Annotated in this window: 109 protein-coding genes and 1 riboswitch (1 of these 110 running past the window's edge); of the genes, 50 read left to right on the forward strand and 59 right to left on the reverse strand. The window is 69.9% G+C overall.

Features of this window, described 5'->3' with window-relative positions; all coding sequences use genetic code 11:
- Positions 1-674, reverse strand: the 5' portion of a protein-coding gene (locus FSY98_RS05680; RefSeq protein ID WP_144874747.1) for an SDR family NAD(P)-dependent oxidoreductase. Its footprint begins 187 nt before the window's first position; only the first 674 of its 861 coding nucleotides appear in the window; it begins with the start codon at positions 672-674; the stop codon falls past the left edge of the window.
- Between the two features lie 4 nt (positions 675-678).
- Positions 679-1,239 carry an acyl-CoA thioesterase gene (locus FSY98_RS05685; RefSeq protein ID WP_144874749.1) on the reverse strand — a complete coding sequence of 187 codons (561 nt, stop codon included), beginning with the start codon at positions 1,237-1,239 and terminating at the stop codon, positions 679-681.
- 130 nt (positions 1,240-1,369) lie between these two features.
- On the opposite strand from FSY98_RS05685, the gene FSY98_RS05690 reads away from it, so the two are divergent.
- A complete protein-coding gene (locus FSY98_RS05690; protein ID WP_144874751.1) occupies positions 1,370-1,876 on the forward strand; it encodes a GNAT family N-acetyltransferase in 507 nt (168 codons plus the stop codon).
- Between the two features lie 153 nt (positions 1,877-2,029).
- Here FSY98_RS05690 and FSY98_RS16910 read toward each other — a convergent pair whose 3' ends face one another.
- The 3 genes from FSY98_RS16910 to FSY98_RS05705 form a co-directional block, all read right to left on the reverse strand.
- Positions 2,030-3,064 carry a cytochrome b/b6 domain-containing protein gene (locus FSY98_RS16910; RefSeq protein ID WP_260857290.1) on the reverse strand — a complete coding sequence of 345 codons (1,035 nt, stop codon included), beginning with the start codon at positions 3,062-3,064 and terminating at the stop codon, positions 2,030-2,032.
- Positions 3,065-3,735: 671 nt separating this feature from the next.
- A complete protein-coding gene (locus tag FSY98_RS05700) occupies positions 3,736-4,707 on the reverse strand; it encodes an electron transfer flavoprotein subunit alpha/FixB family protein (protein ID WP_144874755.1) in 972 nt (323 codons plus the stop codon).
- Between the two features lies 1 nt (position 4,708).
- A complete protein-coding gene (locus tag FSY98_RS05705) occupies positions 4,709-5,485 on the reverse strand; it encodes an electron transfer flavoprotein subunit beta/FixA family protein (protein WP_144874757.1) in 777 nt (258 codons plus the stop codon).
- Between the two features lie 110 nt (positions 5,486-5,595).
- Between FSY98_RS05705 and FSY98_RS05710 the strand changes: the two genes are divergently transcribed.
- Genes FSY98_RS05710 through FSY98_RS05720 form a run of 3 tightly spaced genes read left to right on the forward strand, consistent with a single transcriptional unit; the run spans position 5,596 to position 7,044 of the window.
- Positions 5,596-6,132 carry a MarR family winged helix-turn-helix transcriptional regulator gene (locus FSY98_RS05710; protein ID WP_144874759.1) on the forward strand — a complete coding sequence of 179 codons (537 nt, stop codon included), beginning with the start codon at positions 5,596-5,598 and terminating at the stop codon, positions 6,130-6,132.
- A gap of 1 nt (position 6,133) precedes the next feature.
- On the forward strand, positions 6,134-6,604 hold the full coding sequence (locus FSY98_RS05715; RefSeq protein WP_186307553.1) for an SRPBCC family protein: 471 nt from the start codon (positions 6,134-6,136) through the stop codon (positions 6,602-6,604).
- On the forward strand, positions 6,601-7,044 hold the full coding sequence (locus tag FSY98_RS05720; protein WP_144874763.1) for a YdeI/OmpD-associated family protein: 444 nt from the start codon (positions 6,601-6,603) through the stop codon (positions 7,042-7,044). The genes FSY98_RS05715 and FSY98_RS05720 overlap by 4 nt, the downstream gene beginning before the upstream one ends.
- Positions 7,045-7,096: 52 nt before the next feature.
- Here FSY98_RS05720 and FSY98_RS05725 read toward each other — a convergent pair whose 3' ends face one another.
- The 4 genes from FSY98_RS05725 to FSY98_RS05740 form a co-directional block, all read right to left on the reverse strand.
- Entirely contained in the window at positions 7,097-7,873 is a 777-nt protein-coding gene (locus FSY98_RS05725) for an enoyl-CoA hydratase (protein WP_144874765.1), read from the reverse strand.
- A gap of 94 nt (positions 7,874-7,967) precedes the next feature.
- Complete coding sequence (gene mmsB, locus FSY98_RS05730) at positions 7,968-8,855, reverse strand: 3-hydroxyisobutyrate dehydrogenase (RefSeq protein ID WP_144874767.1); 888 nt, start codon at positions 8,853-8,855, stop codon at positions 7,968-7,970.
- Positions 8,852-10,057, reverse strand: a complete 1,206-nt coding sequence (locus tag FSY98_RS05735; protein WP_144874769.1) for an acyl-CoA dehydrogenase family protein — start codon at positions 10,055-10,057, stop codon at positions 8,852-8,854. Before FSY98_RS05735 ends, mmsB begins: the two co-directional genes overlap by 4 nt.
- A 22-nt stretch (positions 10,058-10,079) precedes the next feature.
- Positions 10,080-11,579, reverse strand: a complete 1,500-nt coding sequence (locus FSY98_RS05740; RefSeq protein ID WP_144874771.1) for a CoA-acylating methylmalonate-semialdehyde dehydrogenase — start codon at positions 11,577-11,579, stop codon at positions 10,080-10,082.
- Positions 11,580-12,001: 422 nt separating this feature from the next.
- On the opposite strand from FSY98_RS05740, the gene FSY98_RS05745 reads away from it, so the two are divergent.
- The gene (locus FSY98_RS05745) at positions 12,002-12,976 is read left to right on the forward strand and encodes a hypothetical protein (RefSeq protein ID WP_144874773.1); all 975 of its coding nucleotides are present in this window, start codon (positions 12,002-12,004) and stop codon (positions 12,974-12,976) included.
- Between the two features lie 84 nt (positions 12,977-13,060).
- Here FSY98_RS05745 and FSY98_RS05750 read toward each other — a convergent pair whose 3' ends face one another.
- On the reverse strand, positions 13,061-14,248 hold the full coding sequence (locus tag FSY98_RS05750; protein WP_144874775.1) for a thiolase family protein: 1,188 nt from the start codon (positions 14,246-14,248) through the stop codon (positions 13,061-13,063).
- A 413-nt stretch (positions 14,249-14,661) separates the two neighbouring features.
- Between FSY98_RS05750 and FSY98_RS05755 the strand changes: the two genes are divergently transcribed.
- Complete coding sequence (locus FSY98_RS05755; RefSeq protein WP_144874777.1) at positions 14,662-15,243, forward strand: antibiotic biosynthesis monooxygenase; 582 nt, start codon at positions 14,662-14,664, stop codon at positions 15,241-15,243.
- Between the two features lie 66 nt (positions 15,244-15,309).
- Here FSY98_RS05755 and FSY98_RS05760 read toward each other — a convergent pair whose 3' ends face one another.
- On the reverse strand, positions 15,310-16,248 hold the full coding sequence (locus tag FSY98_RS05760; RefSeq protein WP_186307554.1) for an aldose 1-epimerase family protein: 939 nt from the start codon (positions 16,246-16,248) through the stop codon (positions 15,310-15,312).
- Positions 16,249-16,305: 57 nt separating this feature from the next.
- Here FSY98_RS05760 and FSY98_RS05765 point away from each other — a divergent pair, with 57 nt between their 5' ends.
- Positions 16,306-17,151, forward strand: coding sequence for an NAD(P)-dependent oxidoreductase (locus tag FSY98_RS05765; protein WP_144874778.1), 846 nt, complete (start codon positions 16,306-16,308; stop codon positions 17,149-17,151).
- Positions 17,152-17,225: 74 nt separating this feature from the next.
- Here FSY98_RS05765 and FSY98_RS05770 read toward each other — a convergent pair whose 3' ends face one another.
- The 8 genes from FSY98_RS05770 to FSY98_RS05805 form a co-directional block, all read right to left on the reverse strand.
- On the reverse strand, positions 17,226-17,801 hold the full coding sequence (locus tag FSY98_RS05770) for an NADPH-dependent FMN reductase (RefSeq protein ID WP_144874780.1): 576 nt from the start codon (positions 17,799-17,801) through the stop codon (positions 17,226-17,228).
- A gap of 98 nt (positions 17,802-17,899) precedes the next feature.
- Entirely contained in the window at positions 17,900-19,159 is a 1,260-nt protein-coding gene (locus tag FSY98_RS05775) for a D-arabinono-1,4-lactone oxidase (protein ID WP_144874782.1), read from the reverse strand.
- A 16-nt stretch (positions 19,160-19,175) separates the two neighbouring features.
- The gene (locus FSY98_RS05780; RefSeq protein ID WP_144874784.1) at positions 19,176-20,636 is read right to left on the reverse strand and encodes an MFS transporter; all 1,461 of its coding nucleotides are present in this window, start codon (positions 20,634-20,636) and stop codon (positions 19,176-19,178) included.
- A 102-nt stretch (positions 20,637-20,738) separates the two neighbouring features.
- Positions 20,739-21,872: a bifunctional 2-methylcitrate synthase/citrate synthase gene (locus tag FSY98_RS05785; protein WP_144874786.1), complete on the reverse strand. Its 1,134-nt coding sequence runs from the start codon at positions 21,870-21,872 to the stop codon at positions 20,739-20,741.
- Positions 21,873-21,961: 89 nt separating this feature from the next.
- Positions 21,962-22,870 carry a methylisocitrate lyase gene (gene prpB / locus FSY98_RS05790; RefSeq protein WP_144874788.1) on the reverse strand — a complete coding sequence of 303 codons (909 nt, stop codon included), beginning with the start codon at positions 22,868-22,870 and terminating at the stop codon, positions 21,962-21,964.
- 89 nt (positions 22,871-22,959) lie between these two features.
- Positions 22,960-24,486 (reverse strand): MmgE/PrpD family protein, encoded by a 1,527-nt coding sequence (locus FSY98_RS05795; RefSeq protein WP_144874790.1) that lies wholly within the window; start codon positions 24,484-24,486, stop codon positions 22,960-22,962.
- Positions 24,487-24,494: 8 nt separating this feature from the next.
- Entirely contained in the window at positions 24,495-25,265 is a 771-nt protein-coding gene (locus FSY98_RS05800) for a GntR family transcriptional regulator (protein ID WP_144874792.1), read from the reverse strand.
- Positions 25,266-25,486: 221 nt separating this feature from the next.
- Positions 25,487-26,482, reverse strand: coding sequence for a DMT family transporter (locus FSY98_RS05805; protein ID WP_144874794.1), 996 nt, complete (start codon positions 26,480-26,482; stop codon positions 25,487-25,489).
- A 38-nt stretch (positions 26,483-26,520) separates the two neighbouring features.
- On the opposite strand from FSY98_RS05805, the gene FSY98_RS05810 reads away from it, so the two are divergent.
- From FSY98_RS05810 to FSY98_RS05845, 8 genes are all read left to right on the forward strand, one after another.
- The gene (locus FSY98_RS05810; RefSeq protein ID WP_144874796.1) at positions 26,521-27,057 is read left to right on the forward strand and encodes a CGNR zinc finger domain-containing protein; all 537 of its coding nucleotides are present in this window, start codon (positions 26,521-26,523) and stop codon (positions 27,055-27,057) included.
- A 450-nt stretch (positions 27,058-27,507) separates the two neighbouring features.
- Positions 27,508-28,491 (forward strand): acetylxylan esterase, encoded by a 984-nt coding sequence (locus FSY98_RS05815; RefSeq protein ID WP_144874798.1) that lies wholly within the window; start codon positions 27,508-27,510, stop codon positions 28,489-28,491.
- 383 nt (positions 28,492-28,874) lie between these two features.
- Positions 28,875-29,516, forward strand: coding sequence for a glucose-6-phosphate isomerase family protein (locus FSY98_RS05820; RefSeq protein ID WP_144874800.1), 642 nt, complete (start codon positions 28,875-28,877; stop codon positions 29,514-29,516).
- Positions 29,517-29,525: 9 nt separating this feature from the next.
- Positions 29,526-31,028, forward strand: a complete 1,503-nt coding sequence (xylB, locus tag FSY98_RS05825; protein ID WP_144874802.1) for a xylulokinase — start codon at positions 29,526-29,528, stop codon at positions 31,026-31,028.
- Positions 31,028-31,984 (forward strand): phosphoglycerate dehydrogenase, encoded by a 957-nt coding sequence (locus tag FSY98_RS05830; RefSeq protein ID WP_144874804.1) that lies wholly within the window; start codon positions 31,028-31,030, stop codon positions 31,982-31,984. Before xylB ends, FSY98_RS05830 begins: the two co-directional genes overlap by 1 nt.
- A gap of 10 nt (positions 31,985-31,994) precedes the next feature.
- A complete protein-coding gene (locus FSY98_RS05835) occupies positions 31,995-32,939 on the forward strand; it encodes a shikimate dehydrogenase (RefSeq protein WP_144874806.1) in 945 nt (314 codons plus the stop codon).
- Positions 32,936-33,898 (forward strand): phosphotriesterase, encoded by a 963-nt coding sequence (locus FSY98_RS05840; RefSeq protein WP_144874808.1) that lies wholly within the window; start codon positions 32,936-32,938, stop codon positions 33,896-33,898. Before FSY98_RS05835 ends, FSY98_RS05840 begins: the two co-directional genes overlap by 4 nt.
- Before the next feature lie 72 nt (positions 33,899-33,970).
- Positions 33,971-34,267, forward strand: coding sequence for a putative quinol monooxygenase (locus tag FSY98_RS05845; protein WP_144874810.1), 297 nt, complete (start codon positions 33,971-33,973; stop codon positions 34,265-34,267).
- Positions 34,268-34,349: 82 nt separating this feature from the next.
- On the opposite strand, the gene FSY98_RS05850 is transcribed toward FSY98_RS05845, so the two are convergent.
- The 4 genes from FSY98_RS05850 to FSY98_RS05865 all read right to left on the reverse strand — a co-directional run bounded on the left by FSY98_RS05850 (position 34,350) and on the right by FSY98_RS05865 (position 38,994).
- Positions 34,350-35,357: an ABC transporter substrate-binding protein gene (locus FSY98_RS05850; protein WP_144874812.1), complete on the reverse strand. Its 1,008-nt coding sequence runs from the start codon at positions 35,355-35,357 to the stop codon at positions 34,350-34,352.
- A gap of 61 nt (positions 35,358-35,418) precedes the next feature.
- Positions 35,419-36,450: an ABC transporter permease gene (locus tag FSY98_RS05855; protein ID WP_186307555.1), complete on the reverse strand. Its 1,032-nt coding sequence runs from the start codon at positions 36,448-36,450 to the stop codon at positions 35,419-35,421.
- Complete coding sequence (locus FSY98_RS05860) at positions 36,450-37,952, reverse strand: sugar ABC transporter ATP-binding protein (protein WP_144874814.1); 1,503 nt, start codon at positions 37,950-37,952, stop codon at positions 36,450-36,452. The genes FSY98_RS05855 and FSY98_RS05860 overlap by 1 nt, the downstream gene beginning before the upstream one ends.
- Positions 37,953-38,124: 172 nt before the next feature.
- On the reverse strand, positions 38,125-38,994 hold the full coding sequence (locus FSY98_RS05865; RefSeq protein ID WP_144874816.1) for a sugar phosphate isomerase/epimerase: 870 nt from the start codon (positions 38,992-38,994) through the stop codon (positions 38,125-38,127).
- 191 nt (positions 38,995-39,185) lie between these two features.
- Between FSY98_RS05865 and FSY98_RS05870 the strand changes: the two genes are divergently transcribed.
- Positions 39,186-40,187 (forward strand): LacI family DNA-binding transcriptional regulator, encoded by a 1,002-nt coding sequence (locus tag FSY98_RS05870; RefSeq protein WP_144874818.1) that lies wholly within the window; start codon positions 39,186-39,188, stop codon positions 40,185-40,187.
- A 32-nt stretch (positions 40,188-40,219) separates the two neighbouring features.
- On the opposite strand, the gene FSY98_RS05875 is transcribed toward FSY98_RS05870, so the two are convergent.
- Together FSY98_RS05875 and FSY98_RS05880 are read right to left on the reverse strand one after the other, a co-directional pair.
- Entirely contained in the window at positions 40,220-41,182 is a 963-nt protein-coding gene (locus FSY98_RS05875) for an aldo/keto reductase (RefSeq protein WP_144874820.1), read from the reverse strand.
- The gene (locus tag FSY98_RS05880; RefSeq protein ID WP_144874822.1) at positions 41,169-42,464 is read right to left on the reverse strand and encodes an L-fuconate dehydratase; all 1,296 of its coding nucleotides are present in this window, start codon (positions 42,462-42,464) and stop codon (positions 41,169-41,171) included. The genes FSY98_RS05875 and FSY98_RS05880 overlap by 14 nt, the downstream gene beginning before the upstream one ends.
- A 135-nt stretch (positions 42,465-42,599) precedes the next feature.
- Between FSY98_RS05880 and FSY98_RS05885 the strand changes: the two genes are divergently transcribed.
- On the forward strand, positions 42,600-43,460 hold the full coding sequence (locus tag FSY98_RS05885; protein WP_144874824.1) for a fumarylacetoacetate hydrolase family protein: 861 nt from the start codon (positions 42,600-42,602) through the stop codon (positions 43,458-43,460).
- Positions 43,442-44,215 carry an SDR family NAD(P)-dependent oxidoreductase gene (locus FSY98_RS05890; RefSeq protein WP_144874827.1) on the forward strand — a complete coding sequence of 258 codons (774 nt, stop codon included), beginning with the start codon at positions 43,442-43,444 and terminating at the stop codon, positions 44,213-44,215. Before FSY98_RS05885 ends, FSY98_RS05890 begins: the two co-directional genes overlap by 19 nt.
- A gap of 146 nt (positions 44,216-44,361) precedes the next feature.
- On the opposite strand, the gene FSY98_RS05895 is transcribed toward FSY98_RS05890, so the two are convergent.
- A complete protein-coding gene (locus tag FSY98_RS05895; RefSeq protein WP_144874828.1) occupies positions 44,362-45,330 on the reverse strand; it encodes an amidohydrolase in 969 nt (322 codons plus the stop codon).
- A gap of 46 nt (positions 45,331-45,376) precedes the next feature.
- Between FSY98_RS05895 and FSY98_RS05900 the strand changes: the two genes are divergently transcribed.
- A complete protein-coding gene (locus FSY98_RS05900; RefSeq protein WP_144874830.1) occupies positions 45,377-46,054 on the forward strand; it encodes a FadR/GntR family transcriptional regulator in 678 nt (225 codons plus the stop codon).
- A gap of 15 nt (positions 46,055-46,069) precedes the next feature.
- On the opposite strand, the gene FSY98_RS05905 is transcribed toward FSY98_RS05900, so the two are convergent.
- Positions 46,070-46,729 (reverse strand): transaldolase family protein, encoded by a 660-nt coding sequence (locus FSY98_RS05905; RefSeq protein WP_186307556.1) that lies wholly within the window; start codon positions 46,727-46,729, stop codon positions 46,070-46,072.
- A 106-nt stretch (positions 46,730-46,835) separates the two neighbouring features.
- On the opposite strand from FSY98_RS05905, the gene FSY98_RS05910 reads away from it, so the two are divergent.
- From FSY98_RS05910 to FSY98_RS05935, 6 genes are all read left to right on the forward strand, one after another.
- A complete protein-coding gene (locus FSY98_RS05910) occupies positions 46,836-47,786 on the forward strand; it encodes a ribokinase (RefSeq protein WP_144874834.1) in 951 nt (316 codons plus the stop codon).
- Positions 47,787-47,836: 50 nt separating this feature from the next.
- Complete coding sequence (rbsD, locus tag FSY98_RS05915) at positions 47,837-48,241, forward strand: D-ribose pyranase (RefSeq protein WP_144874836.1); 405 nt, start codon at positions 47,837-47,839, stop codon at positions 48,239-48,241.
- A 1-nt stretch (position 48,242) separates the two neighbouring features.
- Positions 48,243-49,046 (forward strand): GntR family transcriptional regulator, encoded by an 804-nt coding sequence (locus FSY98_RS05920; RefSeq protein ID WP_144874838.1) that lies wholly within the window; start codon positions 48,243-48,245, stop codon positions 49,044-49,046.
- A gap of 77 nt (positions 49,047-49,123) precedes the next feature.
- Positions 49,124-50,035, forward strand: a complete 912-nt coding sequence (locus tag FSY98_RS05925; protein WP_144874840.1) for a hypothetical protein — start codon at positions 49,124-49,126, stop codon at positions 50,033-50,035.
- A 21-nt stretch (positions 50,036-50,056) separates the two neighbouring features.
- Positions 50,057-51,115, forward strand: a complete 1,059-nt coding sequence (locus FSY98_RS05930) for a PLP-dependent cysteine synthase family protein (RefSeq protein WP_144874842.1) — start codon at positions 50,057-50,059, stop codon at positions 51,113-51,115.
- 16 nt (positions 51,116-51,131) lie between these two features.
- Positions 51,132-51,638 (forward strand): glycine cleavage system protein R, encoded by a 507-nt coding sequence (locus FSY98_RS05935; protein WP_144874844.1) that lies wholly within the window; start codon positions 51,132-51,134, stop codon positions 51,636-51,638.
- 100 nt (positions 51,639-51,738) lie between these two features.
- Here the strand turns inward: FSY98_RS05935 and FSY98_RS05940 are convergent, their stop codons facing one another.
- Positions 51,739-52,431 (reverse strand): FadR/GntR family transcriptional regulator, encoded by a 693-nt coding sequence (locus FSY98_RS05940; protein ID WP_144874846.1) that lies wholly within the window; start codon positions 52,429-52,431, stop codon positions 51,739-51,741.
- Between the two features lie 166 nt (positions 52,432-52,597).
- Here FSY98_RS05940 and FSY98_RS05945 point away from each other — a divergent pair, with 166 nt between their 5' ends.
- From FSY98_RS05945 to FSY98_RS05960, 4 genes are read left to right on the forward strand one after another with little or no spacing between them, the layout of a single operon-like run.
- A complete protein-coding gene (locus FSY98_RS05945) occupies positions 52,598-53,833 on the forward strand; it encodes an aminotransferase class V-fold PLP-dependent enzyme (protein WP_144874848.1) in 1,236 nt (411 codons plus the stop codon).
- A 55-nt stretch (positions 53,834-53,888) separates the two neighbouring features.
- Positions 53,889-55,202 carry a sugar ABC transporter substrate-binding protein gene (locus FSY98_RS05950; protein WP_144874849.1) on the forward strand — a complete coding sequence of 438 codons (1,314 nt, stop codon included), beginning with the start codon at positions 53,889-53,891 and terminating at the stop codon, positions 55,200-55,202.
- A 3-nt stretch (positions 55,203-55,205) separates the two neighbouring features.
- A complete protein-coding gene (locus FSY98_RS05955; protein ID WP_144874851.1) occupies positions 55,206-56,177 on the forward strand; it encodes a carbohydrate ABC transporter permease in 972 nt (323 codons plus the stop codon).
- Entirely contained in the window at positions 56,174-57,091 is a 918-nt protein-coding gene (locus FSY98_RS05960; protein ID WP_222119115.1) for a carbohydrate ABC transporter permease, read from the forward strand. The genes FSY98_RS05955 and FSY98_RS05960 overlap by 4 nt, the downstream gene beginning before the upstream one ends.
- 156 nt (positions 57,092-57,247) lie before the next feature.
- On the opposite strand, the gene FSY98_RS05965 is transcribed toward FSY98_RS05960, so the two are convergent.
- The 3 genes from FSY98_RS05965 to rlmN all read right to left on the reverse strand — a co-directional run bounded on the left by FSY98_RS05965 (position 57,248) and on the right by rlmN (position 61,404).
- Positions 57,248-58,261 (reverse strand): aldo/keto reductase family protein, encoded by a 1,014-nt coding sequence (locus tag FSY98_RS05965; RefSeq protein WP_144874853.1) that lies wholly within the window; start codon positions 58,259-58,261, stop codon positions 57,248-57,250.
- A 139-nt stretch (positions 58,262-58,400) separates the two neighbouring features.
- Positions 58,401-60,008: a DUF4407 domain-containing protein gene (locus tag FSY98_RS05970; protein ID WP_144874855.1), complete on the reverse strand. Its 1,608-nt coding sequence runs from the start codon at positions 60,006-60,008 to the stop codon at positions 58,401-58,403.
- Positions 60,009-60,114: 106 nt separating this feature from the next.
- A complete protein-coding gene (gene rlmN, locus FSY98_RS05975) occupies positions 60,115-61,404 on the reverse strand; it encodes a 23S rRNA (adenine(2503)-C(2))-methyltransferase RlmN (RefSeq protein ID WP_186307557.1) in 1,290 nt (429 codons plus the stop codon).
- A 107-nt stretch (positions 61,405-61,511) separates the two neighbouring features.
- On the opposite strand from rlmN, the gene FSY98_RS16645 reads away from it, so the two are divergent.
- Genes FSY98_RS16645 through FSY98_RS05990 form a run of 3 tightly spaced genes read left to right on the forward strand, consistent with a single transcriptional unit; the run spans position 61,512 to position 63,501 of the window.
- Positions 61,512-62,036, forward strand: coding sequence for a hypothetical protein (locus FSY98_RS16645; protein WP_186307558.1), 525 nt, complete (start codon positions 61,512-61,514; stop codon positions 62,034-62,036).
- A 51-nt stretch (positions 62,037-62,087) separates the two neighbouring features.
- Positions 62,088-62,726 (forward strand): bifunctional 4-hydroxy-2-oxoglutarate aldolase/2-dehydro-3-deoxy-phosphogluconate aldolase, encoded by a 639-nt coding sequence (locus FSY98_RS05985; protein WP_144874857.1) that lies wholly within the window; start codon positions 62,088-62,090, stop codon positions 62,724-62,726.
- Positions 62,727-62,751: 25 nt separating this feature from the next.
- Positions 62,752-63,501 carry a sulfite exporter TauE/SafE family protein gene (locus FSY98_RS05990; protein WP_144874859.1) on the forward strand — a complete coding sequence of 250 codons (750 nt, stop codon included), beginning with the start codon at positions 62,752-62,754 and terminating at the stop codon, positions 63,499-63,501.
- 16 nt (positions 63,502-63,517) lie between these two features.
- On the opposite strand, the gene FSY98_RS05995 is transcribed toward FSY98_RS05990, so the two are convergent.
- The gene (locus tag FSY98_RS05995; RefSeq protein WP_144874861.1) at positions 63,518-64,351 is read right to left on the reverse strand and encodes an NAD(P)-dependent oxidoreductase; all 834 of its coding nucleotides are present in this window, start codon (positions 64,349-64,351) and stop codon (positions 63,518-63,520) included.
- 88 nt (positions 64,352-64,439) lie between these two features.
- Entirely contained in the window at positions 64,440-65,201 is a 762-nt protein-coding gene (locus FSY98_RS06000) for an SDR family NAD(P)-dependent oxidoreductase (RefSeq protein WP_144874863.1), read from the reverse strand.
- A 149-nt stretch (positions 65,202-65,350) separates the two neighbouring features.
- Here FSY98_RS06000 and FSY98_RS06005 point away from each other — a divergent pair, with 149 nt between their 5' ends.
- A complete protein-coding gene (locus FSY98_RS06005) occupies positions 65,351-66,076 on the forward strand; it encodes an aminoglycoside 3'-phosphotransferase (protein ID WP_144874865.1) in 726 nt (241 codons plus the stop codon).
- Between the two features lie 24 nt (positions 66,077-66,100).
- On the opposite strand, the gene FSY98_RS06010 is transcribed toward FSY98_RS06005, so the two are convergent.
- The 5 genes from FSY98_RS06010 to FSY98_RS06030 all read right to left on the reverse strand — a co-directional run bounded on the left by FSY98_RS06010 (position 66,101) and on the right by FSY98_RS06030 (position 71,688).
- The gene (locus FSY98_RS06010; RefSeq protein WP_144874868.1) at positions 66,101-67,414 is read right to left on the reverse strand and encodes a hemolysin family protein; all 1,314 of its coding nucleotides are present in this window, start codon (positions 67,412-67,414) and stop codon (positions 66,101-66,103) included.
- A gap of 94 nt (positions 67,415-67,508) precedes the next feature.
- Positions 67,509-68,549: a TerC family protein gene (locus tag FSY98_RS06015; RefSeq protein ID WP_144874870.1), complete on the reverse strand. Its 1,041-nt coding sequence runs from the start codon at positions 68,547-68,549 to the stop codon at positions 67,509-67,511.
- Positions 68,550-68,768: 219 nt separating this feature from the next.
- Positions 68,769-69,566: an energy-coupling factor transporter transmembrane protein EcfT gene (locus tag FSY98_RS06020; RefSeq protein WP_144874872.1), complete on the reverse strand. Its 798-nt coding sequence runs from the start codon at positions 69,564-69,566 to the stop codon at positions 68,769-68,771.
- Entirely contained in the window at positions 69,563-71,038 is a 1,476-nt protein-coding gene (locus tag FSY98_RS06025; protein ID WP_186307559.1) for an ABC transporter ATP-binding protein, read from the reverse strand. Before FSY98_RS06025 ends, FSY98_RS06020 begins: the two co-directional genes overlap by 4 nt.
- Positions 71,035-71,688 (reverse strand): ECF transporter S component, encoded by a 654-nt coding sequence (locus FSY98_RS06030; protein ID WP_144874874.1) that lies wholly within the window; start codon positions 71,686-71,688, stop codon positions 71,035-71,037. The genes FSY98_RS06025 and FSY98_RS06030 overlap by 4 nt, the downstream gene beginning before the upstream one ends.
- Positions 71,682-71,791: riboswitch (TPP riboswitch) on the reverse strand. (Overlaps the previous gene by 7 nt.)
- 85 nt (positions 71,792-71,876) lie before the next feature.
- On the opposite strand from FSY98_RS06030, the gene FSY98_RS06035 reads away from it, so the two are divergent.
- A complete protein-coding gene (locus FSY98_RS06035; protein WP_144874876.1) occupies positions 71,877-73,394 on the forward strand; it encodes a D-alanyl-D-alanine carboxypeptidase family protein in 1,518 nt (505 codons plus the stop codon).
- A gap of 251 nt (positions 73,395-73,645) precedes the next feature.
- Here the strand turns inward: FSY98_RS06035 and FSY98_RS06040 are convergent, their stop codons facing one another.
- From FSY98_RS06040 to FSY98_RS06050, 3 genes are all read right to left on the reverse strand, one after another.
- On the reverse strand, positions 73,646-75,877 hold the full coding sequence (locus FSY98_RS06040) for an ABC transporter ATP-binding protein (protein ID WP_144874878.1): 2,232 nt from the start codon (positions 75,875-75,877) through the stop codon (positions 73,646-73,648).
- Positions 75,874-77,601, reverse strand: a complete 1,728-nt coding sequence (locus tag FSY98_RS06045; protein ID WP_144874880.1) for an ABC transporter ATP-binding protein — start codon at positions 77,599-77,601, stop codon at positions 75,874-75,876. Before FSY98_RS06045 ends, FSY98_RS06040 begins: the two co-directional genes overlap by 4 nt.
- 199 nt (positions 77,602-77,800) lie before the next feature.
- Positions 77,801-78,862 (reverse strand): enoyl-CoA hydratase/isomerase family protein, encoded by a 1,062-nt coding sequence (locus FSY98_RS06050; protein WP_144874882.1) that lies wholly within the window; start codon positions 78,860-78,862, stop codon positions 77,801-77,803.
- Positions 78,863-78,983: 121 nt separating this feature from the next.
- Here FSY98_RS06050 and FSY98_RS06055 point away from each other — a divergent pair, with 121 nt between their 5' ends.
- Positions 78,984-80,780, forward strand: a complete 1,797-nt coding sequence (locus tag FSY98_RS06055; RefSeq protein WP_144874883.1) for an ATP-binding cassette domain-containing protein — start codon at positions 78,984-78,986, stop codon at positions 80,778-80,780.
- A 73-nt stretch (positions 80,781-80,853) separates the two neighbouring features.
- Here the strand turns inward: FSY98_RS06055 and FSY98_RS06060 are convergent, their stop codons facing one another.
- Positions 80,854-81,303 (reverse strand): hypothetical protein, encoded by a 450-nt coding sequence (locus FSY98_RS06060; protein ID WP_144874885.1) that lies wholly within the window; start codon positions 81,301-81,303, stop codon positions 80,854-80,856.
- 143 nt (positions 81,304-81,446) lie between these two features.
- On the opposite strand from FSY98_RS06060, the gene FSY98_RS06065 reads away from it, so the two are divergent.
- Positions 81,447-83,003, forward strand: coding sequence for an HNH endonuclease signature motif containing protein (locus FSY98_RS06065; RefSeq protein WP_144874887.1), 1,557 nt, complete (start codon positions 81,447-81,449; stop codon positions 83,001-83,003).
- A gap of 271 nt (positions 83,004-83,274) precedes the next feature.
- Here FSY98_RS06065 and hemL read toward each other — a convergent pair whose 3' ends face one another.
- From hemL to hemE, 10 genes are all read right to left on the reverse strand, one after another.
- Complete coding sequence (hemL, locus tag FSY98_RS06070) at positions 83,275-84,597, reverse strand: glutamate-1-semialdehyde 2,1-aminomutase (RefSeq protein ID WP_144874889.1); 1,323 nt, start codon at positions 84,595-84,597, stop codon at positions 83,275-83,277.
- Between the two features lie 140 nt (positions 84,598-84,737).
- A complete protein-coding gene (hemB, locus tag FSY98_RS06075) occupies positions 84,738-85,715 on the reverse strand; it encodes a porphobilinogen synthase (protein ID WP_144874891.1) in 978 nt (325 codons plus the stop codon).
- Entirely contained in the window at positions 85,712-86,503 is a 792-nt protein-coding gene (locus tag FSY98_RS06080; RefSeq protein ID WP_144874893.1) for a uroporphyrinogen-III synthase, read from the reverse strand. Before FSY98_RS06080 ends, hemB begins: the two co-directional genes overlap by 4 nt.
- Positions 86,500-87,513: a hydroxymethylbilane synthase gene (gene hemC / locus FSY98_RS06085; RefSeq protein WP_144874895.1), complete on the reverse strand. Its 1,014-nt coding sequence runs from the start codon at positions 87,511-87,513 to the stop codon at positions 86,500-86,502. Before hemC ends, FSY98_RS06080 begins: the two co-directional genes overlap by 4 nt.
- A gap of 7 nt (positions 87,514-87,520) precedes the next feature.
- Positions 87,521-88,198: a hydrogen peroxide-dependent heme synthase gene (gene hemQ / locus FSY98_RS06090; RefSeq protein ID WP_144874897.1), complete on the reverse strand. Its 678-nt coding sequence runs from the start codon at positions 88,196-88,198 to the stop codon at positions 87,521-87,523.
- 73 nt (positions 88,199-88,271) lie between these two features.
- On the reverse strand, positions 88,272-88,577 hold the full coding sequence (locus FSY98_RS06095; RefSeq protein ID WP_186307560.1) for a hypothetical protein: 306 nt from the start codon (positions 88,575-88,577) through the stop codon (positions 88,272-88,274).
- Positions 88,564-88,971, reverse strand: a complete 408-nt coding sequence (locus FSY98_RS06100; protein WP_144874899.1) for a phage holin family protein — start codon at positions 88,969-88,971, stop codon at positions 88,564-88,566. The genes FSY98_RS06095 and FSY98_RS06100 overlap by 14 nt, the downstream gene beginning before the upstream one ends.
- Position 88,972: 1 nt before the next feature.
- Positions 88,973-89,386: a hypothetical protein gene (locus FSY98_RS06105; protein WP_144874901.1), complete on the reverse strand. Its 414-nt coding sequence runs from the start codon at positions 89,384-89,386 to the stop codon at positions 88,973-88,975.
- 177 nt (positions 89,387-89,563) lie between these two features.
- Positions 89,564-91,072, reverse strand: coding sequence for an NAD(P)/FAD-dependent oxidoreductase (locus tag FSY98_RS06110; RefSeq protein ID WP_144874903.1), 1,509 nt, complete (start codon positions 91,070-91,072; stop codon positions 89,564-89,566).
- 86 nt (positions 91,073-91,158) lie between these two features.
- A complete protein-coding gene (gene hemE, locus FSY98_RS06115; protein WP_144874905.1) occupies positions 91,159-92,181 on the reverse strand; it encodes a uroporphyrinogen decarboxylase in 1,023 nt (340 codons plus the stop codon).
- Positions 92,182-92,243: 62 nt separating this feature from the next.
- On the opposite strand from hemE, the gene FSY98_RS06120 reads away from it, so the two are divergent.
- From FSY98_RS06120 to FSY98_RS06130, 3 genes are all read left to right on the forward strand, one after another.
- On the forward strand, positions 92,244-93,554 hold the full coding sequence (locus FSY98_RS06120; protein ID WP_144874907.1) for a glutamyl-tRNA reductase: 1,311 nt from the start codon (positions 92,244-92,246) through the stop codon (positions 93,552-93,554).
- 229 nt (positions 93,555-93,783) lie between these two features.
- On the forward strand, positions 93,784-94,125 hold the full coding sequence (locus tag FSY98_RS06125; protein ID WP_144874909.1) for a response regulator: 342 nt from the start codon (positions 93,784-93,786) through the stop codon (positions 94,123-94,125).
- Between the two features lie 50 nt (positions 94,126-94,175).
- Positions 94,176-94,751 (forward strand): HhH-GPD-type base excision DNA repair protein, encoded by a 576-nt coding sequence (locus FSY98_RS06130; RefSeq protein WP_144874912.1) that lies wholly within the window; start codon positions 94,176-94,178, stop codon positions 94,749-94,751.
- A 33-nt stretch (positions 94,752-94,784) separates the two neighbouring features.
- Here FSY98_RS06130 and FSY98_RS06135 read toward each other — a convergent pair whose 3' ends face one another.
- The gene (locus FSY98_RS06135) at positions 94,785-96,170 is read right to left on the reverse strand and encodes a glycine--tRNA ligase (protein ID WP_144874914.1); all 1,386 of its coding nucleotides are present in this window, start codon (positions 96,168-96,170) and stop codon (positions 94,785-94,787) included.
- Between the two features lie 77 nt (positions 96,171-96,247).
- The gene (locus FSY98_RS06140; protein ID WP_144874916.1) at positions 96,248-96,940 is read right to left on the reverse strand and encodes a GNAT family N-acetyltransferase; all 693 of its coding nucleotides are present in this window, start codon (positions 96,938-96,940) and stop codon (positions 96,248-96,250) included.
- A 152-nt stretch (positions 96,941-97,092) separates the two neighbouring features.
- On the opposite strand from FSY98_RS06140, the gene FSY98_RS06145 reads away from it, so the two are divergent.
- Together FSY98_RS06145 and FSY98_RS06150 are read left to right on the forward strand one after the other, a co-directional pair.
- Positions 97,093-98,562: a peptide MFS transporter gene (locus FSY98_RS06145; RefSeq protein WP_144874918.1), complete on the forward strand. Its 1,470-nt coding sequence runs from the start codon at positions 97,093-97,095 to the stop codon at positions 98,560-98,562.
- Positions 98,563-98,619: 57 nt separating this feature from the next.
- Complete coding sequence (locus FSY98_RS06150) at positions 98,620-100,062, forward strand: MFS transporter (RefSeq protein ID WP_186307561.1); 1,443 nt, start codon at positions 98,620-98,622, stop codon at positions 100,060-100,062.
- Positions 100,063-100,093: 31 nt separating this feature from the next.
- Here the strand turns inward: FSY98_RS06150 and FSY98_RS06155 are convergent, their stop codons facing one another.
- From FSY98_RS06155 to FSY98_RS06165, 3 genes are all read right to left on the reverse strand, one after another.
- Entirely contained in the window at positions 100,094-101,017 is a 924-nt protein-coding gene (locus FSY98_RS06155; protein WP_144874920.1) for a serine hydrolase, read from the reverse strand.
- Positions 101,018-101,205: 188 nt separating this feature from the next.
- A complete protein-coding gene (locus FSY98_RS06160) occupies positions 101,206-103,170 on the reverse strand; it encodes a M13 family metallopeptidase (RefSeq protein ID WP_144874922.1) in 1,965 nt (654 codons plus the stop codon).
- 59 nt (positions 103,171-103,229) lie between these two features.
- Complete coding sequence (locus FSY98_RS06165) at positions 103,230-103,787, reverse strand: DUF1992 domain-containing protein (protein WP_144874924.1); 558 nt, start codon at positions 103,785-103,787, stop codon at positions 103,230-103,232.
- A gap of 90 nt (positions 103,788-103,877) precedes the next feature.
- Between FSY98_RS06165 and FSY98_RS06170 the strand changes: the two genes are divergently transcribed.
- Positions 103,878-105,197 (forward strand): MATE family efflux transporter, encoded by a 1,320-nt coding sequence (locus tag FSY98_RS06170; RefSeq protein ID WP_144874926.1) that lies wholly within the window; start codon positions 103,878-103,880, stop codon positions 105,195-105,197.
- A 134-nt stretch (positions 105,198-105,331) separates the two neighbouring features.
- Positions 105,332-105,640, forward strand: coding sequence for a hypothetical protein (locus FSY98_RS06175; RefSeq protein ID WP_144874928.1), 309 nt, complete (start codon positions 105,332-105,334; stop codon positions 105,638-105,640).
- Positions 105,641-105,686: 46 nt separating this feature from the next.
- Here the strand turns inward: FSY98_RS06175 and FSY98_RS06180 are convergent, their stop codons facing one another.
- Positions 105,687-106,364, reverse strand: a complete 678-nt coding sequence (locus FSY98_RS06180; RefSeq protein ID WP_144874930.1) for a TrmH family RNA methyltransferase — start codon at positions 106,362-106,364, stop codon at positions 105,687-105,689.
- A 70-nt stretch (positions 106,365-106,434) separates the two neighbouring features.
- On the opposite strand from FSY98_RS06180, the gene FSY98_RS06185 reads away from it, so the two are divergent.
- The 6 genes from FSY98_RS06185 to FSY98_RS16650 all read left to right on the forward strand — a co-directional run bounded on the left by FSY98_RS06185 (position 106,435) and on the right by FSY98_RS16650 (position 110,356).
- Positions 106,435-107,718 (forward strand): Nramp family divalent metal transporter, encoded by a 1,284-nt coding sequence (locus FSY98_RS06185; protein ID WP_144874932.1) that lies wholly within the window; start codon positions 106,435-106,437, stop codon positions 107,716-107,718.
- 52 nt (positions 107,719-107,770) lie between these two features.
- The gene (locus FSY98_RS06190) at positions 107,771-108,073 is read left to right on the forward strand and encodes a hypothetical protein (protein WP_144874934.1); all 303 of its coding nucleotides are present in this window, start codon (positions 107,771-107,773) and stop codon (positions 108,071-108,073) included.
- A 39-nt stretch (positions 108,074-108,112) separates the two neighbouring features.
- A complete protein-coding gene (locus FSY98_RS06195; protein WP_144874936.1) occupies positions 108,113-108,745 on the forward strand; it encodes a metal-dependent transcriptional regulator in 633 nt (210 codons plus the stop codon).
- 63 nt (positions 108,746-108,808) lie between these two features.
- Positions 108,809-109,618 (forward strand): HAD-IIA family hydrolase, encoded by an 810-nt coding sequence (locus FSY98_RS06200; protein WP_144874938.1) that lies wholly within the window; start codon positions 108,809-108,811, stop codon positions 109,616-109,618.
- Position 109,619: 1 nt separating this feature from the next.
- Positions 109,620-110,186: a YdeI family protein gene (locus FSY98_RS06205; RefSeq protein ID WP_144874939.1), complete on the forward strand. Its 567-nt coding sequence runs from the start codon at positions 109,620-109,622 to the stop codon at positions 110,184-110,186.
- A complete protein-coding gene (locus FSY98_RS16650; protein WP_186307562.1) occupies positions 110,183-110,356 on the forward strand; it encodes a hypothetical protein in 174 nt (57 codons plus the stop codon). The genes FSY98_RS06205 and FSY98_RS16650 overlap by 4 nt, the downstream gene beginning before the upstream one ends.
- Before the next feature lie 103 nt (positions 110,357-110,459).
- On the opposite strand, the gene FSY98_RS06210 is transcribed toward FSY98_RS16650, so the two are convergent.
- A complete protein-coding gene (locus FSY98_RS06210) occupies positions 110,460-111,626 on the reverse strand; it encodes an anhydro-N-acetylmuramic acid kinase (RefSeq protein ID WP_144874941.1) in 1,167 nt (388 codons plus the stop codon).
- Between the two features lie 210 nt (positions 111,627-111,836).
- On the opposite strand from FSY98_RS06210, the gene FSY98_RS06215 reads away from it, so the two are divergent.
- On the forward strand, positions 111,837-112,166 hold the full coding sequence (locus FSY98_RS06215; protein WP_260857370.1) for a hypothetical protein: 330 nt from the start codon (positions 111,837-111,839) through the stop codon (positions 112,164-112,166).
- Positions 112,167-112,269: the final 103 nt, after the last annotated feature.

The raw sequence follows: 112,269 nt of genomic DNA on the forward strand, positions 1-112,269 counted from the left end.
TGATCGATCGCGTGCACGAGCGCGGGCGGGTCCTCGGCGCGCAGCAGCGCCTCCAGCAAACGCACCAGGTCGTGCTCGTGGATGCGGTTGGTGCGGCGCTCGTGGTCGACGGGCGCGCCCTCGCGCACGCGGCGGATCAGAGAGTCACGCCCGGGGCCGTATATCCCGGCGGGGCGCACGATGATCGCGCCGAGCAGGTCGACCGCGAGCTGTTCGCCCTCGACGAGCGCGTCGCCGCGCTCGCCCGTGGTGCGCGTCGGATCGGACTCGGTCAGGGCCGCGCGCGCATCAGGGCCGTCGAACTCCTCGGAGCCGTACCCCTCGAACACCCGCGTCGACGAGACGAAGAGCACGCGCCCGGGGCGCGCGGGCAGCGCCGCGGCGAGGTGAGTGAGCGCGGCGGGGTAGATCGACCCCTCCGGCCCGGTTCCCGGCGGCAGCGTGATGACGACCGCGTCGAACGCCGGCAGCGGCGACGAGAGCGGATGCCTCAGGTCGGCCTCGATCGTCGAGAAGGCCGCGGGCAGGGCCGAGGCGTCTCGGCGGATGGCCGTGACCGCTCCCCCGTCGGCGACGAGCCGCTCGCCGAGGGCCGTGCCGAGCGCGCCGCATCCGACCAGCAGCGTCACGTCGGGACGCGTCGCGTCGGGGCGCGTCGACGATGCATCCGTCATGTCGTCAGCTCCAGTCGCTCGGGGCCGGCGTGCGCACTGGTGGAAGAGCGGATGCCGCAGCCCAGTCGTGCACCCACGAGTCGATCTCGCGCACGCCCTCCGGCTTGCCGACGGCGGCGAAGAGCTCCTCGTTGCTCACGGTGCCGCCGGAGCGGCGCAGCATCCGGGCGCGCACGATCGCCCGTGCGTAGACCTCGCCCTTGACCACGGCGCGGTGTTCCATGAAGAGGGCCTTCTCGTCGTGGCCGATGAACCGGGACTGCACTTCGAACCGCTGCCACAGCTGCAGCGACTTGCGGAACGTGATTGTCTCGCTCGACACCACGGCGTACCAGCCGCGGCTCTTCATGGCATCGAAGAGGTTGGTGCGGATGAGCAGGTCCCAGCGCCCGAGATCGAACAGCGACAGATAGCGGCCGTTGTTCATGTGCTGCAGGATGTCGATGTCGCTCGGCAGCGTGGTCAGTCGGATGGTGCCGACGGCTGTGGGGTCGAGGGTCTTTCCGCGCCGTACGCGACGGCGGGCCGCGAGGATCACGAGGAGGGTGCGCCAGATCACGTTCACGAGTCTCGATCGTAGCCATCGGCGCACGATCCACGAACATCGTTGTGCAATTCCTCCATGCGGTGTTACAGCGGGATTTCGGCATCCTGCTCGATTTCTCGTTCGTGTGAGCCGCGCGTAGAGTCACCGCATGAGCGCCGAAGCCCACCCTGAAGTCATCGTCCGTCCGGTCCGTGATGTGGACGCGGAAGCCCTTGGTCGTGTGCACGCGCAGTGCTGGCACGAGACCTACGACCACCTGATCAGCAAGGCCGCACTCGAGAAGGTGTCGCCGCGCCGCATGGCCGAGCTGTGGACGCACTGGGCCGCGCAGGGCCCCGAGTTCACGATGAACGCGGCGCTCGTCGACGGGGAGATCGTCGGCTTCGCCGGCTCCGGTCCCGCGCGCGACAAGGATGCCCCGGCGTTCCGCGAGCTCTACTTCATCTACCTGCTCGACGCCTGGCACGGCACGGGCATCGGGCAGAAGCTCTTCGACGCGGCGGTCGAGACGGACGAGCCCCTGTACCTGTGGGTCGCCGAGGACAACCCCCGCGCGCACCGCTTCTACACGCGCAACGGCTTCGTGCTCGACGGCGCCACGCACACCGAGCCGTTCCTCGGCGAGACGCTCACCGAGGTCCGCTTCACCCGCTGACCCGCGCGTGCGGCGCGAGCTCGCTCCGACGCCCAGACCCACCACTGCCGCCGAAACCCACCACCCCGTACGTCGGGGCCGGTGGGTTTCGGCGCGCAAGGTGGGTCTCGGCGCGGCGGGCGCGCGAGGGCGCGGACCGGAGGATGCCGCGCGTCAGCGCCCCGATACGGTGCCGAACAGCTTCGCGATCGGCGCGATGACGAGCGGGCGCGCTGCGACCCACCCGGCGGCGATCACGACCATCGACGCCACGAACACCCAGAATCCGGTCCAGGTGACGGCATCCTGCGCTGCGTACATGTGATTGAGGTTGCGCAGGAATCCGGTGAGGAACACCAGCGCCACGTGCACGATGATGAACGCCACGAAGTACAGCATCACCGGGAAGTGCAGGGCGCGCGCCCACTCGATCGGGTACGCCTTCGAGAGCCGCTCGGCCTTCTTCGGCCACATGCCGGACATCCGGAAGCCGGTGACCGTCGCGAGCGGCGCGGCGATGAACACGGTCGCGAAATAGGCGATCTGCTGCAGGCTGTTGTAGTTGTTCCAGCCGTTCTCGTGCGGCCAGTCGAACGACACGTACTGCAGGGCGGCCGACAGCGCGTTGGGGACGACCTCCCAGCTCGTCGGCACGATGCGCGCCCAGTGACCCGTCGTGAACAGCAGTACGACGAAGATCACGCCGTTGACGAGCCACAGGATGTCGAGGGCCTGGTGGAACCAGATCGTCAGGCTCGTCTTGCCCTTGGGGTTGTTGCGCGGCGTCCAGAACGCAGTCGGACGCTTCTCGGTGCGGATCCGCAGCCCCGACCGGATGATCAGCACCATGAGGAACACGTTGAAGAAGTGCTGCCAGCCGATCCACGGCGCGAAGCCCGGTTCGACGTGCACGGCCGGTTCGTATTCGCCGGGGAACGCCGTGAGGAAGTCCTGCATGAATGGCAAGCTCAGCAGCGCGCGGACGAACGCGACCGCGGCGGCGGCGAGGATGCCGAGGGCGGCGGCGCCGAACAATCCGGCGATGGCCTGCGGCCACGTCGGCAGGCGGCGAGCGGATGCCGGAGCCGCGACGATGCGGCGCGGGGCCCGTCCGTCCCATACCGTCTGGGTCCAGGGCAGCGGCGTCGAGACGTCGGTGACCGTCGCGACCTCGGTCGAGGGGACCGCCGACGGTTCGGGGGTCGACACGACGGTTGTCGGACCTTCCGGCGCATTCGGTCCGACATCTGGCGTGTCGGCCCCCGATGTGACGAAGGACGGGACGGTGCCTGCGTGCGGCCACGGGTCCCCTCCGCGGGTGCGCGGGAGGCCCCGCCGCACGGATGCTGTCGCCGAACCTCGCGGGTCGTTGAGCGCGGACGACGCCTCCTCCGACACCCCACCCCGCGGGTCGTCGAGCGAGGACGACGAAGTCGACCGAGACGAAACGCGGTCCCCGTCGGACGACGCCGCCACGGACACCCCACCCCGCAGGTCGTCGAGCGAGGACGACGAAGTCGACCGAGACGAAACGCGGTCCCCTCCGGTCGACGCCGCCACGGACGTCTCGGCCGGAGGCCAGGGCTCACCACCGGGTGTGCGAGGGAGCCCGCGGCGGAGCGTCGTACCGGCGGTATGGCGCGTTTCTTCTCGCTCCGCTCGCTCAACGACCGGGGGCTCGACGACCGGGGGCTCGGCGACCTGCGGAGCACGGCGCGTTTCGCCTCGCTCCGCTCGCTCGACGACCGCCGGCTCGGCGACCGCCGACGCCTCACCGACCTGCGCCTCCGCGGCCGCGCCGTCGACCACTCCTGCGGGCGGCCACGGCTCGCCGCCGCGTACGCGCGGGAGGCCGCGGCGCAGCATCCGCTCTGCCATGTCTACTTCTTCCGGGCCTCGAGGGCGGCGATCACCTGCGGGACGACGGTGAACAGGTCGCCGACGATGCCGAAGTCGGCGACGTCGAAGATGGGCGCCTCCGCGTCTTTGTTGATCGCGACGATGGTCTTCGCGGTCTGCATGCCCGCCCGGTGTTGAATCGCTCCCGAGATGCCGAGCGCGACATACAACTGCGGCGAGACGGAGACACCGGTCTGTCCGACCTGGTGCGACTGCGGGATGTATCCGGCATCGACGGCGGCGCGAGAGGCTCCGACGGCCGCGCCGAGTGCGTCGGCGAGCTCCTCGACGAGAACGAACTTCTCCTTCGAGGCGAGGCCGCGTCCTCCCGAGACCACTCTGGTCGCCCCGCGCAGCTCGGGCCGCGATGAGGTGGTCTCGACGGCCTCGACGGCGCCGATCGTGGCACTCACGGCCCCGGATGCCGTCACGGCGAGCTGCTCGACGATGGGCGCGTCGACCGCCGCGGCGCGGGTCTCGACCGCCCCCTGCCGCACGGTGATGACCGGAGCGCCGTACGTCGGCGCGGCGTCGACGAGGTAGGCGCCACCGTAGACGGAGTGGTGCGCCACCACGCCCTCGTCGTCGCGCGAGACTCCGACGGCGTCGACGCAGAGGGCAGTCCGCGTGCGCACGGCGAAGCGCCCGGCCACGTCGCGACCGGCGATCGAGTTGGAGATGAGCACGGCGTCGGGCCCGACCTTCTCGAACGCGGCCTGCAGAGCGTCGACGACGGGCACGGTGAGCGCCGTCGCGTCGCCGTCGGCGGTGAGCACGACCGCGGCACCGGCCGCGGCGACCTTCGCCACGGCATCCTCGCCGCCGCCGACGATGAGGGCGACGGGCGAGCCGATGGTCGATGCGGCGCCGATCAGTCCGGCAGTGCTGCTGGCGGGAGCGCCCGAGGGGTCGATGTCGACCAGCACGAGCACGGGGTTGTCGGGGTAGCTCATGTCATACCAGCCTGTTCTCAGCGAGGTAGGCGACGAGCTTCTCGGCCGCATCGCCCTCGTCGACGATCTTGACGCCCGCCGCGCGCGCCGGCTTCTCGGAGACGGCGGTCATGATCGTGCGCGGAGCCTCCGCCGGATCGGCCGAGACGCCCAGGTCGTCGAGCGTGAGCACCTCGAGGGGTTTCTTCTTCGCCGCCATGATGCCCTTGAAGTTCGGGAAGCGCGCGTCGGGAAGGGCCTCCGTGATCGAGATCACGGAGGGGAGGGATGCCGAGATCGGCTGCGCTCCGGCATCCGCGCCTCTCGTGCCGCTGATGCCGTCGGCGGTGATCTCGACCGTGGTGAGCGCGGTGGCCTGCGCCCAGCCGAGGTGCTCGGCGAGCATCGCTGCCATGACGCCGCCCGAGCCGTCGGTCGAGAGGTTGCCGGTGATGACGAGGTCGGCCTCGCCGCGGCGGATGGCGGCGGCCAGAACTTCGGCGGTGAGCCCGAGATCGGCGCCCGCGAGGCGCTCGTCGGCGATGTGCACGGCCGAGCCGGCGCCGATCGCGAGCGCCCGGCGCACCGACGCGGTCGACCCCTCGGGCGCCATCGCGACCGCCACCACCTCGGTGCCCTCGTTCTTATCGGCGTGGCTGAGCGCGACCTCGAGTGCGCGTTCGGTGATCTCGTCGAGCACCACGTCTCCGGCCGCGCGGTCGGCGAGGCCGGTCTCGAGGTCGAGCTTGCGGTCGCCGTAGGTGTCGGGCACCTCTTTGACCAGGACGTAGATCTTCATCGATTGCTCCTCACGACTGCCTCGATTCTAGCGTGGTGAAACTCGGTCCCACCCCGAGAGCGACCGGGAACCAACGGGCCGGTGATCGACCGATGCCCTACCGTAGAGAGGTGGTCCGACCCCGCCCTCTTCCTGTCGATCCGCTCGCCGAAGCGAAGCGGCAGTGGCTCGCGCACGGATGGACGGATGCCGCGGACGGCATGACCGTCGTGACCTCGGTCATGCGGGCCCAGCAGCTGCTGCTCGCGCGGGTCGACGCGACCCTGAAGCCGCTCGCGCTGACCTTCGCCCGGTACGAGATGCTGCGCCTGCTGGCGTTCAGCCGTGCGGGCCGACTGCCCCTGTCGAGCGTCGTCGCACGTCTGCAGGTGCATGCGACGACCGTGACGAGCACCGCCGAGCGCCTCGTCCGCGACGGGCTCATCGTGCGTGAACCGCACCCCCACGACGGACGCGCCGCTTTGCTCGCCCTCACCGACTCGGGCCGGGCGCTCGTCGAGAAGGCCACGACCGCGCTCAATGCCGAGGTCTTCTCCGACCCCGGCATCAGCCGCGACGATGCCACCGAACTCGTCGCGATCGTCGCGCGCATGCGCAAGGCCGCCGGCGACTTCGCCGATCCGCGCCCCCAACCCGACGCGCTCTGACATGGCGCGCTTCGTGCTCGAGCGGGTGATCGCCGCTGCCCCGGCCGATGTCTTCTCCGCGGCGCTGGATCCGGAGCTGCACGTGCGGTCGATGGCTCGCCTCGGCGAGACCATGGTCGAGGCGCCGGCCGGCGGTGTCTTCACAGAGGGGTCGACGGTCACGTGGCGGGCGCGGCACCTCGGCATCCCGTTCCGGCTGCGGTCGATGGTGTTCGACATCGACCAGCCCCACGGGTTCCGCGACCGCCAGATCGCCGGCCCCTTCCGGGCGTTCCTGCACGAGCACCAGTTTCTCCCGCACGAGATCGGGACGCTCATGCGCGACACGATCACGTTCCGCTCGCCGTTCGGCCCGATCGGACGCCTCGTCGACCGTCTGTTCATGACGGCATACCTGCGACGCCTGATCGCTGAGCGCAACGACACCATTTCCTTCGAGATCGAGGGCCACGGGCGTACCCTGTCGCCATGAGCGAACTGCGTGTCCGCACCACCCTCATCGGACGCGGCCCCGCCGCCGCCCTCGTTCTCACCGACGAGCAGGTGTCGTCGCTCGGCGCGGGCAAGGCGTTCCCGGTCGCCGTCACGATCGACGGACGCACCGCCCGACTGCGGCTCGCCCGCATGGGCGGCGAGAACATGATCGGGTTCAGCAAGGCCGTGCGGAGCGACCTCGGAGTCGAGATCGGCCAGGAGGTGGACGCCGTCATCCGTGTGGATGCCGCGGAGCGCACCGTCGAGGTGCCGCCGCCGCTCGCCGCCGCGCTCGACGCCGACCCCGCGCTGCGCGCCGCCTTCGACGCCCTCTCTCCCTCGGCCCGCAAGGAGCACGCCCGCTCGGTCGCCGAGGCCAAGCAGGATGCGACGCGGGACCGGCGTATCGAGAAGATCCTCGACGCGCTGCGCGGCTGATCGCCGGGCGCCTCCCGTCGGGATCCGCGTCGGGTCAATGGATCGCAGCGGATCAGCGGTTCTGGAAGTCGGGTGCACGCTTCTCCCGGAAGGCAGCCATGCCCTCCTTCTGGTCGGCGGTGTCGAACAGAGCAGCGAACGCCCGCTTCTCGTGGTCGAGGCCGTCGGCGAGCGACGTCTCCATCGCGGCGTCCAGCGCCGCCTTCGCCGCGTACACCGATGGCAGCGACTTCGAGGCGATCGTCTCGGCGAGCGTCGCTGCCTCGTCGAGCAGGTCGGATGCCGGGACCACGCGCGACACGAGTCCCGACCGCTCCGCCTCCTCGGCGCCCATGAAGCGGCCGGAGAGGACGAGTTCGGCGGCCTTGTAGTAGCCCACGGCGCGGATGAGCCGCTGCGTGCCGCCCATACCGGGGATGACGCCGAGGTTGATCTCAGGCTGACCGAACTTCGCGGTGTCGGCGGCGAGGATGATGTCGCACATCATGGCCAGCTCGCAGCCGCCGCCCAGCGCGAAGCCCGACACCGCGGCGATGACGGGCGTCTGCACCGCGGCGAACTCGTGCCAGATGCCGAAATGGTCGGTCTCGAGCATCTCGGCGCCCGACATGCCCTCCATCTCCTTGATGTCGGCACCTGCTGCGAACGCCTTCTCGGAGCCGGTGACGACGATCGCGCCCACGCCGTCGTCGAGGTCGAACTGCTGAGCCGCGGCCGTGATGTCCTCGGCCAACTGAGAGTTCAGGGCGTTCAACGCCTGCGGCCTGTTCAGGGTGATCCATCCGACCCGCCCACGCTGCTCGACCAGGATCGTCTCGTACTCGGTCATGAAGTCCCTCTCCGTCTTCGAATAGCGTGCTTTGCAACGAGGGCTGCCGAATCGTTGCACTTTGCGCGATTCGAAACCCCCCGCACGACGATCGTCACACGGTCCCGTCTCGGATGTCGGTGATGATGCCGGAGAAGTCCCGAGCGGCGCCGTCGCCGGCGGCGAACGCGGCGTACAGCTCCTGCGCGAGGCGCCCCATCCGCGCATCCGTCGAGGTCTGCTCGATCGCCTGCATCGCGAGGCCGAGGTCCTTCGCCATGAGCGCCCCGGCGAAGCCGGGCCGGTAGTCCCGGTTGGCCGGACTCGTCGGCACCGGACCGGGAACGGGGCAGTTCGTCGTGATCGACCAGCACTGCCCGGAGGCCTGCGACACGACGTCGAACAGCGCCTGGTGCTCGAGCCCGAGCCGCTCCCCGAGCACGAACGCCTCCGCGACGGCGATCTGAGACACCGCGAGCACCATGTTGTTGCAGACCTTCGCCGCCTGCCCGAGCCCCGGACCGCCGCAGTGCACGATCCGTGCGCCCATCACCTCGAGCAGCGGCAGCGCGGCGACGTAGTCCTCGTCCGACCCGCCGACCATGAACGCGAGCGTCCCGTTCTCGGCGCCGACCACACCGCCCGAGACGGGGGCGTCGATGTGTCGGTGGCCGGCGGCGAGCGCGAGGGCGTGCGCCGCCCGCGCCTCGTCGACGGCGATCGTCGACGACTCGATGAACAGGGCGCCCGGTCGCGCAGCGGCCAGCAGCTCGGTGCGGTAGGCGTCGAGCACGTGCTTCCCCGCCGGGAACATCGTGATGACGACGTCGGCGGTCGCCACGGCATCCGCTCCGCTCGCGGCGACCGGGATGCCGGCGGCGCGCGCCGCCTCGATCGCCGCCGGTACGACGTCGAAGCCGTGCACCTCGTGTCCAGCGGCGAGGAGATTGCGCGCCATCGGCAGCCCCATGTGCCCGAGGCCGAGGAACGCGACGGAGGTCACGACGCGCTCCGCGTCGCGGTCGCGCCGCCGCGCTGGAGGGTCGCCGATCCCGAGGCCCGCAGCATCTCGCGGCCGACGATGAGGCGCATGATCTCGTTCGTCCCTTCGAGGATCTGGTGCACGCGCAGGTCGCGCACGACCCGCTCGATGCCGTAGTCCTGCAGGTAGCCGTACCCGCCGTGCAGCTGCAGCGCGCGGTTGGCGACGTCGAAGCCGGCATCCGTCGCGAAGCGCTTGGCCATGGCGCAGCGCATGGTCGCGTCCGGCGCGTGCGCGTCGACCGCTCTCGCCCCGTCGCTCACCATGAGCCGCGCGGCCTGCAGGTCGGTGCGCATGTCGGCCACCTGGAACAGGATCGACTGCTTCTCGGCGAGCGGCTCCCCGAACGCCACGCGCTCGTGCACGTACTGCACCGTGCGGTCGAGCGCCCACTGCGCCCCGCCGAGCGAGCACGCCGCGATATTCAGGCGCCCGCCGTTGAGGGCCGACATCGCGATGGCGAACCCGCGCCCCTCCTCGCCCAGGAGAGCGGATGCCGGCACCCGCACCCCGTCGAGGATCACGGGCCGCGTGGGCTGCGCGTGCCAGCCCATCTTCTTCTCCGGCGCTCCGAAGCTGAGCCCTTCCGCGTCGCCCGGCACGAGGAACGCGCTGATGCCGCGGGCCCCCGGCTCGCCCGTACGGGCCATGACGACGTACACCGCGGCCTCCCCCGCACCCGAGATGAACTGCTTGGCGCCCGTGAGCACGTAGTCGCCGCCGTCGCGCACCGCGCTCGTGGCGATGTTGGCGGCATCCGATCCGGCTCCCGGCTCGGTGAGGCAGTAGCCGCCGAACTCCCGCATCGCGGTGAGCTGCGGCAGCCAGGCCGCGCGCTGGGTCTCGTCGCCGTAGGTGTCGATCATCCACGCGACCATGTTGTGGATCGAGATGTAGGCCGCGACGGCAGGGTCGCCCTTCGCGAGCTCCTCGAAGATCGCGACGGTGTCGGTGCGGCTGAGCGCCGTGCCGCCGAACTCCTCGCGCACGTAGATGCCGCCGAGGCCGAGCTCGCCCGCCTTCTGCAGCGATTCGCGCGGGAAGAGGTGCTTCTCGTCGCGCTCGGCGGCGTAGGGCGCGAGCTCGGTGTCGGCGAACTCGCGGACGGCGCCGATGATGGCCTCGCGCTCCTCGGCGGTGGTGACGGTGATGGTGTCGGTCATGGTGTGTCCTCGTGCCGCGGGATCAGTGCATGGTCGGGATGACGAAGCTCGCTCCGTCGCGGATGCCGGAGGGCCACCGGCTGGTGACCGTCTTGGTCTTCGTGTAGAACCGGAACGCGTCGGCACCGTGCTGGTTGAGGTCGCCCAATCCGCTGCGCTTCCAGCCGCCGAAGGTGTAATACGCGATCGGGACGGGGATGGGGACGTTGACGCCGACCATGCCGACCTCGACGCGGGCGGCGAAGTCGCGTGCGGCATCCCCGTCGCGGGTGAAGATCGCGACGCCGTTGCCGTACTCGTGCTCGGAGGCCATGCGCAGCGCCTCCTCGTAGTCGGTGGCGCGGGCGATCACGAGCACCGGCCCGAAGATCTCCTCGCGGTAGATCGCCATGTCGGTCGTGACGTGGTCGAACAGGGTCGGGCCGAGGTAGAACCCCTCCTCGTGACCGGGCACCGTGAAGCCACGGCCGTCGGCGAGCAGCGTCGCGCCCTCGTCCACGCCCTGCTGGATGTACCCTTCCACGCGTTCGACCGCAGCGCGGGTGACGAGGGGTCCGTAGTCGACGTCCGTCGCGAGCGCCGGGCCGACGCGCAGACGCTCGACCCGCTCCACGAGCTTCGCCGCGAGAGCATCCGCCGTCCCCTCCCCGACGGGCACCGCGACCGAGATGGCCATGCAGCGTTCGCCCGCCGAGCCGTAGCCAGCGCCGATGAGCGCGTCGACGGCCTGGTCGAGGTCGGCGTCCGGCATCACGATCATGTGGTTCTTCGCGCCACCGAAGCACTGGGCGCGCTTGCCGTGCGCGGCAGCGGTGGCGTAGATGTACTCGGCGATGGGCGTCGAGCCGACGAAGCCTACCGCACGGATGCGGTCGTCGGTGAGCAGCGTGTCGACTGCCTCCTTGTCGCCGTGCACGACGTTGAGGACGCCGGCGGGCAGCCCCGCCTCGAGGAACAGCTCGGCGAGGCGCACCGGCACCGAGGGGTCGCGCTCACTGGGCTTGAGCACCACCGCGTTGCCGGCGGCGAGGGCGGGCCCGGCCTTCCAGAGCGGGATCATCGCGGGGAAGTTGAAGGGGGTGATGGCGGCGACGACGCCGAGCGGCTGGCGCATGGAATAGACGTCGATGCCGGCTCCCGCCCCTGTCGAGTATTCGCCCTTCAGCAGGTGCGGCGCGCCCGCCGAGAACTCGATCACCTCGAGCCCGCGCTGGATGTCGCCCTTCGCGTCGTCGACGGTCTTGCCGTGCTCACTCGCGAGCAGCTCGGCGAGCGACTGCATCTCGCGCTGCGCGAGGTCGAGGAACCGCAGCAGCACCCGCGCACGCTTCTGCGGGTTGGTGGCGGCCCATTCGACCTGCGCGGCCTCGGCGTTCGCGATGGCTGCTCGCACCTCGTCGGCCGAGGCGAGCGGCACCCGGGCCTGCACGGTGCCGGAGCTGGGATCGAAGACGTCGGCGAAGCGGCCGTCTTCGGGAGTCAGATGCGATCCGCCTATGAGATGCGCGATGGTGCGAGTCATTGTGCGATGTCCCTCCGGGCCGTCTTTGGCACAATGCGAGTGTACTTCGGCATCCGATGAATTACTAGGGCATCCATCTATCTGGCGATCGGTGCTGCGGGACGACGAGTTCTCCGCCCGTTCACCGTCCGGACACCTCGGCCGACTACAACTGCAGATGCGCGGACACATCGACTCAGACCGGATCGGGTAGTCAGTCATCCGCGCTCACGGTGAGCACCCGCTCCCGTCGCGGTGTCACCCGCCGCGAAGACCCCCGCCGAATCGGGTCGGCGGGGGTCTTCTTCGTCGGGGCGCGGGCGGGCGTTGGAATCGCTTGAGTTGCAGTTTTCCTGGCCTTCGACTCGCTCTTTGCGCGATTCGAATCGACCTTGTCTGTGGATAACCCCGCCACTGCACGAACGCCGTGCCAGCGTGCCGTCATGAGCACCGACGACGAACCCCTCGGACCCCATGACGCCGCCTTCTCTGTGCACATCGCGCGGCTCGAAGGCGCCAGCCGCAGCGAGCTGCGACGTCGCGCACTGGTCGCGCCCTTCCAGGGCGTACGGATCCCGCGCGGTGCGTCGAACGCCTTCCGCGACATCGAAGACCCGTACGAACGGCAGCGCCTATGCCGCGTGGAACGCGCACGCATCTATGCGGTCCGCCTGCATTCCGGCCACTTCTTCAGCCACACCACCGCCGCATCGATCTGGGGCGCTCCGCTGCCGCTCGAGTTCTCGGACACCGGCGGCATCGCGGAGTACGGCGAGCTCCCCCTCCATGTCAGCGCCTCAGGACACGTGCCGTTCCCGCGCGCGACGGGCATCAAAGGCCACAGGACGCTGTCGAGTATGACCACCGTGGAGGAGCATCGGGGGCTCAGGGCGACGTCACCGTCGGCGACCTGGGCATCGCTCGGCACACTGTCCGTGCCGGACCTCGTCGCGCTCGGCGATTACTTCTGCAGAGTGTGGCGGGCGGGTCATGGACGCAGAGACGTGGGTCGGCCCCCGCTCGCGAACGTCACGCAATTGCGGAGCGCGATGGAGGCGGGTCGTCGTCGCGGCGCCGCGCGGCTTCGGGCCGCCCTCGACCTCATTCGCACCGACGCGTGGTCGCCGCGCGAGAGCCTCGTCCGTTGCATCCTCATCGACGCCGGACTTCCTGAGCCTCAACTGAACTTCGACGTCTGCGTGGGCGGACGATTCGTCGCCTGCGTGGATATGGCGTATCCCGCGCAGCGAGTCGCGATCGAGTACCTCGGCATGCTGCATGGCCAGAGATGGGCGGCCGATGTCGAGCGTCTCGCCGCGCTGCGAGCAGCGGGATGGACCGTGATCGAGGTCACCGCTCCACTTCTGCGTTCCCCGGAGACTCTCGTGCGCCGGGTCGCCGCCGCACTCCGGCCCTGAGCCTCGACCATTCGAATCGCTTGAATTGCAGTTCTCCGTGGTCGAAAGCTGCAAGGCAAGCGATTCGAAAGCGAAAGGCCCCGACTAGAGCCGCTCCACGATCAGCGCGTTGGCCATGCCGCCGCCCTCGCACATCGTCTGCAATCCGTATCGCCCGCCGACCGCATCGAGGTGATCGACGAGGGTGCCGAGCAGCCGCGTGCCCGACGACCCGAGCGCATGCCCCAGGGCGATCGCCCCGCCGCGGGGGTTGAGCTTCGCGGCATCCGCCCCCACCTCGGCCGCCCACGCGAGCGGCACCGACGCGAAGGCCTCGTTGACCTCGTACGCGTCGAGGTCGTCGATCGAGAGTCCGGTGCGGTCGAGGATGCGGCGGGTCGCGGGGATCGGCCCCGTCAGCATCATCAGGGGATCGTCGCCGACCACGGTGAACGAGTGGAAACGAGCACGTGGCGCGAGGCCCAGCTCTTCCGCGCGTTCCGCGCTCATCAGCAGAGCGGCGGAGGCGCCGTCGGTGAGCGGCGAGGAGTTGCCCGGGGTGATGCGCCAGTCGAGTTCGGGGAAGCGTTCCGCGAGCGCATCGGTGCGGAACGCCGCTGACAGTCCGGCCAGAGCGGATGCCGTGGTGCCGGCGCGAACGGTCTCATCCGTCGCGGCATCCGGCGCCTCGTCGACCCCGATCACCGTGCGGTCGAAGAACCCCTCGTCCCACGCGGCGGCCGCGCGGCGGTGCGACTCTGCGGCGTAGGCGTCGAGCGTCTCGCGGTCGAGCCTCCAGTGCGCGGCGATGAGCTCGGCGGAGACCCCCTGGTTCACGAGCCCCTCGGGGTAGCGGGCCCGCAGGCGCGGCGACATCGGACTCCCGGCGACCGACGCCGACGACCCGAGCGGCACCCGGCTCATCGACTCGACGCCTCCGACGATGACCGCGTCGTACGCCCCGGAGATGATGCCCTGCGCGGCGGAGTGCACGGCCTGCTGACTCGATCCGCACTGCCGGTCGATGGTCGCTGCGGGCACGGACTCGTCGAATCCGGCGGCGAGAACGGCCTGCCTGGCGATGTTCGACGACTGCTCGCCGACCTGGCTGACGCACCCGAGGAGCACATCGTCGATCTGCCGGGACTCGAGGCCGCTGCGGTCGAGGATCGCCGCGAGCGCACCCGCGGCGAGGTCGACGGGATGCACGCCCGACAGCATCCCGCCGGGCTTGCCTCGACCGACCGGGGTTCGGACGACGTCGATCAGGACGGCTTCGCTGCGCGCGCTCATGCGTCCCATTCTCACCCCGCGCGCGGGACTCAGGACGTAGGGGAGCCGATCAGGTCGCGGGGTACGGCGGCCGCGAGACGATGCGGAGCGGCTTGAGCGAGCGGGCGCGGGCGCCCCTCTCGCGGTCTTCTGATCGCACGGGCTCATCCGTGCGGGATAGGGGCGGGCGTCTGTCTGCGTCCTTGTCGGACGAGCTGTGACTGCTCATACTCCGACCGTACGGGTCCAACATGTGCGCGCGTCCAGGTTCGCCGTGTCGGAGCCTCCGCCGCGAACTCGCCAGAGTGTTTCGCGCCGTGCGAACGGGCGGTCGGGCCACCGGCATCCGAAATAGAATCGGAGTGCGTCCGCACCCCGGCGCATCCCCTGCCGATGAGCCCGCGATCCGGGCCGTGCTCCCCCGAGGATCCGCCATGTCCAGCGACTCCATCACCGTCTCCATCCGCCGAGAGGTCGATCCGGCGCGTATCGCCGAGACCACCGAGTGGGTGCAGCGCGGGGTGAACAAGGCCAACACCTACCCGGGCTTCCTCGGATCCGGGTGGGTGCGCGCCGGCGCCGACTCCCACGTCTGGCACATGCTCTACCGCTTCGCCGACGAGGAGACGCTGGTCGCCTGGGAGGACTCCCCCGAGCGCGCGGCGTGGCTGGCCACCGGCGAAGGCCTCGTGCTGAGCGAGCGCTCCCGGCGTCGCAGCGGCATCGAGGGCTGGTTCGACGATCCGGCGACGGGATCCGTCACGGTGCAGACGGATGGCGCAGCCACCGGCCCGGTGCCGACTGCGCCGCCCCGCTGGAAGCAGGCGGTGTCGATCTGGCTCGGCTTCTTCCCCGTGAACCTCGTCTTCGCCTATGCGATGAGCCCGATCCCCGGGTGGAACGAGCTGCCGATCTGGCTGCGCGTGCTCGCCACGACCCTCGTGCTCACGCCGATCATGACCTACTGGGTGCTGCCGTACGTCACGCGCTCGTTGCGTCGCTGGCTCGCGCGCTGAGTCGGTCGGACCGCCGGGAACGATCGAGAATGATCTTCCGTCCCGCTCATCGGGCGCCCGCCGGCGTCAGAGGGCGGAGATGGTCCAGGATGCCGCGTGCGCGCCACCCGGCTGCAGCACCACGAGATCGACACCCGACCGGAACGCATCCGGCGGGCAGGTCATGGGCTCGACCGCGAGGCCGATGCGGTGCGTCGCCTCGACGGGAGTGTCCGCGGTGTGCACCTGCACCCATGGGCACCCCTCGTCGAAGGCGATGGCGACGCCCGCGCCGGATGCCGTCTGCACCCGCACCTCGGCGATGCCGCCCGCCCGCGACAGCCCGGTGAACGCGTGGTCGATGAACACGTCGCCGAGGCGCCGGGTGTCGCGGAAGTCCCAGTGCGGATGCGCGTCCACCGGCTCGACCGCGACCGGACTCAGGCGATCGTCGGTGACGGTGAGCACTTCGGATGCCGGCAGGGTCAGCGTCCAGTCGTCGACCCGCTCGGCGGGGTCGGCCACGAGGTAGGGATGAGGTCCGGTGCCCCAGGGCGCTGCGTCCGTCCCGAGGTTCCGACCGGTGACGGTCTGGCGCAGGCCGTCGGCGTCGAGGCGGTACTCGACCTCGACCTCGACACGGAACGGGTAGCCGGTCTGCGGCTCGATCACGCCGGCCAGCACCACGCGGTCGTCGGCGACGACACGGTCGGCGAACTCGGTCCAGGCGACGAGACCGTGCAGGGCATGCGATCGCTCGGGCTCAGAGAGGGCGAGCCGGCGCTCGACACCGCCGAACGCATACCGCCCGTCGACGACGCGGTTCGGCCACGGCGCGAGCGTCGCCCCGCGATAGGCCGGCCGCACCTCGTCGGCGTCGAACGGCACGACGAGGTCGCGCCCCTCGAAGGTCAGGCTGCGCAGGGTCGCCCCGACGCTCGCGATCACGGCCTCGTACCCGTGCCCGGCGATCGCCAGTTGCCGCCCTGATCGCGGCGTCGCCGCCGATGCCGTCGAATCACTCACGCCGTCGAGTGTATTGCGAACGGCCCTGCCGACCCGTCGGCGTGCCACGCTGGTGACATGCGCATCGCACTCACCGGATCATCGGGCAAGCTCGGCACCGTCGTCGCACGCGAGCTGCGCGCAACGGGCATCGAGGTCATCGGGATGGACGTCTCCGGCCAGCGGGGGCCCGGGTTCGTGCAGGTCGACCTCACCGACTACGGACAGGTCGTCGACGCCCTGACCGCGGTGGGCGACCAGCACGACGGCATCGACGCGGTCGTGCACCTCGGCGCGATCCCTGCGCCGGGCATCCGCAGCGACGTCGCGACCTTCCACAACAACATGCCCGCCACGTTCAACGTGTTCTGGGCGGCGGTGCGCCTCGGCATCCGTCGCATCGTCTACGCGTCCAGCGAGACCGTGCTCGGGCTTCCGTTCGACGTGCCGCCGCCGTACGTCCCAGTCGACGAGGAGTACCCGCCGCGCCCCGAGTCGGTGTACTCGCTGGTGAAGACGTTGGAAGAGCATCTCGCGACCGAGCTCGTGCGCTGGCACCCCGACCTGTCGATCACCGCGCTGCGGTTCTCGAACGTCATGGTGCCCGACGACTACGCGGAGTTCCCCTCGTTCGACACCGACGCCCTGCTCCGCAAATGGAACCTCTGGGGCTACATCGATGCGCGCGACGGCGCTCAGGCCGTGCAGCGCGCCCTCGAGGGGGCGCCGGTCGGATTCGAGCAGTACATCATCGCGGCGGCGGACACGGTCATGTCGCGACCGAACGACGAGCTGCTCGCCGAGGTGTTCCCCGAGGTGCCCGTGGCACGCGAGGTCGGTGCGAACGAGACGCTGCTGTCGATCGACAAGGCCCGCCGGATCCTCGGCTACGACCCGCAGCACTCCTGGCGCGACCACGTCTAGCCGCTTTCGAATCGCGCAAATGGTCACTTTTCGACCGGTGGCGTAACCAGTTGCGCGATTCGAAAGCGACCACGTCAGCCGTCGGTGTCGCGCGGCAACACCGTCAGCACGCGCTCGATGTGGTCGCGGAACTCGGTCATGAAGCCCCGAAGGAAGTCCGCCGTGTCGGGGTGCGAGACCGTGCCGTCGTCGGAGTAGTGCTCGGCCTTGAACTGGATGTACGCCTCCGGCGCCGTCATCTGCCTGGCGTTGCAGAAGCTGAGCACCCCGCGCAGGCTCTGCTGGGCGACCGCGGTGCCGATCGCGCCGACCGAGGCGCCGATGACGGCCGCGGGGATGTGGTCGAACGAGTTCTGCCCCCACGGGCGCGAGGCCCAGTCGATCGCGTTCTTGAGCCCGCCGGGGATCGACCTGTTGTACTCCGGGGTGACGAACAGCACGGCATCCGCGGAGTCGATCGCCTCCTTCAGCGCTACCGCCTCGGGCGGGTACGACTCGTCATAGTCCTGGCTGTACAGAGGCAGGTCCTTGATCGGGATCTCGAAGAACTCGAGGTCCTGAGGCGCCAGGTCGATGAGGGCCGTCGCGAGGATCCGATTGATCGACGTCGACGACAGGCTTCCGACGAAATACCCGACCCTGTGTGCCATGTCCGCTCCTCCGTATCGACGCCGAGCACGCTGCCCGGCACGCTGCGTCCAGTCTCGCGCCGCCACTCCGCCGCGTCCACCCCCACCGGCGGTGCCGTCTAGAGACCGAGTCGCTCCAGGTACGGGTTGACCAGCCGGCGTTCGGGGTCGTAGCGGGCGGCGAGGGCCGCGAAGTCGTCGAACCGCGGATAGCGCGACCTCACCTCGGCGCCGTCGAGCGTGAAGACCTTGCCCCAGTGCGGCCGCGCCGTGCCGGGCAGCGCCGCCTCGAGAGTCGGCAAGAAAGCCCGCACCGCCGCTTCGTCGGGCTTCCAGGTGAAGTGGATGCCGACGGCATCCGTCTCGTACGACGAGCTCAGCCACAGCTCATCGGCTGCGACCGTGCGAATCTCGCTCACGAACAGCAGCGGCGCAATCTGACCCGCGAGCGTGCGCACGACCTGGATGGCCTCGACCGCGTCGGCGCGCGGCACGAGGTACTCGGTCTGGATCTCGGCGCCGGCGGAGGGGGTGAACTCGAGTCGGAAGTGCGGCAGGCGGTCGAACCACGGCCCCGGTGCGCCACCCTGCTCGGTGCACGCGATCGGGTCGGCGCCGAGGATCGGATGCCGCTTCGCAGCCGCCGGCTCCGCGTCGAGGCGCGAGAACAGGTCGGCCCGCGTGATCTCGCGCGCCTCGGGCAACCGCTGCTTGACCCAGATCTGGTCGGCGACGTCGGTGCGCTCCCAGGTAGAGAAGATGCTGACGCTCGTGCCGATCCCGGTCACGTCGTCGAGATCGCGCAGGATCGCGTCCCAGGCCGGATGCTCGAACACGTGCTGCGCGACCTCATACGCCGGCTCGACGTCGAGAGTCACGTCGATCACCGCGCCGAGGGCGCCGAGGCTGACCACCGCGCCGTCGAAGTCGACGTCACCGCGCTGCAGCGTCCGCACGGCGCCCGCAGGGGTGACGATCGTGAGCGCCCGCACCGCGGTGGCGAGCGAGCCGATGGCGTCTCCCGATCCGTGCGTGCCCGACGCGACGGCGCCCGCGACCGAGATGTGCGGCAGCGAAGCGAGGTTCGCGAGCGCCAGGCCCTCGGCATCCAGCAGCGGAGCGAGGTCGCCGTAGCGCAGCGCGCCGCTCACGCGCACCGCGTCGCGGGCCTCGTTCACCGCGAATACACGGGGCAGGCCGTCTGTCGCGATCAGGATGCCGTCGGAGTCGGCGAGATCGGAGAACGAGTGGCGCGAGCCCAGCATCCGCACCTTCCCGCCTGCCGCGAGCTCAGCTCGCAGCTCGTCGACGGATGACGGATGCGCGACGCGCGACGCGCGGTACGCGACGTTGCCGGCCCAGTTGCGTTCGATGCCCATCGCGTCAGGATAACCGTCAGCTCTTCGTCGGACTCTCGACGAGCGACAGGGGGTCTGCGATGTCCTCGAGCGACTTGCCGGCCGCGCTCACGCCGAACACCCCGCACACGACGCCGCCGACGATCATGATGCCCGCACCCAGCACGTACCCCCAGAACAGCGGGCCGCGGTCACCGGTCTCGGCGCTCTGCCCGATCAGCGTCCCGTACAGCACCGGGGCGATCGCGCCGACGAGCTGACCGATCGAGAACACGTACGAGATGACCTGGCTGCGCAGCTCGAGCGGGAAGATCTCGCTCACCGTCAGATAGGCCGCCGACGCCCCCGCCGAGGCGAAGAAGAATGACGCGCACCAGAACGCGGTGTGGGTGCCCGCGTTCAGAACGCCCGCGTTGAAGAGGAAGGCGCTCACGAGCAGGATCGACCCGGCGAGGACGTAGGTGAGGAACAGCATCCGCCGACGCCCCCACGTGTCGAAGAAGTGACCGAGCACGAGCGCCCCGGCGAGATTGCCGACCGCGAAGATGATGAAGTACTGCGACGCCGAGGCGGGCGGGGTGTCGTAGAAGTTCTCGAGCACGAGCGCGTAGGTGAAGAAGATCGCGTTGTACAGGAACGACTGCGTCACCATCATCGTGATGCCGACGAGCGTGCGCCGCGGGTACTTCTGGAACAGCACCTTCGCGATCACGAGGAACGGCACCTGGCCGTACTCCTTCACCGTGATCGCCTTCGACTCGTCGACCGGCGGGATCTCCTTGCCCTCCTGGCGGATGCGCTCCTCGATGCCGTCGACGTTGCGCTCGGCCTCGTCCTCACGCCCGTGGGTCATCTGCCAGCGCGGGCTCTCGGGGATGTGCCGGCGCAGCCAGATGATCAGCAGTCCGAGGATCGGGCCCAGGAAGAAGCTGAGCCGCCAGCCGATGTCGGCCGGGAGGATGTCGGTGTTCAGGAAGAACAGGTTCGCGACGGCGCCGAGCGCCGCACCGCCCCAGTACGTGCCGTTGATCGCGATGTCGACACGACCGCGGTACTTCGCGGGGATGATCTCGTCGATCGCCGAGTTGATCGCCGCGTACTCCCCGCCGATGCCGGCACCGGCGACGAAACGCCAGATGTAGAAGAACCACGGCGCGAACGCGAGTCCGGCGACCGCGGATCCGACGAGGTACACCGCGAGCGACAGGATGAAGAGCTTCTTGCGGCCGAGTCGGTCGGTGAGGCGGCCGAACACGAGAGCGCCGAACACCTGGCCGAGCAGGTAGCAGGTACCCGCGAGGCCGACCTCGGCCGGGCCCATACCGAGGGTCGCGGCGTAGCCGTTCGCGGCGACGATCTGCACCTCGAGGCCGTCCAGGATCCACGAGAACCCGAGCCCGACGACGATCATCCAGTGGAATCGCGCCCAGGGAAGCCGGTCCATCCGGGCGGGGACGAGTGAGCGCACCTTCTCGACATTGACATCCGACGCGGACATGGAGCCTCCTTCATCCGGGACCCTCACGGTCCCGGATCAGTGATACTCCTGCGGCGGACGTCGGCGCATCCGGTTGATTCCGGGCGCTCTTGGCGCTAGACGTCAGCCCTCGACGTGCCTCTCGTCGACGCCGTCGTAGTGCGAGAGCGGACGGATCAGCGCGTTCGCTCCGGCCTGCTCGATGACGTGCGCGGTCCACCCCGTCACTCGCGCGGCGACGAACAGCGGCGTGAAGGTGAGCGTGTCGAAGCCGATGAGGTTGTACGCCGGACCCGACGGGTAGTCGAGGTTCGGGTAGATCCCCTTGCGCTCGACGAACTCCGACTCGAGCGCGTCGTACAGCGCCGCGACCTCGGGCTTGTCGTAGTGCTCGACGAGCGTGTCGAGGGCGGCCTTCATGGTCGGCACGCGCGAGTCGCCCTTCTTGTACACGCGGTGGCCGAAGCCCATGATCTTCCGCTTCTCCGCGAGCGCCTTGTCGAGCCAGGGCACGACGTTCCCGGCATCCCCGATCTCGTCGAAGATGTGCAGCACGGCCTCGTTCGCCCCACCGTGCAGCGGCCCCTTGAGAGCGCCGATCGCACCGACGACCGCCGAGTACAGGTCGCTCAATGTCGACGTGATCACGCGAGCGGTGAACGTCGACGCGTTGAACGAATGCTCCGCGTACAGGATCATCGAGCGGTTGAACGCGTCGACGACCACCGGGGCGGGCTCCTCGCCGAACGTCATCCAGAGGAAGTTCGAGGAGTAGTCGAGGTCGTCGCGCGGCTCGATGGGCTCCTGCCCGCGGCGCCGCCGCTGACCGTAGGCGACGATCGCCGGAAGGGCGGCGAAGAGCCGGATGCTGCGCTCGAGGTTCTCCTCAGGGCTGCCGCCCGCGTTCAGCACCGATCCCCCCGCGCCGGGGTCGGAGGCCCCGATGACGCTCACGGCCGTACGCACCTCGTCCATCGGGTGCGCGTCGAGCGGAATCAGGTCGATCGCCGCCTTGACGTTGTCGGCGAGCGCGCGGTGCCGCCTCTCTTCGAGGCGGAAGGCCGCGAGCTCCTCGGGCGTCGGCAGCTCACCGTGCCAGAGCAGGTAGGCGACGGCCTCGAACGGCTGGGTGTCGGCGAGCTCCTGCACGGGGTAGCCGCGATAGAGCAGGCTGTTGGTCTCGGGGTTGACCTTCGAGATCGCCGTGGTGTCGACGACGACTCCCGCGAGGCCCTTCTTGATGTCCGGCTCGGTCATGCTCACTCCTTCGTGATCTTTCGGTCGTTGAGCGAGGAGCGAAGCGACGAGACGAAACGTGGTGGGGCGTTTCGTCTCGCTTCGCTCGCTCAACGGCCAGTGGTGTCGATGGTGAAGTTGAAGACCCCGGAGTCGAAGTGGTTGTACGACTCGTAGTCGATCAGGTCGTAGAGATCGGCGCGATGCTGCATCTCGCCGAGCTTCGAGGTCAGGTGCCCCTCGCCGTTCAGCGTATCGAGAGCACGACCCGCCGCGCCCATCGCGATGCGCAACAGCGACACCGGCCAGATGACCATGCTCACGCCCGCCGCCTGCAGCTGCGTCGTCGAGAACAGGTCGCTCTTGCCGAACTCGGTCATGTTGGCGAGGATCGGCACGTCGAGCGCGGTCGCCATCGCCTCGAACTCGGACAGGTCGCGCATCGCCTCGGGGAAGATCGCGTCGGCCCCGGCATCCACCAGCGCCTTGGCGCGATCGATCGCGGCATCCAGTCCGTCGATCGCGCGGATGTCGGTGCGCGCCATGATGAGGAAGTTCGCGTCTCGGCGCGCGTCGGCGGCGGCGCGGATGCGCTTGATCGCGGTGCTCTCGTCGACGACGCTCTTCCCGTCGAGGTGTCCGCAGCGCTTGGGGTTGATCTGATCTTCGATGTGCGTGCCGGCGAGCCCCGCATCCTCGAGCTCCTGGATCGTGCGCGCCACGTTCATGGGCTCGCCGAAGCCCGTGTCGGCGTCGACGATCGCGGGGATGTCTGTCATGCGCGCAATCTGCTTCGCCCGTCCGGCGACCTCGGTGAGCGTCGTCAGGCCGATGTCGGGCAGACCGAGATCGGCTGACAGGACAGCGCCGGAGATGTAGACCCCGTCGAAGCCCTTCTGCTCGATCAGCTTGGCGCTCAGGGGATTGAACGCCCCGGGGAAGCGCAGCAGCTCGCCGCTCGCGAGCCGTTCGCGGAACAGCCGCCGCTTCTCGGCCGGCGTCGTCGTCGAGTACAGCATCAGTTCTCCTTCTGTTTCGAATCGCGTGAATTGCAGCAAGCCCGGTCGAAAAGTTGCACGTCAAGCGATTCGAAACGGGAGGGGCGTCATCAGAACAGCCCCTTCGGCGCGTCCGCGGCGTCGAGCAGGCCCGGCTTCCCGATGATCGACAGCTCCCCGACCTCGGCGGCCGTGAGCTCGGGCAGACGCTGCACGAGCTCCAGGAACCGCTCGATCTCGGCGGGTTCGAGCACGGGCTCGGCGAGCAGACGGAACTTCGCGATGTAGTTCTCGCGTGCGAACGGGCGGGCGCCGAGCGGGTGCGCGTCGGCGACGGCGATCTCGGAGGTCACGGTCGTGCCGTCGGCGAGACGGAACTCCAGCCGACCACCGAAAGCCTTCACGTCGGGGTCTTCCGAGTGGTAGCGGCGCGTCCATTCGGCATCCTCTGCCGTGGTGATCTTGTGCCACAGCGCGACGGTGTCGGAGCGACCCGCACGCTCGGGGGTGTACGAGTCGACGTGGTGCCACCCGCCGTCCTGCAGCGCGACCGCGAAGATGTACGGGATCGAATGGTCGAGCGTCTCGCGCGATGCCGTCGGGTCGTACTTCTGCGGGTCGTTGGCGCCCGAGCCGATCACGTTGTGCGTGTGGTGGCTCGTGTGCAGCACGATGGCGTCGATGTTCGCAGGGTCGCGGAGCGCCGGGTTCGCGGTGCCGAGTCGGCGGGCGAGATCGATCCACGCCTGCGCCTGGTACTCGGCCGAGTGCTCCTTCGTGTACGAATCGAGGATCGCGCGCTTCGCTTCGCCGGATGCCGGGAGCGGCACCTCGTACGCGGCATCCTTGCCGTCGAGCATCCAGGCGATCACGCCGTCCTCCCCCTCGTAGATCGGGGCAGGGCTGGTCTGTCCGCGCATCGCCCGGTCGACGGCCTCGACCGCCATCTTGCCGGCGAACGCGGGGGCGTGCGCCTTCCAGGTCGAGATCTCGCCCTTGCGGCTCTGCCGGGTCGCGGTAGTCGTGTGCAGCGCCTGCCCGACGGCCTGGTAGATCGTCTCGACGTCGAGTCCCAGCAGGGTGCCGATGCCGGCGGCCGCCGACGGGCCGAGGTGCGCGACGTGGTCGATCTTGTGCTTGTGCAGACAGATCGCCCGCACGAGGTCCATCTGGATCTCGTACCCGGTCGCAATGCCGCGCACGAGCGCCCTGCCGTCCTTCCCGGTGTGCTGTGCGACCGCCAGGATCGGCGGGATGTTGTCGCCCGGGTGCGAGTACTCCGCCGCGAGGAACGTGTCGTGGTAATCGAGCTCACGCACGGCCACGCCGTTCGCCCATGCCGCCCACTCGGGGCTCGTGCGGTGGTCGAGCGGCGCACCGAACAGGTTGGCGCCTGCGCCACCGGTCGAGACGGGGTGGCTGATCGCCTGTGCGCGGGCCGCGTCGATCGGGGCGCGGGTGAGGGATGCCGCAGCCACCGATGCGTTGTCGATGATGCGGTTGATGATCATGTCGACGACCGACTGCTCGACCTCGACGGGATCGGCGGCCACCTCGGCGATCTTCCAGGCGAGCTGGTCCTCGCGCGCGAGGTTCTCGTCGCTGCGGTGGACGCGGACGTGGTGCGTGACGGTCATGTCGATCCCTACTGGTCGGAGGTCGTGGTCGTTGAGCGAGCGGAATCCCCGCCGGTCGTTGAGCGAGCGGAGCGAGCGCCGTGCTGAGCGAGCGGAGCGAGACGAAGTGACGAAACGCGCTCCCCCGCAGCATCCAGAGACTCGAGGATCCCCGCCAGCGCGTTGTGCAGATGCACGTGCGTCGCGTGCGCGGCCAGGTCGCCGTCGCGGGCGGCGAGCGCCTCCGCGATCGTGCGGTGTTCGGCGGCGGAGGCGGCGAGCCGGGCGGGCTTGTCCTTCGCCATGCGCCGCACCCGCACGAGGTGGGTCCGCACGGTGCGCAGTGCTGAAGCGATGTAGTCGTTGGCGACGGCGCCGTCGAGGGCCGCATCGAAGCGGGCTATCAGGGCGTAGTAGTCGTCGCGTCCGGCATCCGCCGCGAGGTCGACGTGCGCGAACTCCCCCGCGAGACCGGCGAACAGGTCGGCATCGCCGCGCTGGGCAGCCAGGCGCGCGCATGTCTCTTCGAGCGCCCGGCGGATCTCGAACAGCGCGCGGATGTCGGACGCATCGAGGTCGGCCACGACCGTGACCCGCGGCGACTGCTGCACGACGAGCCCGTCGGCGGCGAGGCGGCGGAGCGCGTCACGAAGCGGTGTGCGGCTCACGCCGAGCCGGCCGGCCTGCTCGACCTCGCCGAGCACGGAACCGGCGGCGAGGTGGCCGGACTGAATCTCGTCGAGCAGCGTCGCGTAGGCGCGTTCACTGGCGCTGAGACGCTCGGTCGCTACGGCGGACATGCTCTCAGTGTATACACAGAGCGGTGTCAGCACCTCAGGATGCGGCGTGGTCGACACTCACGTATACACACGTACTCGCGCCGCGCCCACTCCCCCGCTTCTCGCCCACCCTCCGTTCACCTGGCACCTCATGCCGCAATTCGCGAAGAATTCCCACGGCAGGTGCCAACCGAGCGCGGGGACGCCCGGGTGGCCCCCGCTTCACCTGGCACCTCGTGCGGCTATTCGTCGCGAATTCCGGCAGCAGGTGCCAACCAAACGGCGGGCGCAGCCGCGTCCGCGGTCGCCGGTACCGGCTCGCCCAGCTTGACGACCACGACGCCCATCAGCACGAGCACTCCGCCGGCCGCCTGGAGCAAGTCGGGGAGCTGTCCGAGCAGCAGCCAGCCGAACAGCAGCGCGGCCATGACCTCCGACAGGGCGACGAACGACGCGAGCCGCGAACCCAGCATCCTCGTCGATGCGATGCCGAGCAGGTACGCGAGCGCTGTCGCGACGAGGCCGATCGCGAGCACGGGGACGAACCACGGCACGGTGCCGAAGCGGTAGGCGATGTCGTCGGTGGTGAAGGCGAGCGGAAGGATGCCGACGGCGCCGGCGACCGTCAGTCCTACCGCTCCGAGAAGCAGCCCGCCCCCGGCGAGCGCGATCGGCGGCAGCCCGGTGTCCGCTTTCGCGGAGAGCAGGAAGTAGGTCGCGGCGCCGACCATCGCGGCGAGCGCCCAGAGGATGCCGGGCACATTGACCTCGGCGCCGGTCACGATGTCGAGCATGAGGACGAGTCCGACGAAGGCGATCACGGCACCGATCACGCTGCGCCGGCTCGGCCTCTCGCCTCGTCGCAGCCACAGCCAGAGGATGACGGCGATCGGCGCTGTGTACTCGATGAGCAGGGCGATGCCGACATCCATCACGGCGACCGCCTGGAAGTAGCAGAGCTGGGTCGCGGCGACGGCGAGGAGTCCGTAGGCGGCGACCATCCCGGCGTTCTTGCGCAGCGCGCGCCAGCGGCCCCGCAGCGACAGGATCGTGGGGATCAGCAGCACGAGCGCGGCGACCCAGACCCGCACGGTGACGGCGGCTCCGGGCGACCAGCCGGCGTCGATGAGTCCACGCGCCCAGGCTCCGGACATGCCGAAGGAGAACGCGGCGGCGACCGCCAGCGGCAGGCCGAGGCGTACGCCGGCCCCGCGGACGTCATCGGTGACAGTGCTCATGAGAGATGACGCTAGCTCCGAGGGAGTAAGGTGTCAACATGATCTTCACCGATGACACCGAGGAAGCGCTGCGCGCGGCGGTCTGGCTCGTCAACTCGGCGGAAGACCCCGAGACCCTCGGGACCCTCGACGACGAGCACCGTTTCCTCGCTGAGTTCCCGTACTCCGGTCGGCTCGACCGCGACGATGCCGAACTGACCGCGTTGCGCGGCATCCGTCCTCGACTCCGCGGCATGCTGCTCGCGCCGCGCAACGACATGGCCGACCACGTGAATGCCGCCTTCGCCGAGGCGCGCCTCACCCCGCGGCTCGTGCGCCACGACGACACCGACTGGCACCTGCACGCCGTCGCCGACGATCGGCCCCTCGCCGAGCGCGTGCTGATCGAGACCGCGATGGCGCTGATCGACGTCATCCGCGCCGACGAGGGTTCGCGCATCTCGGTCTGCGACGACGACACGTGCGACGCCCTCGCGCTCGACCTCTCCCGCAACCGCTCGAAGCGCTTCTGCTCGCCGACCTGCACGAACCGCAACGCCGTCGCCGCGTATCGGGCACGCCGATCGGGCACCTGAGCCCGCCCGAGCTCGCTCCCCGCCCGATCGCCGCGCCCCGCCCGAACTCGCACCCCGCCCGAGAACAGGACCATCTCCCGAGATCAGGATGATTGCTGCCGCACCCTCCTGATCTCGGGCGAACCTCCTGATCTCGGCAGCAGGGTCAGGGGCCGCCACCTGGTCTCGGCGGCGGGACCCTGCGACCCCACCCCACCCGAGAACAGGAACATCTCCCGAAATCAGGATGATCGCTGCTGCACCCTCCTGATCTCGGGCGAACCTCCTGATCTCGGCAGCAGGGCCAGGCACACAGCCTCCTGATCTCGGCAGCAGGGCCAGGCACACAGACTCCTGATCTCGGCAGCAGGGTCAGGCACACAGACTCCTGATCTCGGCGGCAGGGTTAGGAACACAGCCTCCTGCCCCGGAATGCCGGCGCGGCCTCGCTCGGGTAACGTCGACCCGGCCATGCCTTTCCCCGCGCCCTACGACTCCTGGTTCCCGGATGCCGATTTCGACGGCACCTACGGCTTCGACGAGCACGCGCTGCGGCAGGTGACCCCGGTCGCTCCGCCGCCCGGCTTCGCCGACAGGTGGCGCGGCTGGCGCGCAGCGGCGGAGACGGTGGATGCCGCGCCGCGCACCCTCTCGACCACGAACGTCGACGGGCGCACCGTCGCCGTCGTCGAGCATTCGGGCGTCAACGGCATCCGCCTGCGCTCCTGGGTGGTGGATCCGGCGTCCGGCCACGCAGCCCGCGTCGGGGTCGTGCACTCGCACGGCTATGGCGGCCGCGACGCGATCGACCTCGCACGCGTTCCCGACGACGCGGCGGCGATCTTCCCGGTGGCGAGGGGCCTGCCGACGATGAACGGCGGCATCGGCGCACCGGAACCCGTCGAGCAGCACGTGCTCGCGGGACTCGACGACCCCGAGCGCTACGTGCTCGGTCTTTGTGCGCGAGACCTCTGGCTCGCCGCCGATGCGCTCGTGGCCGTCGCCGGCGACCTGCCGCTGTACTACGTCGGTGAGAGCTTCGGCGGCGGCATCGGCGCCCTCGGCATCCCGTGGGACGACCGCTACGTCGGCGCGACGCTCATCGTGCCGAGCTTCGGGCAGTACGACGAACGCCTCGCGGTGCCGTGCCTCGGCAGCGGCGAGGTCGTGCGCGCGCTCGTCGCGGATCATCCCGAGGCACGCGAACAGCTGCGCCTGTTCGATGCGTCGAGCGCTCTCGGCTTCGCCCGGATGCCGGTGCGCGTCGAGGTCGCCCTGTGGGACCAGTATGTGCCGCCGCCCGGCCAGTTCGGCGTCGCGAACGCCGCGCGAGATCTCGAGCTCCCCGTGCTCTCCGCGGGGCATGCGGAGTACCCGGGGTCGGATGCCGTGACCGCCGCCGCTGTCCGCGACGGACGGGCTCATCTCGCCAGGTCGCTGCGCGCGGCATCCTGAGCGCCCGACTCGCGCTCGCCACGGCACCCGGTCCTGGTGTCCGCCTTCACCGTCCCCGCCGTCGCCCCGGGCCCTGCCTCCCACACCTCCGGTCGCACTTCATGCCGCCGGATCGCCGCACGGACGGCACCAATTGCGACCGGAATCCCGAGCACCGCCGAGCAGACGGCGCGGACTGCGACCGGAACCACGACGCGAACGCCGAGCCGAACGCTCGCGCGCACACCCGAACGCCGACCCAGCGCCCACGCCAACGCCCGACGCCCACGCCTGCGCTCGCGCTTCCGCGCATATGAGCGATAGACACTACTTGTCATTACAGGTACACTCATCCTGTCATTACAGGCTGCGATGCGCTGCAGCATCCGCAACGAGGAGCACCGATGCCCGAGTTCCACACCCCTCCGATCTCGCCGATGGCGATCGCCTTCGATGCTGAGAAGCTCACGCTCTCTCCGGAGGGACCGACGCTCACACGTCGGATGTCCGACCTCGAAGGGCTCTTCCGCGACGCGGAGGCCTGGAAGAGCGCCGCCGCGGGCGAGAACCCCGTCGTCTACACCGTCACCAGCTCTCCCGTTCCCGAGGTCGACCGCGAGCTGCCGCAGTCGATCACGACGATCATGCCGGGTGACACCTCCGGAGAGCTCTGGATGACGAAGGGGCACCAGCATCCGAACCACCAGGGCGAGATCTACCTCGCCCTGACCGGCCGCGGCGGACTGCTCATGTTCGACGGCGAGCGCACCGAGTGGCTCGACATGCTCCCCGGCACGATCGGCTACATCCCGCCGGGGTGGGCGCACCGTTCCGTGAACACCGGCGACGAGCCCTACGCCTTCCTCGCCGTCTACCCCGGCGGCGCCGGACACGATTACGGATGGGTGCTCGAGAACGGCATGGGCTCGCGCGCCTACCGCGCGGCCGACGGCGTCGACCTGCGCCCGTACAGCCCCGAAGCCGCCCCCACGCCCGCGCCCGCAGACACCGACACCCCCGCGCCCACCCCGGCGTCGGCCGAATAGGCTCCGGGCATGATCATCGCTCACGACCTGGGCACGACGGGCGACAAGGCGTCGCTGCATCACGACGACGGCCGCCTCGTCACCGCCGTCACCGTCGCCTATCCCGCGCACTTCGCGGCGGGCGGCATCGCCGAGCAGGATCCGGCGGACTGGTGGGGCGCGGTCGTCGACGCCACGCGCCAGTTGCTCGCGAAGGCCGATGTCTCCCCCGACACCGTCGTCGGCCTCGTGGTGAGCGGGCAGATGATGGGCACCGTGCTGCTCGACGCCCACGGCGCCCCCGTGCGTCCGGCCATCATCTGGGCCGACACCCGTTCGGGCGCGCAGACCCGCAGCCTCGAAGAGCGCCTCGGCGCCGAACACGCCTATCGCGTGCTCGGCCACCGTCTGAACCCGACGTACTCGCTCGAGAAGATCATGTGGGTGCGCGACAACGAGCCCGAGGTCTTCGCGCGCGCACGACACTTCTGCGTCGCGAAGGACTACATCGTCTATCGCCTCACGGGCCGCCTCGCGACCGAGCGCTCCGACGCCTCCGGCACGAACGCCTACGATCAGGCCGCCGGCACGTGGTCCGCCGACGTGCTGGCCGCCGCAGGCCTCGATCCGGCTCTCTTCCCCGAGATCCTCGAGTCGACCACGGTCGCGGGCACGCTCACGGCGGATGCCGCAGACGCCCTCGGACTCCCCCGCGCGGTCCGCGTCGTGATGGGCGGCGGAGACGGCCCGCTCGCCGCGGTCGGCTCCGGCGTCGTCGCCCCCGAGGACGGGGCGTATGTGTGCCTCGGCACCTCGTCGTGGATCTCGTTCGCGAGCCTCGCCCCGCTGCACGATCCGCAGATGCGCACCATGACCTTCGACAACGTCGTGCCGGGGTCGTTCGTGCCGACCGCCACGATGCAGGCCGGAGGGGCCTCGGTGCAGTGGATCGCCGAGGCGCTCTCCCCCGATCCCGCGCGCCCCGAGACCGCCCGCCTCACCGCCGACGCCGGAGGCGACCTCGACACCGAGGATCTCTACTTCCTCCCCTACCTGCTCGGCGAGCGGTCGCCGCTGTGGGACCCGGCAGCGCGCGGCGCGTTCGTCGGAATCGGCCGCCACCACACGAGGGCGCACCTCACGCGCGCCGTGCTCGAGGGCGTCGCCTTCAACCTCCTCACCTGCATCCACGCGTTCCGCGAATCCGGCGCGGCGATCGAGCGCATCGACGCGGTCGGCGGCGGCGCGCAGAGCGATGTGTGGCTCGGCATCCTCGCCGACGTCTGGGGGGTGCCCGTCCGGCGCCGCACGATCGTCGAGGAGGCCAACAGCCTCGGCGCCGCCGTGACCGGCGCGGTCGGCCTCGGTCTCGCCGACTTCTCGGCCGCTCGCGCCCTGAGCGAGGTGACGGCGGAGTTCACTCCGGATGCCGGGCGGCACGCCGTCTACGCGCAGCGGCACCCCCGGTTCACCGCCGCCTCGGATGCTCTCGCGCCCTGGTTCGCCGCCGCCCCGCAGGCTGCGAGCGACTGATGGGCGTGATCCTCGCCACGAGCAGGTCGTTCTCGGATGGCGACCTCGACCTCGTCGCCCGCGCGCGGGATGCCGGGCACGAGATCGTCCGCGGACCCGCCCATCACGGGCTCACGGAGCTCGGCCCGCTGCTGGCGGCCGCCGACGGCTGGATCGCCGGCACCGGACCCGTCACCGACGACCACCTCGCCGCAGCACCGAACCTCAAGGTCATCGCCCGGTACGGCGTGGGCACCGAGGCGGTCGACGTCGCAGCGGCCGAGCGCCGCGGGATCCCGGTGACCAACACCCCCGGCGCGAACGCCGATGCCGTCGCCGACCACGCCGTCGGGCTCATGCTCGCGGCGCTGCGGTGCATCTCGGACGGAGATCGACGGGTACGCGCCGGCGACTGGAGCGTTCGCCGCGGTCGCGAGCTCGGCGCGGCGACGGTCGGGATCGTCGGCTTCGGTCGGATCGGCCAGGGAGTCGCCCGTCGACTGAGCGGCTTCGGCTGCGCGGTGCTCGCCGCGGACCCGTTCCTCGCGCCGGAGCGGGTCGTCGCGCTCGGCACGGTGCCCATCTCGCTCGACGACCTCTTCCGCACGGCCGATGTGGTCACGCTGCACGCCCCGGGCGGCCAGACGCTCGTCGATGCGGCGCGGCTCGACGGCATCCGCCCGGGCACCGTGCTCGTGAACACCGCGCGGCCCGACCTCATCGATGAGGATGCCGTCGCCACGGCGCTCCGCGACGGGCGCCTCGGCGCCTACGCCGCCGACACCCTCGCCGGCGACACCGCCGCGAGCGGCAGCCCGCTGCTCGAGGCCGACCTCGCCGAACGCGTCACCGTCACCCCTCATCTCGGCGCGCAGACCACACAGGCCGTCGACAACATGGGCTCGATGTCGCTCGACGACGTCCTCGCCGTCCTCGCGGGCTCGACGCCCGCCCACCTCGTCTCCTCCCGACCCTGAAGGGCCCATCATGACCATCACCGAGAACGCCACGGCGACCGGCGGCTACATGGGCTTCGTCGGGGTGAGCACCGGTTCGTCGTCGATCATGCAGGTGTTCCCGCGGTGGGCCGAGGTGCTGGGCCTGCCGACCACCGAGCTCGTCGGTCACGACCTGCCGATGGACGCCGGACCGGCGCAGTACCGGGCGATGGTCGAGCAGATCCGCGACGACCCCCACCACCGCGGCGCTCTCGTGACGACCCACAAGATGAACGTCTTCGCCGCGGCATCCGATCTCTTCGACGAGCTCGACCCGTTCGCGGTGTCGTGCGCCGAGATCTCGAGCATCTCGAAGCGCGGCGACCGGCTGATCGGGCGCGCGAAGGACCCGATCACGGTCGACCTGGCACTGAACGACTTCCTGCCGTCCGACCACTTCGCCCGCACCGGGGCCGAGGTCGTCATCCTCGGCGCCGGCGGGTCGGGCACCGCCCTCAGCTGGGCGCTCGCCGAACGGGCCGACGCCCCCTCGAAGGTGACCGTGACGGCCCGCGATGACGAGAAGCTCGCGCACCTGCGCGACGTGCACCGCCAGCACGGCACCCGCGACGGTTTCATCGAGTACGTGCGCACCGACGCCGTCGAGCAGGCCGCGGCCCTCGTGGCCGCAGCCCCGGCCGGGTCGCTCGTCGTGAACGCGACGGGACTCGGCAAGGACCGCCCCGGCTCTCCGCTGCCCGACGACGCGGTGTTCCCCGAGGACGCCTGGGTGTGGGAGTTCAACTACCGCGGATCGCTGGAGTTCCTGCACCAGGCCCGCGCCCAGGACGCCGCGCGGGGGCTGCACGTGGTCGACGGCTGGCGCTACTTCATCCACGGCTGGTCGCAGGTGGTCGCTGACGTGTTCGAGATCGACCTCACGCCAGAGATCGTCGAGCGCCTCGCCGAGGCGGCGGAGTCGGCCAGGCGATGATCCGCACGGTCCTCGGCGACGTGGATCCGGCGGAGCTCGGACCGACGAACTATCACGAGCACCTGTTCCAGGTCTCGCCGCTGCTGCCGGGCGACGAGCTCGACGACGAGGAGCGCTCCGGTGCCGAGGCGGCGCTGCTGCGCGACAGCGGGTTCGCGGCGATGGTCGACGCGACGCCGTTCGGACTCGGTCGCGACCCCGAGGCGCTCGCCCGCATCAGCGCGTCGACCGGGCTGCGCATCGTCGCGACGACCGGACGCCACCGCGAGGCGCACTACGTCGCCGACCACCCGACGAGAGCGATGGATGCCGAGACGCTCGCCGCGCGGTTCGCCCGCGAGATCGACGAGGGGATGCCGCGGGCCGACGCCGACCCCGACGGAGACCGCGCGAGCGGCCCGGACGGCTCGCGCGTGCGCGCCGGTCTACTGAAGGGCGGGATCGACTACTGGCGCATCAGCGCGTTCGAACGCACGACGCTGCGCGCCCTCGCCGCCGCGCAGCGTGCGACGGACGCGGCGATCATGGTGCATCTGGAGTTCTGCACCGCGGCGCACGAGGTTCTCGATCTGCTTGCGGGAGAGGGGGTCTCGGCCCACCGGGTCGTGCTCGCGCACGCCGACCGCGACCCCGACCCCGGGTTGCACGCCTCGCTCGCCGAGCGCGGCGCCTACCTCGGGTACGACGGATTCGCGCGACCCCGCACGCGGTCTGATGCCGAGCTGCTCGCCCTCACCGAGGCCGTCATCGCGGCCGGCGCCGTGGACCGCGTGGTGCTCGGCGGCGACGTCGCCCGCTCGACCCGATACGTGTCGTACGGCGGCATGCCGGGCCTCGCCTATCTCGGGGAGCGGTACGTCCCACGACTGCGCGCGGCGGTCGGCGCCGACGCCGTCGATCGGATGCTGCGCGCCAACCCCGCCCGCCTGCTGACCCTCTCGTCCCCCGCCGGTCGTTGAGCGAGCGAAGCGAGACGAAACGCGCCACGCCCGACAGAACACCGCCCCCGCATCAGAATCGAAGGAGCCCTCATGACCGAACCGACCATCCTGCACGCGACCTTCACCGCGCGCCCAGGCGAGGGCGATCGCGTCGCCGAGCTGCTCTCCGACTTCGCCGAGGGCGTGCGCGCCGAGGAGGGCAACGTCGTCTTCGACGCCACCCGCCTCGTTGACGACCCCGACCGCTTCTTCGTGTACGAGGTGTACCGCGACGAGGCCGCATTCCAGGCCCACCTCTCCTCGCCGGCCGGCGGCCCGTTCAACGAGGCGCTGCAGCAGCTCATCGTCGAACCGTCGTCGCAGCTCACGTTCCTGCGCCGCATCTGACGGCAACCCCTCCCCTCTCGACAGCGCCGCACGCAGAAGGGCCCCTCACCCGAAGGTGAGGGGCCCTTCCTCGTTCAGAGGATCACTCGTACAGGACCGAGGCGATCTTCTCGTCTTCGAGGTTCGACTTGTCGTACCAGTACGAACCCGTGTCGTAGAACTCGTCGACCGACTCGCCGTTGGCGGCGTCGTACGCCGCCTGCACGACCTGCTCGCCGATGCCGATCGGGTCCTGCGTGATCGCGCCGGCCATGGTGCCGTCCTTGATGGCGTTGATCTGCGCCGCGCCGGAGTCGAAGCCGACGATCGTGATCTTGCCCTTCTCGAGGCCGAGCTCGTTCACGGCGTTCACGACGCCGATGGCCGAGCCCTCGTTGGTGCCGTAGATGCCCTTGAGGTCGGGGTGAGCCGCGATCAGCGTCTTCGCGATGTCGGCCGACTTCAGGTGGTCGCCGTCGCCGTACTGGATGTCGACGATGTCGATGTCGGGGTAGTCCGACTCGATCTTCTCGACGAAGCCGTCGCGACGCTCGACACCAGTCGAGTTGATCTGCGAGTGGCCGACGATCGCGACCTCGCCCGATCCGCCGATCAGGTCAGCCATGTGCTCGGCGGCGAGTGCGCCGGCGACCTTGCTGTCGGTGGCCGAGAGGCTGAGACCCACGTCGCCGTCGCACGGGGCGTCGAAGTACACGACGGGGATGTCCTTCGCCTTGGCCTGCTCGAGCGGGGCGACGCACGCCTCGGGGTCGAGGGCGGCGTACGCGATGGCGTTCGGGTTCTTGTCGATCGCGGCGGTCAGCATCTCGAGCTGCTGCGCGATCTCGGTCTCGGCCGCGGGGCCTTCGAACGTGATGCGCACACCGAGCTCCTCGGCCTTCTGCTCGGCGCCCTTCTTGACCGCCTGCCAGAACTGGTGCTGGAAGCCCTTCGAGACCATAGCGATGTACATCTCGCCGTCGCCGCTGCCTCCGCCGCTGCCGCTGCCGCCTTCTTCGATGACGTCACCGCCACCGCCGGCACAGCCGGCGAACACGAGGGCGGATGCGGCCACGAGTGCCGCGAATGCGGTCTTCTTGCCGAATTTCATGAAAACTCCATTGTTCTGTGTGGTGGGTGATTCTCGGTGAGGGTGGTGCTGTGAGGGTGGGTCAGGTGTGCTGCCGGTTGCGCAGCGAGTCGAGGAACACGGCGAGCAGCACGACGATGCCGACCACGATGTTCTGCCACTCGGTCTGGATCGAGAGGATGCGCAGGCCGTTGACGAGCACGCTCATGATGAGCGCGCCGATCACGGTGCCGAGGATCGAGCCTCGGCCACCGAGCAGCGAGGTGCCGCCGATGATCACGGCCGCGATGGCCTGCAGCTCGTACCCGGTGCCGATCTGCGGCTGCGCCGAGTCGAGGCGAGCGGCGATCACGATGCCGGCGACACCGGTGAAGGCGCCGGCGAACATGTAGATGAAGATCGTCCAGCGGCGGGTGTTGACGCCCGAGAGGCGCGTGGCCTCCTCGTTCGAGCCGATCGCGAAGGTGTACCGGCCGAGCAGCGTCTTCGACAGCACGAGCCAGGCGACGACGGCCAGCACGGCGGTGATGAGCACGGCGTTCGGGATGCCGGGGATGATGACGCCGAGTGCGATCTTCTTGAAGTCGGGAGCCGAGCTCGAGAAGTAGATCGGCGCGACGTTGGAGATCACGAGGGCGAGGCCGCCGGCGATCATCATCATCGCGAGGGTGGCGATGAACGGCGGGAGCCGCAGGAACGTGATGTTGATGCCGTTCACGAGGCCCATCAGCACACCGGTGAGCACGCCGCCGATGACGCCGATCCACACGGGCAGCCCGAGGTTCGTGACGATCACACCGGTCATCACGGCGCACAGCGCCATGCCGGTTCCGATCGACAGGTCGATGCCCCCGGTGATGATCACGAAGGTGGTGCCGAGGGCGAGGATGCCGATGACGGCCGTCGAGAGCAGCACGGTCGCGATGTTGCTGAACGTGAAGAAGTTGGGGCTGGCGATCGAGAAGAAGATCACGAGCACGATCAGTGTGCCGAACGCGAGCGACTGCTGGACCTGGCGCTTGAGGAACCCGACGACGTCGCGCTTGTCGGTGTTCTCATCGAGGGCCGTCTGGATGATCGTCGTCGTGGACGATCCGTTCTGCGGAGCGCTCATCAGTCTTCCTCTCCGTGGGCTGCGAGTTGCATGATCTTCTCCTGGCTGGCGTCCTCGTTGCGGAGGGTGCCGGTGATGCGACCGTTCGCGAAGACCGCGATGCGGTTCGCGACACGGAGGATCTCCGGCAGCTCGGACGAGATGACGATGATGGACTTGCCCTGGTCAGCGAGCTGCTGCATCAGGCGGTAGATCTCTTCCTTCGCGCCGACGTCGATCCCTCGGGTCGGCTCGTCGAAGATGAGGATGTCGCAGTCGCGCATCAACCACCGGGCGATGACGACCTTCTGCTGGTTGCCTCCGGAGAGCAGCTTCACGACCTGGTTCACCGACGGCGTCTTGACGCGCAGCTGCTGCACGTACTCCTTGGTGCGGTTCTTCGCCTTGCCGTCGCCCATCCAGCCGATGGCGCTGGCGTACGAACCGAGCGAGGCCAGCACCGTGTTGAACGTCACGTCCTGTTCGAGCATGAGGCCGAGCAGCTTGCGGTCCTCCGAGAGGTAGCCGACGCCGTGCCGCACGGCATCCGACGGCTGGGAGATCCGCGCGGTGCGCCCGGCGATCGTGATGGTTCCGCCGTCGCGGTGGTCGGCTCCGATGACCGCCCGAGCGGTCTCGGTGCGTCCGGCTCCCATGAGCCCGGCGAAGCCGAGGATCTCGCCGCGGTGCAGTTGGAACGAGACGTCCTTGAGCAGGCTCTTGGTCGAGAGTCCCTGCACGTCGAGCACGATCGGGTCACTGCTGTGCTCCCGCGCCTGGGGACGCGTCCCCTCGTCGATCGCACGGCCGACCATCATCTCGATGATCCGCGGGATGCTCACCTCGGATTTCTCCAGTGATCCGATGTATGCGCCGTCGCGGAGCACCGTCACGCGATCGGCGAGACGGCGTAGCTCGTCCATGCGGTGCGAGATGTACACGATGCCGGTGCCGGACGCCTTGAGCTGCTCGATGAGCACGAACAGGGTCTCGACCTCGGAGTCGGTGAGCGCCGAGGTGGGCTCGTCCATGATGAGCACCTTGGCGTTGAACGACAGCGCCTTCGCGATCTCGACCATCTGCTGCTCCGCCACGGTGAGTTCGCCGACCTTCTGCCGAGGGTCGAGGCGGATGTCGAGGCGATTCAGCAGCTCGGCAGTCTGCGAGTTGAGTCGGCGCTCCGACAGGAACGGGCCGATCTTCGGCTCCCTGCCGACGAAGATGTTCTGCGCGACCGTGAGGTCGGGCATCAGGTTGAGCTCCTGGTGGATGATCGTGACGCCGAGCTGCTGCGCCTGGAGCGGGCTGGTCAGCTCGACCTCTCGCCCCTCGAACGAGATCGTGCCCTCGTCCTTGGTGTAGATCCCGGAGAGGATCTTCATGAGCGTCGACTTGCCCGCGCCGTTCTCGCCGACGAGGACCAGCACCTCGCCCGCGCGCACCTCGAGGTGTACATCCTTGAGCGCCTGCACGCCGGGGAATCCCTTGCTGATCCCCTCGACTCTGAGGATGGGCTCACCCATGTACTCACCTGCTTCCTTGAAGGTCGTATATCCGATGTGTTCCGGTCGGGTCCGGAAACATCGGATCAATTCTGCGTCCTGAGGTGTCTCCACCGCAAGATGTACCTAAATGTATCTACTCCGCACCCGAAACGGAACAGCCTGTAATAACAAGTCGGAAACGGCGACCGGCTCAGTGCAGCCGGATCGAGTCGACAGCCACGAGCTTGTCGCGGATGAACGCGTTGGCGTGCGCCCCGAGCTCGTCGTTGTCGGTCCAGAGGTTCCGCCAGATCCCCAGCATCCGGCTGAGGTCGGGAGCGACGACCGCCGACGAGAACGACTCGAACACGATCGGCCCGTCGAAGTCGATGCGTCCGAGCGCCTTGAAGAAGGTGTCGAAGTCGACGGTGCCCGTGCCGAGATATCCGCGGTGGCTCTCGCCGATGTGCACGTACCGCAGCGCCGGAGCGGCATCCAGCACCGGGGCGAACATGTCGGACTCCTCGATGTTCATGTGGTACGTGTCGAGGTGGATGCCGAGGTTCGGCCGATCGACCTCCGCGAGGTAGGCCAGCGCCTGCCGCGCGGTGTTCAGCACGTTCGTCTCGTAGCGGTTGACGACTTCGAGCGACACCGCGATGCCGCGCTCGGCCGCGTGGTCGGCGACCCGAGCGATCGTTCTCCTGCTGCTCTCGAGCCCCTCGGCCGTGACGGGCTCCATGTACTTCTTCATGGCGCTGTAGATGACGCCGCAGAAGTTCTCGCCGCCGAGCTCGGTGACGACATCCACCGCGCGGAGCAGCAGATCTTCGCCGGCCTGCACGACCGCGGGGTCCGAGCTGGTGATGTCGGTCGCCTCGGAGAGACCCAGCGACGCGCTGACCGCGAGCTCGTGCTCGGCGAGGGCGCTCTTCGCGGCGTCGACATCGAAGGCGTAGGGGTCCATGAGGGGGAACTCGATGAGGTCGAAACCCGCCGCCTTCGTCTTCTCGACCGATAGGCGGATGCCCTCGGCGTCGAAGCGTCCGGTCCAGACCAGCCCGTGGCATCCGATGTTCATGCGACCCCTCGAGGCGGGTGTGCGGCACCGTCGCCTCGATCGATTTGGCACGTGCCAATTCGATCCGGAGGCCAACGCTACGTTCGGCGGCGGAGCGTGTCAAGAACTTTCTTGGCACGTGCCAACTTCGCCACTAGGCTGAGGCGCGCCGCCCTCGGATGCCGGGCGTCGGCCCGTTCGAGGAGGAGCACATGCCAGCCAGCGTCAAAGACGTCGCCGCACTCGCCGGCGTGTCCTCGTCGACGGTCTCCAACTACCTGAACCACCCGCACGTCCTCGGCGCGCGCAGCTCCGAGCGGGTCCGCGCCGCGATCGAGCAGCTCGGCTACGTGCCGAACGAGTCGGCCCGTCAGCTGCGGGCGGGGGCGAGCCGCACGCTGGCGCTGATCCTGCTCGATGCATGGATCCCGTACTTCCAGGAACTCTCACGCGGCGTCGAGGACGTCGCGCGAGAAGGCGGCTGGTCGCTGTTCTTCAGCAACAGCAACCGTGACGGCGAGCTCGAGCGACGCAACATCGAGATGTTCGAGGCGCACCGCGTGCAGGGCATCGTGATCTACCCGCTCGGCGACGTGGTGCCCCGCCTCGAACAGCTCGCGGAGCGCGGCATCCGGTCCGTCGTCATCGGACCCATCCGGGAGTCGCCCACCGTGGGTTCGGTGCTGTTCGACGACCGGGGCGGCGGCCGCCTCGCCGGCGAACACCTGCTGAGCATCGGGCGCCGTGGACTGGTCTTCGTGGGGGCGCCGACCGTCAGCCAGTCGAACGACCGCCTGCAGGGTCTGCGGGATGCCGTCGACGGGACCGACGCCTCGGTCGATGTGATCGACGTCGTGCACCTCGCCACCGAAGACGGGCTCGACGTCGGGGCGCGCATCGCCGCCCTGCCCGAGGCCGAGCGCCCCGATGCCGTGTTCGCCGCCAACGACATGGTCGCGATCGGGGTCATGACGGAGTTGCTGCGCCACGGCATCCGGGTTCCCGACGACATCGCCCTCGTGGGATTCGACGACGTGGCCCAGGCCCACCAGACCGTGGTGCCGCTCACGAGCGTGCGGCAGCCGGCGTATGAGATCGGCCGCGCCGCCGGTGCGGCGCTGCTGCGTCAGCTGGCGGAGCCCGCAGCCGAACTGCCCGAGCCGACGCCGTTCGCGGCCGAGCTCGTGGTGCGCGCCTCGACCGTCGGGAGCTGAGCGTGCCCTGATCCTCCCCGCCCAGGTCGGGCTCAGGGGATCAATCCCTCCGACGCGAGCTCCTCCCACAGCGCCGCGGGGATGTCGACCGCGGCGAACTGCGCGTTCTGCCGCAGCTGTTCCGGGCGGCTGCCGCCGACGACGACCGACGTGACGACGTCCGACTGCAGCGGGAACTGCACCGCGGCAGCGGGCAGCGGCACGTGGTGGTCGGCGCAGATCCGGGCTATGCGGACCACCCGCTCCCACAGCTCGTCCGGCAGTTGGCCGTACTCGTATCGCCCGTCGCGCCGCGGCTCGCTCGACGCGAGCAGTCCGGAGTTGAAGACCGATGCGGCGACGATGCCCGTCCCGCGCTCCCGGCACGCCGGCAGCACCTCTTCGGCGGCCGGCTGCTCGAGCAGCGTGTAGCGGCCGGCGACCATGACGAGGTCGAGATCGGCGGCCCGGACGGCTGCGGCGAGCGCATCCGACTGCATCGATCCGATGCCGATCGCGGTCACCTCTCCGTCGGCGCGCAGCCGCTCGAGCGCGGGCAGTGCCTCCGCGATCGCGAGGTCGAGGTCGTGCCGCTCCGGGTCGTGCAGGTACACGAGGTCGATGCGCTCGATGCCGAGCCGCTCTCGGGACTCGTCGAGGCTGGTGCGGATGCCGTCGGCCGAGAAGTCCCACACGCGCTGCAGATCGTCCGGAACGTGGAAGTCGTTCGCCGTGTCGAGTCCGCCCTCGTGGTCGGGGTTTGGCCGCAGCAGGCGTCCGACCTTGGTCGACAGCACGTACTCGTCGCGCGGCTTGGTCTGCAGGAAGGCCCCGAGGCGCCGCTCAGAGAGGCCGAGCCCGTAGTGCGGGGCGGTGTCGTAATAGCGGACCCCGCTGTCCCAGGCCGCGTTGAGCACGGCCAGAGCCTCGTCATCGTTGAGCTCGCGGAACAGGTTGCCGACGTTGGCGGCGCCGTATCCGAGCGCGGGGATCGTCAGCCGGTCAGACCGCGACATGCTCGCCCGTCCACGTGTAGGCCTCGATGCTGCCTGCCTTCATCTCCATGCCCGCCCCCGCGGCGGTCGGCGCCATGTACGAGCCGCCCTGGATGTCGGTGGGCACGACGAAGTGCTCGTGCAGGTGGTCGACGAACTCGATCATGCGGCCTTCGCGGGTGCCGGTGACGGCGACGAAGTCGAACATCGACAGGTGCTGCACGGCTTCGCACAGCCCCACGCCTCCGGCATGCGGGCACACGGGCACGCCGAACTTCGCGGCGAGCAGCAGGTTGGCGATGTTCTCGTTGACGCCGGCGACGCGCACGGCGTCGATCTGCATGACGGAGATCGCGTCGGCCTGGAGCAGCTGCTTGAAGATCACGCGGTTCTGGGCGTGCTCGCCCGTGGCGACGCGGATCGGCGCGACCCCGCGGGCGATCTCGGCGTGGCCGAGCACGTCGTCGGGGCTCGTGGGCTCCTCGATCCACGCGGGGTGGAACTCGGCGAGCGCGTTCACCCACTCGATCGCCTCCGACACCTCCCAGCGCTGGTTCGCGTCGATCGCGATGGGGAAGTCGGGGCCGCACACCTCGCGGGCTTTGCGGAAGCGGCGGATGTCGTCGTCGAGGTCGGCGCCGACCTTGAGCTTGATCTGGGTGAAGCCGTCGGCCATCGCTTCGCGCGCGAGGCGTTCGAGCTTCTCGTCCGAGTAGCCGAGCCAACCGGGACTGGTGGTGTATCCGGGGTAGCCGGTGGCGAGCAGCTCCTGCTCGCGCTCGGCGCGGCCGGGTTCGGCGGCGCGCAGGATCTCGAGCGCCTCGGCCGGCGTGAGCGCGTTGGTCAGGTACCGGAAGTCGACGAGGTCGACGAGCTCCTCCGGGGTCATCCGTGCCAGCAGCTGCCACAGCGGCAGCCCCGCCCGCTTGGCCTTGATGTCCCACAGCGCGTTGATGACCGCGCCGATGGCCATGTGCATGACGCCCTTCTCGGGACCGAGCCAGCGCAGCTGCGAGTCGCCGATGATGTCGCGGAACGTTCCGCCCATGTCGTCGAGCAGCGGTTCGATCTCGCGGCCGACGAGGTGTCCGGCGAGGGCGTCGATCGCGGCGACCTGCACGTCGTTGCCCCGGCCGATCGTGAAGACGAAGGCGTGCCCGTCGATGCCGTCCGCGGCGTCGGTTCGGACGATCACGTACGCCGCCGAGTAGTCGGGGTCGGGGTTCATGGCATCCGACCCGTCCAGGCTGAGCGAGGTGGGGAAGCGGATGTCGGTGGTGTCGAGGGCGACGATGCGGCTCACGGGTTCCTCTCGGGCACGGCAGGGGACGTCCGTGCAGATCCCTTGGAGTGTAAACATCCGATGTCTATACTGTCAACGAGGCGGGCCGCCACGACGCGGCCCGGACCGACGACGATCCGACCGAGCAGGAGAGACATGAAGTTCGCACGCCTAGGGGCCCTCGGGGCCGAGATCCCGGTCCTCGTCGACGGAGACCGCTACTTCGATCTGCGGTCCGTGACATCCGATGTGGACGGTGCGTTCCTCGCCGGGGATGTGCGCGCGCAGGTCGAGGCCGCCCTCGCCGACGGCGGTCTGCCCGAGCTCGAGGATGCCGCGTCGCTGCGCATCGGCGCGCCCATCGCACGCCCGAGCGCCGTCATCTGCATCGGCCAGAACTATGCGGCCCACGCCCGCGAGTCGGGCGCCGAGCCGCCCACCGTGCCGATCATGTTCCTGAAGACCCCGAACACGGTGGTCGGACCGAACGACTCCGTCACGATCCCCCGCGGCAGCGAGAAGACCGACTGGGAGGTCGAGCTCGGCATCGTGATCGGAGCCCGCGCGGCGTATCTCGACTCCCCCGACGAGGCAGACGCCCACATCGCCGGGTACGTGGTCGCGAACGACGTCTCGGAGCGGGCGTTCCAGATGGAGGTCTCCGGCGGCCAGTGGTCGAAGGGCAAGATCGCCGCGGGCTTCAACCCGACCGGTCCGTGGCTGGTGACGCCCGACGAGGTCGAGGTCGGCTCGCTGCGACTGCGCAGCTGGGTAGGCGGCGAGCCCCGCCAGGACTCGAACACGAACGACATGATCTTCGACGTCCGCACGATCGTCCACCACCTGTCGCAGTACGTCACGCTGGAGCCGGGAGACCTCATCCTCACGGGCACCCCGCAGGGCGTCGCGTTCGGGGGCAAATTCCCCTACCTGACGGCGGGCGACGTCGTCGACATCGAGATCGAAGGACTCGGGCATCAGCGCCAGGAGTTCGTGGCATGGGAGGCACAGAAGTGACCGGAGCACTCGACGGACTCGTCGCGATCGTCACGGGCGGGGCATCCGGCCTCGGCGCCGCGATCGCCGCACGTCTGCACGCCGACGGCGCGGAGATCGCCGTTCTCGACCGCGACACCTCGGGGGCGGATGCCGCGTTCGCCGCGTTCACGGCCGACGTCTCCGACCGGGCGTCGGTGGATGCCGCGGTCGCGGCCGTCGCCGAGCGCTTCGGCCGCATCGACATCGTCGTCAACAACGCGGGCATCGGCGCGCAGGGCGACGTCACCGCGAACGACGACGACGAGTGGGCGCGGGTGCTGTCGATCAACGTCACCGGCATCGCGCGGGTGACGGCGGCTGCGCTGCCGTGGCTGCGGAAGTCGCCGAGCGCGTCGATCTGCAACACGGCGTCGATCGCCTCGACCACCGGTCTGCCGCAGCGGGCGCTGTACAGCGCGTCGAAGGGCGCCGTCGAGGCGCTCACGCGCGCCATGGCGACCGACCACCTGCGCGAGGGCATCCGCGTCAACGCGGTGAACCCTGGCACCGCCGACACCCCATGGGTCGGTCGGCTGCTCGACACCGCGGCCGACCCCGAGGCCGAGCGCGCCGCCCTGGCAGCTCGACAGCCGCACGGAAGGCTCGTGTCGCCCAGCGAGGTCGCGGCGGCCGTGGCCTACCTCGTCTCCCCCGACGCGGGGTCGACGACGGGCACGTTCCTCGAGGTCGACGGCGGCATGGCGCGACTGCGCCTTCGCCCCGTCGGCAGCTGACCGCCGCCGGGCCCCGTTCGCACGCACGTCCATCCAGTTGGCACCTATTGCCGGAATCCACGCCGAATTCCGACAGCAGGTGCCAACTCAAACGAGCACCAGGCGCCAAGGGCGCAGCAGGTGCCGACTCGAGGCGCGGACCCGCGTCAGTCCCCGCGGAGCCAACCGAGGATGCCGCGGCGCGGCGGCTCCTCGGCATCCTGCGCCCTGCGCCCGCCGAGACCGTAGAACTCCTCGGCGTTGCGCCAGAAGAGCGCGTCGAGGTCGTGGCCGCGCGCCTGCGCCCAGTCGGCCACCGTCTCCGCCCAGCGGTCGCGCGCGTGCGGCTGGTAGGTCGCGGACCCGTCCGCCGGAGCGTGCGGGTCGCCCTCTTCCGCGGGGCCGATGACCGAGACGGGCCAGTCGCTCCCCCACATCAGCCGGTCTACGCCGAAGGCGTCGGCTGCGGCGTCGAGGAACGGCACGAATTGCTCCGCCGTCCAGTCGCCCCCGGCTTCGGCGGGCAGTCCGGAGAGCTTGCACGACACCTGCGGATGCCGCGCGAGGTCGTCGAGGTCGCGCACCCACTCGGGACTCGGCCCCACGGGTGCGCCCCCGGTGCCGACGGCGGGCTTGCCGAGATGGTCGAGCGCGATCCGGAGCTCGGGCACCGCGGCGGCGAGGCGCGAGACCTCGGGCAGCTGCGCTTCACGGATGCACGCGTCGAAGGTCCACCCCCGGGCCGCGACCTCGCGGGCGCCGGTGATGAAGGCGGCGGAGACGGCGAGTCCATCCGCCTCGTCCTGCAGGATGTGCCGCACACCGACGACGAGCGGCTCGCTCTCGAGGCCCTCGAGGTGGGCGGTGGTGTCGGTTCCGCGGTCGAGGCGGGCGCCGGCGACGATGCCGGCGACCCCGACCGTCTGCGCGAGCCCCGCCACCCACTGCACCTCGGCGAGGAAGTCGTCGTCGTCGGTGCCCGCCTGCACGAAGACGGCGTTCTCGTTCGTGGCGCGGGTGATGCGCGCGTGGTCGATCTCGGTGTCGCCGAACCGCCAGGCGAGCGCTCCGTCCAGCCAGGAGTAATGCAGGACCTCGGGATCCCACAGGTGCAGGTGCGAATCGAGTACGCGCATGCGACCATCCTGCCGTAGACATCGGATCAATCGCTAGGATGACGCCATGGCGGTGACTGACGAGGCGATCGAGAAGATCAAGGCGATGATCGTGTCGGGCGAACTCGCTCCCGGCGACCGTCTCCCGCCCGAAAAGGAGCTGTCGGAGCGCCTCGGCCTGTCTCGCAACTCGATGCGCGAGGCGGTGAAGGCGCTCGAGGTGATCCGCGTGCTCGACGTGCGCCGCGGCGACGGCACCTACGTCACGAGCCTCGAGCCGCATCTGCTGCTGGAGGCCATCTCGTTCGTCGTCGACATGCACGACGACGACTCGATGCTCGAGATCTTCGCGGTGCGGCGGATGCTGGAGTCGCAGGCCACCGGGCTCGCTGCCTCTCTCGCCACCGACGACGCGATCGCGCGCATCGCGGCGGAGGTCGACTCCATCGACGCGTCGGTGAGCATCGAGGAGCTGGTGGAGCACGACATCCGCTTCCATCGGGAGATCGTGGCGATGTCGGGCAACGCCTACCTGGCGAGTCTCATCGAGCACCTCAGCAGCCAGACGGTCAGGGCGCGCATCTGGCGTGGACTCACCGAGGGCGGCGCGGCCGAGCGCACCCTGTCGGAGCATCACGCCATCGCCGATGCCATCGCGCAGCACGATCCCGCGCTCGCGACGTCGCTCGCGACGGCCCACATCGCGGGCGTGGAGCGGTGGCTGCGCCAGGCGGCGTCCGCCTGAACGGTTCGGGTCGCGTCAGGCCCCGAGGCGCACCATGGCGGCGTCGAACTCGGCCGCCGAGCTGTCGCTCACCCCGTGGAACAGCACGGCGTCGAGCACATCGGGGGCCGCGGTGAAGTAGGGAACACCTGCGAGCCGCAGCCCCGTGATGTCGTCCGGCGACCGCAGGCTCGCGGCGAGCACGTTCGATCCGCTGCCTGCGCACATCAGCTGCATCTCGGCGATCACGGCATCGCCGTCGATCCCGGCATCCCGCATCCGTCCGAGGTACGGGGCGATGTAGTGCGCGCCGATGCTCGCGCACGCGAGCGCCTGCGCGACGGAGTACACGGCAGTGACCAGGACCGTCGCGCCGTCACGGACGAGGACGGATGCCGCGGCGAAGCCGTCGCGCGTCGCAGGCACCTTCACGGCGACGCGATCGCCGAGCGCGCGGATGCCCTCGGCGTTGCGCAGGAACGATGCGGTGTCGCCGCCCCAGGTCTGGAAGAACACCTCGCGGGCGCCCTCCGCTGTCCAGCGCGCGTAGAGGTCGGGGATCTCAGCCGCCGTACGGCCGCCTCGCTCGAGGATCGTCGGGTTCGTGGTCACGCCGTGCACGACGCCGGTGGCGAGGAGCGCCGACACCCGGGCGAGATCGGCGCTGTCGACGTAGAGGCGGGGGGACACGGCCATGGATCTCCTTGAGCACAACCTGTCGTTACAGGTTCGGATTCGGCTAATGTAATGACAGCCGCGGAGGATGTCAAAGCACCGCGGATCGATGACGATCAGGAGCCCCATGACACCCGCCACCACGGCCGATCGGTCCGGCGTGGTCATCGTCGGCAGCGTCACCGCCGACGTCACGACCTTCTCCACCCGGCTCCCCGCACGGGGCGAGACGATCCTCGGCGACGAGTTCACACTCATGCTCGGCGGCAAGGGGGCGAACCAGGCCGTGGCGGCCGGCCGCTCGGGAGCCCGCACGAGCTTCGTCGGCTGCGTCGGAGACGACCTCTTCCACGATCTCGTCGTGAACGGGCTGAGCGACGCCGGCGTCGACCTCGCGCACCTCCGCACCGTCCCGGGGCCGACGGGCATCGCCCACATCCGCGTCGACGCGTCGGCGCAGAACGACATCGTCATGGTTCCTCTCGCGAACGCCGCGCTGAGCGCCGAGCAGATCGACGAGGCCCTCGACGCGCTGGCGCCGACCACGTCGGTGCTGCTGACGCAGCTCGAGACGCCGTCGGCCCTCACCGCGCACATCACCGCCCGAGGGCGAGAGCACGGGATGACCGTCATCCTCGATCCCGCCCCCGCGGCGCCGCTGCCCGACGACGTGTGGGGCACCATCGACATCGTCACCCCCAACGAGACCGAGGCGTCGCTGCTGAGCGGCGTCGCGGTCGTCGACGCCGTCACGGCCGAGGAGGCGGGCCGGTGGTTCCTCGACCGGGGAGTCGGCGCGGCCGTCATCACGCTCGCCGGCCAGGGTTCGTGCGTCGTCACGGCCGACGGGGCGACCGTGATCCCGCCATTCCCCGTCGAGGCGGTCGACACCACCGCCGCGGGCGACGCGTACGCGGGATACCTCGGCGCCGCGCTCGCGAACGGCAGCACGCTGGCGGATGCCGTTCGGCTGGCCACCGCCGCCGGAGCCCTCGCCGTCACGAAGCAGGGCGCGTCGCCGAGCCTGCCGCTGCGCGCAGAGGTCGACGCGTTCCTGTCCACCCGCGAAGCCGCCTGACGCGGCATCCGGTCCCTCTTCCCCCGTTGAGCCCCGAGTCGAGGAGCATCATGCGCAAGACCGCCACGACCATCAATCCCGCTCTCTCTCGCGTCATCAGCGAGACCGGGCACACCGACCTGATCGTCGTGACCGATGCCGGTCTGCCGATCCCGCCCGGATCGGAGCGCATCGATCTCGCCTACCGTCCCGGCGCACCGGCGTTCTTCGACGTGCTCGACACGGTGCTGGCCGAGCTGGTGGTGGAGGGCGCGACGGTGTCGGCCGAGGTCGCCGAGAAGAGCCCCGAGGTGCTCGACGCGCTGCGCGAGCGGTTCGCCGACCAGGACTTCGAGATCGAGCTGATCCCCCATGTGGAGTTCAAGGCGCTGTCGCAGAGCGCGCGCGCCTTCGTGCGCTCCGGGGAGTACACGCCCTACGCCAACGTGATCCTGCACGCGGGGGTGGCGTACTGACATGGAGGACTCGATCGATCGGCATTCCGCGGCGCCGATGTACGACCAGCTGCGGCAGCTGATCATCGAGGGCATCGAGCGTGACGGTCTGCAGCCGGGCGACCCCCTCCCCGGGGAGCACCGGCTGTGCGAGCGCTACGGCATCTCGCGCACCGTCGTGCGGCAGGCGCTCGCTCAGCTCGAGCACGAGGGACTCGTCGAGCGCGTCAAGGGCAAGGGCACCTTCGTGTCGCGGCCGCGCACGAGCGAGAGCCTCGTGCACACCCTCGTCGGCCTGTACGACGATGTGGAACGCCGTGGCGGACACGTGCACAGCGATGTCCTGCGTCACGAGCAGGCGTTGGCCGACGACGAGATCGCGATCGCTCTCGAGGTCGCCCCTGGGACGCCCGTGGTCGTGCTCGAGCGCCTGCGCCACGTCGACGGCGAGCCGTGGTCGCTCTCCACGACCTGGATGCCGGAGGCCGTCGGCGCCGTCACGCTCGGCGTCGACCTGTCCGAGGCGTCGCTCTATCGAGTGCTCTCCGAGAACGGCATCATCGCGACGAGCGGCGTCCGCTCCGCGGAGGCGACGGTGGCGACGCATGAGCAGGCGCAGCACCTCGGCGTGAGCGCGGGTTCGGCCCTGCTGCGGCTGCGCAGCGTGAGCCGCGGCGCCGACGGCATCCCGATGGAGTACTTCGTCGCGCATCACCGCGGCGACCGGTCACGGTTCGAGTTCCAACTCCAGCAGGAGCAGTCGCAGGCATCTCTTCTGCACATCGACGACGACGGCGCGGCTTCTCGCGCAGGCACGGTCAGCTGAACCGCGGGCGCGACGGCGCCGTCGGGGCGTGCGGATAGCCTGGTCGCAGACCGGGACGGCAGAGCAGGGGGACCACGATGGCGCAGGACGAGAAGGATGCAGCGGCCGAGGGTGAGCAGGTCATCCCGCCGCCTCCGCCGGTTCCCGGCGCGCAGGGCGGTAGCGGGACGCCGAGCGTTCCCCTCGCTCCGTCGCTGAACGGACAGCCGACGCCGCCGCCGCCGGACGGGCTGCCTCCGCAGCCGCCCGCCCCGCAGTACGGCATGCCCCCGCAGTACGCGGCACCTCAGGAGCCGCCCACCGCGACGCCGCCGCCGCCGTACGCCACTCCACAGCCGCCGTACGCGACCCCGCAGCCGCCGTATGCGGGACCGCAGCCGCCCTACGCGGGATCCCCGCCGAGCGGCGGATACCCGATGTCCTCCGTCGCTCCGCCGCCTGCACGGTCGGGCGCCCGGTCGACCGGTCTGGTGCTCGGCATCGTGGGTGGCCTCGTCGCTCTGCTCATCGTCGGCGTGGCCGTCGCCATCGGATTCCTGGCCAACGTGCGGCCGAGTCCCGTCGCGGAGCCGACCGGCATCTCGGCCCCTACGCCTCTGCCGTCCTCCGCCCCGTCGGAGGCTCCGTCCGAACCGGACTCCGAGCCCGATGCTGATGCCGGGGCCGAGATCGCCGACGTCCTCCAGGCGAAAGCCGACGAGTACAAGCGGCTGCGTGATTCCGGGGCCCTGTGGGAGTCGATTCCCGACACCGAGTTCAACCGCACCGCCGTGACGGCGTTCCTGTACTTCCTCACCGACATGAAGGTCGCGACCATCTGGGGGATCGACGCCCAGACCGCCGACGAGTACGAGGAGCGGATGACGATGCTCGAAGAGAAGCTGCTCGCTCAGCAGCCGCTCGGCAACGACATCGAGATCGTGCTCGAAGAAGGCAAGGTCTTCCGCTACGACGGCGATACCGGCGAGGGCGGCTATTTCGAGGAGTAGGCCTCGCGTTACGCTCGAAGGATGAGCGACTGGACCAGCACCGCGATCGCCCTGCTGGAAGCCGACGCGAACCGCAGCGCCGACACGCATCTGCACCTCTTCCCGCTGCCGGCCGAGTGGGGCATCGACCTGTACCTGAAGGACGAGTCGGTGCATCCCACCGGCTCCCTCAAGCACCGCCTCGCACGCTCGCTGCTGCTCTACGGCCTGGTGAACGGGCACATCACCGAGGACACGACGCTCGTGGAATCCTCGAGCGGCTCGACGGCGGTCTCCGAGGCGTACTTCGCTCGGATGCTGGGGCTGCCGTTCATCACCGTCGTGCCCCGCTCGACGAGCCAGGAGAAGATCGACCTCATCGAGTTCTACGGCGGCACCTGTCACTTCGTCGAGAGGGCAGAGGACATGTCGCCGGAGGCCCGGCGCCTCGCGAGCGACTGCCACGGGCACTATCTCGACCAGTTCACGTTCGCGGAGCGTGCGACCGACTGGCGCGGCAACAACAACATCGCCGAGAGCGTGTTCAGTCAGCTGTCGCAGGAACGGCATCCCATCCCGCGATGGATCGTCGTCGGCGCGGGCACCGGCGGTACGAGCGCGACCTTCGGCCGTTACGTGAGGTACCGCCGCCACGACACGCAGATCGCGGTCGTCGATCCCGAGGGCTCCGCGTTCTACGACGGCTGGGCGGGCACCGTCGATCCCCCGGTCGGCCGCCCGAGCCGCATCGAGGGCATCGGCCGCCCACGCGTCGAGCCGTCATTCGTGCCGACGGTGATCGACGAGATGATCCAGGTGCCGGACGCGGGCTCGATCGCCGCGATCCGGATGCTGCGCGAGCGCACACTCCATCTCGCCGGCGGTTCGACCGGCACGAACCTCTACGGCGCCTTCCAGCTGATCGCCCGTATGCGCGCGGCGGGCGAGACCGGCAGCGTCGTGACCCTCATCTGCGACAGCGGCATCCGCTATGCAGGGACCTACTACTCCGACGAGTGGGTCGCGGCACAGGGCTGGGACCTCGGCCCCCACCGCACCCGCCTCGACCGCTTCCTCGACACCGGCGAGTGGACCTCCTGACGGCTACGCTGGCCGCATGACCACACTCATCCTCACCGTCGCGGGTGCTGACCGTCCGGGCCTCGTAGCCGCCGTCGCCGATGTCGTCGATGCCCACGGAGGCAACTGGGAGAGCAGTCAGCTCGCCGAGTTGTCAGGCACGTTCGCGGGCGTGATCGAGGTCTCGGTCGCCCCCGAGCGCTCGGCCGACCTCGAGGCAGCGCTTCGCGAGCTCGACGGCCTGCTGACGGTCGCCGTGCGCACCGGCACCGAGAACGCGCCCGCACCGGAACGCCTGCTCGAGCTGAGCGTTCTCGGCAACGACCGGCCCGGCATCGTGCGCGAGGTCTCCGCGGTGCTCAACGCCCACGCGCTCAGCATCGAGGAGCTGTCGACCGAGACCCGTGACGCCGCGATGGCCGGCGGCCGCCTGTTCGAGGCGACGGTGGCTGCGCGCGTCCCGTCGTCGGTCGATTTCGACGCCCTCCGCGCCGACCTCGAACGCCTCGCGACCGAGATCCAGGTCGACATCACCTTCGAATAGGCCCCGCCCACTTTCGAGTCGCGCAAATTGTGACTTTTCGGCCGCGCCGGCGGTCATTCACGCGATTCGAATGCGGTCGACGGCCGGCCCCGCAGAAGCGTCAGTCGGCCGCGGCCGCGTCCTCCGTGTACAACCGCACCCAGTACTCCGTCGCCGCGACGTGCGAGGATGCGGCCGTCGACGCGGCGACGGGGTCGGCGGCGGCGAGTCCGCGCAGGATGGCCCGGTGACCGGCATCCGAGTTCCGTTTGAGTTCGGCCGCGTCGTCGGCATCCGGGATGCGGTAGGCCCGCGAACGGGAACGCAGCACCTCGATGAGACTTCGCAGCGCATCGTTGCCCGCGACCTCCGAGATCGTCATGTGGAAGATGTGGTCGAGGCGCGAATGCTCCTCGACGTCGTCGCTCGCCTCGATCTCGGCGAGGATGCCGTCGAGCACCGCCACGGTGTCGGAATCGATGCGCGCGGCGGCGAGCGCCGCGGCGTGCGGTTCGAGCACCCGCCGCAGCTCAGTGAGTTCGAGCACCCCGGCCATGGGCAGCAGGCCGACTGTCAGCGACAGGCTGCCGATGAGGTCGGCGGCTCGCAGTTCACCCACGTAGCTGCCCGAGCCGTGTCGCGTCTCGAGCACACCGAGTGCGGCCAGCATCCGGATAGCCTCGCGCAGCGAACCCCGCGAGACGCCGAGCCGCTCGCACAGCTCCCCTTCGCTGGGGAGGCGGTCGCCGGGGCGCAGCGCGCCGTCGGCGATCAGGGCTCGCAGGCCGTGCAGCGCCGTGTCCAGTGCGCTCATCGTCATCCTCTCTGACACCGCCCCATCTTCCGTGAAGTCTGTCGGAATGTGCCGTCCACAAAAACTCGTATGACAACTATGTTTCATCTTCGCGTTTTCATAGCGCATTCGCAGGCACTGTGGCAAAGTTGTGCAACAACTCGCCCCCACTCCCCGATGAGGACCGATGCCCGATCTGCTGTTCCCTGCACCGCTCACGCTGAAGTCCGGCATCCGTGCGCGTGAGGCGTGGCCCCTCGACTCCGAGGTGATCCACCTCAACCACGGGTCGTTCGGTGCAGTGCCCTCCGCCGTCGTCGCCTACCAGGACTCCCTTCGGCGTCGCGCCGACCTCAGCCCTGTCGAGTGGTTCCCCCGTATCTCCGAGCGGGTGCGCGAGGCGCGTGAGCGCACGGCGCCGTTCGTGGGCGCCCGCCCCGACGACAGCGTGTTCGTCCCGAACGCCTCGGCCGCGGCGACCGTCGTGTACAACGCACTGCAGCTCGAGGCGGGCGACGAGATCCTCGTGACCGACCAGGGCTACGGCGCCATCACGATGGGGGCCGAGCGCCTGGCCCGCCGCTTCGGAGCGACGGTCCGTACGGTCGCCCTGCCGCTCCTCGCCTCCGACGACGAGATCGTCGAACTCTTCGCCGCCGCGCTCACGGCGCGTACCCGACTGATCGTGGTCGACCAGATCACGTCGCCGACGGCGCGTGTCCTTCCCACCCGCCGCATCGCCGACCTGGCCGGCGAGCGAGGAGCCCGCACGCTCGTCGACGGCGCGCACGCCCCGGGCCTCATCGCCGACGCCGCGGCCGTCGCCGGCGGCGACTGGTGGTTCGGCAACCTGCACAAGTGGCCCTGCGCTCCGCGCGGGTCCGCCCTGCTCGTCACCACCGCACCCGACCGCGACGAGCTGTGGCCGCTCATCGACTCCTGGGCCGCGCGCGAGGCCTATCCCGAGCGCTTCGACACCCAGGGCACGATCGACGCGACCACCTACCTCGCCACCCCCGCCGCGATCGACTTCGTCGAGGACGAGTTCGGGTGGGCCGCCGCGCGCATCGCGATGGCGCAGATCGCGGATGCCGGTGCCGAGATGATCGCCGAGGCGCTCCGCCCCTACGGTGATGAGGACCCGCTCACCCCGCTCCCCTCCCCCGTGCCGTCGATGCGTCTCGTGCGTCTGCCGCTCGGACTCGGCGCCTCGCGCGAAGAGGCCGATGCCCTCCGCATGGACCTGCTCGACGCGGTCGGCGTGGAGACCGCGTTCACGAGCTTCCGCGGGGTGGGCTACTTCCGCCTGTCGGCGCACCTCTACACCGAGCGGTCCGACTTCGAGGCTTTCGTCGACCGCTGCATCCCGCAGATCCTCAGCCGCGCCGGCATCCGCACCGCCGACCGCGTCGTCGTCTCCTGACCTTCCCATCCCTTCCCTACCCGACCCACCACATCCAGAAATTGAGAGGCACCTCGTGAAGAAGAACCGCATCTTGACGACCGCCGCGGGATTCGGCACCGTCGCCGTCCTCGCGCTGACCGGCTGCTCCGGCGGCGGAGGCGCGTCGTCCGACGGCACCACCACCCTGCAGATGGTCGAGAGCCTGACCAACCCGGCCCGCACCGAGCTGATCCGCGGCCTGCTCGACGAGTTCGAGCAGGAGAACCCCGACATCAAGGTCAAGCTCGTCTCGCCGCCCACCGAGCAGGCCGACCAGAAGATCCAGCAGATGCTGCAGTCCGGCAAGGGCGTCGACGTGCTCGAGGTCCGTGACATCACGGTCGGCCCGTTCGCGAACAACGGCTGGCTGTACGACCTCGGCTCCGACCTCGAAGGCTGGGACGGCTGGGACGCCCTGACCGAGAACGCGCAGTCGGCGTCGGTCGCGGCCGACGGCAAGAGCTACTTCGTCCCCTACGGCTTCTACGGGCTGTCGCTGTTCTATCGCACCGACCTCGTCGAGGCGGCCGGCTTCGACGGTCCGCCGCACAGCTGGAAGGATCTGCTCGAGCAGGCCAGCGCCATCCAGGACCCGTCCAACAACATCTACGGCTACGCCTTCCGCGGTGGCGCGAACGCGAACAGCAACGTCGTCGCCGCCATCGAGGCGTACACGATCGACGGTCTCGACACCGAGGACGCATTCCTCATGGATGACGGCTCGACCATCTTCGCCGCGCCCGAGGCGCAGGAGGCCGTCGACGACTACTTCGACCTCTTCACCGAGGCCTCGCCGCCCTCCGCCGTCTCGTGGGGCTACCCCGAGATGGTCGCCGGCTTCACGAACGGCACGACCGCGTTCCTGCTGCAGGACCCCGAGGTCATCGCCACCGTGCAGGACTCCTCGCTCACCGAGGACCAGTGGGACACCGCTCCGCTGCTCGTCGGCCCGTCGGGCAAGGCAGCTCAGCCGCTGGCCGTCGCCGGCTGGGGCGTCGCAGAGAAGAGTGAGAACAAGGATGCCGCGGTGAAGCTCGTCGAGTTCCTCTCGTCGGCCGAGCCCGCCACCGAGTTCGCGCAGGCCAACAGCCTCGTGCCGATCATCGCCGAAGCCGCGGACGACGAGTTCTACTCGACCGGCCCGTGGACCAGCTACGTGACCATGACCGAAGACCCGGAGACCTACGTCAACGTGCGCCAGCCGCGCGGTGTCAGCTGGTGGACCGAGTGGATCCAGAAGTCTGACCAGGATGTGCAGAACGTGCTCCTGGGCAACATGTCGACCAGCGAGCTGCTGGAGTCGTGGGACACCTTCTGGACGGAGAAGTACGCAGCGGAGAAGGGCTGACCCGTGTCATCCGCTCTTCGTGAGAGAGGCTCCGTCGGCACCGCCGACGGGGCCTCCCCGGGCACGGGCCGCCGGTCGGCGTCGCCGACCCGGCGGCGCCCGTTCAAGGCGCGCCACGCCCTCACCCTGCTGGCCTTCATGGCCCCGGCGATCGTCTTCGTCGTCTGGTTCACGTACTGGCCGATGCTGCAGGGCGCGCGCATGGCGTTCCACGACTGGAACCTGTGGGACCTCACCTCGACGCCGTGGGTGGGCTTCGACAACTTCGTCACCGTCTTCCAGGACCCGGCGTTCCCGGTCGTGGCATGGAACTCGGTGCTGTGGGTCGTCGGCTCGCTCGTGCCGCAGCTGGTGATCGGCTTCCTGATCGCGCTAGCCCTGCGCAAGCGCTTCAAGTTCCGCGGGCTCTACCAGGCGCTCGTCTTCTTCCCGTGGGCCGTCTCCGGCTTCCTCATCGGGATGCTGTTCCGCTGGATGTTCAACGCGGAGTTCGGCGTCGTCAACGACCTGCTCATGAAGGCCGGTCTGATCGATGCACCGCTGCCCTGGCTGGCCGACCCGAAGCTCGCGATGTTCGCGGTCATCGTCGCGAACATCTGGTACGGCGTGACCTTCTTCGCGATCATGATCCTCGCGGCGCTGCAGTCGGTGCCCGACGAGATGCTCGAGGCCGCGAGCCTCGACGGTGCGGGAAAGGCGAGGCAGCTGTTCTCGATCATCATCCCGTACATCTCGATGACGCTGCTGCTGACGATCCTGCTCCGGGTGATCTGGATCTTCAACTTCCCCGACATCATCTACGCGATGACGAACGGCGGACCGGCCAACCAGACGCACATCATCACCACCTGGATGATCAACTACACGCAGCAGGGCAACTACGGCATCGCGAGTGCGATCGGCCTCATCGTCGTCGCCTTCCTGTTCGTGTTCTGCGCGTTCTACCTGATGGCGATGCGGAGGGCCCAGCGATGACCGTCACCACCCCCACCGGAACCACCATCACCGAGACGCGGCGCATCACGGTGCCGGATGCCGCGAAGGCCCCCCGCTCGACGCAGCGGCGGATCACCGTCGGCGGCGTCGTCCGTGTCGTCGGTCTCGCACTGTGGCTGCTGATCACGCTGTTCCCGCTGTACTGGATCGCGCTGACGTCGTTCAAGTCACCGGGCACGATCAACCGGTTCCCGATCGAGTACTGGCCGAGCGAGCCGTCGTTCGACAACTACGTGAGCCTGTTCCAGCAGAGCTCGTTCGGGGTGTTCCTCGCGAACTCTGCGATCGTGGCCGTCGTCGCGGGCGCGGTGGCGACGCTGATCGCCCTGCTGAGCGCCTACGTCATCGCACGGTTCGAGTTCCGCGGCAAGGGCACCGTGCTCGTGGCGTTCCTGCTCACGCAGATGATCCCCGCGTTCATCGCGCTGGGGCCGCTGTACTCGATGATGACCGACCTCGGCCTGGTCGATTCCAAGCCGGGTCTCATCCTCGTGTACATCGCGATCTGTATCCCGTTCTCCACGGTCATGCTCCGCGGGTTCTTCGAGAACGTGCCGGACGCACTCGAGGAGGCGGCGATGATCGACGGATGCTCGCGGCTCGGCGCGCTGTTCCGGGTGCTCGTCCCGGTGATGACGCCCGGCATCATCGCGGCGTTCATCTTCAACTTCGTGAACTGCTGGAACGAGCTGTTCCTGTCGGTCGTGCTCATGAACTCCGACGAGAACCGCACCGTGCCCTCGGCGCTGAACGGCTTCATCTCGACGTTCAACATCGACTGGGGCTCGATGAGCGCCGCCGCCGTGCTGACCATCCTGCCGACCATGGCGATGTTCGCGCTCGCAAGCCGCTGGATCGTGCAGGGCCTGACCGCCGGCGCCGTGAAGGAGTAGCCCGCGGCATCCTTTCTCGCCTGATCCGCCGACGCCCCGTCTGATCGCCGACGCCCCCTCTGAGATACGTAGCTCAGAGGGGGCGTCGGCGATCAACCGGGGCGTCCGCGAAGGAAGAGGCGCGGCCCGCGCTCAGACCAGGCGGGTCTCCCGCGCTCAGACCAGGCGGGTCTTCGGCGAGGTCTCGTACGTGCGCTCGGCGTCGCGGTTCACGGTGTCGCCGAGAGCCTCGTCGATCGCCGAGAGGGTGTCGTCGTCGAGCTTCACGCCCGAAGCCTTGACCGTGTCGGCGAGCTGCTCGGGACGCGAGGCTCCGACGAGCGCGGCGGCGACGTTCGGGTTCTGCAGCACCCACGCGATCGCGAGCTGCGGCATGGTGAGACCCGCCTGCTCGGCGATCGGCTTGAGCTTCTGCACTGCCGCGAGGATGTCGTCCTTGAGAAAGCTCTTGATGAAGTCGGCGCCGCTGTGCGGGTCGGTCGCGCGCGACCCCTCCGGCACGGGCTGACCGGGCAGGTACTTGCCGCTGAGCACACCCTGCGCCATCGGCGACCAGACGATCTGCGAGATGCCGAGCTCCTCGGACGCCGGGACGACCTTGCCCTCGATCACACGCCACAGCATCGAGTACTGGGGCTGATTCGAGATGAGCTGGATGCCGAGCTGCTTCGCCAGCGCGTGGCCCTCGCGCAGCTGCTCCGCGGTCCACTCGGAGACGCCGATGTAGAGCGCCTTGCCCTGCCGGACGATGTCGGCGAACGCCTGGAACGTCTCCTCGAGCGGGGTCTCGTAGTCGAAGCGGTGCGCCTGGTACAGGTCGACGTAGTCGGTGCCGAGGCGCTTCAGCGATCCGTTGATCGAGTCCATGATGTGCTTGCGGCTGAGGCCGGTGTCGTTCGGGCCCTTGTCGCCGGTCGGGAAGTACACCTTGGTGAAGATCTCGAGACCTTCGCGGCGCTGCCCTTCGAGGGCCTTGCCGAGGATGACCTCCGCCGCCGTGTTGGCGTAGGCGTCTGCGGTGTCGAACGTGGTGATGCCGGCGTCGAGCGCGGCGTGCACCGTCTTCACGGCCGCGTCGTCTTCGACCTGCGAGGCGTGGGTGACCCAGTTGCCGTAGGTGATCTCCGAGACCTTGAGACCACTGTTACCGAGATAGCGATAGTTGACCATGAGCCAACGCTACTCGCGCATACCGGCATGCCGGGCCGCGTTGCGCGGACAGCCCAGATCAGGAGGGTGCGCCGAGAACAGGATGAATCCCGTCAGAGATTCCTGATCTCGGCGCACCCTCCTGATCTCGGCACGCCGGTCACGCCTGCGCGTGCAGCATCCGCTCCTGCTCGTCCAGCGTCTGCGCCTGGGCGCGCTGGTCGACCCGCTCGCGCTCCTGCTCGGCCTCTCGGCGCTCCGCACGGGTCTGCGGCGCCGCGGCATCGGCATCGGCCTGGATGCCGGTCGACTGCTCGGTGACGATCGATGCCCGATCGCGGAAGCCCTCGGCCGTCACTCTGTCGAGCGACACCTGCTTGCGAATCGCGGCCGCCTTCTCGTAGAGAGACGGATCGCCGTACGACGTGAGCACCTTCACGAGCACCGGCAGCAGCTCGATCATGAAGAACAGCGCCGCGATGAGGATGTGGGCCCAGAGGATCGTCGGCTCCTTCTCGCTGAGCCGGTTCAGGCCGCTGATCTGGCTGAGGAGTCCGGTGGCGCCCGCGTTGCCGGAGGCCACCGACTCGGCCCGCGCGTTGTACGCCGCGAGCGCCGAGTCGTAGGTGTCGCGGGCGGTCGGCAACTGGTCCTGGGCCTGCTGGCGGTTCTGCGTCTCCGAGGTCGAGGTGTTCTCCTTCGCGGCGGTGCCGGCGGCGGCGAGCTCCTCGTTGGCGGTGCGCAGCTGCGCGGCGAGCGCATCGTACGTCTGCTGCGCCTCGGCGAGCTGGGCCTGCGCGGCACCCGAGCTCGCGCCCTCGCCGTTGACGCCTGTGCAGCCGGGCACCGTCCCCGCACCCTCGCCGGTCAGCTCGCACTGGTACAGCACGCGTGCCTGGTCGATCACGCCCTGCTGCGCGGTCATCTTCGCGGTGAGGTCGTCGACGGTTGCCTGCGCGGCCGTCTCGGTGGCCGACGACGACTCGGTGCCGGCCACGATGCCCGTCGCGGCCTGGTTCTCGAGCTCGGCTACCCGGTCGGATGCCGCGTCCAGGGCCTTCTTCTCCGGCCCGGTCTCGAGGGCCTCCTGGTCGGACTGCGACTGGGTGATGTTGGTCGCCGCGACCTCGCGCGCGATGTCGTTGTGGAAGATCTGCAGCACGAGCGGCTCGGCGACGACGAATCCGATGATCGCAGCCATGATCACGCGCGGGATGGCGAGGCCGACCAGGCGCCACAGGTTGCGCGTCGACGACATCGTGGAGGTGAGGAACCGGTCGAGGTTGAAGATGATGAGCGCCCAGACCACGGCCAGCGGCACGGCCAGCCAGATCGCGGCCTGCACCCCGGTCGTGAGGGCGAAGAGCATCGAGATCGCGGAGACGAGCGCGGTGCCGGCGAGCACGAAGAACATCTGCACGAAGCGCGGCGTCTCGCCCGGAACGCGGTCGAGGATCTCCCCCTCCGCCCCGCCGAGGATGGCGAGCGTCCGCCACCGGGACCCAGGCACGCGGGGCTTACGCTCGCGGAAAGCGCGCGGGGCCTTGGGAGCGCGAGGGGCGGATGCCGCGGCATCCGCACCGTCCGCGCGATTCACCGGCGCATCGTCGATCGGCGCAGTCGGCTGCGCATCGGCGCGGTCGTCCGCGCCGGTCGGCTCGTAGGCGCGCAGGAAGTCGAGATCATCGGTGTCAGCGTTCGGGTCGCTGTCGAGGATGATCCGCCCCTGCGAATCGAACCGTCCTGGACGGTGAGCGGAATAGGGCATCCCGATAATCTACGAAACCTCGCCTGTGGAACAAGTGGAAGCGACCTGAGTCTCCGCCGACCATCGCGTGCGACGCCATGCGGCGGCGTCGCGGCGCTGGACCCGATCAGGCCATCGCGGCCGCGGCCGCTTCGTCTTCCGTGGTGGCGACGAGCTGCCCGCAGGCGCCGTCGATCTCCTTGCCGCGGGTGTCGCGCAGGGTCGTCGGGATGCCGGCGTCGTTGAGTCGGCGCACGAACTCGTTCGTGACGTCGCGCTCGGATGCCGTCCAGATCGAGCCGGGCGTCGGGTTCAGCGGGATCGGGTTCACGTGCACCCACCCGCGACCGCGCTGATTGAGCTTCTCGGCGAGGAGGTCGGCGCGCCACGCGTGGTCGTTCATGTCCTTGATGAGCGCGTACTCGATCGACACCCGACGCCCGGTCTTCGCGTAGTAGTCGTACGCGGCGTCGAGGGCCTCGTCGACCTTCCAGCGGGAGTTGACGGGGATGAGCTCGTCGCGCAGGTGGTCGTCAGGGGCGTGCAGCGAGAGGGCGAAGGTCACCGGGATGTTCTCGTCGGCGAGCTTCTTGATCGCCGGCACGAGGCCGACGGTCGAGACGGTGATGCCGCGCGCGCTCATGCCGAGGCCGTCGGGCTGCGGGGCGACCATCGAGCGCACGGCGTCCATGACCCGCTTGTAGTTGGCGAGCGGCTCACCCATGCCCATGAAGACGATGTTCGAGACGCGCTCCATCGAGTGGTCGTCGGCCTTCTTGCCGCCCAGGCCGCCCTCGGCGATGAGGCGGTTGGCTCGGACGATCTGTTCGATGATCTCGGCGGTCGACATGTTGCGCGTGAGACCTGCCTGTCCGGTCGCGCAGAAGGGGCAGTTCATGCCGCAGCCGGCCTGCGATGACACGCACAGCGTGATGCGGCCGGGGTAGCGCATGAGCACGGACTCGACGAGCGCGCCGTCGTGCAGGCGCCACAGGAACTTGATCGTGTCGCCGCGGTCGGTCTCGAGTCGGCGGACCTCGGTCAGGAGCGGGGGGAGCATGCCCGCCACGAGATCGTCGCGGATGCCGGCGGGGAGGTCGGTCATCTCCGCCGGGTCGGTCGTGTAGTGGCGGAAGTAGTGGGTCGAGAGCTGCTTCGCGCGGAACCCCGGGAGCCCGAGCTCCTTGACCTTCTCGACGCGCTCGGCGGGAGTGAGGTCGGCGAGGTGCACCGGCGGCTTGCCGCGCTTCGGGCTCGCGAACTGGAGGAGCGGCCGGCCCTCGGCATCCTTCTGCTGGGTCCATCCCTCGGTCGCGGGGCGCACCTGGGTGCCGCCGGTCGTGCGGATCGCCGTCCCCGCCGGTCGGGACGACGCGGTCGCGGGGCGCGTCTCACGCGTGCGGGGATTCTCGGTCATACCCTCCAGGGTACCGGCGGACGGGTGGGAGACGGCTGGGCAGGCCGCAGGCATGCGGGCGGCGGGCGGGCGGCCGGCGGGCGTCCCGCATCCCTAGACTGGCGACCATGGATTTCGGCTGGATCACGGGAATAGTCGTCGGCGCGCTCGTCGTGATCGCTATCGTGTCGCGCGTGCAGCGCGCGATGCGGCTGCGGGAGCCGCGCTCGTCCCGTCCGACCGCCGGGCGCACGGACGCTCTCGCCGGCCGCGCGGATGCTCCCACTCCGCCGACACTCCCACCGGATGCCGTCACCGAGATCGACCGTCTCGTCGCCGCGGATCAGAAGGTGCGGGCGATCAAGGTCTACCGCGATCACACGGATGTCAGCCTGCGCGAGGCGAAGAACGCCGTCGAACGGTGGGTGGTGCGGTCGGCTCCCGCGACGACGGCGATCCCTGTGGCCGCGCCGTGGCCGACCGGCGCCGCCGCTCTGCGCTCGTCGCTGCCGACGTCGGCCGCTGCGGAGATCGATCGCCTCGTCGCCGCCGCGCGGCCCATCGAGGCGATCAAACTGCTGCGCGAGCACACGGGTCTCGGCCTGAAGCAGTCCAAGGATGCGATAGACGCCTGGACGCCCCGCAGCTTGTAGCTACAGGTGTGCGTCCGAGAGAATGGACGCACCCCCACCGAAGGAGCCTCGATGCCCGACCGTCTCGACCGCGCCCGCGCCACCGGCGTCCTCGCCGTTCTCCGCGCCCCCTCCCCCGATCTCGCGCTCGAGGCCTCAGAGGCGATCATCCGCGGCGGGGTGACCGGCATCGAGGTCACGTTCTCGACCCCTGACGCACCGGCGGTCATCCGCGAGCTCATCGCCCGTCACGGCGACGCCGCGTACGTGGGAGCAGGCACGGTCACCACCGCCGAGCAGGCCGCCGCCGCGGCGGATGCCGGCGCCGAGTTCCTCGTGAGCCCCGGCACCCTGCCTGCACTGACCCGCACGATGCTCGACACCGGTCGCGTCGTGATGACCGGCGCGATGACCCCGACCGAGGTCATGGGGGCACTCGAACTCGGCGTCGACGTGGTCAAGATCTTCCCCGCCTCGCTCGGCGGACCCTCGTACCTCGGCGCGCTGCGCGGGCCCTTCCCCGATGCCCCGCTGATGCCGACCGGCGGCGTCACTCCCGACAACCTGGCCGACTGGTTCCGCGCAGGGGCCGTTGCCGTCGGCGCCGGCGGCGACCTCGCGAACGGCGCCTCGATCAAGGGTGGCGACTGGGCCGATCTCGAGCAGCGCGCGGCACGCTTCGCCGCCGCGCTCACTGCCTCACGGAGCTGACGCCCGTGACGGTCGGCGGCTGACCGTGCCCGCCCTCGACCCCTGGGCCTGGGTGGCGCTCGGCCTCGCCGCCGTCACGATCGGCATCTCGAAGACCGCACTGCCCGGCGCGAACATCCTCGCCATCGCGCTCTTCGCGACCGTGCTGCCGGCCCGCACCTCGACCGCCGCGATGCTTCTGCTGCTGATGGTTGGCGACGTCTTCGCGATCGCCGCGTATCGGCGGCATGCGCACTGGCCGACCCTGTTACGCCTCGCTCCGGCCGTGGTCGCGGGGCTGCTGGTGGGCTTCGCCTTCCTCGCGGTCGCGGGTGACGGGATCGTGCGTCGGGCGATCGGCGTCATCCTCCTCGTCATGATCGCGGTGACGCTGTGGCGCCGCTGGCGGCAGAGTCGCCGCGAGGTGCAGGAGGCGGCGCGCGGCGGCATCCTGCTCGCCGGCACCTACGGCACGCTCGGCGGGTTCACGACCATGGTGGCGAACGCGGGCGGACCCGTCATGTCGATGTACTTCCTCGCCACGCGCACGCCGGTGCAGGTGTTCCTCGGCACCTCGGCCTGGTTCTTCGCCATCATCAACGTCACGAAGGTGCCGTTCCTCGCCGGTCTCGGCCTCTTCCACCCGCCGGTGCTGCTGATGGATGCCGTGCTCGCGCCCTTGGTCGTGGTCGGCGCCCTCGTGGGACTCGTCGTCGCGAGGCGCCTGAACCAGGTGCTGTTCGACCGGATCGTCATCGCCCTGACTGTGGTCGGCGCGGTCTATCTGCTGTTCTGACCTCCGCGCCGGCCGCTCAGTCCAGGAAGATGTCGGGGAAGAGGCGGTCGTCCGGGGTGCCGGGGACCGCTGCGTAGCTCGAGAAGTCGGTGACGCCGTCGGCTTCGAGCACCTCCTCCACGATGAGCGTCTGCCCGGTGTACCCGGCAGCGGGCTTGGTGAGCACCGAGTAGGCGGCGTCGGCGTAGATGTCGGCCGTGCGACTCGCGGCCATGACCTCGTCTCCGCCGAGCAGATTCTGCACCGCCGCCGTCGCGATGGTGGTGCGGGGCCACAGGGTGTTGGCGGCGATGCCGTCGCGCGCGAACTCCGCCGCGAGACCGAGGGTGACCATGGTCATCCCGAACTTCGCGAGCGTGTACCCGGTGTGCGCGCCGAGCCACTTCGGCGTGGGGTTCAGCGGCGGCGACAGCGACAGGATGTGCGGGTTCTCGGCATCCTTGAGCATGGGGATCGCGGCGCGCGAGAGCATGAACGTTCCGCGCACGTTGACGTCCTGCATGAGGTCGTACTTCTTGGCGCCGAGCTCGAGCGACCGGGAGAGGTCGATGACGCTGGCGTTGTTGACGACGATGTCGATGCCGCCGAACTCGCCCTGGGTCTTCAGCACCGCCGCGGTGATGTCGTCGTCGTCGCGCACGTCGCCGACGATCGGCAGCGCCTGCCCGCCCGCTGCGCCGATCTGCTCCGCCGCGGTGTGCACGGTTCCTTCCAGCTTCGGATGCGGGGTGTCGGTCTTCGCGAGCATCGCGATGTTCGCGCCGTCGGCCGCGGCGCGCAGGGCGATCGCGAGGCCGATGCCGCGGCTTCCGCCCGACATGAGGATGGTCTTGCCTGCCAGTGCGCTCATCGCCCACCTTCCCGTTTCGAATCGCTTGAATTGCAGTTCTGCCGCCCCGATTCGTGCAAAGCGCGCGATTCGAAAACAGGCAGGGTGCTCACTTCGGCGCCATGCGGATCGCGCCGTCCAGCCGGATCGTCTCGCCGTTGAGGTAGCCGTTCTCGACGGTCTGGCGCACGAGCGACGCGTACTCGTCGGGTCGTCCGAGACGCGCGGGGTACGGCACCTGCGTGCCGAGCGAGTCCTGGGCCTCCTGCGGCAGCCCCATCAGCATGGGGGTCTCCATGATGCCGGGGGCGATCGTGCAGACCCGGATGGCGTACCGGGCGAGCTCGCGCGCGACGGGGAGGGTCATGGCGTGGACGCCGCCCTTCGACGCCGAATAGGCGGGCTGTCCGATCTGGCCGTCGAACGCGGCGACGCTCGCGGTGTTCACGATCACGCCGCGGTCGCCGCCCTCGATGGGGTCGTTCTTCGCGATGACGGCCGCGGCCTGGGAGAGCACGTTGAAGGTGCCGACGAGGTTGATGCGCACGATGCGCTCGAAGTCGGCGAGCACGGCGGGGTTGCCCTCGCGGTCGAGCACCTTGGCCGGGGGCGCGATGCCCGCGCAGTTCACGACGATGCGCAGCGGGGCGGCGTCCTGCGCGGCGCGGGCGGCGGCCGCGGCATCCTCTGCGCTCGTCACGTCGCCGGGGCTGAAGACGCCGCCGAGTTCGTCGGCGATCTCTGCGCCAGCGGACGAGGGGAGGTCGAGGATCGTGACGACGGCCCCCTCGGCGGCGAGCGCTCGGGCGGTGGCGAGGCCGAGGCCCGACGCGCCGCCGGTGACGAGAGCACTGGATCCCTGGATCTGCATGCGATTCTCCCTTGAACGTGTGCGACTCGGTGCCAGCCTAACTGATTCCGAGTGTCATCCCATCGCGGCGCCGTGCCGGTGATCGCTCCGAGCCTACGACACCCGGCGCGGCGGATCGGAGCCCTGGGCCCCCGCGGCAGGATGGAGGCATGAGCATCCCCGAGGCGGCGCTGCCGGTGCCCGCGATCGTCCGCGCGCTCGCGGACGGCGCCGCCCTCACCCCGGTGTGGCGGAACTCCCTCGGCGGGGTGACGTTTTGCACCGACGACGGCCGGTACATCAAGTGGGGCCCGCACGACGCCGAGGCGAACATGCGCGACGAGGCGGAGCGGATGCGGTGGGCTCGCCGCTGGACGACGGTCCCCGAGGTCCTGGATCAGGGGCAGGATGCCGCGCACGAGTGGCTCGTGACGGCGGCGCTGCCCGGGCGCAGCGCGGTCGACCCCCGATGGGTCGCCGATCCGGCGACGGCCGTGCGCGCCGTGGGCGAGGGCCTCAGGGCACTGCACGACGCCCTGCCGGTCGGCGACTGTCCGTGGTCGTGGGACCCGGCGTCTCGCATCGCGAACGCGGCGCAGCGCGGCATCCGCGTCCCCGACGAGCTGCGGGCGCCGCCACCGGTCGAGACGCTCGTGGTGTGCCACGGCGACGCCTGCATGCCGAACACGCTGCTCGACGACGACGGTCGCCCGCTCGGTCACGTGGACCTCGCGGCGCTCGGCGTCGGCGACCGCTGGGCCGACATCGCGGTCGCCGCGATGAGCACCGAGTGGAACTACGGCCCCGGCTGGGCGGACGCGCTCGTCGAGGCGTGCGGTCTCGCCCCCGACCGGGCGCGGATCGACTACTACCGACGGCTCTGGAACGAGACCTGAGCCGCCGGCAGTGGTCGGGCCGCGTCAGGCCGGAGCACCCTCGGCGGACGCCGCGCCCTGCGAGGCGTCCGCCTCGTCGTGCAGCACCACCCTGATCTCGGAGATGCGTCGCCGGTCGACCGCCGTCACCCGGATCGTCGCGCCAGGCACCTCGACCGAGTCGCCGACCACCGCGAGTCGCCCGAGCATCTCGGTGACGAATCCCGCGACGGTGTCTGATGCGCCGCGCGGCAGTGCGATGCCGGTGATCTCGGCGAAGTCGCCGAGGTTGAGCCGCCCGTCGAGCGACCCGCCGGCTGCGGGGATGCGCTCCTCGGTGTCGTACTCGTCGAAGATCTCGCCCACGACCTCCTCCACGAGGTCTTCCAGCGTGACGATGCCGTCGGTGCCGCCGTACTCGTCGACGACGACCGCGATGTGGTGACCGGCAGCTCGCAGACGGGTGAGCGTGGGCAGCACCCGGGCGGTCGAGGGCAGGTATTCGACCGGACGCGCGAGGCTCTGCACGGTACGCGACGGATCGGCGACCGCCGCCTCGAACAGGTCGCGCACGTGCACGAAGCCGACGATGTCGTCGATCGACGCGTCGACCACCGGGTACCGCGAAAACGGCAGCTCGGTGACCTGCGCCATCGACTCGGCGATCGTGGCCGTGCCGTCGAGCGCGACGACCTCGGGCCGCGGGCGCATCACCTCGCTGACCTGGCGGTCGCGCAGCGACAGCACGTCGTCGAGGATGCGGCGCTCGTCGTCGGGGAGGCTCTGGTGCGTCGCGACGATGTCACGCAGCTCCTCCTCGCTCAGCTCGTCGGCGGTCTTGTGCGGATCGCCGCCGAGCAGGCGCACGAGCGCATTGGTCGAGACCGAGAGCAGCCAGATCACCGGGCGCATCACGGTCGCGAAGCCGTCGAGCACCGGAGCCACGGCGTAGGCGAACTGCGCGTTGCGCTGGATCGCCAGACGCTTCGGCACGAGCTCGCCGAGCACGAGCGACAGGTACGCGATCAGCAGGGTGAGGATGATGGTCGCGAGCGTGAACGACAGCTGCTCCTCGAGGCCCCACGACTGAAGCAGCGGCGCGACCGAGGGCGCGATCGACGTGGCACCGTACGCGGCCGACGCGAAGCCTGCCACGGTGACGCCGATCTGCACGGCCGAGAGGAACGTGTTCGGGTTGCGGGCGAGGCCCGCGACCTTCGCGCCGCGGCGCCCGCGGGCGGCGATCGCGTTGATCTGGCTCTCGCGCAGCGTCACGAGCGCCATCTCCGTCGCGGCGAACACGCCTCCGACGAGGACGAAGACGAAGACGAGTGCGATGTTCCACAGCAGGTCGCCCATCAGCGGGTCGCCTCCTGCGGCGAGGTGGTGCCCGAGGTCATTCGGGCACCGGGTCTGTCAGGGTCGGCGGACGCGTCGGAGCGGCGCGACTGATTCACGGGTGTTCCTTCTCTGTGCGAGGGGTGGTGTCGGCGGGAGTGCCTGCGGAGGTGGAGTCGAGGGCGGCGCGGCGGTCGTCACGACGGGTCTTGGCGAGACTCGCCACGGTGGCGACGGCGATGGTCGCGCCGATGAACACGAGGGAGAACCAGATCGGGATCTCGGGGGCCCAGAGCATCGGCTCGCCGCCGTTGATGAACGGTAGCTCGTTGACGTGCATCGCGTGGAGCACGAGCTTGACGCCGATGAAGGCGAGGATGACGGCGAGACCCTGAGCGAGGTACACGAGGCGCTCGAGCAGACCGCCGATGAGGAAGTACAGCTGGCGCAGACCCATGAGGGCGAAGGCGTTCGCCGTGAAGACGATGTACGCCTCCTCGGTGAGACCGTAGATCGCGGGGATCGAGTCGACGGCGAAGATCAGGTCGACGAAGCCGATCGCGATGATGACGAGGAACATCGGCGTCACGAACCGGCGGCCGGCCTTGACGACCGTGAGGCGGTCGCCCTCGTACTCGTCGCTCACCGGGAGGATGCGGCGGACGAAGCGCATGAAGCGGCCGTCGGCGGGGTTGTGGTCGCCGCCCGCGAACGCCTGGCGGTACGCGAGAACCAGCAGCAGCGCACCGAACAGGTAGAAGATCCACGAGAAGTTCTCGATGAGCGTGGCGCCCAGCGCGATGAACCCGCCGCGCATGATGAGCGCGATCACGATGCCGATCATCAGCACCTTCTGCTGGTACTTGCGCGGCACCGCGAACCCGGCCATCACGATGAGGAAGACGAAGAGGTTGTCGATCGACAATGCCTTCTCGGTCAGGTACCCGGCGAAGTACTCGCCGCCGAACTTCCACCCCGAGACGACGCCGATGCCGACGCCGAACAGCAGCGCGAGACCGATGTAGAAGGCCGACCAGCGGGCGGACTCGCCGACCGTGGGCTCGTGGGGCTTGCGGACGTGCGCGAAGAACTCGTACACGAAGAAGGCGATCGTGACGAGGATCGTGACGATCCAGACGAGGGGGGTGATGTTCACAAGGGTCTCCGAGAGATGGCGCGACAGGGTCTACGCCAAGGTCTTCTCCATCCTCGAACGAGGACCGGGGACCCGGGATGCAGGGACATCCGTAATGACGAGCCACCCGTATCGGAGTACTCCCCTTGGGTTACGTCGATGGTAGCGAATCCGTGAAGTTCCCGGCTATGAAAAAGCTGAATATCGGGATGCCGGGCAAATCCCGCCTGCAGCACGGTGTCAGGCGGTCGGGCCGAGGATGAAGTTCCATGCCCCCGTGGCCACCGCGACCGTGATCGCCGCGGCGGGGATGACCGCCGCCACGGAGACGAGCGCGGTGTCGCGTCGGTCCCAGATCGATCGGCGAGCCCAGGAGCGCTCCCCTCCACCGCCGAAACCTCGCGCCTCCATCGCGGTCGCGAGCGACGAGCCGCGACGGATCGCCAGGACGAACAGCGCGAACGCCATCCCGAACGCCCGGCGCACCCTCCCTTCGTCCGCGACGCCGCGCGCCCGCCGCGCCAGGGCGAGGGCCCGCCAGTCATCGGCCAGGAGTCCCAGCATCCGCATGCCGGCGAGCGCGCCGATGACGAATCGCGCTGGTAGGCGCAGCCGCTGCGCGAGGTCGTCGGCGAGATCCGTCGGATCGACCGTGACGAACAGCACCACCGCCGGGAGGCCGATCGCGAGCACCCGGACCGCGGTGGCGGCGGCGAGCGCGAGCGACCCGTCGCTCACCCGCATCACGAGCCACTCGAAATGCACCGTGCCGCTCGTCGCCCCGTAGAGGGCGATCGTCACCGCGCTCAGCGGCGCGGCGACCCACAGCACGGCGGTGCGCAGCCAGAACTCACGCGGCCGCAGCCCGGCGAGCAGCAGCAGAGGGATCTCCAGCAGCAAGGCGACGGATGCCGAGACCACATCGATCGTCAGGACCAGCGGCAGCGCGATGAGCAACGCCGCCGCGAGCTTGGCGAGTGCCGAGCGCGGAGCGATGGGCCCCGTCCGGTCGACGCGGGCGGTCAGCGGGTCGATCATCGTCCGACCTCGATCCGCCGGGCGTGCAGCGCGCGGAGCACGGCCTCGTCATGGCTGATCGCGACGATCGCTGTGCCCTCGTCGCGGAGGGCGGCGATGAGGCCCACCAGCTCGGCCCAGGTCACGGCATCCTGCCCGAAGGTGGGCTCGTCGAGCACCAGCATCCGCGGGCGCGTGGCGATCGCCGCAGCCACTGTCAGCCGCCGCTTCTCGCCGCCCGACAGTGTGTAGGGGTTCGCCTCGGCGAGGTGGCGCAGCCGCAGTCTGTCGAGCAGGTCGTCCGTGCGCGCCGTGATCTCGTCCGGGGCCATGCGCAGGGCTCGGGGGCCGACCGAGAGCTCTTCGCGCACGGTCTTGGCGAGCAGCTGATGCTCGGGGGTCTGCAGCACCGTCGCGATGCGGGTGAGCAGCGTCCGCGACGACCAGGCGAGCGGATCGGTCGCCTCGCCGGCGGCGAGCGACGGCGTCGCACGCACCGCTCCCGCCTCGGGCGGGATGAGCCCCGCGAGCGTGAGCCCCAGGGTCGATTTCCCCGCACCGTTCGGCCCCGTGATGCCGAGCACCTCGCCCGCGCGCACGGCGAGGTCGAACGGACCCGCGACGCGAAGGCCTCGACGACGCGATACCTGCAGCGCGCGCGTCTCGACGAGCGGTTCTCCGGGCTCCGTGCGCGGCGCCGGAGGAGCCGCGGGCGGGTGGCCCGGAACCCAGACGCCGGATGCCGCGAGCTCGGCCCCCCGCTCACCCAGCACCGCCTCGGGACTGCCGTCTGCCAAGACGACCGTGCCGTCGTCGCCTGTGCCGTCGTCGCCTGTGCCGAGCACGATCACCCTCGTCACGAGCGGCAGCCAGACGTCGATGCGATGCTCGATCACCACCAGGGTCGCCCCGGTGCGGTCGAGCGCCGCACCGACAGCACCCCGCACCTCGTCGACACCGGCGGGGTCGAGGTTCGCGGTCGGCTCGTCCAGCAGGATCGCCCCGGGGCGCATCGCCAGCACCCCGGCCAGCGCAAGCCGCTGCTTCTGCCCGCCCGAAAGCGCCGCCGTCGAGCGATCGAGCGCGACGTCGAGCTGCACGGCGTCGAGCGCCTCGCGCACGCGGGGCCAGATCTCGTCTCTCGGCACGCCGAGGTTCTCGCAGCCGAAGGCGACGTCGTCGCCGACCCGCGCGAGGATCGTCTGGGTGTCGGGGTCCTGCAGCACCATACCGACGCGTCCGCGCGCGTCTGTCGGCACGTGCCCGTCGACGAGGAGTTCGCCGCGAGTCTCGCCCTCGTCAGCGCCGCCGAGCACGCCACCGAGACCCTGCAGCAGGGTGGACTTGCCCGAGCCGGAGGCGCCGAGCAGCAACACGCGCTCCCCCGGCTCGATGCGCAGCTCGACGTCGCGTACCGCCCAGCGGCGCCTCGTGGCATAACGCCACCCCCAGCCTCGCGCCTCGAGCGCGGCCGGCTGCACGGCTGCGGTCACACTCGTGCGGTGACCTCGCGCCCGGCGGCGAATCGACCGAGCGCACCGGTGGCCGCAAGGCCCCGGGCGATCAGCCAGCCGCCGAGACCGGCGATGATCGCGCCGGAGATCGTCGTGGAGACGATGTAGACGACGGTGAAGAGCGTGTCGGCACCCGCGTACCAGAGGATGCGGTCGTTGATGCCGCCCGCGAGACCGGCGCCGGCACCCGCGAGCATCGCGACCGGGAGACGCCACGCGCCGTACAGGAAGACGAGGAAGATCAGCTCGGCGCCCAGGCCCTGCACGATGCCGGACACGATCGTGAGCGGACCCCACGCGTTGCCGACGAGCGCGGAGATGGTGGCAGCGACGAGCTCGGTGTAGAGCGCGGCACCCGGCTTGCGGATGATGAGGCCGCCCAGCACACCGGCGATCAGCCAGGGGCCGGCGAGCAGGCCCTGCACGCCGGGAAGCAGGGGCTTCAGCAGGCTGCTGGGCACCTCGTAGCCGACGTTCCACAGGAGGAAGATCAGCGCGCACGCGACGGCGATGACACTGGCGACGACGATGTCGACGACGCGCCAGCGCCAGAGACCGGGGCGGCCGAGCCCCTTCGCGGATGCGGCGGTGGCGGATCCTGTGGCGGATCCAGACGTGGACGTGCTCATTGAATGCTCCTCCCTGCGCTGGCATGACCCAGATCAGGTTCGACGGTCGAAGCGCGATTCGCTCCCTCTCAGCCCGGCTCGCCGGACTCCCGTGGTTGTGATGATGATCTTACCCAGTCGTCCGACACTTGTGTCACGTACGCCCGACGCACCACGGATCTCGACCGCGATTCGGTTACCGTGAGGGGGTGACCGCTCCAGACTCCGCCGAGGCCACCCCCGTCGCACCGTCCGCGAAGGCGTCGCGGGCGGGTTCGGCGCTGACGCACGACGCCCCGCCGGTGGAGCGGGACGGCCTGGACGAGCTCGGCATGCGTGGCGGCGAGCCGATCGACGCACGGTGGGCGGAGGACGGAACGGCCGCCACCGCCCTCACCTGGGTCGACCCGGGTGAGGTCTCGGAAGCGACCGTGGTGCCGTCGTTCTCCGGCGCCGGCGAGACCGATGCGTCCGGCTCCCTCCTCGCAGGCGCGCGGCTCCGCAGAGGCGGCGCAGCTGCCGGGGCCCTCGTGCCGATCGGTGTGCTGGTCGGCCTTCTCGGAACGTACGTCGGTGCCACGATGCTGTGGCCGCTGCACGAACTGCCCCCGACGGTGCAGGCGGCGGAATTCGCCTCGACGGCGGCGCCTGCCGCCGACATCCTGTGGCCGGCTCAGGGGAGCGCCGCGGTCGGCGTCGGAGGCATCGACACGACGGCGTCATCGGTCGACCAGGCGGCGATCGCGAGCGTGACCAAGGTGGTGTCGAGCCTCATGGTGCTCGATCGGATGCCGTTGCAGCCCGGCGAGCAGGGGCCGGAGTTCGCCTTCACGCGCGCGGACAATCTCGCGTACTGGGACTATCGGCGATCGGACCAGTCGGCCCTCGACGTCCCCGTCGGCGGCACCCTGACCGAATATCAGCTGCTGCAGGGCACGCTCCTCGGATCCGCCAACAACTACATCGACCGGCTGACCCGCGAGATCTGGGGGTCGAATGCGGCGTTCGCGGATGCTGCGCAGGTGTGGCTCCGCGACCGCGGCCTCGAGGGCATCACGATCGCGACGCCCTCTGGCTTCGACGCGCGCAATACCGCGACCCCCGAGGCGCTGGTCGCGCTCGCCGAACGCGCCATGCAGAATCCCGTCTTCGCGGGCATCGTCAGCACCGTCTCGGTCGACCTGCCGGGGGCCGGGACGGTCGTGAACACCAACGGGATGCTGGCCGATGCCGGCGTCGTCGGGGTGAAGACGGGAACCCTCGGCGACAGCTGGAACCTGCTCACGGCGAAGGACATCGAGATCGACGACACCACGGTGCGGGTGTTCGCCGCAGTGCTCGGGCAGACCGACGATGAGCAGCGGCTGTCGGAGACGCGTGCTCTCTTCGCCCAGGTGGAATCGGCTCTGAGCGCTCAGGAGCCGGCCGTTCCGAAGGGGACGGTGGTCGGAACCGTCACGACCCTGTGGGGAACGACGGTCGAGATCGTCACGGCACAGGACTCCGATGTCGTGCTCTGGAACGGCGCGGGCGCCCAGAGCACACCGACGTTCGACCTCGGCGACCACCGCGAGGACGGCGACGAGGTCGGCTCGTTGCTGGTGGCGGGACCGCTGGACTCGGTCGTCACTCCACTCACTCTCGACGCCGAGGTCGCAGGACCGGATCCGTGGTGGCGGCTCACCCATCCCTTCGAGCTGTTCGGCCTCGCCGAAGCGCAGCGCTGACCGGGTTCGCCCCGCGGCGCGTCAGTCGGCCGCTGCTGCGGCACCGTTCACTCGGAACCGGAGGCGGCGTCGTTCAGTTGACGCCTGTTGCGGGGACGTTCACTCGGAACCGGAGGCGGCGTCGTTCAGTTGACGCCTGCTGCGGGGATTCCGCGCGAACAGCGACGTCAGGTGCCAACTCAGCGCCGGGCGCCAATCCGCATGAGAGCGCCGCGCCCCCCGGGCGGGGCGCGGCGCTCTCCTCGCGGGACTCAGCCCTGAGACTCACCGTCCGAGCGTTCGACGACAGCCTTGGCCGCCGCGGCCTCGGCCACCGGCTGCTGCGCTCCCACCGATGCGCCGACGTGGGCCGCGGCGATCTCGTCGGCCTCACCGCTGACCACCACCGGCGTAGTGCCGGTGCCGGTGCTTTCGGCATCGATGTCGGTCGCAGCCTGCTCGAACTGCGACTGGTAGAGACGCCAGTACGCGCCCTGCGCGGCGATCAGTTCGTCGTGCGTGCCCTTCTCGACGATGTCGCCGTGCTCCATCACGAGGATGAGGTCGGCGTCACGGATCGTCGACAGGCGGTGAGCGATCACGAACGAGGTACGTCCCTGTCGAAGGGCCGCCATCGCGTTCTGCAGCAACAGCTCGGTGCGGGTGTCGACCGCCGACGTCGCCTCGTCGAGGATGAGGATCGAGGGTTGCGCGACGAACGCGCGGGCGATCGTGATGAGCTGACGCTCGCCTGCCGAGACGTTGGAGGCGTCCTCGTCGAGCACGGTGTCGTACCCCTCGGGGAGCGCGTGGACGAACCTGTCGACGTAGGTGGCCTTCGCCGCCTCCAGCACTTCCTCATCGGTCGCGGTGGAGCGTCCGTATCGGATGTTCTCGCGGATCGTGCCGGCGAACAGCCACGGATCCTGCAGCACCATACCGGTGCGCGACCGCAGCTCGTCGCGGGTGATCTCCGAGATGTCCTGGCCGTCGAGGGTGATCCGACCGCCGCTGAGCTCATAGAACCGCATGATGAGGTTCACGAGCGTGGTCTTCCCCGCACCGGTCGGACCGACGATCGCGACCGTCTGCCCCGGTTCGACGCGGAACGACAGGTCGGTGATGAGCGGTCGTTCCGGGGTGTACGAGAACTGGACGTTCGCGAACTCGATGACGCCGCGGCCTTCCTGGAACGGCGAGGCGTCCTTCGGGTCGGCTTCCTGCTCATCGGCGTCGAGGAGTTCGAACACCCGCTCGGCTGACGCGGTGCCGGACTGCACGACTGCCGCCATGCCACCGAGCTCGGAGAGCGGCTGGGTGAACTGCTGGGAGTACTGGATGAACGCCTGCACGTCTCCGATGCGGAGCTGACCGCTGGCGACCATCAGACCGCCGAGCACCGCGATGCCCACGTACGTGAGGCTGCCGACGAACGTCATCGCGGGCATGATGATGCCGGAGAGGAACTGGGCCTTGAAGCTCGCCTCGAACAACTCCTCGTTCTCATCTTTGAACTTCTGCAGGGCGTCCTGCTCGCGGCCGAACACCTTGACCAGCGCGTGACCCGAGAAGGACTCCTCGACGCGGGCGTTGAGCCGGCCGACCTTGCGCCACTGCGAGCCGAATGCCTTCTGCGAGCGCGGTCCGATGACGCCGAAGATCACCGCCATGAGCGGGAGGGCGATCAGCGCCACGAGCGCGAGCTGCCAGGAGATCGAGAACATCAGCACGAGCACGCCGACCACGGTCAGCACCGCCGTCAGCGCACCCGACAGCGACTGCTGCATGGTCTGCGTGATGTTGTCGATGTCGTTCGTGACCCGCGAGATGAGGTCGCCTCGCTGCACCTTGTCGAAGTACGACAGCGGCAGGCGGTTGATCTTCGCCTCAACGCGCTCGCGCAGCCGCCACATGGTGCGCACCATGATCACGTTGATGACGTAGCCCTGGACCCAGCTGAGGAAGGCTGCCACGACATAGATCGCGAGCACGGCGGCGATGATCCACCGCAGCGCGTCGAAGTCGATTCCCGACCCGACCTGGAAGTCGTGGAGCGCCGCCACCTGGTTCGCGTAGTCGTCCTGCCCTGACGCGCGCAGCTGCTCGACCACCTCGGCCTTCGGGGTCCCCGTGGGGAACCCGGGGAAATCACCCTGGGACTGCCCGAGCTGGTTGGCGATGAAGCCCGTGTAGATGAGGTTCGTGGCCTCGGCGAGCACCTTCGGCGCGGCCACGGTGAGCACCACCCCGATCGCGCCGAGGATCGACACGAACACGAACCACACGGCCGACGGCCTGAGCAGTCCGATCATGCGGCTGAAGCTGCGGCCGAAGTCGTCGGCCTTGCCGGGTGCGACGCTGTCCCACCCGCCGCCGTTCTGGCGCGCCTTCTCGGCGAGCTCGGCCTCGTACTTCTCCTCGTCCGTGAGCTCGCGCTCGATGACCGGCGCCTCGGCGCCGCCACCGCGCTGACGCCGCGGCTTCTGCGGCTTCCCGTCGCTCATGCGTCCACCCCCAGCTGCGACTCGACGATCTCTCGATAGGTGGTGCTCGTCTCGAGCAGCTCCTCGTGCGTGCCGACTCCGACCATCGTGCCGCCGTCGAGCACGACGATGCGGTCGGCGTCGGTGATCGTGGAGACGCGCTGAGCGACGACGATCTTCGTCACGTGCGGCAGCTCTCGCCAGAGAGCCTGCCGGAGACGCGCGTCGGTGGTGAGGTCGAGTGCGGAGAACGAGTCGTCGAACACGAGGATCTGCGGCTGTCGCACGATCGCCCTGGCGATGGCGAGCCGCTGCCGCTGGCCGCCCGATACGTTCGTGCCCCCCTGCGCGATGCGGGAGTCGAGCCCTTCGGGCATCTCCTCGACGAAGTCGCGGCCCTGCGCGATCTCGAGCGCGTGCCAGAGGTCGTCGTCCGTGGCATCCTCCCGGCCGTATCGGAGGTTCGACGCCACGGTGCCGGTGAAGAGGAACGGCCGCTGCGGCACGAGCCCGATGGATGCCCAGAGCGCCTCGACGTCGGCATCGCGCACGTCGGTGCCGCCGACGTGCGCGGCTCCGCCCGAGACGTCGAAGAGGCGGGGGATGAGCGACACGAGCGTCGTCTTGCCCGCGCCGGTCGAACCGACGATCGCGACCGTCTCGCCCGGCCGTGCGCCGAAGCTGATGCCCGAGAGGACCGGAGCGTCGGCCCCCGGGTAGGTGAAGGAGACGTCGTCGAAAGCCACGGCACCCGGGTCGGGGAATTCGGTGATCCCGGCATCGGGGCGCGTCATGCTGGACTCGGTGTCGAGCACCTCGCCGATGCGCTCCGCCGACACGGCAGCCCGGGGGATCATGATCGCCATGAAGCTGGCCATGATGACACCGCCCATGATCTGGCCGATGTACTGCATGAACGCGAAGATCGTGCCGACCTGAGCGGTGCCCGCGTTCACTTCGATGCCGCCGAACCAGATGACGGCGACGACGGTGACGTTGAGAATCAGCATGAACAGCGGGAAGAGCAGCACGAAGAGCGAGCCGACCCGCCGGCCGACGACCATGATGTCGGTGTTCGCCTCGCGGAACCGCCCTTCTTCGATGCGTTCGCGCACGAAGGCGCGCACGACGCGCACGCCGGTCAGCTGCTCGCGCATGACGCGGTTCACGGCGTCGAGCTTGCCCTGGTAGCTGCGGAACAGCGGCACCATGCGGCTCACGACCAGCCCGGCCACGATGAGGAGCAAGGGCACCGAGACCGCGATCAGCCAGCTGAGACCGACGTTGGTCTGGATCGCGAAGATGATGCCGCCGATCGCGAGCAGCGGGGCGGTGACGAGCATCGTCGCACCCATCATCGCGAGCATCTGAACCTGCTGCACGTCGTTCGTGTTGCGGGTGATGAGCGAACCGGCGCCGAACTGCGACACTTCACGCTCGGAGAACCCGCTCACCCGACCGAACACGTCGGCGCGGATGTCGCGGCCGGCCCCCATCGCGGCACGCGCCGCGAAGTAGGTCGCGATGATCGACGCGACGATCTGACCCAGCGACACCGCGAGCATGAAGAGCCCGGTGCGCCAGATGTAGGCGGTGTCGGAGAGTGCGACGCCCTTGTTGATGATGTCTTCGTTCAGACGGGGCAGGTAGAGGGTGGCCAGAGCACTCGCGAACTGGAACACCAGCACGACGAGCAGCAGCCATTTGTAGCGGGCCAGATAGCGGACGAGGATTTTTCCCAGCACAGGCGGACTTTCTATGAAGGGTGACGCAGCGGATCTCCCGGCGGGCGGACGCGGGCCGACGATCGCGCACATGCAAGAGTGCCACGAACCGCCGACATTCGTATCCCCCTCCGGGAGGACCTTCGCTCACAGCGAAGCGCTCCACCCGCTCCCCCGCTTTGTTGCACCCCGGCGAACTACTCGTGCCGCAGGGACGGCGTCAGAACAGCGCGCGCTCCGGAACGTATGCGCGCGCATCGGCCCCGGCATCCTCTGCGAGATCCGCGATCGACGGAGGCTGCCATCTCGGAGTCCGATCCTTGTCGACGAGCTGAGCTCTGATCCCCTCCACGAGGTCGGGGTGCCTCATGACGAACCACATGACCCGGCGGTACTCGCCCGCCAGCGCCTCCCGCAGGCCGCCCATCGCGCGCGCCTCACGGATCGCGTCGAGAGTCACGGCCAGCGCGGTCGGCGCGAGGCTCTCGAGCAGGTCGGCGGTGGCCGCGGCATCCTGCTCCTCGCGCGTCCGCAGCCGCTCCACGATCCCGGCGACGGTGTCGGCCGAGAACGCATCGTCGATCCACGCGCGCGAGGCGGGCACCTGCGAGGGATCCGGCGTCTCGTCGAACAGGAGCACGATCTCGGAGGGGCCGGTCGGGTCCGCGCGATAGGCGAGCGCCTCACGAAGGGCGTCGAGCCGGTCCGAGGGCACCATGTGGTCGGCGAACCCGAGCAGCACGGCGTCTGCGGCATCCATCGTCGAACCCGTCAGCCCGAAGTACTCGCCGAGTCGACCCGGCATCCGACTGAGCAGCCACGTGCCGCCGACGTCGGGGGTGAAGCCGATGCGCGTCTCGGGCATCGCCAGCTTCGAGCGCTCCGTCACGACCCGGATGGCCGCATGCCCGGAGAGGCCGATACCGCCGCCCATCGTGATGCCGTCGGCGATCGTGACGACCGGCTTCGGATACTCCGCGATCAGGGCGTCGAGGGCGTACTCCGCTCGGAAGAACTCCGCGGTGACATCGGTGTCGCCGGCCACGATCTGCGAGTACAGTGCCCGGACGTCACCGCCCGCGCACATGCCGCGCTCTCCTGCGCCGTCGATCAGGACGATCTGCACGTCGCTGTCGTGACGCCAGTCTTCGAGGGCTTCGGCGAGCAGGTCGATCATCCCCGGGTCGAGCGCGTTGATCGCCTCAGGACGATTGAGGGTGAGTCGCCCCAGCGCTCCCTCCGTGCTGACGAGGACCCGAGGCGCGGTGGTGGAATCGGTCACGGGTGTCAGGCTACCCGCTCGATCGACGCTTGCCTTCGGAGCGGATGATGCGGTAAATACGCGATCGGACGGCTTTTCCGGCAGGATAGACGGAACTGCCCATTGCAACGAGAGGTCGCGGATGCCCGACGGACAGGTGCTCGAGTTCACGCGCGTGACGAAGCGCTTCAATGACGTGACGGCGGTGTCCGACTTCTCCGCTCGAGTCGAGCCCGGAGCCGTCACCGCTTTCCTCGGCCCGAACGGCGCCGGCAAGACCACGACGCTTCGCATCCTGCTCGGCCAGGTGCGCGCGACGAATGGGTCCGCGACGATCGGCGGAGTCGCGCACTCCGAGCTGCGCCATCCGCTGCGCACGATCGGTTCCGTACTCGAAGAGACCGTGTACCGGCCGCGCCGCAGCGCGACCCGTCACCTCACCATCGCCGCGAAGGCCAACGGCATCCCCCTCTCGCGCGTCGACGAGGTGCTGTCGCTCGTCGGCCTGGAGCACGAGGCCGAGGGACGCATCGGGAGCTTCTCGCTCGGCATGCGACAGCGACTCAGCGTCGCACACGCCCTGCTCGGCGACCCCGGCGCGCTCGTGTTCGACGAGCCGGCCAACGGGCTCGACCCCGAGGGCATCCGCTGGATGCGCCTGCTGATGCGCCGCCTCGCCGACGAAGGCCGCACCGTACTGGTGTCGTCGCATGTGCTGAGCGAGGTCGAGCAGGTCGCCGACAACGTGCTCGTGCTCTCGAAGGGGCACCTCATGCTGTCGAGCGGCATCGAGAAGCTCGCAGACCCCACCGCCGGGTCGGTCGTGGTGGACGCAGCGGACCGCGATGCGCTGCGCCGCGCACTGGCCGACGCCGGATTCCAGATCGAGGTGCTGCGCTCGGGGCTTCGCGCCCGCGGCGGAGACGCCGCCAGAGTCGGCGCGATCGCCGCCGCTGCGGGCATCGCCCTGACCACGCTCGTGCAGCGCGGCCCCACTCTCGAGGACGTCTTCATCGAACTGGTGCGGGGCGGCACGCTCGAGCCGCGCGCGGCCGTCGCGGCATCCGAGTACGTTGCGGCGGATGCTGCGGCGGGTGCCGAGCCGGTCGCCGAGACAACGGTAGAGGCTGGGCCCGTCGCGGAGGCGGAGCCCGTCGGGGAGCCTGTCTCGGACGCCGGACCTGACGCGGATGCCGGCGCTGAGCCGGCGTCGAATGTTGGGCCCATCGCGACTGGCGACGCTGAGCCGGTCACGGACGCCGAACCCGTCACGGACGTAGATGCAGACGCAGACCCGGTCTCCGAGGCCGAATCATCGGCATCCGAGGCCGTCGTCGAGGGCGGACCGTCTTTCGACGACATCCTGTTCGGCGCCGGGTCCACGCAGGCCGACACCGGCGAGTGGGAAGACGATGCCGCAGGAGGATCCGGCGAATCCGGCGTCGACGTGTTCGAGGGCCTCGGCGAGACGGACGAGACAGACGCGACGGACGACACCGCGACCGACGACACCGCGACCGACGACACCGCGACCGACGACGGGTCCGATCCTCGCTCTGCGGCGGTCAGCTCGATGCTGGCGGCCGCAGCGCGGGCCTACTACGAGGACGAGCCTCGGGACTACCCGCACGGCGACTCCCCCGTCGCCGAGGAGCCTGACGAGTCCACCGCGCACGACGCCGTGATCGATCAGGTTCCCGACTGGTCGCCGACTGACGCCGCCGTGGACGCCGCCTCGGGGCCGGCGCAGCACGAGGGTCAGGAGCCGGGTGCCGATGACCAGCACCAGGACGGCGAACACGGGCACCACGACGACGAGCACGAGCACCACGATGCCGAACACGGGCACCACGATGCTGATCACCAGCACCACGACGGCGAGCATCAGCACCATGAAGGCGAGCATGAGCACCACGACGGCGAGCACCGCCACGACTGACCGCGCCGAGCCTGCCTGACAGTCGAATGCCTCCCCGCGGGTCAGCGGGGAGGCATTCCTGTATCCGGATTCTTCAGGCCGGCCGGGGGCGGATGACGGGGCGCCTGCGCTGCTTCGACACGGGCGTGGGTGCGGTGGCGACGATCTCCTCGACGTCGGCCGGCTCCTCCGTGACGGGAAGACGCAGCGCCTGGGTCAGCGAGAGTCCGTGGCGGGTGGTGAGGATCAGTCTGCGGAACTGCTCGTCGCCGTCGAGGTCGATCACGACGCTCGGACGATGCCGTCGGATCAGGACGAAGTCAGTGCTTCCCGCCGCCTTCCAGGTTCCGGCGGCGAGGATCCCCGGAATATGCGTTCCGGGGTTCGGCACGCCGCGCAACCAGGTCCATGCGTCGTCGGTCAGCTGCACCTTCGTGATCGTCTCGCGGACGATCCGCAGGTTGTCACGGTGGAAGCTCGCCGCACGCTCGATCGGCGAGAGCACGATCTCGAGTTGCGTCTGGTCCAGCAGCAACGTCACCATGCCCCCAGTCTGCCAGCGGCACCCTGCCAGTTGTCTGCGTCTTCTTCACAGGACAGCAACGATCCGTTGTGTCTACCAGCCATGCGCGCTCTTCCATTCCGATGTTCCGCTCGAGTTTCGAACAAATCTACTAAACTCCGAGCATGACCTCCACCGCCGATGCAGATTTCGAGCAGCGCACGACGCTGCTCGACGCGTGGTTGGAGACACGCCGCCAGATCGCGCAGCTCGAGGCGCGCGCGTCCCGCCTCCTCGCTGAGAGGATGCGGATCGGTCAGCGGGATGCCGCGGAGCACCCGTTCCATCGCGACACGATCCACCGGTCGATGGTCGCGGAATACGCCGCGGCCGGCCGCATCGCCAACGGCACAATGGAGTACGCGTTCACCGACGCCGCGTTCCTCGAGAAGGGGCATCCCGAGGTGCTCGCCGCGTTGCGGGCAGGAGCGATCACCGCGAGTCACGTGCGTGAGATCGTTCGCGCGAGCGGCGTCGTCCGCGAGGCGATCAACAACGGCAGGGCGGATGCCGGAGTGCTTGCGACCTTCGACACGGCAGCCCGCGTCGTGGCGGAGGCGGAGACGCCGGCACGCACCGCGGCGCACCTGAAGCGCCTCGCCGCGGCCTTGGCGGACGCGACCGTGGTCGAGCGGCATGAGCGAGCGCGATCGGAGCGAATGGTGACCATGCGCTCCGTGGACGACGGTCTCGCGCTGCTCACGGTCGTGCTCCCCGAGCACCTCGCCAGCGCGATCATGGACAGGCTCACTCAGCTCGCCCGGGGAGTGGTCGCTGCTCGTCGGACGCCGACGGCGCGCCCGACGGACGGCGAACAGCAGGCCCAGCTCCTCGGCGCAGTCGACCACACGGCGATCTTCGCCGACGGCACCTTCACGACCGATCCCGATGGACATGCGACGGCGGAGACGCACGAGCAGTCGCAGAGCCGCGATGGTGCCTCAGATTCGGACGCGTCCACTGACTCGGACTCGAACGCACACGCCGGCTCAGACGTCAGCGCCAGCCCCAGCCCCAGCCCCAGCGCCAGCCCCAGCTCCAGCTCCAGCTCCGGCTCCGGCTCCAGCTCCAGCGTCAGCCCCAGCGCCAGCCCCTTAGACCCGCGCACGCTCGACCAGGTACGTGCCGATCTGTTCGCCGACCTGCTGCTCACGGCTGCCACGAGTACGGCGAATGGTCCGGGTCTCGACAACATCCAGGGGCGCATACAGGTCACGGTCGCGGCGACCACGCTCGCCGGCCTCGACGAACGGCCTGCGGAGCTCGACGGTCGGGGACCTCTGCACCCCGACATCGCGCGCGACCTCGCCGGGCGCAACCTCGGGTGGTCGCGCCTGTTCCTCGACGCGACCGGCCTCGTGACCGAGACCGACACCTACACCCCCTCTGAGCCGATGCGGCGGTTCTTGAGAGCGAGGGACCAGCATTGCCGCTTTCCCGGGTGCAGGATGCCGGTGCACCGCTGCCAGATCGATCACACGCATGATCATGCGAAGGGTGGCCGCACCGAAGTCCACAACCTCGGGCACCTGTGCGCGAGTCATCACGTGCTCAAACATCCCGACATGGCGGGTGAATGTCGCTGGTCAGCGCGACAGCTCCCTGACGGAACCATCGACTGGATCAGCCCGCTCGGGCGAAGCTACCGCGATTCGCCGACGCGACGAGTCATATTCGTCTGATAGTCAGACCAGCCCCGCTCCCGGGGTCCACCGCGGTTCGCCGGACGCGGGATCACGCGTCCCGCGGACCAGTCGCAGACGCAGAATCATGCGCCCTGCAGACGCCGCCGCAGACGCCGCCGCAGACGCAGACGCAGACGCAGACGCAGACGCAGACGCAGGATCATGCGCCCTGCAGACGCAGACGCAGAATCCCCCGCCTGTACCCGCTTCGCATCCACCCGGTCCGGCCCGGCCTGGCCGTGAGGCGGGCACGGGACCGCGCGACGGCTCAGGCAGTCGCCGCAGCCGTAGCCGCCGCCGCAGCGGGAAGCGCCGCCTCGATGCGCTGCAGCTCGTCGTCACCGTGTGCTGCCGTGAGGAACCACGCCTCGAAGACGCTCGGCGGCAGAGCGACGCCCTGTTCGCGCATGCTGTGGAAGAACGGCGCATAGCGGAACGACTGCTGCGCCTGCGCCTCCGCGTAATCGCGCGGAGCGCTGTCGCGGAAGAACGCGCTGAAAAGACTGCCCGCGTGGGCGATGGCGTGCGCGACACCGGCGTCCGTCAGCGCGGCATCCAGTGCGGAGGCGATGCGGGAGGCCGCGGCATCCACCGTTGCGTACACCTCCGGGGTCGCCAGCCGAAGGGTCGCGAGTCCCGCCGCCACCGAGAGCGGATTCCCCGACAGGGTGCCCGCCTGGTAGACCGGACCGACCGGCGCCAACATGTCCATCACATCCGCGCGTCCGCCGAGCGCGGCGAGCGGCATCCCGCCACCGACGACCTTGCCGAACGTGAAGATGTCCGGTCGATAGTCCTCGCCCGCCGCGGCCTGCAGCCCCCAGAACCCCGCCGGGTGCACACGGAATCCGGTCAGCACCTCGTCGATGATCATCAACGCGCCATGCCGGTGCGCGACGTCCGCGAGGAAGCGGTTGAACCCCGGCTCCGGCGTCACGACGCCCATGTTGGCTGCGGCAGCCTCGACGATGACGGCGGCGATCCGGTCGCCGTGCTCAGCGAAGACCGCTTCCAGCGCCGCACGGTCGTTGTAGTCGATGACGAGGGTCTGCGCGGCGATCGGCGCGGGCACACCGGCCGATCCCGGCAGGGCGAGCGTCGCGACTCCGGAACCCGCCGCTGCCAGCAGCCCGTCGGAATGCCCGTGGTAGTGGCCGGCGAACTTCACGAGCAGGTCGCGGCCGGTCGCGCCTCGCGCCAACCGGATCGCCGTCATCGTCGCCTCGGTACCCGTCGACACCAGTCGCACGCGCTCGATCGGCGCGGCATCGCCGACGCGCACACGGCCGGCGATCAGCTCCGCCAGTTCCACCTCGCCCTCCGTCGGGGCACCGAACGACAGACCGCGGGTGGCGGCCTCCTGCACAGCGGCCACGACCTCCGGGTGAGCGTGCCCCAGCAGCGCAGGACCCCACGAGGCCACGAGATCGACGTACTCCACGCCGGCGGCATCCGTCACGAGCGCGCCCCGCGCCGATGCGAGGAACCGCGGCGTCCCGCCGACCGAACCATAGGCCCGCACCGGCGAATTCACGCCTCCGGGAATCACCGCACGGGCAGCGGAGAACAGGTCGTCATTGCGGTCGGTCACAGCACACTCCTCAGACGTCGCCGGAGAATTCCGGCACCCTCCAGGCTAGCCCGCGCGCCTGGGGGCGGGACTCAGGTGCGCCACCGCATCGGGGCCACGGGCGACCAGCCGGACGACCAGCCGCGTGGCCGACCGAACCGTCAGCCTCGCAGCCAGCGAGCCGCCTCCGTCGCCCAGTACGTCAGCAAGGCATCTGCTCCCGCGCGGCGGATCGAGAGCAACGACTCCAGGATCGAGGCACGCCGATCGATCCAGCCGTTCGCCGCGGCAGCCTCGACCATCGCGTACTCGCCGGACACCTGGTAGGCCCACACGGGCACCTGCACGGTGTCGCGGACCTCGCGCAGCACGTCGAGGAAGCCCATCGCCGGCTTGACCATGACGATGTCGGCGCCCTCCTGCTCGTCGACGACCGCCTCGCGCACGCCCTCGCGACGGTTGCCGGGGTCGAGCTGGTACGTGCGGCGGTCACCGCGCAGCTGGGAGTCGACCGCCTCGCGGAACGGTCCGTAGAACGCACTCGCGTACTTCGCGGCGTACGCCAACAGAAGCGTGTCGGTGAAGCCCTCGGCGTCGAGGGCACGGCGGATCACGGCGACCTGGCCGTCCATCATCCCGGAGAGACCCAGCAGCTGCGAGCCGGCACGCGCCTGCGACAGGGCCATCGACGTGTACCGCTCGAGGGTGGCGTCGTTGTCGACGGATCCGTCGGCGGCGAGCACACCGCAATGGCCGTGATCGGTGAACTCGTCGAGGCAGAGATCGGTCTGCACGACCAGCGCATCGCCCACCTCGGCGGCCAGCACCTCCGTCGCCACGTTGAGGATGCCCTTCGGGTCGTCTGCCCCCGAGCCGCGCGCATCGCGCACCGCCGGCACGCCGAACAGCATCACACCGCCGACACCGGCCTCTGCGGCCTCGGTCGCGACCGCGCGGAGCGAATCGAGCGAGTGCTGGGCGACACCGGGCATCGACCCGATGGGCTGCGCATCGGTCAGCCCCTCACGCACGAAGAGCGGAAGAACGAGCTGCCGCGGCTCCACGGACGTCTCCCGGACGAGACCGCGCATCGCCGGCGACTGACGCAGCCGCCGCATCCTCACATCGGGGAAGCTCATGGTGCCAGCTCGTCCGCCGCGTGCGGGAGCGTGAAGCTCGACACGGCCTCGATGAGGGCGTCCACCGTCTGCCGGTCGGCGATCACCGTGATCGGAAGGCCGGCCTTGTCGGCATCCCGCGCGGTGCGCGGCCCGATGGCCGCGAGGAGGGTGTCGTCGGGGATGCGGGGGAACTGCTCGCGCACCTGCGCGGCGACGGACCCGCTCGTGATGAGGATCGCATTGATGCGCCCGTTCTCCACGTCGCGCTTGATGCGATCCGTGACCGGCACGCCCACGGTGCGGTAGGCGACGACGCTGTCGACATCGTGCCCCGCCTCCTGCAGCAGCACGCTCAGCACGGGCTTCGCGATCTCGCTGCGGAGGGCGAGGATGCGGCGCGGCTGCGTCTCGAGGGCGATGAGCTGCTCGGCCATCCCCTCGGCGGAGTTGTCCTGCTCAGGGACGAGCGCGACCTCGTAGCCGACTGCCTGCAGAGCGGCCGCCGTCGTCTCTCCCACCGCGGCGATCTTCGTGCTGCGGGGCACGACGGCGCGGTGCGCGAACATGACATCGACGGTCGTCGCACTCGTGACGGTCAGCCAGTCGTAAGCGCCGTCCGCGAGCTGCGCCAGCGCGACGTCCAGCGTCGCCTGGTCGGTCGTCGGGGCGAAGTTGATGAGCGGCGCGACCACGGGAACCGCCCCCTGAGCGCGCAGGCTCGCGGCGACGCCATCGCCCCACGGGCCACCGCGGGGCACGAGGATGCGCCATCCGCTCAGCGGTCGGTCCTGCTTCGAATCAGTCATGAAGAATGCTCTCGGGAGACAAGGTCAGCCGCCCCTTGTTCGAGCAGCCGACGGGCAAGAGTTAACCCGAGCTCGCGCGCTGCGCGCATCGGGTCTGCGCCATCGGCAGCATCCGCATCATTGCCACTGCCGTTCCGACGAATATACTCCCCGTTCAGCACCTCGGTGACGTCGAGCCCGATCCTGCGCTCGCCCTCGGGGGCGTAGACCACCGTCCTGACCCGGATCTCATCGCCTGACAGCACCGCGTGCGCGGCCATCGGCGCCTGGCAGCCGGCGTCCAGGCCTTCGAGCACGGCGCGCTCCACGGTCACCGCGAGACGCGTGTCGTGGTCGTCGAGCGCGGCGAGCGCTTCGAGCAGCTCGGCAGGGGCATCGGCGAGGGTCTCCACACCGAGCGCGCCCTGCCCGGGTGCCGTGGGCCACTCAGCGAGGCCGAGCTCCTCGCGGTGCAGCGGCGAGTCGCTCCCGAGGCGCGAGAGTCCCGCGGCGGCGAGGATCACGGCATCCAGTTCGCCCGTGGCCACGCGTTGCAGACGCGAGTCGACGTTGCCGCGGATGTCGACGACCTGGGCATGCGGCGCACGCCGCTGCACCTGGGCGATGCGGCGGGGCGAGCCGGTGCCGACCGTGCTGCCCGTGCGCAGCTCGTGCAGCGGCGTGCCGCCGCGTGTGATCGCGACGTCCCGGGCGTCGACACGCGGCGGAGTCGCCGCGATCGTGAGTCCTTCGGGGATCGCGGTGGGCAGATCCTTGAGCGAATGCACCAGGAAGTCGCACTCACCGGCGAACAGCGCCTCGCGCAGCCGGGTCGCGAAGATCCCCTGGCCGCCGATCTCCGACAGAGACGCACGGTTCGTGTCGCCCTCGCTCGTGATCGGCACGAGCTCGACACGGCGACCGGAGACCTTCTCGAGGGCGGCGGCGACGTGACCGGACTGCGCCTGCGCGAGCGCGCTGCGACGGGTGCCCAGCCGGATCGGGGAGGACGGCGAAGACGAAGTACTCATGGAAGACCTACTGCAGCACGTCCGCGATCTCGTCGAAGCGGAGACGGCGGCCGGTGTAGAAGGGCACCTCCTCCTTCACGTACAGCCGCGCGTCGGTGTATCGCAGGTCGCGCATCATGTCGACGAGATCGGTGAGCTCGTCGGCCTCCATCGGCAGGATCCACTCGTAGTCGCCGAGCGCGAACGCGGCGACCGTGTTCGCGATGACACCGGTGAACGCCGCACCCTTGCGCCCGTGGTCGGCGAGCATCGTCCGGCGCTCGCCCTCCGGCGCGAGGTACCACTCCGGCGTGCGGACGAACGGGTACAGGCACAGCCAGTCCTTCGGCTCGACGCCGCGCAGGAAGCCCGGGACGTGAGAGCGGTTGAACTCGGCATCGCGATGCACCCCCATGACGTTCCACACGGGCAGCAGAGTGCGCAGCAGTTCGGTGCGGCGCAGCCGCCGCAGCGCACGCTGCAGCTCCTCCGCCGTGTCGCCGTGCAGCCAGACCATGAGGTCGGCGTCGGCCTTGAGTCCGGAGACGTCGTAGAAGCCGCGCACCGTCACGCCGGAGTCCTCGATGTACGAGACGATCGTCTCGAGCTCGGTGGAGTCGGCCTCTGTCACCGGGGCGTCGGGGTTGCGTCGCCACACGGCCCACAGAGTGAAGCCGGACGGGTTCTCTTCGTGCTCAACGGACATGTGATCCAGTCTGCCCTCTTTTGCGCGGTGGTGGCGAACCGCCGGAACCCCTGCCGGGCGCGCAGAGCGTCGCTCAGCGCGAAGCGGCCCTCGCGGCGACCCAGACCACGCCACCGACGACCACGGCCAGTGCGACGGCTGCGGCAGCCGCTGCCGCAGGGTTGCGATCGGCGAAGACGCGGGCCTTCGCGATGGCGCGCTTCGACGCGTTGTCGATGCGACGAGGGAAGTTGCCCTTCACCTCGATCGCGGCGAGCGCGGCCTTGAGTTCGGCTCGCGCCGACTCCCGAGCGTCGACGATCCCCGCAGGCACCGCGGTCTTCGGCAGCGTGTCCATGGTGGGCGCCGAACGGCGCCGAGAGATCTCAGAGTTCGTCATCGCCGGCTTCCTTCACGATTCGGATGTCCTCGCCGACCGCCTGTGCGGGATTCTGACGACGGAGCACCTTGCGGAACTTCACGATGCCGAGCAGCGCGAAGAGCAGCACGGCGAGGATCAGGATGCCGAGCACGGCCAGCGCCGACAGCCATACGGGCCACCACGACGACAGCCCTGCGATGGCGAACACGAGGATCACCGGCACGGCCCAGAAAAGGAAGAACAGCGCGACGAGGAACCAGACAGAGCCGATGCCGGCATCCTTCGCGACCCTCGAGACCCAGGTCTTCGCCGAGTCGATCTCGGCCTTCACGAGGTTGCCGATGAGCTCGGGCAGGTCGCCGATCAGCGACAGCAGGCTGTCTTCGGCGCGATCGCGGTATCCGCGAGCCATGTCAGCTCCCGGTCTTCGCAGACGACGACGTCGAGGACTTCTTGACCGCAGGCTTCTTCGAAGCGGGCTTGTCGGCCCCGGCCTTGGCCTCGTTAACGGCGTCCTCGGTCGCGTCGACCACGTCTTCCGCGGCCTTGCGGCCTGCGGCGACGGCCGAGTCGAGTCGCTGGCCGGCGCTGCCGTTGCCCGTGGCCGACTTCGCCACCTTCTGCACGCCGTTCCAGATGGCGCCGGGGACGGCCGCAGCCTTGTCTCCGATGAAGCCCTTCGCCTTCTCCACCTGCTCCTGCACCGGGTCGAGCTCCCAGACCTTCAGCCATTGCGTCTTGATCTGCTGGTAACGCTCGCGCCCCGCGCGGCTTCCGAGCACGTATCCCACGCCGAGCCCTACGACGAGTCCGATCTTCCCCTTCATGGGGTCTCCTCACGTTGTTCCGGTATGAACGCCCTCGGGCGAACCGGCGGCTCGGCGCCGCCTGACAGGTGTCCAGAGTAACGCCGTATGCCGTTTTCGGCATCTATCGGGGGGAGGGTTGACAGATCGGCGTCGAGCGGTCAGGGCAGCGACCCTCGCGGGTCTCGCCCTGTGCGATCAGCCCCAGAGCAGGGCTCGGCGCAGGCGATCGGCCTCCTCGACCGCGTCCGGCACGACCTGAGCGAGACCCGTCCCCGCGAGCCAGGCGCCCACCGCGGCGAGTCCGGGAACGGCCCGGACGGCCGCGCGCGCAGCATCCCGGCGGCTGCCGGATCCGATGAGGGAAGCAGGCTGCGCCTGCACGAACCGCGAGCGGTGCGCGGCGACCAGGTCGTCGTCTCGCAGGACCACGCCGAGCAGGTCGGCTGCCTCACGGAGCGCCAACCGCGCCGCCGCGTCATCGTCCAGCGCGGCGGTCGCCGCCGGCTCCCCCTGGGCGCCGAAAGACACGCGCACGACGTGACGATCCCCGGCGGCCTGCCGCACCCACTCCCACTTCGCCGTCGAGTGCGTGAGCGCCTTCGCCGTGTGGCTTCCGGGAACGGTGAGGACGCCGGTGCCCCGCGGAGCGCCGGAGAGCGCCGACGCCCGCAGCAGCAGTGTGACGATCTCGATCTCCGGAGCGGTCGCCGTCGCGGTGGACGCGAGCGCCGGTGCCGCGGTGCCGAGCAGCTCGCGCGCCACGGGCTCCGAGGTGGCGACGACGATGCCGTCGGCCGCGAGTTCGGCGAGGTCAGGCGTCTCGTCGCCGACCGCGTCGGTCGTCAGCATCCACCCGTCATCCCCGCGGGAGACGCTCGTGACCCGCACGCCGGTGCGCACTGCTCCGCCCAGCTTCTCGATGTCGGTGACGAGGGCGTCCGCGAGCACCGACATGCCGCCGACGAGGCCCTCCACGGCCGCGCCGGGCGTCTGCGCCTTCGCCGCACGAGCTGCGCCCTCGTCGCGAAGCGCCTGCACCGCACCGGACAGCGACCCGACGCTGGTCAGGGCGGCGTTGAGCCCGGGGGCCGCCACATCGACATCGACGTCGTCGGGCGAGGCCGAGTAGACCCCGGTCGTGACGGGGGCGACGAGACGATCACGCACCTTGGCGCCCATCCGCGAGGCGACCAGCTTCCCGAGACTGTGGCTGTGGCCGATCGTCAACGGCGGGCGGACCCGGTCGAGGTACGCCCGCCACACGCCCGACCAGCCGATCACGCGACGTACGTCCTCCTGGAACGGGTTGCTCGGGATGCCGAGGATTCCGCCGGCCGGCAACGGGGCAGCACCGACACCGGGGATACCCGAGACCCAAGCCCCACCGGCTGCGGGCGTCACGATGCGGTCGGCGAGGCCGAGCTCCGTCACCAGCGCACGCACGTGTCCGCCGCGGGTGGCGTAGCTCTCGGCACCGGCGTCCAGAGCCACCCCGTCGAGCTCCGCCCGCCGGATCGCTCCGCCGACGGCATCCGACGCCTCCAGCAGCGTGACGCGCATGCCGACCTTCACGCACTCGCGCGCGGCGATGAGTCCGCCGACGCCGCCGCCGATCACGACGACGTGGCGGTGCGAGGCGAGCTCGGCCAACTCCGCCGGATCGGGGCGGGGCGTCTGTTCGGAGGACACGGGCTCAGGACTCATGGCCTCAATCCTCCCACCGCCGCCTGAGCGGCCGGTCCGCGCGGAGCCGTGGATTCAGACCCCGGTCGGCACGCGGCGCCTCGCCCTCAGAGCGAGTGGACGAGCTCCACGATGCGGGTGAGCTGATCCGGATCGGTCTCGGGCGGGACGCCGTGTCCGAGGTTCAGGATGTGACCGCTGGCCGCGCGGCCCCGCTCGAGCACGTCGCGGACGTGCGCCTCCAGCACCGGCCACGGCGCCGACAGCAGGGCCGGATCGATGTTGCCCTGAAGCGCCGTGTCCGGTCCGACGAGCCGCGCGGCTTCGTCGAGCGGCATCCGCCAGTCCACGCCGACGGCGTCGGCGATCCCGCCGAGGCGCATGTCGGCGAGGAACGGACCGGTGCCGACGCCGAAGTGGATCGTCGGGATGCCGATGCCCTGCAGCGCCGTGCGCGAGTGCGGAGCCACGAAGGCGAGGTAGTCTGACCGGCTCAGCGAGCCGGCCCAGGAGTCGAAGAGCTGGACGACGGAAGCGCCCGCATCGCGCTGAATCTCGAGGAAGCGGCGCGACACCTCGGCCAGCCAGCCGGCGAGGCGGTTCCAGGCATCGTGGTCGGCGTGCATCATGGCCCTGGCGCGCAGATGCTCCTTCGACGGCCCGCCCTCGACGAGATAGGCGGCGAGAGTGAAGGGGGCCCCGGCGAATCCGATCAGCGGCGTCTCGCCCAGTTCCGCCGTGACGATGCGGACGGCCTCGGCGACGGCGTCGCCGTCGAGGGATGCGGGGTCGATCGCCGTGATGCGGTCGACATCGGCTGCAGTGCGCACCGGGTTCGCGAACACCGGTCCGCGGCCGGGTTCGATCTCGACGTCGACCCCGGCGAGGCGCAGCGGGATGACGATGTCGCTGAAGAACACGGCCGCGTCGACGCCGTGCCTCCGCACGGGCTGCAGCGTGATCTCAGCGGCGAGCTCCGGCGTGAGGCAGGCGTCCAGCATCCGCGTGCCGACCCGCAGTTCGCGGTACTCGGGCAGCGAGCGCCCTGCCTGTCGCATGAACCAGACGGGAGTGCGATCGGGGCGAGGTCCGGTGAGGGCGCGCACCAGCGGAGCATCGGGAAGAGCCATGGCTCCATCCTCCCATCCCGCGCGGAGGGCGACCTGTCCGTCAGGAGGGGTAGACTCGTGGGGTGCTGCTGTGTGTCACGGCGAGTCACAAGACCGCCTCCTTCGAACTGCTCGAACGCCTGAGCCGCACCCCCGACGACGTCGCCTCCACCGTGGTGGACGCTGCGTCGTGCGTGCAGGGTGCGGTCGTCCTCGCGACGTGCAACCGATTCGAGGCGTACGTGGAGATGGACGAGCCCGTCACCGCCGCGGGCGCCATCGGCGTCGAGGCCGTGCTCGAAGCAGTCGAATCCGCCACCGGCATCAGCACCGCGGAACTCGACGGCGCCTACGAGGTGCACTCGGGCCGTCACGTCGCCGAGCATCTCTTCTCGGTCGCCTCGGGTCTCGAGTCCGTCGTCTCCGGCGAGGGCGAGATCGCCGGCCAGGTGCGCCGCGCACTCAAGGCCGCCCGCAAGGACGGCACCACCTCCCCCGAGCTCGAGCGCCTCTTCCAGCGTGCGAGCCAGGCGCAGCGCAAGGTCAAGAACGTCACAGCGCTCGGCCGCGCCGGCCGGTCGCTCGTGCGGCTCGCCCTCGAGCTCGCCGACAGCCGCATCGCCGACTGGTCGGCCGAGCGTGTCCTCCTAGTGGGAACCGGCGCGTACGCCGCGGTCACCCTCGCCACGCTGCGGGAGCGCGGCGCGGTCGACATCTCGGTCTATTCGCCCTCCGGCCGCGCAGAGAAGTTCGCGGCGAAGCACGGCATCCGCCCCGTCGCCCACGCCGACTACGCGCACACCGCTCGGCACTCGAGCCTTCTGATCACCTGCACGACGGCGACCGAGGAGCCGGTGCTGACGCCGGCGCATCTGCAGGCGAAGTCGGGCGTCGCGCCGACCGGATGCCCTGTCGGCGTGCACGGCCAGCTCGTGATCGACCTCGGCATGCCTCGCAACGTCGACCCCGCCGTCGCGGCTCTCGAAGGCGTCGCCCTGCTCGACCTCGAGACCATCAGCCTGCACGCGCCGCTCGAGGAACTCCAGGCGACGGATGCCGCGCGCACCGTCGTGCGTGAGGCCGCGGACACGTTCCACGTCGTCGGCAGTCGGCAGAGCGTGACTCCGTCGGTCATCGCGCTGCGGTCGCACATCTTCTCGCTCCTCGACTCCGAGATCGAGCGCGCACGTGCTCGCGGAGACGAAGACGGCAAGGTCGAGCAGGCCCTGCGGCACCTCACCGGCGTGCTGCTGCACACGCCGACCGCTCGGGCCCACCAGCTCGCAGCATCCGGTCGGGCGGACGACTTCGCCGCCGCTCTCGCGACCCTCTACGGCATCGACCCGATCGAGCCGGCGCAGGCGTCTCTGGACGACGGCGCCGCAACCGCCTGATCGCTTCTGCGCCGACAGGCACCCGAGCTGCACCTGCCTGCACCGAGCCGCACCTGCCTGCACCGAGCTGCACCTGCCTGCACCGAGCCGCACCTGCCTGCACCGAGCAGGCGACCGCGGAGTTCTCCACGGTCAGCGCGATCAGGCATGCGCCGGCCGCTCCCCGCATCCGAATGCTTCATATCGTCGATCCCCTGACAAGCGCGGCTCACTCGCGCAGACTGGGAGGATGCTCGTGTCGCCGGACCTCATCGGAATCGTCGTCGCCCTCGCGGCCTTCTGCGCGTCGGTGCTCGGCGGCGTCCGCATCATGCTCGCCCGACAGACCGCGGCCCTCGAAAGCCGCTTCGACCGGATCGACGCGCGTTTCGAGAAGGTCGACGCGCGTTTCGAGAAGATCGATGCGCGTTTCGAGAAGATCGACGCGCGTTTCGAGAAGATCGACGCGCGTTTCGAGCACCTCGAGGAGAAGTTCGACGACAGGTTCGTGCGCCTCGAGGAGGAACTGTCCGGAGTGAAGGTCGCGATCGCCCGTCTCGAGGGTCCTCTCCCCCGGTTGCAGCGGCTCTGACCGCGCCGAGCGGCCCCGCAGCACGGGCATCGCCCTGCCACACTGGAGCCATGGCCCTTCACATCACCGGAGACACCGCCGAAGACGCTCTTCTCACTGACAATCCGCTCGCCCTCCTCGTCGGAATGCTGCTGGATCAGCAGATCCCCATGGAGACGGCGTTCTCCGGCCCGCTCAAGATCGAGCAGCGCACGGGTGCAGCCGATGCCGCATCGATCGCACGGATGGACCCCGACGAGTTCCTCGAAGCCTTCAGGACGAGCCCCGCGGTGCACCGCTTTCCGGGGTCGATGGCCGCACGCGTGCAGACGCTCTGCCAGGACATCGTCGACAACTGGGGCGGTGACGCCTCCGCCCTGTGGACCGACGGGGATCCCGACGGGACCGAGGTCCTGCGGCGGCTCACTGCCCTGCCCGGATTCGGCGAGCAGAAGGCCAGGATCTTCCTCGCCCTGCTGGGCAAGCAGTACGGCTTCACCGGCGCAGGATGGCGCGAGGCAGCCGGCGCGTACGGGGAGGAAGGCTCGTTCCGCAGCGTCGCCGACATCGTCTCCCCCGAGTCGCTCACCAAGGTGCGCGAGCACAAGAAGGCGATGAAGGCCGCTGCCAAGGCGGCCAAGGCCTGAGAGTGGACGGGGGCCGGTCGACCGGCCCCGCGCTCAGGCTCCCTTGAGGCGCGCAGCCAGGTAGTCGTGGAGCTCGTCGATCGAGACGCGCTCCTGCGCCATCGTGTCGCGGTCGCGCACCGTGACGGCACGGTCGTCGAGCGAATCGAAGTCGATCGTGACGCAGAAGGGGGTGCCGATCTCGTCCTGACGACGGTAGCGGCGGCCGATGGCGCCGGCGTCGTCGAAGTCGACCGCCCACGATCCCCGAAGGGTGTCGGCGACCTCGCGAGCGAGCGGCGACAGACGCTCGTTGCGGCTCAGCGGCAGCACGGCCGCCTTCACCGGCGCGAGACGCGGGTCGAGTTTCAGCACCGTGCGCACGTCGGTGCCGCCCTTGGCGTTGGGGACCTCTTCTTCGACGTACGCATCGACGAGGAAGGCCATCATCGCGCGGGTCAGACCGAACGACGGCTCGATCACGTACGGCGTGTAGCGCTCGCCCGACGCCTGGTCGAAGTACGTCAGGCTCTGGCCGGACGCCTCGCTGTGACTCGACAGGTCGTAGTCGGTGCGGTTGGCGACGCCCATCAGCTCGCCCCACTCCTTGCCCTGGAAGCCGAAGCGGTACTCGACGTCGATCGTGCCGGCCGAGTAATGCGCCCGGTCGTCCTCCGGCACGTCGAACTGGCGCATGTTGGCGGGGTCGATGCCCAGGTCGATGAACCAGTTCCAGCACGCCTCGACCCAGTGGTCGAACCACTGCGGCGCCTCGGCGGGCGGCGTGAAGAACTCGATCTCCATCTGCTCGAACTCGCGCGTGCGGAAGATGAAGTTGCCCGGCGTGATCTCGTTGCGGAACGCCTTGCCGACCTGACCGATGCCGAACGGCGGCTTCTTGCGGCTCGCGGTGAGCACGTTCGAGAAGTTCACGAAGATGCCCTGGGCGGTCTCCGGACGGAGGTAGTACAGACCGGACTCGTCGTCGACGACGCCGAGATAGGTCTTCACGAGGCCCGAGAAGTCCTTGGGCTCGGTGTACTGGCCCTTCGTGCCGCAGTTCGGGCACGGCACGTCGGCAAGACCGTTCTCGGCCTTGCGACCCTTCCGCGCCTCGAAGTCCTCGACGAGGTTGTCGGCGCGGAAGCGCTTGTGGCAGCTCAGGCACTCGACGAGAGGGTCGCTGAACGTCGCGACGTGGCCCGAGGCCTCCCACACGCGCTTGGGCAGGATGATGCTGGAGTCGAGGCCGACCATGTCGCCGCGGCCGCGCACGAACGTCTGCCACCACTGCCGACGGATGTTCTCCTTCAGCTCCGTGCCGAGGGGTCCGTAATCCCACGCGGACCGCGAGCCGCCGTAGATCTCACCCGCCTGAAAGACGAACCCGCGATGGCGGGCAAGGGCGATGACCTTGTCGAGACGGGACTGTTCGGCCACGGTGGCTCCAATGGTCGGATGCGGAAGGAAGCGGAGAGACCCGGGAATCCAGGCAGGTCAATCCTATCCGCGCCGGATTATGCCCGCGTGAACAGGTACCCGCGGTCGACGTCGAAGCCCGCGATCTGCAGACCGCTGCCGAGCAGCCCCTCCATCTGAGCGCGCAGACGCGTGCGCCATTCGTGCGCGGCGGCGGGATCCGACTCCCGCATCGCCTCGATGTCGGAGGGGATCTCGAGCGTCTCGACGACCAGATCGGATGCCGGAGGCTTCGCGATGTCAGCGAGCGCCCACTCGACATCGAGGCGGTCGCTCTCGTCTCCGGCATCCCCTCCCCCGAAGATCCCGTACCGGTTCACCGAGTAGCCGGTGACACGCGCGCCGAGCACCGAGAGGAAGAAGTGCGCGTTGCGGGCGACGAGCGGGTCGTAGGTCCATGTGATGCGCCCGACATCGCGCGAGAACGCCCACTGGCGCTGGTGCTCCTTGAGTTCACGCCCCCAGCCGCGTCCGCGATAGTCGGGCAGGAGCGCCGTGATGTGCGAGTGCATCGCACGGCGGGCGGGAGCTCCGAAGAACGCGATCGAGGCGCCGACCATCCGCTCTTCGCCGCCGTCGCCGTCGAACAGGCCGACGACGTAATTGCCGGACTGCTGCAACGCGCGCAGCGTGCCGGCGTCGATGACGCGCTCGGGCCCGCGGATGGAATCCAGCAGGCTCTGCGCGTCGATGATCAGTTCAACGGTGTCGAGGTCACGGATGGTTCGCACCCTCACAGTCTGTCCCCGATCGCGCCGGTCGCGAAACCCGCGCACGGGGTGTCAGCGGTTCGGCATCCCTTCCCCGACGTCAGCGCGCCGCTGCACCGCGCTCGTCCGCCCATCGAGCGACGTCGACGGCGCGCGCGGAGTAACGTTCACGCATGGGCACCGCAGAGAAGACCAGCGCGAGCGACCGGTCGGACACCCGGTTCTTCGGCCAGCCGTGGGCGCTCGTCCACGTCTTCGGCGTGGAGATGTGGGAGCGGTTCAGCTTCTACGGCATGCAGGGCATCCTGCTCATCTACCTGTACTTCTCCGTCACGGAGGGCGGGCTGGGCCTGTCGCAAGCCGTCGCGGGCGGCATCGTCGGCGCCTACGGAGGCTCCGTCTACCTGTCGACGATCCTCGGCGCCTGGATAGCGGATCGGATGCTCGGCTCGGAGCGCGTCCTGTTCCTGAGCGCGATCGTGATCGTCGCAGGGCACGTCGCCCTCGCCCTGTTGCCGGGGTTCCTCGGCGTCGGGGTCGGACTCGTGCTCGTCGCCCTCGGCTCCGGCGGCCTCAAGGCCAACGCGACGTCGGTCGTCGGCACGCTCTACAGCGCCGATGACACGCGACGCGACGCCGGGTTCTCGCTCTTCTACCTCGGCATCAACCTCGGCGCCTTCCTCGGACCGATCCTCACCGGCATCCTGCAGTCGACCCTCGGCTTCCACTTCGGCTTCGGCCTCGCCGCGATCGGCATGACCGCGGGACTCGTGCAGTACTCGTTCGGCCGCAAGGCGCTGCCCGACGAAGCACGGCGCGTCCCCAACCCGCTCCCGCGCCGCCGCTACCCGCTCGTGGCGATCGTCGCCGCGGCCGCGATCGTCGTGATCGCCGTGCTCGTGCTGCTCGGCGTCATCAGGGCCGACAACCTGTCGACGATCGTGATCGTCGGCACGGTCGTCGCTGCGATCGCCTACTTCGCGGTGATCCTCGTCAGCCGCCGCATAGACGCCACCGAGCGCTCGCGCGTGTGGGGCTTCCTTCCCCTGTTCATCACCAGCGTGGCGTTCTGGTCGCTCTACCAGCAGCAGTTCACGGTGCTCACCGTGTACTCCGACGAGCGTCTCGACCGCAATCTCTTCGGCTTCGAGATGCCCGTGTCGTGGGTGCAGTCGATCAACCCCGTCTTCATCATCATCCTGTCCGGCGTGTTCGCGGCCGTCTGGACGCGTCTCGGCGCGCGCCAGCCGTCGACCCCGGTCAAGTTCGCGTTCGGAGCGATGATCATGGGCGCAGCCTTCCTGCTGTTCCTGCTCTTCGCGAACGGCAGTCCGAACTCCACGCCGCTGCTCGCGATCGTCGGCATCCTGCTCGTCTTCACCATCGCCGAGCTGCTCATCTCGCCCGTCGGGCTCTCGGTGACCACCAAACTCGCCCCCCGGGTCTTCCACACCCAGATGGTCGCGCTGTTCTTCCTCTCCGTCGCGCTCGGCACCGCCATCTCGGGATGGCTCGTGCAGTTCTACGACCCGAAGAACGAAGTGCCCTACTTCTCGATCCTCGGCGGCATCGCGATCGCCGTCGGCGCCGGACTGCTCCTCTCGGTCAAGCCGGTGCGGAAGCTCATGAAGGGCGTCAGCTGACACCCTCTGGTCGCCCGATCCCGCCCCGACCCTCGGAGCCGCCGATAGCCTGAAGGGATGGGAGAGACCGACGATCGTGCGCCCGACGAACTCTCCCGGAAGATCCCCCGCTGGGCGATCGTCGCGGTGCTGGCCTTCACCGGTCTGTGCGCGTCCTTCATGTTCACGCTCGTCGTGCCCCTGCAGGCGGAGCTCCCCCGACTGCTGAATGCCTCCCGCGAGGACACCACGTGGGTGGTCACGATCACGCTGCTCGTCGCGGCGGTGGCGACCCCGATCTCCGGACGCCTCGGCGACATGTACGGCAAGCGCCGGGTGGTGATCGTGCTGCTCGGCCTGCTGATCGTCGGCTCGCTGATCGCCGCGCTGTCCGGTTCGATCGTGGGCGTCATCATCGGGCGAGCGCTCCAGGGCGCCGTCACCGGCGTCGTCCCCCTGGGCATCGCGATCATGCGCGACGTGCTGCCGTCGGAGCGCCTCGGCACGGCCGTCGCCCTGATGAGCGCCACGATGGGCGTCGGGGGTGCGATCGGGATGCCGGTGGCCGCCCTGCTCGCCGAGAACGCCGACTGGCACTGGCTGTTCTGGCTCGCCGCCGGCCTCGGAGTCATCGGCCTCGTGCTCGTGCTGCTCGTCGTCCCTCAGGATGTGCTGCGGTTCCCCGGCCGCCTCGACGTGCTCGGCGCCGTCGGGCTCGCGATCGGCCTCACCGGCATCCTGCTGTTCGTCTCGCGCGGAGCCGAGTGGGGCTGGACCGCTCCGCTGACACTCGCGAGCATCATCGGCGGTGTCGCCGTCCTGCTCGTCTGGGGCTGGTACCAGCTGCGCACCGACGACCCGCTGCTCGACCTCCGGGTCGCCGCGCGCCCCGCCGTGCTGTTCACCAACATCGCGGCGATCGGCACGGGCTTCGCGATGTTCGCCTCGAACGTCACCTTCCCGCAGCTGCTCGAGATGCCCGTCGGGACGGGGGCCGGCTTCGGCCTCGACATGGTGTCGGCCGCGCTCGTGATCATGCCGGCTGGGCTCGTGATGATGGTCATCTCGCCGCTCTCCGGATGGCTCGAGAGAACCGTCGGGCCCCGGCCGCTCTTCACGGTCGGCGCTGTCGCGATCGTGCTCGCCTACGTGTCCGTGCTGCTGTGGTCGAGCGAGGTGTGGCACATCTTCGTGGCCAACGTGCTCATCGGCGTGGGGATCGGCTTCACCTTCGCCGCCATGCCGATGATCATCATGCGGTCGGTGCCGGCGAACGAGACCGGTGCCTCGAACGGACTCAACGCCCTGTTCCGCTCGGTGGGCACATCGAGCGCTTCCGCGGTCATGGGCGGCGTCCTCGCGGCGATGAGCGTCGACGTCGGCGGGGTCGCGGTGCCCACCCGCGCAGCGTTCGACGTGTGCTTCTGGCTCGCGATCGTCGCGGGCATCGTGGCGGTCGTGCTGTCGCTCTTCATCCCCCGTCAGCGCGCGGACGAGCAGCATCCGTCGCTCCCCGCCTGAGCGCCCCAGGGCGGGGCGCGCCCCGGTGGGTCTAGTGGGTGTACTCCATCAGATCCACCCCGAGCACACGGAACACGTCGTGCGCCCGCAGCCGATGGGTGATCGACAGATCGTCGAAGCAGACGATGAGAGCGTAGGCGACACCGGCCCGGGGACCCGCGAGCACTCCCGCCTCGGCGCGCACCCCCCGGTCGCGGCCGGTCTTGTTGATGAACAGCAGGCCGTGCGGGTCGAGATCGTGGGCGAAGGGATCGAGCCCTGTCGACGCCGCCACGAGGCTGAGGTCCTGGTTCAGGCTGAGCCACTCGGAGACCTGGGCGCTCACTGCGACCCCGACCGCTTGCGAATTCACGAGGGCCGAGAACAGCCCGGCGAAGTCCCTGGCCGAGCCGACCGCCACGTGCGGGGCGTCGTCGGGTCCCCGCTCGTCGCGGAACCGGTCGAGCAGGGCGGTGCGACGCAGACCCAGCTGCTCGATGCGCTCCCGCACACGGTCGTGACCGACCCGGCTGAGCAGCGCGTTGACCGCGATGGGGTCTCCGGATGTCGCCGCGAGCACCGCGAGATCTTCGAGAGGCAGGGCGGGCGCGTGCAGGTGACGCCAGACACCAGCCGTCGAGACCGCATCGACGGCGGATCGCTCCACGATCTCGAGCGGATCGAGAGCGCCCGACTCGAACGCGGCGGCGACCTCGATCAGCAACGGGACGACCCCGAGACCCGCGACGGGCATGGTCACGTGATCATCGCCGGCGAGCACGTGCACATGGCTGTCGAGGTCGACCACGTGCACCGAGACCTGGGCCCCCGCGTCGGCCAGCTCCTCGAGCACCCGCAACGTCGAGGCGAAGGACCGGCGACCTTCGGCGGCGCGGCGGGGCAGGCGGCGTCCTGCTCGCTGGGAGCGGCGCAGCGAGGCCAGGGGAGGCCCATCGAGAGGCTCGGGAGCGCCCACGCGTGATCCTTAACAGGGGTCGGATTGGCGGGATGCCGGGGGGTCGCGCCCCACAGCACGGATATCGTAACCCCGGCGGCCGAGGATGCCCTACAGACGGCGGTGATCGGTCATCAGAACGTCACACACCCGTCAGCAGGACACCCTCGCCGGGGTCGCTCTCGGCAGGCTGAGCCGTGCGATCGGAGTCACCAGATGGTGACGCGGGACCCCTCCGGCAGCCACAGAGCGTCGCTCTCGCGCACGTCGAACGCCTCGTAGAACGCGTCGATGTTGCGCACGATCTGGTTGCAGCGGAACTCGTTCGGCGAGTGGGGGTCGATCGTCAGGAGGCGGAGCGTCTCGGCATCCCGGCTCTTCTGCTGCCATACCTGGCCCCAGGAGAGCAGCAGCCGCTGCACCCCGGTGAGCCCGTCGACGACGGGCGCCTCCGCACCGCCGAGTGACAGCTCGTAGGCCCTCAGCGCGATGCCGAGCCCGCCGAGATCGCCGATGTTCTCACCGATCGTGAGGGCACCGTTCACGTGGTGCTGAGCATCGAGGCCCTCGGGAACCAGTTCGTCGTACTGCGAGATGAGCGCCGCGGTGCGCTCCTCGAACGCCGCACGGTCGGCATCCGTCCACCAGTCCTCGAGCTTGCCGTCGCCGCCGTACCTGCTGCCCTGGTCGTCGAAGCCGTGCCCGATCTCGTGACCGATCACGGCACCGATGCCGCCGTAGTTCGCCGCAGCGTCGCGCGAGGCATCGAAGAACGGGTACTGCAGGATCGCCGCAGGGAAGACGATCTCGTTCATCAGCGGGTTGTAATAGGCGTTGACCATCTGCGGCGGCATGTACCACTCGGTGCGGTCGATCGGTTTGCCGACCTTGTCGACGTTGCGATCGTGCTCGAAGATCGCCGCCCGACGCACGTTGCCGAATAGGTCGGCGCGATCGATCTCGAGCGACGAGTAGTCGCGCCAGACCTCGGGGTGACCGATCTTCGGGGTGAAGGCGTCGAGCTTCGCGAGCGCGCGCTCGCGGGTCTCGGCCGTCATCCACTCCAGATCGGTGATGCTCCGGCGGTACGCCTCGATGAGGTTCGCGACCAGCTCGTCCATCGCGGCCTTCGCCGTCGGCGGGTAGTGCCGCTCGACGTAGACCTTGCCGATCGCCTCGCCCAGCGCCCCCTCGGTGACCGAGACGCCGCGCTTCCACCGCTCGCGGATCGTGGGGACGCCGGTGAGCTCGGTGCCGTAGAAGGAGAAGTTCTCGTGCACGATCTCATCGGTGAGGTACGGGGCGGCCGCGTGCACGACCTGCGCTCGCAACCAGGCCTTCCAGTCGTCGAGCCGGTCGGCCGTCAGCAGCGTGCCGAGCCCCCCGATGAAGCTGGGCTGGTAGACGACGGCCTCGGTGAAGGCATCGGGATCGTGCGGCGCGACCGCTTCGCGCCACGGCGTCAGGTCGACGCCGGCGAGCGCCTGAATCTCGTCCCAGGTCTTGAGGTTGTAGGTGGCGACGGCATCCCGGCTGCGCACGTTGTCCCAGTGGTGCGCGGCGAGCTCGCCCTCGAGGGCGATGGAACGGTCGGCCTGCGCAGCGGCATCCGCGATCCCCACGAGGCCGAACAGGCGCTCGAGGTGGGCGCGGTACGCCGCCCGCGTGCCCTCGAAGGTCTCGAGCCGGTAGTAGCTCTCGTCGGGCAGCGAGAGACCCGACTGCACGAGGAACGGCACGTAGCGTTCCGGGTTGCCGGGGTCGGGCTCGATGAACAGGCCGATCAGGTGAGCGCGCCCGTCGCGGTCGTAGGCGCCGACGGTGCGGAGGAAGGCGGACACGTCATCGATCGCCTCGATCTCGGCGAGGGTGGCGGCGAGCGGCGACACTCCAGCCTCGGCGATGCGCTCGGTGTCCATGAAGCTCGCGAAGAGGTCGCCGATCTTGCGGGCAAGGGTGCCGTCCTCGGCATCCTGCGACTCCTCGATGATCGTGCGGACGTCTTTCTCCGCCTGTTCGGCCAGCAGGTGGAAGGATCCCCAGCGCGCCTTGTCACCCGGGATCTCGGTGCGCGCGAGCCACGCCCCGTTGACGTGGCGGTACAGATCGTCCTGCGGACGGATGTCGGAGCTGAACTCGGAGGTCTCAAGGCCAGAGGGAAGCACGTCGGTCATGCGTCCAGCCTATGCGGGGGTCCGACATCGGCGGCGGGGATGTCGCCGATGTCGCGAGGTCAGGCCTTGCGGCGCAGACGGAAGCGCCGCCGACGCGGCTCGTCGGACGCCGGAGGGGATGCGGCGGCGGAGCGAGCGGAGCGTCGCTCGTGCCACGCCGCGACGGTGGCGTCGACGTCGCGGGGGGCCGTGACCACGGGCGGCCCTCCCTGCAGTTGACGGCGCGCCTCGATGACGCGGCGGTTGAAGTCCTCGAGCACGGAGCGCACGTCGTCTTCGCGTCCGAGCAGATCGAGCTGCGCGTCGAGCTCGCGGTCCTCGGTGCGGAGCATGATCGCGGGCGGGCCGAGGCCGGTGAGGTTCTCGGCCTCGATCTTGCGGCGGATCCACCAGTCCGGATCGTTGTGAGCGCCCAATCCCTCGATCGGCTTGCCCGCGCCGGGCAGGTCGTCGAAGTCGCCGCGGCGGATGGCGACCTGGATCGCCGATTCGATGAACGCCGCGCGGTCGACCGCCGCGGCAGCACCCGGGGTCGTCGTGACCCGGGTCGCCTCGTCACCCTCGTCGGCCTGCCTCTGCGCGCGGTACCTCGCCGCGGCCTCCCGTGGATCCGTCATGACGCACCTCCGTGCCTCCGTGCTCCTTCAGCCTAGGACGGCGCGAACCGGTAGGGGCCGCTCGTCGGTGCCACCCCATAGGCTCGGAGGATGACCGGGCGCACCCTCAATCGCGAGATCCTGCGCCTCGCGGTGCCGGCGCTCGGCGCCCTGATCGCCGAGCCCGCGTTCCTCATCGTCGACGCGGCTCTCGTCGGCCACCTCGGCACCACTCCCCTCGCGGGTCTGGGCATCGCCGGAGCGGTCCTGCAGACGATCGTCGGCCTCATGGTCTTCCTCGCCTACTCGACGACGCCCGCGGTCGCTCGCCACTTCGGCGCGGGCCGGCCGGGCGACGCCGTGTCGGTCGGCGTGAACGGCATGTGGCTCGCCCTCGGGCTCGGCGCGGTGCTGGCGGCCGCCGGTGCCGCGTCGTCGCCGTGGCTCGTGTCCCTCTTCGGCGCGAGCGAGGCCGTGTCGGAGCAGGCCAACGCCTATCTCGTCGTGTCGATGTGGGGTCTTCCGGCGATGCTGATCGTGTTCGCCGCGACCGGTCTGCTGCGCGGGATGCAGGACACGGTGACACCGCTCTGGATCGCCGGTCTCGGCTTCGGCGCCAACGCCCTGCTCAACGTCGTGTTCATCTACGGCCTCGGCTGGGGCATCGCCGGGTCGGCTGCCGGTACCGTCGTGGCCCAGTGGGGCATGGTCGGCGCGTACGTGCTGGTCGTCCGGCGGCTGGCCGCGAGGCACAGGGCGTCGCTGCGCGTGCAGCGCGAGGGTCTGGGGCGCACGGCGCGCTCGGGCGGCTGGCTGTTCCTGCGCACCGTGAGCCTGCGCGCCGCCCTGCTGGCGACTGTCGGCATCGCGACGGGCATCGGCACCTCCGAGCTGGCGGGCTGGCAGATCGTCTTCACGATCTTCTCCGCAGCCGCCTTCGCACTCGATGCCCTGGCCATCGCCGCGCAGGCGCTGATCGGCAAGGAGCTGGGCGCCGGCGATGAGCAGCAGGTCCACCGGGTCCTGCAGCGCACGGTCGCCTGGGGCGTGTGGTTCGGCGTGATCGTCGGCGCCATCATCGCGGCGCTGTCCGGCGTGTTGGGCATCGTGTTCACGGGTGATGCGGCGATAGCAGCGCTCGTGCAGCCTGCGCTGCTCGCGCTCGCTGTCGCGCAGCCCGTCGCCGGTGCGGTGTTCGTGCTCGACGGCGTGCTGATGGGAGCGGATGACGCCAGATACCTCGCGCTCGCCGGTCTGCTGAACCTGGTGCCCTTCCTCCCCGCCCTGTGGATCATCGCCGCGACCGGGGTCGACGGCACGGCGGGGCTGATCTGGCTGGCCGTCGCCTTCTTCGGCGTCTACCTGCTCGCCCGCCTCGCGACCCTCGGATGGCGCGTGCGCTCCGGTCGCTGGGTGTCCGCAGGAGCGTGATCCCACGGCGGTCCCCTCCTGCACATGTCCACCGCGAAGAACGCTGTTCACAGACCCCGGAGTTTTCCGGGATACAACGTCGGAGCAGCTCGCGCCGCCCTGCATCATCGAGGGACACTGAAGGGATGCTGGGGATGAACGAACCACAGGTGTGGACACTGATCGGCGTCTTCGCGGCGGGGATGTGCGGCACGATCACTCTGGTCGCGACGATGTTCGTGCGCATCATGAAGACGGAATTCGCGAGCGTGCGGAGCGAGTTCGCGAGCGTCCGGAACGAGTTCGCGAGCGTCCGGAACGAGTTCGCGGGCGTGCGTCGGGAGATGGCGCTCGGCTTCGACGCCGTGCGAATAGAGTTCCAGGCCGTGCACGGCCGCATCGACGCCATCGATCGCGACGTCAACGCGATCTACCGTCACCTCTTCGGCATCGATCGCAGCTGACCGCCGAGGCCGGACAAGCGACTACAGAGGGTATCCGCGTCTCAGCTCAGCCCGCGTACCTCCGGCACCACTCGTACATGATGACGGCGGCCGCGGCGCTGGCGTTGATCGATCGCGTCGAGCCGTATTGCGTGATCTCGATATGGGCGGATGCCGCGGCGAGCGCCTCCGCCGACAGACCGGGCCCCTCCTGCCCGAAGAGCAGTACGCACCGGGAGGGGAGGTCTGCCCGGTCGACCGGCACCGCGCCGTCTACGTTGTCGACCGCGATGATCGGGAGCCCCTCCGACCGCGCCCATTCCGCGAAGGCTCCGACGTCGTCGTGATGCACGACGTGCTGGTAGCGATCGGTGACCATGGCTCCGCGCTTGTTCCAGCGGCGCCGGCCGATGATGTGCACGGTGTCGGCGAGGAACGCGTTGGCGCTGCGCACGATCGATCCGATGTTCATGTCGTGCTGCCAGTTCTCGATGGCGACATGGAACGGATGCCGGTGCGTGTCGAGGTCGGCGACGATGGCCTCCATGCGCCAGTAGCGGTACCGGTCGATGACGTTGCGGGTGTCGCCGGCGAGGAGCAGGTCAGGGTCGTACTGCGCGCCCTGCGGCCACGCGTCCGCTCCGCCCGGCCAGGGTCCGACCCCGTAGCCGGGCTGCGTCGACGACCCGGCGCCGTCGCCCGATCCACGCGGCGCAGGGTTGTCGGAGAGGGGCTGCTCGTGCATCTCGACAGGCTATCCGCTCCGTCTCGCTACGGATATTTAGGGACACCGAAATATCCGCTACGATTTCGGCATGCCTAAAAACGAGCCCGCCGCAACCGCGCCGCCGCGGGTCGGACCCTCCCGGAGCCTCTGGCTGCTGGGCCCCGCCCTCGTCGCCGGGGTGGCGTACCTCGATCCGGGCAACGTCGCGAGCAACATGACGGCGGGCGCCCAGTACGGGTACCTGCTGGTCTGGATCGTCGTCGTCGGCAACGTCATGGCCTGGCTCATCCAATACCTGTCCGCGAAGCTCGGAGTCGTGACGGGGCAGAGCCTGCCTCAGGTGCTGGGCACCCGCATCACCCGACCCTGGGCGCGCCGCGCCTACTGGCTACAGGCCGAGCTCGTCGCCATGGCGACCGACCTCGCCGAGGTCATCGGCGGCGCGGTCGCGCTCAACCTGCTCTTCGACGTCCCCCTGCTGCTCGGCGGCGTGATCACCGGAGCCGTCTCGATGATCCTCCTCACGGTGCAGAGCCGCCGCGGCCCGCGCCCGTTCGAGTTCGTCATCGTGGGACTGATGGCGATCATCACCGTGGGATTCGTCGCCGGCCTCTTCCTCGCCCCGCCGGACCCGGCGGGCGTCGTGGGCGGACTCGTCCCCCGGTTCGAGGACACGGGCTCGGTGCTCCTCGCCGCCTCGATCCTCGGGGCCACGATCATGCCGCATGCGATCTACGCCCACTCCTCGCTCGCCCGCGACCGCTTCGGAGCGGCCGCTGATCATGCGCCGACGGAGGCCGCACGCACCGAGACCTCGCGCATCCGCCGCCTGCTCACCGCGACCAGGTGGGATGTGTCGATCGCGATGCTCATCGCGGGCTCCGTCAACCTCAGCATCCTGCTGCTCGCCGCGGCGAACCTCGCCGGCGTCGCCGGCACCGACTCGCTCGAGGGCGCGCACGCCGCCCTCGCCGTCGGCCTCGGTCCGGTCGTCGCGACGTTCTTCGCGGTCGGCCTGCTGGCCTCCGGCCTGGCGTCCACCTCGGTGGGGGCATACGCGGGCGCTGAGATCATGCACGGACTGCTGCGCGTGCGCATCCCGCTGCTCGCCCGGCGCCTGGTGACGCTCATCCCCGCCCTGGTGATCCTCGGAGTCGGCGTCGACCCGACCCTCGCGCTCGTGCTGAGCCAGGTCGTCCTGTCATTCGGCATCCCGTTCGCCCTCGTCCCGCTCGTGGTGCTGACGGCCCAGAGGCACACGCTCGGCGCCTGGGTCAACCGGACGTCGACGACCGCCGCCGGCGTGATCGCCTCCGTGCTGCTCATCGCGCTCAACGGCGCCCTGCTCTGGCTCGTGCTCACCGGCGCCTGAGGGCGCCTTCGATGCGCAGAGCCGGCGCCCGCCGCCGATTAGGCTCGATGGCATGTCTGCCGATTCCGCGCGCCGCACCGTCCGCATCCTCACCTGGGTCGGACTCGCGACGGGCGTCGCCGGCGGCCTGCTCGTCGCCTTCCCGACGGTGCTGCCGGTCGGCGGCCCGTGGGTGCAGCTGGCGCTCGGCATCGCGACGCTCGTGCTCGCCTTTCGCGCGCGCAAGATCGGGATCGCCGAGATCGAGGGCTTCGACGGGCGACTCTCCCTGTTCGCGGCGCTGCTCGGGTTCCTCGTGGTGTTCTTCGCGGGCCAGGTGGCCTTCGGCATCCTCGTCGCGGTCGCCAATCCCTGACCGCCTCGGCGTCCGACCGGGCTCGCCTAAGCTGGAACGGTGGCATCCCCGGCAGCAGACGACTACCTGAAGACGGTCTACGCGCACACCGAATGGCAGGATGCGCCGATCACCCCGTCTGTGCTGGCGGCGAAGCTCGGCATCGCGCCGTCGTCGGTCACCGAGATGGTGAAGAAGCTCGCCGCCGCTGGTCTCGTCTCGCACGTTCCCTACGGCGCGGTGCGGTTGACGGATGCCGGCACCCGACGCGCACTCGCCATGGTGCGGCGTCACCGGCTGATCGAGACCTGGCTCGTGCAGGAGTTCGGCTACGGCTGGGACGAGGTGCACGACGAGGCCGAGGTGCTCGAGCACACGATCAGCGACCGCCTGCTCGAGGGCATCGACGAACGCCTCGGGCGCCCGCGGTTCGATCCGCACGGCGACGCGATCCCCGACGCGGACGGCACCGTCGAGCGCGAACCGTTCGTGCTCCTCGCCGACGCTCCGGCCGGTCACACCGGTCGCGTGCTGCGGGTCGACGACCGCGACCCGGAGCTGCTGCGCGCCCTGGATGCGCTGGGTCTGATCGTCGCCGCGACGGTCGAGACGATAGCCTCGGGCATCCGACTCGACGGCATCGACGTGGAGCTCCCCGAGGGCGCAGCCGACGTCGTCTGGCTGACCGCCTAGCGCCGGGCGCGGCCGCCACGAGACTGTCACCTCCCGGCAACACTCGCCCCATAGGCTGGGCACATGGGACACCGCGACGACATCGAGTGCTGGCTGACCGACATGGACGGCGTGCTCGTGCACGAGAACACCGCCATCCCCGGGGCCTCCGAGCTGCTCGCCGGATGGGAGCAGAACGAGATCCCCTACCTGGTGCTGACGAACAACTCGATCTTCACGGCGCGCGACCTGTCGGCACGGCTGCGGGCCAGCGGACTCGTCGTGCCGGAGGAGCGCATCTGGACCTCGGCGCTCGCCACGGCGGACTTCCTCAAGCAGCAGCTTCCGGGCGGGTCGGCGTTCGTGATCGGCGAGGCCGGAATCCTCACGGCTCTGCACGAGGCCGGATTCATCATGACCGAGACGGCGCCTGACTTCGTCGTCGTCGGAGAGACGCGCAACTACTCGTTCGAGGCGATCACGAAGGCGATCCGGCACATCAACAAGGGGTCGAGGTTCATCGTCACGAATCCCGACGCCACCGGCCCGTCCGCCGACGGCGTGCTGCCGGCGACCGGTGCGATCGCCGCGCTCATCACGAAGGCGACCGGCAAGGAGCCCTACGTCGTCGGCAAGCCCAACCCGATGATGTTCCGGTCGGCCCTCAACAAGATCGGCGCCCACTCGAAGAAGACCGGCATGATCGGCGACCGCATGGACACCGACATCGTCGCCGGCATCGAGGCCGGTCTGCACACCGTGCTCGTGATGACGGGCATCAGCGACGAGGCGGAGATGCAGAAGTACCCGTTCCGCCCCGACGAGGTCGTCGACTCGGTCGCCGACCTGCTGCCGACGGTCATCGAGTCGATCCCGACGCTCGACGAGGACTGACGTGGGCGCGCTCGACGACGGCGAACGGATCTCGGCAGCGGATGCCGCGGCCTGGCGCGTCTGGCTCGAGCAGAACCATGAGCGCACGGCGGGCGTCTGGCTGCTGAGCGTGCGTGGCCGCTCGACGGGCGTCGGCTATGACGACGCCGTGCGGCAAGCTCTGTGCTTCGGGTGGATCGACGGTCCGGTGCGCACGTTCGACGACACCACGGTCGGCCAGTGGTTCAGCCCGCGACGACGCGGCAGCGGATGGGCGGCGACCAACAAGGTCCGCATCGCCGAGCTCGAGGCGAGCGGCCAGATGGCTCCGGCGGGCGTGCGTGTGCTCGAGGCGGCGCGGGCCGACGGGTCGTGGACCGTGCTCGACGGCCCGGAGGCGGGAGTGGAGCCGCCCGAGCTCACCGCGGCGCTGGATGCCGTGCCCGCGGCGCGCGCGAACTGGGACGGGTTCCCGAAGTCGGTCAAGAAGTTCGGCCTCACACACATCGCGATGGCGAAGCGACCGGAGACCCGGGCCGCCCGCATCGCCAAGATCGTCGCAGACGCGGCGGAGGGGAAGCGCCCATGAACCAGTCCGATCTGCTCTTCCTGGTGCTCATCCTGATCACGTCGACCTCGCTCATCGTGCTCGTCGTGCAGCTCGTCCGCTCGCGCCGCCGTAAACCGGGTGGTGGTGAGGGCGACGGCCGGGCCGGCTGGTGGGAAGGCCCCTGGGACGACGACGACCGCAAGCGCTGACGAGCGCCCCCGCGCCGCCCACCCTCTGCGATCCACACACACGGGTCGTTGAGCGAGCGCAGCGAGACGAAATGCGCGGCCCACCCCTCGAGGTGGATGGCGCTCAGCTCAGCGTCAGGCTCCGCACGGACTCGACCGGCTCAGGCATCCGCAGCGGGCCGCGTCCCGGTGTGATCGTGCCGAGGATGCGGGCTTCGCGGGCGCCCGTTCCCCCCGGCGTCACCGCGGCGACGCCGTGCATCGTGCACCAGCCGATGAGGGCGAACAGGATCGCCTCCTTGCTGTCGACCGGCGCGCCGAGTTCGTCGGCCAGCACCACCTCGACGCCGGGCAGGGCATCCCGGAGCCCCTGCAGGAGGAGCGGATTGTGGCAGCCGCCACCTGAGACCGCGAGGAAGCCGATACCTGCGGCGCGGACGTCCTGCGCGACCGTGCGCACCGTCAGCTCGGTGAGCGTGCGCACGAGGTCGGCTGGGGAGATCTCGCTCCCCCGGCTGCGCCCTTCCTCGACATGCGAGCGGACGTAGTCGAGGTGGAAGTGCTCCTTGCCTGTGCTCTTCGGCGCGGGGAGCGCGTAGTACGGGTCCGCGAGCAGGGCGGTGAGCAGGGTGTTGTCGACCGTCCCGGTGCGCGCGATCGCGGCATCCGCGTCGTAGCCGCGGTCGTCGAGTCCCTCGGCGACGACGACCGCGTCGACGAGCGCATTGGCGGGGCCGATGTCGTAGGCGACGAGGCCGTCGGGCCCGACGACCGTCATATTGGCGATCCCGCCGAGGTTCACGGCCGCCGAGACGCCGGCGCGGTCGCGCAGCAGGAGCTCGTCGAGGAACGACACGAGCGGAGCGCCATGGCCTCCGACGGTGATGTCGCGGACTCGCACGTCGGAGACGACCGGAGCGCCGACGCGCTCCGCGATCCAGGCGGCCTGCCCGATCTGCAGCGTGCCGAGCGCGTGGTCGCCGTCGACCCAGTGGTAGACCGTCTGCCCGTGCGTGCAGACCGCATCGACTCCGCCCACGGCATCGGATGCCGTCGCGGCGACATCGGCGAACGCCTGCCCGATGAGGGTGTCGAGCTCGCACACCTCGGCGAGCGTGGTCTGCGCGGGCGGGAGGGCGGCGACGAGGCGCGCGCGCAACTCGGGGTCGTACGGGACGCTGTCCTCGTGCAGCACGGTGCCGTGCAGCGCCCCACCGTCCTCTTGGAAGTCGACGACGGTCACGTCGATCCCGTCGTGCGAGGTGCCGGAGAGCAGGCCGAGTACGCGCATGAGTGTCCTTCCGCGACGGTGAGCGTCTGACTCCGAGCCTACGGGGGATTTGTTAGGGACGTAAACGGAAACGGCTCACTCCCCCTGCACATCGACGCGCGAATGCCGAGCATCCCCGACGAAGGGCGTCCGCGACTCGGGGCACAGGCCACGCCTCAGGCGCCAACCAGCATTCTGCGAAACCCTCCCGGCCGGCGTCAGAATAGGAGCATGTTCGTGTCCGCAGAGATCATCGCCGTCGTGCTCAGCGCATTCGGCGTCGTGGTGACGCTGGGCACGAGCATGTTCGTGGGCTTCGCTTGGTGCGTGCGCCGGATCGACGCCGTCGACCGGAAGCTCAGCGACAGAATCGACGCCGTCGACCGGAAGCTCAGCGACAGAATCGACGCCGTCGAGACGAAACTCAGCGACAGAATCGACGCCGTCGATATGAAACTCAGCGACAGAATCGACGCGCTCGGCCACGACCTCACCGAGGTGAAGATCTCGGTGGCGCGGCTCGAAGGTCCGGTGCCGCGCCTGCTTACCCGCATGCGCTGATCACCACCCCGGGGGATCGCTGCCATCCAGGTCGGCAGCGTCGGCAGCGTCGGCAGCGTCGGCAGCGTCGGCAGCGTCGGCAGCGTCGGCAGCGTCGGCAGCG

It is taken from the genome of Microbacterium sp. 1.5R (assembly GCF_007667425.1).
Classification (GTDB): domain Bacteria; phylum Actinomycetota; class Actinomycetes; order Actinomycetales; family Microbacteriaceae; genus Microbacterium.

Bases quoted from the DNA above. Each gene is read 5' to 3' on its own strand.
- FSY98_RS06215 (WP_260857370.1), top strand. From the start codon at position 111,837: ATGTTCGTGTCCGCAGAGATCATCGCCGTCGTGCTCAGCGCATTCGGC.
- rlmN (WP_186307557.1), bottom strand. From the start codon at position 61,404: ATGACCGAGAATCCCCGCACGCGTGAGACGCGCCCCGCGACCGCGTCG.
- FSY98_RS05850 (WP_144874812.1), bottom strand. From the start codon at position 35,357: ATGAAATTCGGCAAGAAGACCGCATTCGCGGCACTCGTGGCCGCATCC.
- FSY98_RS06170 (WP_144874926.1), top strand. From the start codon at position 103,878: ATGACCGGGCGCACCCTCAATCGCGAGATCCTGCGCCTCGCGGTGCCG.
- FSY98_RS05795 (WP_144874790.1), bottom strand. From the start codon at position 24,486: ATGACCGTCACGCACCACGTCCGCGTCCACCGCAGCGACGAGAACCTC.
- FSY98_RS05940 (WP_144874846.1), bottom strand. From the start codon at position 52,431: ATGAGCGCACTGGACACGGCGCTGCACGGCCTGCGAGCCCTGATCGCC.
- FSY98_RS05890 (WP_144874827.1), top strand. From the start codon at position 43,442: ATGGGAGGCACAGAAGTGACCGGAGCACTCGACGGACTCGTCGCGATC.
- FSY98_RS06005 (WP_144874865.1), top strand. From the start codon at position 65,351: ATGAGCATCCCCGAGGCGGCGCTGCCGGTGCCCGCGATCGTCCGCGCG.
- FSY98_RS06150 (WP_186307561.1), top strand. From the start codon at position 98,620: ATGGGAGAGACCGACGATCGTGCGCCCGACGAACTCTCCCGGAAGATC.
- FSY98_RS06080 (WP_144874893.1), bottom strand. From the start codon at position 86,503: ATGACTGATTCGAAGCAGGACCGACCGCTGAGCGGATGGCGCATCCTC.
- FSY98_RS06125 (WP_144874909.1), top strand. From the start codon at position 93,784: ATGCTCGTGTCGCCGGACCTCATCGGAATCGTCGTCGCCCTCGCGGCC.
- FSY98_RS06130 (WP_144874912.1), top strand. From the start codon at position 94,176: ATGGCCCTTCACATCACCGGAGACACCGCCGAAGACGCTCTTCTCACT.
- FSY98_RS06000 (WP_144874863.1), bottom strand. From the start codon at position 65,201: ATGCAGATCCAGGGATCCAGTGCTCTCGTCACCGGCGGCGCGTCGGGC.
- FSY98_RS05855 (WP_186307555.1), bottom strand. From the start codon at position 36,450: ATGAGCGCTCCGCAGAACGGATCGTCCACGACGACGATCATCCAGACG.
- FSY98_RS06105 (WP_144874901.1), bottom strand. From the start codon at position 89,386: ATGAAGGGGAAGATCGGACTCGTCGTAGGGCTCGGCGTGGGATACGTG.
- FSY98_RS05970 (WP_144874855.1), bottom strand. From the start codon at position 60,008: ATGCCCTATTCCGCTCACCGTCCAGGACGGTTCGATTCGCAGGGGCGG.
- FSY98_RS05715 (WP_186307553.1), top strand. From the start codon at position 6,134: ATGGCGCGCTTCGTGCTCGAGCGGGTGATCGCCGCTGCCCCGGCCGAT.
- FSY98_RS05800 (WP_144874792.1), bottom strand. From the start codon at position 25,265: ATGTCCGCCGTAGCGACCGAGCGTCTCAGCGCCAGTGAACGCGCCTAC.
- FSY98_RS06030 (WP_144874874.1), bottom strand. From the start codon at position 71,688: ATGAGCACGTCCACGTCTGGATCCGCCACAGGATCCGCCACCGCCGCA.
- FSY98_RS06185 (WP_144874932.1), top strand. From the start codon at position 106,435: ATGCCTAAAAACGAGCCCGCCGCAACCGCGCCGCCGCGGGTCGGACCC.
- FSY98_RS06200 (WP_144874938.1), top strand. From the start codon at position 108,809: ATGGGACACCGCGACGACATCGAGTGCTGGCTGACCGACATGGACGGC.
- FSY98_RS06020 (WP_144874872.1), bottom strand. From the start codon at position 69,566: ATGATCGACCCGCTGACCGCCCGCGTCGACCGGACGGGGCCCATCGCT.
- FSY98_RS05910 (WP_144874834.1), top strand. From the start codon at position 46,836: ATGACACCCGCCACCACGGCCGATCGGTCCGGCGTGGTCATCGTCGGC.
- FSY98_RS05690 (WP_144874751.1), top strand. From the start codon at position 1,370: ATGAGCGCCGAAGCCCACCCTGAAGTCATCGTCCGTCCGGTCCGTGAT.
- FSY98_RS05870 (WP_144874818.1), top strand. From the start codon at position 39,186: ATGCCAGCCAGCGTCAAAGACGTCGCCGCACTCGCCGGCGTGTCCTCG.
- FSY98_RS05865 (WP_144874816.1), bottom strand. From the start codon at position 38,994: ATGAACATCGGATGCCACGGGCTGGTCTGGACCGGACGCTTCGACGCC.
- FSY98_RS05745 (WP_144874773.1), top strand. From the start codon at position 12,002: ATGAGCACCGACGACGAACCCCTCGGACCCCATGACGCCGCCTTCTCT.
- FSY98_RS05735 (WP_144874769.1), bottom strand. From the start codon at position 10,057: ATGACCGACACCATCACCGTCACCACCGCCGAGGAGCGCGAGGCCATC.
- FSY98_RS05775 (WP_144874782.1), bottom strand. From the start codon at position 19,159: ATGGGCATCGAACGCAACTGGGCCGGCAACGTCGCGTACCGCGCGTCG.
- FSY98_RS05905 (WP_186307556.1), bottom strand. From the start codon at position 46,729: ATGGCCGTGTCCCCCCGCCTCTACGTCGACAGCGCCGATCTCGCCCGG.
- FSY98_RS05885 (WP_144874824.1), top strand. From the start codon at position 42,600: ATGAAGTTCGCACGCCTAGGGGCCCTCGGGGCCGAGATCCCGGTCCTC.
- FSY98_RS05945 (WP_144874848.1), top strand. From the start codon at position 52,598: ATGCCCGATCTGCTGTTCCCTGCACCGCTCACGCTGAAGTCCGGCATC.
- FSY98_RS05965 (WP_144874853.1), bottom strand. From the start codon at position 58,261: ATGGTCAACTATCGCTATCTCGGTAACAGTGGTCTCAAGGTCTCGGAG.
- prpB (WP_144874788.1), bottom strand. From the start codon at position 22,870: ATGCTGTACTCGACGACGACGCCGGCCGAGAAGCGGCGGCTGTTCCGC.
- FSY98_RS06100 (WP_144874899.1), bottom strand. From the start codon at position 88,971: ATGGCTCGCGGATACCGCGATCGCGCCGAAGACAGCCTGCTGTCGCTG.
- FSY98_RS05780 (WP_144874784.1), bottom strand. From the start codon at position 20,636: ATGTCCGCGTCGGATGTCAATGTCGAGAAGGTGCGCTCACTCGTCCCC.
- hemE (WP_144874905.1), bottom strand. From the start codon at position 92,181: ATGGCTCTTCCCGATGCTCCGCTGGTGCGCGCCCTCACCGGACCTCGC.
- FSY98_RS16650 (WP_186307562.1), top strand. From the start codon at position 110,183: ATGAACCAGTCCGATCTGCTCTTCCTGGTGCTCATCCTGATCACGTCG.
- FSY98_RS05755 (WP_144874777.1), top strand. From the start codon at position 14,662: ATGTCCAGCGACTCCATCACCGTCTCCATCCGCCGAGAGGTCGATCCG.
- hemQ (WP_144874897.1), bottom strand. From the start codon at position 88,198: ATGTCCGTTGAGCACGAAGAGAACCCGTCCGGCTTCACTCTGTGGGCC.
- FSY98_RS05845 (WP_144874810.1), top strand. From the start codon at position 33,971: ATGACCGAACCGACCATCCTGCACGCGACCTTCACCGCGCGCCCAGGC.
- hemB (WP_144874891.1), bottom strand. From the start codon at position 85,715: ATGAGCTTCCCCGATGTGAGGATGCGGCGGCTGCGTCAGTCGCCGGCG.
- FSY98_RS05770 (WP_144874780.1), bottom strand. From the start codon at position 17,801: ATGGCACACAGGGTCGGGTATTTCGTCGGAAGCCTGTCGTCGACGTCG.
- FSY98_RS05935 (WP_144874844.1), top strand. From the start codon at position 51,132: ATGACCACACTCATCCTCACCGTCGCGGGTGCTGACCGTCCGGGCCTC.
- FSY98_RS05860 (WP_144874814.1), bottom strand. From the start codon at position 37,952: ATGGGTGAGCCCATCCTCAGAGTCGAGGGGATCAGCAAGGGATTCCCC.
- FSY98_RS05805 (WP_144874794.1), bottom strand. From the start codon at position 26,482: ATGAGCACTGTCACCGATGACGTCCGCGGGGCCGGCGTACGCCTCGGC.
- xylB (WP_144874802.1), top strand. From the start codon at position 29,526: ATGATCATCGCTCACGACCTGGGCACGACGGGCGACAAGGCGTCGCTG.
- FSY98_RS06145 (WP_144874918.1), top strand. From the start codon at position 97,093: ATGGGCACCGCAGAGAAGACCAGCGCGAGCGACCGGTCGGACACCCGG.
- rbsD (WP_144874836.1), top strand. From the start codon at position 47,837: ATGCGCAAGACCGCCACGACCATCAATCCCGCTCTCTCTCGCGTCATC.
- FSY98_RS05835 (WP_144874806.1), top strand. From the start codon at position 31,995: ATGACCATCACCGAGAACGCCACGGCGACCGGCGGCTACATGGGCTTC.
- FSY98_RS06060 (WP_144874885.1), bottom strand. From the start codon at position 81,303: ATGGTGACGTTGCTGCTGGACCAGACGCAACTCGAGATCGTGCTCTCG.
- FSY98_RS05995 (WP_144874861.1), bottom strand. From the start codon at position 64,351: ATGAGCGCACTGGCAGGCAAGACCATCCTCATGTCGGGCGGAAGCCGC.
- FSY98_RS05895 (WP_144874828.1), bottom strand. From the start codon at position 45,330: ATGCGCGTACTCGATTCGCACCTGCACCTGTGGGATCCCGAGGTCCTG.
- FSY98_RS06110 (WP_144874903.1), bottom strand. From the start codon at position 91,072: ATGAGTCCTGAGCCCGTGTCCTCCGAACAGACGCCCCGCCCCGATCCG.
- FSY98_RS05840 (WP_144874808.1), top strand. From the start codon at position 32,936: ATGATCCGCACGGTCCTCGGCGACGTGGATCCGGCGGAGCTCGGACCG.
- FSY98_RS05700 (WP_144874755.1), bottom strand. From the start codon at position 4,707: ATGAGCTACCCCGACAACCCCGTGCTCGTGCTGGTCGACATCGACCCC.
- FSY98_RS06160 (WP_144874922.1), bottom strand. From the start codon at position 103,170: ATGACCGACGTGCTTCCCTCTGGCCTTGAGACCTCCGAGTTCAGCTCC.
- FSY98_RS05785 (WP_144874786.1), bottom strand. From the start codon at position 21,872: ATGACCGAGCCGGACATCAAGAAGGGCCTCGCGGGAGTCGTCGTCGAC.
- FSY98_RS05750 (WP_144874775.1), bottom strand. From the start codon at position 14,248: ATGAGCGCGCGCAGCGAAGCCGTCCTGATCGACGTCGTCCGAACCCCG.
- FSY98_RS06180 (WP_144874930.1), bottom strand. From the start codon at position 106,364: ATGCACGAGCAGCCCCTCTCCGACAACCCTGCGCCGCGTGGATCGGGC.
- FSY98_RS05810 (WP_144874796.1), top strand. From the start codon at position 26,521: ATGATCTTCACCGATGACACCGAGGAAGCGCTGCGCGCGGCGGTCTGG.
- FSY98_RS05875 (WP_144874820.1), bottom strand. From the start codon at position 41,182: ATGTCGCGGTCTGACCGGCTGACGATCCCCGCGCTCGGATACGGCGCC.
- FSY98_RS16645 (WP_186307558.1), top strand. From the start codon at position 61,512: ATGGATTTCGGCTGGATCACGGGAATAGTCGTCGGCGCGCTCGTCGTG.
- FSY98_RS05930 (WP_144874842.1), top strand. From the start codon at position 50,057: ATGAGCGACTGGACCAGCACCGCGATCGCCCTGCTGGAAGCCGACGCG.
- FSY98_RS05830 (WP_144874804.1), top strand. From the start codon at position 31,028: ATGGGCGTGATCCTCGCCACGAGCAGGTCGTTCTCGGATGGCGACCTC.
- FSY98_RS06165 (WP_144874924.1), bottom strand. From the start codon at position 103,787: ATGACGGATCCACGGGAGGCCGCGGCGAGGTACCGCGCGCAGAGGCAG.
- FSY98_RS06010 (WP_144874868.1), bottom strand. From the start codon at position 67,414: ATGGGCGACCTGCTGTGGAACATCGCACTCGTCTTCGTCTTCGTCCTC.
- FSY98_RS05765 (WP_144874778.1), top strand. From the start codon at position 16,306: ATGCGCATCGCACTCACCGGATCATCGGGCAAGCTCGGCACCGTCGTC.
- FSY98_RS06065 (WP_144874887.1), top strand. From the start codon at position 81,447: ATGACCTCCACCGCCGATGCAGATTTCGAGCAGCGCACGACGCTGCTC.
- FSY98_RS05725 (WP_144874765.1), bottom strand. From the start codon at position 7,873: ATGACCGAGTACGAGACGATCCTGGTCGAGCAGCGTGGGCGGGTCGGA.
- FSY98_RS05815 (WP_144874798.1), top strand. From the start codon at position 27,508: ATGCCTTTCCCCGCGCCCTACGACTCCTGGTTCCCGGATGCCGATTTC.
- FSY98_RS06095 (WP_186307560.1), bottom strand. From the start codon at position 88,577: ATGACGAACTCTGAGATCTCTCGGCGCCGTTCGGCGCCCACCATGGAC.
- hemC (WP_144874895.1), bottom strand. From the start codon at position 87,513: ATGAGTACTTCGTCTTCGCCGTCCTCCCCGATCCGGCTGGGCACCCGT.
- FSY98_RS06055 (WP_144874883.1), top strand. From the start codon at position 78,984: ATGCCCGACGGACAGGTGCTCGAGTTCACGCGCGTGACGAAGCGCTTC.
- FSY98_RS06040 (WP_144874878.1), bottom strand. From the start codon at position 75,877: ATGAGCGACGGGAAGCCGCAGAAGCCGCGGCGTCAGCGCGGTGGCGGC.
- FSY98_RS05720 (WP_144874763.1), top strand. From the start codon at position 6,601: ATGAGCGAACTGCGTGTCCGCACCACCCTCATCGGACGCGGCCCCGCC.
- FSY98_RS05925 (WP_144874840.1), top strand. From the start codon at position 49,124: ATGGCGCAGGACGAGAAGGATGCAGCGGCCGAGGGTGAGCAGGTCATC.
- FSY98_RS05920 (WP_144874838.1), top strand. From the start codon at position 48,243: ATGGAGGACTCGATCGATCGGCATTCCGCGGCGCCGATGTACGACCAG.
- FSY98_RS05820 (WP_144874800.1), top strand. From the start codon at position 28,875: ATGCCCGAGTTCCACACCCCTCCGATCTCGCCGATGGCGATCGCCTTC.
- FSY98_RS05960 (WP_222119115.1), top strand. From the start codon at position 56,174: ATGACCGTCACCACCCCCACCGGAACCACCATCACCGAGACGCGGCGC.
- FSY98_RS06210 (WP_144874941.1), bottom strand. From the start codon at position 111,626: ATGCGCGTACTCGGCCTGCTCTCCGGCACCTCGCACGACGGGATCGAC.
- FSY98_RS05900 (WP_144874830.1), top strand. From the start codon at position 45,377: ATGGCGGTGACTGACGAGGCGATCGAGAAGATCAAGGCGATGATCGTG.
- FSY98_RS05705 (WP_144874757.1), bottom strand. From the start codon at position 5,485: ATGAAGATCTACGTCCTGGTCAAAGAGGTGCCCGACACCTACGGCGAC.
- FSY98_RS05740 (WP_144874771.1), bottom strand. From the start codon at position 11,579: ATGACTCGCACCATCGCGCATCTCATAGGCGGATCGCATCTGACTCCC.
- FSY98_RS06190 (WP_144874934.1), top strand. From the start codon at position 107,771: ATGTCTGCCGATTCCGCGCGCCGCACCGTCCGCATCCTCACCTGGGTC.
- FSY98_RS05985 (WP_144874857.1), top strand. From the start codon at position 62,088: ATGCCCGACCGTCTCGACCGCGCCCGCGCCACCGGCGTCCTCGCCGTT.
- FSY98_RS06175 (WP_144874928.1), top strand. From the start codon at position 105,332: ATGAACGAACCACAGGTGTGGACACTGATCGGCGTCTTCGCGGCGGGG.